Here is a 114,017-nt window from a genome sequence, read left to right as displayed (position 1 = left end):
TCGAAGAAGACAGCCAAGGCCGGCAAGCCGGCTGTGGAGACGCCGGTGGAGCCGGTCGAGGTGGTGGCCCCGGAGGTCGACGTACCCGCTGCTCCCGCCAGTCTGGATTTCGCCGGGTTCGAGCGGGTCGTGCGGGAGCTGTTCGGCGCGGACGGCGAGCGGCGGGTCGCGCAGTGGCTGGCGTTCCTGCGGCGGCGGTTGAGCGGGGGCTACGACGTCGACGAGTTCGGGTACGACCCGGATCTGACCGATCAGGTGCTGCTGCCGGTGCTGCGACCGCTGGCGCAGAAGTGGTTCCGGGTCGAGGTGCGCGGGGTGGAGAACATCCCGTCCGACGGCGGTGCGCTGATCGTCGCGAACCACTCGGGCACGATGCCGCTCGACGGGCTCGTCACGCAGCTGATCGTCGCGGATCACGCGCATCGGCCGTTGCGGACGCTGGCGGCGGATCTGGTCTTCCAGACGCCGTTCGTCGGTGAGCTCGCCCGCAAGGGCGGGGCGACGCTGGCGAGCAACGACGACGCCGAGCGGTTGCTCGGGCGGGGTGATCTGGTCGGGGTGTGGCCGGAGGGGTTCAAGGGGATCGGGAAGCCGTTCGCCGAGCGGTACAAGCTGCAGCGCTTCGGCCGGGGTGGTTTCGTCAGCGCCGCGATGCGGACCGGCGTACCGATCGTCCCGTGCTCGATCGTCGGCGCCGAGGAGATCTACCCCCTGGTCGGCAACATCGCCTCGCTGGCCCGCCTGCTCGGCGTCCCGTACATCCCGATCACCCCGTTCTTCCCGCTGCTCGGTCCCCTCGGCCTGATCCCGCTCCCCTCGAAGTGGCTGATCGAGTTCGGCGAGCCGATCCGCACCGACGAGTTCCCCGACGGCGCCGCCGACGACCCCATGCTCGTCTTCAACGTCACCGACCAGGTCCGCGAAACCATCCAGCAGACCCTTTACACGCTCCTCATGCAACGCCGCAGCGTCTTCTTCTGACCCCGCCGCGTCGGACACGTCCTGGGGAGCGCGGACACGTCATGCAGTGTCCGAGGTCCCGGTCGGGTGTCCCAGTTCGCGTCGCGACGCGCGAGGGTCTGGTACGCCGCGGCGATGCCCGACATCGGACCACGTCGTACGAGCGTCGCCCCCGGACGGATCGACGTCGGCGGGCTTCAGTACGCCGATGGCGTCGTAGTGCCGCAACATGCGCGTCGAGACACCACCGAGGCGAGCGAATTCTCCGATGTTCACCATGACCCCTCACTGTCCCGGTTGACACAGTGTCAACTGCAAGCAAGAAGCCCGGCGCAGTCTGCGCCGGGCTTCTTGGTGTCTGGGCCTACTTCCAGGGTGGAAGGAGGGTTTGGATGACGCCGGGGATGTTGATGATCGGCGTCGGCAGGCTCAGGGTCGGGAACGGCCAGGGCCACGAGGCGGTGCCTGGGGTTGGGACGGTCGGGACTCCGGTCGGCGTTGTCGTCGGCTGTGAGGACGACGGGTTCGGCGGGGTCTTCAGGCTCGGTGGGGGAGTGTTGGACTCCTCCACGATCGTGGTGTTCGGCAGCTTCGTCGGGACTGTCGTCGGCTGTCCGCTGACGGACGCACCCGGCGTCGGGGCCGTGGACGGCTTCGTCGTCGATCCGTTGCCCGGGTCACTCGGCTCGGTGCTGACACCCGGACGGTTCGGCTGGGTGCCGCCGCCCTTGGCCGGCTTCGGTGCGTCGCACTTCGGGCAGGCGACCGTGGTGTGCTGGGCCAGCTGCTCGACCGTGGCCAGCGCCTCGACAGCGGACTTCAGGGACTCCGGCGGGAGTTTCGGCGCGAGTTCACCAAGAGCCTGGCGGGCGTTCGTGATGAAGGTCGTGATCGCCGTGATCGAACTCTCGTCGCCGTCCTGCTGGTACGACGCGACCAGGCGGGACACGCCCTTGCGCGCCTGCACCGAGAAGACGTCCAGCGTGCCGTTGATCGTGGCCACGTTGCCGCCGGACTCGGCCAGCTTGTCGACCTCGGACAACCGGGTCATCGCGTGCTCGAGATCGCGCCGGCCGCGGGAGTCGTCCCCGATGCCGACGTTGGTGGAGACGTTCTCGATGCTGCGCTTCATCCCGTACAGCGTGTCGCCGGGCATCGCCTGCTGAGCGGCGGCGGCGGAACCGATGCCACCTCCGAGCAGGACCAGCGCGGCGGTACAGGCCACGAGCCGGATCCGCCGGCCGTGACGATGGCGGATATCTGTCACGGACGCGTCGACGTCCTCGCCACCCGGCGGATCGTCGGAGCTGTCCGGAAGGCTGCGCACCATCGTCGGAGTCGTCGTCGCCGCGCGGGCGGCCGCCTGCTCCAGCAGGCGGTGCCGTAGCTCGGCACTGAACTCCGGACGCGGTGCCACTGCGCCGGCGGTCCTCAGCCGTCCGACCAGTTCCACAGCCTCCACAAGCTCCGGGTCATCGCTGTGTCGCGAAGAGTGACGGGGCCCGTGATCGACGGCGTGCGCGAATGCCTCCGCGCGCGCTCGAGCCCTGTGTAGGTCACTCATGAGTTCTCGTTCTCCTCAATGGCCAGTCGGGGTCACCGACAGGTCCTCACCAGGCAAACGAGGAAACTCCCTGACGGGTTACGAAAGACATTCGTTGTCATCCTCCTCACCTCAAGTCCTTGGGGATAACCTTCGCCAAGTGCCGTACGGCCCTCAGTTGCAGTTGCTTGACGGCGCCTTCGGACTTCTCCAGCGCTTTGGCCGTTTCCGCGATCGACAAACCCGCGAAGAATCGCATCGTCAGGCAGTCGCGTTGCTCGTCGGGCAAGCCCGCGACGGCGTCCCGCAGCACCTCGGCGGTTGCGGCGGCCAGTACGTCGACCTCCGGCCCCTCGGTCTGCCGGTCGTGCGTCTCGATCTCGTCCGTGACCACCTCGAGCCGGACCCGGCCGGACTTGTAGTGATCGGTGATCAGGTTCCTGGCGATGGTCACCAGCCAGGCCCCGAAATCCCGGCCCTGCCAGCGGAACGAGTCCAGCGCGCGCAGCGCCCGGACGAACGTCTCACTGGTCAGGTCCTCCGCGAGTGCCGACGACGACACCCGCGCGTAGATGTAGCGATAGACGGTGAGCGAGTACTCGTCGTACAGCTCACCGAAGGCACCGACGTCCCCGGCCTGGGCGCGATCGACGAGCTCCGCACGTCTCATCCCGTCCGGGCTTGGCTCCGGCGTCGTCAAGTTCTCTCCCCGTTCAACTGACACGTCTTCTGACACATCCGCGAATGGCCACAGCGGCTGAGGCAGCACCGAGCGTTACCTGAGAAACACTCGCTGTCAACAGCCTGAGGCGTGCCGCCTTCCGTCCGGTCCGATGGGTCACGAATGCGCCAGCGGACTGCTTCCGCGAACGGCGCAGCCAGCTGTCGGGGATATCGCGCATGGTCTCCCCGGCGCGGACGGTTTCTGCAGTGTGAGGTTCGGCAGAAGGTCGCCCACGAGTTCACCTGTATATATGCCGTCACGCTCTGCTGCAACCGTTCCGAGCGAGCCGGTCGATCCCTGGTGCCTCCGCACGCATGACAGACTCACCTGGTGAACTTCAATTTCGCGGACATTCTTCGTGACACAGCGCAACGTCACGGCGAACGTGTCGCGCTGGTCGACGGGGATCGGCGGCTGACCTGGGACGAGCTCGACCAGGCCGTCGACCGGACCGCGCAGGGGTTCGCCGCAGCCGGCCTCGTGCCCGGGTACCGGGTCGTGCTACTCGTTGCCAACAGCATCGAGTTCGTCACGTCCTACCTGGGGATTCTCCGCGCCGGCCTGGTCGCCGTACCGCTGAACACCGGGCTCACCAAGCCCGAGATCGCGGCCGTCGTGCAGCACTCCGGGGCCCGCCTCGCGGTCGCCGGCGCCGACCTCGCGGACCAGATCGAGGGCCTGCGGACGGTCGCGCCGGACGAGCTCGAAGGTCACGCTCCGTTACTTCCGCAGCTCGACCCGGAGATGCTCGCGGTCCTGCTGTACACGTCCGGGACGAGTGGAGATCCGCGCGCCGCGATGCTCACCCATCGGGCCCTCGCGGCCAACGTGACGAACCTTTCCGAGCTCGGCGAGGACCGGATGGGCCCCGAGGACGTCGTCCTGGGCGTGCTCCCGATGTTCCACGCCTTCGGCCTGAACGCCGTCCTGGGCTGGACCGTCGCGACCGGTGCGGCGCTGATCATCGACCAGCGGTTCGACACCGCGCACACCTTCGACCTGATCGCCAAGTACGGCGTCACGCGCCTGCCGCTGGCCCCGCCGGCGCTGCACGCACTGCTGGCCCGGCCGAATCTGCGCGAGGCGCTGCAGTCGGTCAAGGTCGTCCTGACCGGCGCGTCGGCCCTGGACCGAGCGCTCGCGGATCGCTTCGAGCAGGCCAGCGGCCTGTTCGTGCACCAGGGCTACGGCCTGACCGAGGCGTCCCCGGGAGTCACCGCGACCCTCGGTGAGGCCGAGCCGAAGCCCGGTTCGGTCGGGCGCCCACTGCCGAACGTCGAGCTCCGGATCGCCGACGAGCAGGGCGAGGACGTCGAGGGCGACGACCCCGGCGAGATCCTGATCCGCGGCCGCAACCTGTTCTCCGGCTACTGGCCGGATGGTGCCGACGGCCCCGATCTCGACGGCTGGTACCGGACCGGCGACGTCGGCTACCTCGACTCCGACGGCGATCTCTTCCTGGTCGACAGGTTGCGCGAGCTGATCATCGTGTCCGGCTTCAACGTCTTCCCGAGCGAGGTCGAGGAAGTGCTCGTCGCGGCTCCGGGTGTCCGGGAGGCCGCCGTCATCGGCGTACCGTCCGAGGAGACCGGCGAGGCCGTGAAGGCATTCGTCGTACCCAGTCCTGATGCGACCGTGGAGCCCGCGGCGGTCCGCGAGTACGCCGGGACCCGGCTGGCGCGGTTCAAGTGCCCGGTGGAGATCGAGGTTGTCGATCACCTGCCGCACTCGGTCACCGGCAAGGTCGCCAAGGGCCGGCTCCGGGCGGACCGATGAGCCGGGTCACTATGTACGGCAAGCCCGGCTGTCACCTCTGCGACGACGCCCGGGCGATCGTCCAGGCGGTCTGCGCCGAGCTCGGAGTGGAGTGGACCGAGGTCGACATCACGCAGGATGACCGGTTGTTCACGGAGTACGGCGAGCAGATCCCGGTCACCTTCGTGGACGGGAAGCAGCACGATTTCTGGCGGGTGGACCCGGTCAGGCTCCGGAAGGCCCTCGCCGGTTAGTGCTCTCGGTCACGCCGTGGTCCGCCGATTTTGTTCTCACGTTCACAAGCTCCTAGAGTAAGAACGGCCGCCGGCCGTCAGACCGCGGCCTGAACTACCGTTCCCAGGAGAATTGTGACGCGTGCCAGCAGCCGTCGCCCCGGCCCGCCGACGAGAACCGAGCGCGGCATTCCCGAGGCGACTGTCGCGCGCTTGCCGGTGTACCTGCGGGCCCTGACCGCCCTGTCGGACAGCGGCATCGCCACCGCGTCGAGCGAGGACCTGGCCACCGCCGCCGGGGTGAACTCGGCGAAGCTGCGCAAGGACCTGTCGTACCTGGGCTCCTACGGCACCCGCGGCGTCGGGTACGACGTGGAGTACCTGCGCTACCAGATCGCCCGTGAGATCGGCGTCACCCAGGACTGGGCCGTGGTCATCGTCGGGATCGGAAACCTGGGGCACGCGCTGGCGAACTACTCCGGCTTCGGGACCCGCGGTTTCCGGATCGTCGCCCTGCTGGACGCCGACCCGAACCTGGTCGGCGAGCGGATCGGCGACATGGAGGTCCGCGACTTCGCCCAGCTCGAGGACATCGTGAAGGCCGACCGGGTCTCGATCGGGGTCATCACCACTCCCGCCGGTCCGGCCCAGGAGGTGTGCGACCGGCTGGTCGCCGCCGGGGTGACCAGCATCCTGAACTTCGCGCCGGTGGTGCTGTCCGTGCCCGACGGCGTCGACATCCGCAAGGTGGACCTCTCGATCGAGTTGCAGATCCTGGCGTACCACGAACAACGAAAGTCCGGAGAGGCGGCGCTCCCCCAGGTGCCCGAGCTACCAGCGATGAACGGTCTGACCGATCTGCCGAGCGTCGGCGGGGGTGTCGGCGCGTGAAGGAGCGAAGCGAGTTCACCATTCAGCACAGTGTGATTCGTGCCTCATCCGCGCCCGGAGCGAAGCGAGGACGGGGATGAGCTACCTGGTCGTCGGCATCAGTCATCGTTCGGCTGACATCAACGTCCTCGAGCGGGTGGCACTCGACCCGGACGCGGCGACCAAGCTGGCCCTGGCCGTGAAGCACACGCCGGCCGTCGGTGAGTCCGCGGTTCTCGCGACCTGCAACCGGACCGAGGTCTACGCGACCGTCGAGCGGTTCCACGCCGGCATGGACGAGGTCACCGCGATCCTGTCCGACGTCACCGGCGTACCGCTGCTGGATCTGGCCGAGCATCTCTACGTGCACTTCGAGGAAGGCGCCGTCGCGCACCTGTTCCAGGTCGCGGTCGGGCTGGACTCGATGATTGTCGGGGAGAGCCAGATCCTCGGCCAGGTGAAGGAGACGCTGCGCGTCGGCCAGGACCTGGAGACGATCGGCACCGACCTCAACGCCCTGATCCAGCACGCGTTGCGGGTCGGCAAGCGAGCCCGCGCCGAGACCGGTATCGACTCCGCCGGCCGTTCGGTCGTCTCGGCCGGACTCGAGGCGGTCGGCGGCTTCGAGGGCCGCCGTGCGCTGGTCGTCGGCGCCGGCTCGATGGCGTCGCTGGCCGCGCAGACCCTGATCAACGGCGGCGCGCAGAGCGTGACCATTGCCAACCGCAACTACGACCGCGCGGTCGCCCTGGCCGAGCGGATCGGCGGTACGGCGATCCAGCTCGCGGCCGTCCCGAACGCCCTCGCCGACGCCGATCTGGTCGTGTCCTGCACCGGCGCGCGTGGCGTCGTACTGACCGAGGAGATGATCCGGAACGCGGCGGACGGGCGACTGTTCGGTGTCCTGGACGTCGCCCTGCCGCGGGACGTGGCGCCCGAGGTGGCCCGGATCCCCGGAGTCACGCTGGTCACCCTCGCCGACCTGGCCGGGACGGCCGGCGGCAGCGAGCACGACATCGACGAGGTACGCCGGATCGTCGGCGAGGAGACGGGTTCGTTCGAAGCCACCCGCCGGGCCGCGTCGGTCGCGCCGACCGTGGTCGCGCTGCGGACGATGGCGACCGAACTGGTCGACTCCGAGCTGGCCAGGCTGGAGCGCCGGCTGCCCGGCCTGGACGAGAACCAGCGCCACGAGGTCGCGCGGACGATCCGCCGCGTGGTCGACAAGGTGCTGCACAACCCGACGGTCCGGGTGAAGGAACTCGCGGCCGATCCGGGCGGTCCGACGTACGCCGACGCCCTGCGCGAACTGTTCGCACTCGACCCGGCGACGGTAGACGCCGTCACGGCCGCGAAGGCGCCGGCCGAGACCAGCCACACCCGCGCCGACGCGACCGGAGGTGAGCACGCATGATCCGGCTGGGGACCCGGCGGTCCGCGCTGGCGACCGCGCAGGCGACGCTCGTCGCCGACGCGCTCCGCAACCTCGGTCACGAGGTCGAGGTGGTCCCGATCATGACCACCGGCGACGCCGACAAGGTTGCCCCGGTGGAGCAGATCGGTGGCACCGGCATCTACGTCAGCGCGCTGCGCGACGCCTTGCTGGCGGACGAGATCGACATCGCGGTGCATTCGCTCAAGGACCTGCCGACCGGGCCGGTCGACGGCCTGGCCATCGGCGCGATCCCGGTCCGCGAGGACCCGCGCGACGTGCTGGTCGCCCGCGACGGCCTGACCCTCGGTGAGCTCCCGGCCGGCGCCCTGGTCGGCACCGGGGCGCCACGCCGGGTCGCGCAGCTGGAGGCGCTCGGCCTGGGCCTGGAATGCACCGGGATCCGCGGCAACGTGGACACCAGGATCGCGATGGTGGCCGATGGCAAATTGGACGCGGTGGTGCTGGCAAGGGCAGGGTTGTCCCGGTTGGGACGGCTCGCCGAGGTGACCGAGACCCTGGATCCGATCCAGGTTCTGCCCTCGCCGGGACAAGGTGCCCTGGGCATCGAGTGCCGTGCGGACGACACCGAGGTGCTGGCCGCCCTGGCCCCGCTGGACGACCCGGCCACACGCGCGGCGGTGACGGCGGAACGGCAGTTGCTGGCCACACTCGAGGCAGGGTGCACGGCTCCGGTCGGCGCGCTCGCCGAGGTAGTCGACGGTGAAGACGGCCCCGAGCTCTGGCTGCGGGGCGCGCTCGGCCAGGACGACGGCGTACGGCGGCTCTCCGCGAACGGGCCGGTGGACGACCCGGTGTCCCTGGGCAAAGCGCTGGCGAACGAGTTGCTGGAGCGGACATGACACCGGCACGGGGAACGACGGCCGCCCACAAGACGGCCCATGAGACGGCGCACAAGACGAGCAGGACGAGGACGAGGGCGAAGGCAGACGTGAGCAGCGCGAAGACAGCCACCGCAGCATCCACGACACCTCAGAAGGTGCCGGCGAAGGCCGCCGCCACCAGTACCGTCAAGCAGACCAGGCCACTGGGCCACGTCACGTTCGTCGGCGTCGGGCCCGGTGACCCGGCCCTGCTGACGCTGGCCGGCCGCGACGTGCTGGCCAACGCCGACGCCGTCGTGGTCGAAGGCCCCGAGCACGATCCCTTCCTGGCGTACTGCAAGCCGGGTGTCGAGGTGATCGACGGCTCCGGCGCCGAGGGCAGCCGGGCGCTCAAGGTCGCCGCCCGGGCCCGGCTCGTGGTGAAGACGGCCAAGACCGCGGCGAACGTCGTCCGCCTGCTGACGGGCGACCCGTTCACCTTCTCCAGCGGCGCCGAGGAGGCGGCCGCGTGCAAGAAGGCGGGCATCGGCTTCAACGTCGTCCCCGGTGTCAGCGAGGTCTCCGCGGTTCCGACGTACGCCGGGATCCCGCTGACGATGAAGGGCGACCGTGAGGTCACCGTGGTCGACCTGGCCGAGGCCAAGCTCGACCTGACCCGGCTGCACCCGAAGCAGACGCTCGTACTGCTGAACGCGACCGAGGTGCTGAAGGACACCGTCGCCGCGCTGGTCGAGGCGGGCTTCGACGCGTCGACTCCGGTCGCCGCGACGGTCGGTGGTACGACGACCGCGCAGACCAGCGTGGTCGGCACGGTCGAGACGATCGTCGCCGACCTGCGTGCGGCCAAGGTGACCGGCGAGGCCGTGATCGTCGTCGGCGCGGTGGTCGAGCAGCGTGAGTCACTGTCCTGGTTCGAGACCAAGCCGCTGTTCGGCTGGCGGATCCTGGTGCCGCGCACCAAGGACCAGGCCGGCCCGCTGATGGACCGGCTCCGCCGGTACGGCGCGATGCCGGAAGAGGTCCCCACGATCTCGGTCGAGCCGCCGCGCAACCCGCAGCAGATGGACAAGGCGATCCGCGGCCTGGTCGAGGGCCGGTACGAGTGGGTCGCGTTCACCTCGGTCAACGCGGTCAAGGCGGTCCGGGAGAAGTTCGACGAGTACGGGCTGGACGCGCGGGCGTTCTCCGGGCTGAAGATCGCCGCGGTCGGTGACAAGACCGCCGAGGCGATCGGTGCCTGGGGCATCCGTCCGGACCTGGTCCCGTCCGGTGAGCAGTCCGCCGCCGGGCTGGTCGAGGACTGGCCGCCGTTCGACGAGGTGCTCGACCCGATCAACCGGGTGTTCCTGCCGCGCGCCGACATCGCGACCGAGACGCTGGTCGCTGGGCTGACCGATCTCGGCTGGGAGGTCGACGACGTCACGGCGTACCGGACCGTCCGGGCTGCCCCCCCGCCCGCGCCGACCCGTGAGGCGATCAAGTCGGGCAAGTTCGACGCGGTCGTGTTCACGTCGTCCTCGACGGTGCGCAATTTGGTCGGCATCGCCGGCAAGCCGCACGCGTCGACGGTGATCGCGGTGATCGGCCCGGCCACGCTGAAGACGGCCGAGGAGCACGGGCTGCGGGTCGACGCGATGGCCGAGTCGCCGTCCGCCGAGGAGCTGGCCGACGCACTCGCTCGATTCGGTGCGGACCGGCGTGACACCATGGTCGAGGCCGGTGAACCGGTCACCCGTCCGTCCGAGCGTCGCTCGGGATCTCGTCGGAAGAGCTGAGTCAATGCCTGGATTCCCGGAGGTCAGGCCGCGGCGGCTTCGGTCGTCGGCGGCGATGCGCAGGCTGGTCGCGGAGACCACCCTGGAGCCGCGGCAGCTGATCCTGCCGATGTTCGTCCGGGAAGGCGCGCGCGAGCCGATCGCGATCAAGTCCATGCCGGGTGTCGTGCAGCACACCCGCGACACCGCGCGGAAGGCGGTCGCCGAGGCCGCTCAGCTCGGACTCGGTGGCGTCATGCTGTTCGGCGTACCCGAGGTGAAGGACGAGGTGGGGTCCGGTGCTGTGGACCCTGACGGCATTCTCAACGTCGCGATCCGGGACGCCGTGTCCGAGGTCGGCGATGCGCTGCTGGTGATGTCGGATCTGTGCATCGACGAATTCACCTCGCACGGGCACTGCGGCGTACTCGACTCCGCGGGCCGGGTGGACAACGACGCGACACTGACGATCTACGCCGAGATGGGGGTCGCGCAGGCTTCCGCTGGTGCGCATGTCGTCGGGCCGTCCGGGATGATGGACGGTCAGGTCGGGGCCGTGCGTACGGCGCTGGACGCGGCCGGGTTCGTGGACACGGTGATCCTGGCGTACGCCGTGAAGTACGCGTCGGCGTTCTACGGTCCGTTCCGCGAGGCCGTGGACTCTTCGCTGCAAGGCGATCGCAAGACCTACCAGCAGGACAGCGCGAACGCTCGCGACGCGCTCCGCGAGGTCGACCTCGACGTGGCCGAGGGTGCCGACATCGTGATGGTGAAGCCGGCGCTGGCGTATCTCGACATCATCCGCCAGGTCCGCGACCACGTGGACGTGCCGGTCGCGGCGTACAACATCTCCGGCGAATACGCGATGGTCGAGGCCGCCGCCGCCAACGGCTGGATCGACCGCGACCGCGCCATCCTGGAGACCCTGACCTCCATCCGCCGAGCCGGCGCCGACACCATCCTCACCTACTGGGCCGCCGACGCCGTCCACCTCCTCAACCACCGCTGAGGTTCACTCCCACCAGCACCTCAATCGCTGGTTGGGGTTGGCTGGGGCGCCTAGCGGTGGATGGTGTAGTCGGATTGGGTGAAGCCGGCTTTCAGGGTGCGGGTGGCGTTGTGGGTGAGGGGGATGTCGGCGTCGAGGTCGCCGAAGAGGCGGATGCCGGCGCCGAGGAGGACGGGGACGGTGGTGATGGTGAGCTCGTTCAGGAGGCCGGCGCGGAGGAAGGTCTGGATGACCGCGCCGCCGTCGGCGTAGACGCGCCGGGCGCCACGGTCGTTCAGCGTTTCGACCAACCCGTCGAGGGTCCGGTGCACGATGACGCGCTCGTCGGCGTCCGGGGCCAGCGTCGTACTGAGCACCTCGACCTGCTTGCCGTCGTACGGCCAGAAGTCGAAGCTCAGCACCAGTTCGTAGGTCTTGCGCCCCAGTACGACGGTGTCGATCGACGCCATGAACTCGTCGTACCCGGTGTCGCCCGCTTTCTCGCCGCGCGCGGTGAGCCAGTCGATCGATCCGTCCGGCCGGGCGATGTAACCGTCAAGACTGGTGGCGATGAATACGGCCGCGTGGAAGCTCACCCGCCCATTTTTCCATGCGAGACGTTCAGGCGTGGTACTTCTGCACGAAGGTGAGCGCGGCGTCGCCGACCTGTTCCCAGCCGGAGTCGATCACCAGTGAGTGCCCGCGGCCGGACAGCTCCTCGATCTCGGTGACGGCCGGGTTGCCGCGCTGCTTCTGGTACGCAGCGTTCGTGATCGCCCACGGCACCGTGTGATCCTTCTCCCCGGACAGGAACTTCATCGGCCCGCGGTCCGGGTTCGCCCGGTCCACCAGGGTCTCGCTCTTCGGATTGAAGTTCGCGACCGCGGCCTGGAACAGCGGCAACCCGGCGCCGGGCACCGGGAACTCGTCGTACAACCGGCGCGCCTCGTCCTCCGGTACGGCGTTCACGAAAGCGAACCGGAACTGGTCGTAGGTCAGCATCACCGCCTTCTTCCGGTTCGCCGGGTTCCGCAGCGCCGGGAAGGACGCCCGTAGCGCGGACAGCGGCAACGGCAGCACGCCGCGACCGGGCGCCGGGTCGATCGGGACCGACACCGTCCCGAGCCCCATCCCGGCCAGCTTCTGCGTGATCAGTCCACCGAACGAGTGCCCGACGATGGCCGGCTTCCGCTCCAGCCGTGCGATCACGTCGGCGTAGTACGCCGTGATCGCACCGACCGACTTCCCCGCGAACACCGAAGGATTCGCCCGTCCCTCGCCGACGGACTCCGGTTCGTCCGGCCAGCCTGGCGCGACGGTCGCGAACCCGGCGGCTTCGAACTTGTCCTGCCAGGGCTGCCAGCTTCCCGCCAGCAACCACAACCCGTGCACGAACAGCACCGGCGGACGCCCCGAAGTGTTCGCGATCTCGATCTCGCCCAACTCACGTGCTGTGGCCATCAGGCACCCCTCTCCCAGCGCAGTAGACCACAGCACGCCCGGCCGGGTCAGTAGGCGGTGACGTCCGGCCAGCCGAACTCGACGCCCTGGCTCACCAACCGGTCCGGCAACGCAGTCACCCGCCCGTCGCGGAGTGCCAAGTGGGTGCCGGTGAACCGCGCGCGCATGCGCCGGTCGTGGGTGACGATGACCAGAGCACCCTGGTAACTCGCCAGTGCCTCCTCCACCTGCTCCACCAGGAGTGGGGAGAGGTGGTTGGTCGGCTCGTCCAGCAGCAGCAGATCGACCGGCTCGCTGACCAACCGAGCCAGCTCGACCCGGCGACGCTGCCCGTACGACAGGTCCTCGACGCGTTTGCGGAGGTCGGCTGGACTGAACAGGCCGAGTGACAGCAGCGCCTCGGCGGCTTCATCCACGTCACCCGTCCTGCCGCGCGCAAAGGCTTGGACAACAGTCAGTCCGGTCGGCCAGGTGACACCGTCCTGGTTGAGGTGTCCCACCCGGACCGGCCGTTGGACCGTTCCGGTGTCCGGATGGATCTCCCCGGCGAGTACCCGCATCAGCGTGGTCTTCCCAGCACCGTTGGGGCCGGTGACCAGAACACATTCGCCACGCCGGATCCGCAGTGACTCCACCTGCAGTCGTGTCCCCACGCGCACCTCGGCGAGCTCGGCCGCGACGTCCTCCTCCCGCGCCGAATCCTTGATGTGGGCAACGAAGGTGAGCGGTTCGGGCGGCGGGGCGACAGGGGCGCCGGTGAGGCGATCCAGGCGTCCCTTGAGGTTGCGGATCCGGCTCATCGCGCCGTGCCCCCGACCCCGGGCACGGAACGGGCCGGCCGCGAAGACCGCGAACTCCATCTTCCGCGGGATCGCGTCGAGCCGCGCCGCGTTCGCCTCGACCAGCCGCCGGCTGCGATCGATCTCCTGGCGCCATTCCTCGTACTCGCGCAGCCGCCGGCGTCGCTCGGCGGCCTTGGCCGCGAGGTAACCGCCGTACCCGTTGCCGTACCGGCTGATAGTGCGCTCTTCCACTTCCAGGATCGTGCTGGTCAGCCGGTCCAGGAACACCCGGTCGTGGGTCACGGCGACGACGGTTCCGCGATGAGCGCGCAGATGGTCCTCCAGCCACTCGACGGCCTGGTCGTCCAGGTCATTGGTGGGCTCGTCGAGCAGCAGGACTTCCGGCTGGGCGGCCAGCGTCGCCGCCAGCGCCAGCCGGGAGCGTTCGCCACCCGACAAGGTGCTCAGCGCCCGGTCCCGGCCCAGGCCCGGCAGACCGAGGCCGTGCAGCATGATGTCCACCCGGGCATCGGCCTCGTAGCCGCGGCTCGCTTCGTACCGTTCGATCAGGGCGCTGTAGAGCTCCAGCAGTTCGTCGAGCTGCTCGTCCGAGCCGGACGCGATGTCGAGTTCGACGGAGTGCATCCGGGCCTCGATCTGCCGCAACTCGGCAAGGGCCAGGTCGACGGCGTCCTGGACGGTCGCCTCTGCGGGAAGCTCGAGGGCCTGGGTGAGATAACCGACGCCACCCGGGGCGACGAGTCGCACCTCACCGTTGTCGGGTGACTCGACCCCGGCGAGGAGTTTGAGGAGTGTCGACTTCCCGACTCCGTTGTCGCCGATCACGCCGACCTTCTCGCCGGGTCGAATCGTCAGTTCGACCCGATCGAGAACGACGTGATCGGCATAGCGTTTGGTGACTCCGGACAAGGCGATCTGGGCAGTGCGCATGCGGCGCACACCTCCTGGGTTCTGTGCGGGAGATGACAGACGTGCACGGCCACGGCGGAGCCAAGCTCAACGCCGTCCGTCCTCGCCGATCACAGGGAACCCATGCGGACAAGCCTAGAGACACACCTCCCTTCTGCGCAAAGACTTTCCTACGAGGTGCGCAGTGTCAGGGTCTGACGGTTCGGAGTGCGGCCGGTGAGATAGACGCGGAGGCCGTCGGGGGTGAGGCTGCCGTTCAGGTACGTGAACCGTTCGCCCGGGTCCATCGTCACCCGGGTGGCGCCGTTGCCCGGGCCGAACTCGATCCGGTCCGCGCTGACGGTGTAGCTCCCGGTGCCGGACACCAGCTGGTAGTTGCCGGGGGCATCCAACGCCTCGACGCCGGCGAGCGTGCCGCCCGGGCGGAAGCAGAGCTCGATCGCGTACGCCGTCTCGTCACCGTCCAGCTCCGGCTTGCCGCGCAACCACGCGATCGTCAGCAGCGAAGGGTTCGTCACCTCTGCGGCGTACGTCGAACTCCGCTCGCTGTAGATCCCGTCCGGGGTCGCGTCGATGCCCTCATCGAGCCAGTCGTCGATCCGCGCGGCGTACCGGCGGTCCGGGAACAGGTGATGGGTGCGCGCCAGTGCGGCGGAGACCTCCCAGCGATGGTTCGGCGTGTGCACTCCGCCGGCCGCGAGTGCCGGTCCGGCCTTCTTGATCACGTTCGCGAGGATCGCGCGATGCGCCTCGGTGTCCGCCTGGCCGTCGGCGTCGAGCAGGGCGTAGAGCATGCAAACGTCCTGGATCGCGAAGGCGCTGTCCGGCGGCGAGTGCAGGTTGCCGACGTCGTACGTCCCGTCCTCGTGCTGCCGTGCGGCGAGCTGCTCGACCAGCCAGCGCAGCGGCGCGAGCAGCGACGCGTCATGGTGGTACGACGACCGGCCCCAGACGTACCCGGAGATCAGCCGCCGGGCCTTGCGGGCGACGGTGCGCACGCTGTCGGAGGCGTTCTGGTACGAGCTCAGCACCAGCGGGATCTGAGTCTGGTTGGCGTTGGTCAGCACGGTCAGGAAGTCGTCGTCCACAGCAGCTACCTCAGCATGCGCGGTGGCGGCCCTCGCAACGAGTCCGCATCTGGTCAGCCCGCGGCCGCCCGAACCCTTGCATAAACCGGTTTCTCGCATTAACTTGACCGGCCAAGGCAAGCGCTTTCCAATCTCCGGAGGTCATGAAGCATGAGTGCGCTGGGCGAGCTCGGCAGCCTCCGGGGAAAGAAACCGGCGGGCCAGAAGCCAGGCCGGGGCGGTGGGGCGGGCAAAGCAGGCAAGAAGGACAACCTGGCTGCGTACCTGTTCCTGACGCCGTGGCTGCTGGGGCTGTTCCTGATCACGATCGGGCCGATGCTGGCCTCGCTGTACCTGTCGTTCACCGACTACAACCTGATCCAGGCCCCGAAGTGGATCGGGCTCGAGAACTTCACCCGGATGCTGTCCGACGAGCGGCTGCACAACTCGCTGCGGGTGACCTTTACCTACGTGTTCGTCTCGGTCCCGCTCCAGCTGTCGATCGCCCTGCTGCTGGCCGTCGTCCTGGACCGCGGCGTCCGCGGCATGGCGTTCTACCGCTCGGTCTTCTACCTGCCGTCGCTGCTCGGCTCGAGTGTCGCGATCGCCGTCCTGTGGCGCCAGGTGTTCGGCACCCAAGGTCTGCTCAACCAGGTGCTCGCCCTGGTCGGCATCGACGGCAAGGGCTGGATCTCCGATCCGAGTACGGCGCTGGGCACGCTGGTGGTGCTGAACGTGTGGACGTTCGGGTCGCCGATGGTGATCTTCCTGGCCGGCCTGCGGCAGATCCCGACCATGTACTACGAGGCCGCGTCGGTCGACGGCGCCGGCGTACTGCGCCGGTTCTTCAGCATCACGCTGCCGCTGCTCACGCCGATCATCTTCTTCAACCTGGTGCTGCAGATCATCCACGCGTTCCAGTCGTTCACGCAGGCGTTCGTCGTCTCCGGGGGCAGCGGCGGGCCGTCGGACTCGACCATGTTCTTCACGCTCTACCTCTACGACCGGGGCTTCGGCAATTTCGACATGGGCTACGCGTCCGCGATGGCATGGTTCCTGCTCGTGATCATCGGGGTCTTCACCGCGGCGAACTTCTTCGCCTCGAAGTACTGGGTGTTCTATGACGACTGAAACGCTCCGAACCACGGTGGCCGCGCGGCGGCCGGCCATCATCCGCTGGTCCCGGGTCCGGCCGGTGCTGATCCACGTGGTGCTGGCCGGGTCGGCCCTGGTGATGCTCTACCCGGTGATCTGGATGGTGGTCAGCTCACTGCGGCCCGGCAACGAGATCTTCCGCGACCCGGGCATCCTGGTGAAGGACCTGCAGATCGAGAACTACCGGGCCGGCTGGCACGCACTGACCGAGCCGTTCACCCGCTACCTGCTGAACTCGGCGGTGGTGGTGCTCGGCGCGATCCTGGGCAACCTGGTCTCCTGCTCGATGGCGGCGTACGCGTTCGCCCGGCTGGAGTTCAACGGGAAGAAGTTCTGGTTCGCGATCATGCTGCTCAGCATCATGCTGCCGATCCACGTCGTGATCGTGCCGCAGTACATCCTGTTCTCGCAGGTGGGCTGGATCAACACGTTCCTGCCGCTGATCGTGCCGAAGCTGCTGGCCACCGACGCGTTCTTCGTCTTCTTGATGGTGCAGTTCATCCGCGGCATTCCGCGCCAGCTGGACGAGGCGGCCCGGATCGACGGCTGCGGCAAGGCCGGGATCTTCCTCCGGATCATCCTGCCGCTGATGGTGCCCGCGCTGGCGACCACTGCGATCTTCACGTTCATCTGGACCTGGAACGACTTCTTCAGCCAGCTGATCTACCTGACCGACCCGCACATGTACACCGTCCCGGTCGCGCTGCGGGGATTCGTCGACTCGACCTCCAGTTCGTCGTGGGGATCGATGTTCGCGATGTCGGTCGTCTCCCTCGTCCCGGTCTTCCTCGCATTCCTGCTCGGCCAGCGGTTCCTGATCAAGGGCATCGCGACCACCGGTATCAAGTAACCCCTGAAAGGTGCACAGCATGAGGCACATCCCACGTCCCGCAGGCCGGCGCCTGCGGGAACTCGCCGCAGCCGCTATCGCCGCCAGTCTGCTGGTCGCCAGCGCCTGTGGCGGCAACTCCGGTGGCCCCTCGTCGTCGGCCGACGGCGGCAAGGTGACGCTCCGCTTCAGCTGGTGGGGCAGCGACACCCGGACCAAGCTGACCCAGCAGGCCATCGACGCGTACCAGAAGGACCATCCGAACGTCACGATCAAGGGCGAGTTCGGTGAGTGGTCCGGCTACTGGGACAAGCTCGCCACCACGGTCGCGGCGAACGACGCCCCGGACATCATCCAGATGGACGAGAAGTACCTGCGGGAGTACGCCGACCGCGGCGCGCTGCTCGACCTGAAGAAGGCCGATGGTCTCGACACCGGCAAGTTCGAGTCGGACACCCTGGGCGCCGGCGAGTTCGACGGCGGCCTGTACGGGCTGAACGCCGGGATCAACTCGTTCGCCGTGGTCGCGAACCCGGCCGTGTTCAAGGCCGCCGGCGTCGCGATGCCGGACGACACCAAGTGGACCTGGGACGACTACTCCCGGATCGCCGCCGAGATCAGCGCGAAGCTGAACGGCAAGGGTTGGGGGACCGGCACGCTCGGGCAGAACGAGGCCGGGCTGAACCTGTGGGCCCGGCAGAACGGCGAGTCGCTGTGGACCAAGGACGGCAAGCTCGGGGTCTCCCCCGAAAAGGCGACCGCCTTCTTCCAGTACGTGCTGAAGCTGCGCGACGCGAAGGCGGTGCCGTCGGCCGAGGCGATCTCGCAGGACCTGAACGCGCCGCTGGACCAGTCCATGATGGCGACTGGCAAGCTGGGTATGAGCTTCACCTGGAGCAACCAGCTGGTCGCCTTCACCAAGGCGACCGGGCAGCCGCTGAAGCTGCTCCGGATCCCGAGCGCCGACGGCACCGCGAAGGACAACGGCTCCTACTACAAGGGCTCGATGTTCTGGTCGATCTCGTCGCGGTCGAAGCACCAGAAGGAGGCCGCCGAGTTCGTCAACTACCTGGCCAACAACACCGCGGCCGGCAACATCCTGCTCGCCGAGCGGGGCGTCCCGCCGAACACCGAGATCCAGGCCGCGGTGACGCCGAAGCTGCAGCCGGCCGACGCCACGTCCGCGAAGTTCATCCAGGACATCGGCAAGGAGCTCGGCGAGCCGTCGCCGGCGCCGCCGGTCGGTGGTGGTCAGGCGGAGAAGATCGTCCAGCGCTACACCACCGAGGTGCTGTTCGGCCGGCAGGCGCCCGACAAGGCGGCGAAGGCCATGCTGGACGAGATCAGCGGGGGGCTCAAATAGTGTTGCTATCGGCAACTGATTGTCGATGACGGGGCTTCGGGTGGCCGTGGCTGGTGTCCACGGCCACGGGGCGTCCCATGTCCGCAACGTCGCCCGGCTTGCCGCGGCCGGCCGGGCCGAGCTCGTCGCCGTGGCCGACCCCCGACCGGCCGCGGACCTGACCGCCCCAGCCTTCGGCAGCCTGGCGGAGCTGCTCGCGTCGACCGAGGTCGACGTGGTGATCATCAGTACGCCGATCCAGACGCACGTACCGCTGGCCGAGCTGGCGATGCGGGCCGGGGCCGACGTCCTGCTGGAGAAGCCGCCGACCGCGTCGCTGGCCGAGTTCGACCAGCTGTCCGCGATCGTCGCTGAGACCGGGCGGGCCTGTCAGGTCGGCTTCCAGGCACAGGCTTCCCAGGCCACGCTGACGTTGGCGAAGCTGGTGGCCGACGGCCGGCTCGGCGAGCTCCGCGGGATCAGTGCCGTGGGCAAGTGGGTGCGGACGGCGCGATACTTTCAGCGCGCGCGGTGGGCCGGTCGCCGGACGCTTGACGGTGTGGCAGTCGTCGACGGTGCGGTGACGAACCCGCTGGCCCACGCGACCGCGGCCGCGTTGCTCCTGGACGGGTCGACCGGGACGGACGACGTACGGTCCGTCGAGACAGAGCTCTTCCGGGCGAACCCGATCGAGTCCGACGACACGTCCACGGTCCGGATCGTCACCGCTCGCGGTACGACGATCCTGATCGCGGTCACGTTGTGCGCGACGGAACATCTCGAACCGGCTGTGATCGTGGACGGCTCCGAGGGACGCGCCGTACTGCGGTATGCATCGGACACACTCGAGACCGACTCGGGGTCCACGACGTACGAACGAGAAGATCTGCTGGAGAACCTACTCGCGCATCGCGCGGATCCCGGCGTACCGCTGCACTGCCCGCTGGCCGCGACGGGCGGGTTCACCCGGGTCGTCGAGGCGGTGCGGACGGCGAAGGACCCGGCCGGGATCCCGGCCGGGCTGATCCGGTGGGAGGGCGAAGGACTCGAACGGCATCCGGTCGTCCTCGACGTCGAGCGATGGATCGACCGGGCCTCGGACGAGCTGGCGTTGTTCAGCGAGATCGGGGCGCCCTGGATGTCACAGCGTATTCAATCGACACGGGAGAATTCATGACGCAGAACCTCGGCTGCAATCATGCTGTCGGCCGATCGATCGAGGTGACGGCGGGCGACGCAGAGCTGTTCACCTATGTCTACAAGGCCACCGATCCGCAGTACGAGTCGCCGCGGCCGTACTTCCACCCGATCCGGACGCTGACCGGCGACCTGATCAGTGTGTACCGGCCGTGGGACCACTTGTGGCACAAGGGCCTGGCCTGGTCGTTGCCGCACTTCGGGCACGACAACTTCTGGGGCGGGCCGACCTTCACGAAGGAGAACGGCTACAAGCCGCTGGGCAACAACGGATCGCAGGACCATGACCGGGTCGACGCCCTCGACGTGTCGGACGATCTGGTCCGGTTCGCTCACCACCTGTCCTGGCACACGCAGGCCGGTGCCCACGTCGTCGACGAGTCGCGAACGGTGACCACGCGGCTTGCGGATGACGGCTGGGTGCTCGTGTTCGAGACCGCGATGACGAACGTCTCGGGCGCGACGATCCAGATCGGCAGCCCGACCACGGCCGGCCGGCCGAACGCCGGCTACGGCGGTCTGTTCTGGCGTGGCCCGCGGGAGTTCACCAACGGCACCATCCTCGCCCCGCAGGGCAAGGGCCGCGACGAGCTCCGCGGTCAGCGCGCACCTTGGATGGGCTTCACCTCCCGCCAGGACGAGACCGACACCGCCTCCACGATCATCGTCGCCGACGCCACCGACAACGTTCGCCACCCACCCGAGTGGTTCGTCCGCTCCGAGGACTTCGCCGCCGTTTGTCCCGCCCCCTTCTTCTCCGAAGAACTCCCCTTCACCGCCGGCGAGACCCTCCGCCTCAGGTACGCTTTACTGATCGCCGACGGCCTCTCCGACGACCAACGCGCCAAGACCCTGGCCGCCCAAGCCCAGAAGGCCCTCGCGGCCGGCTAGTCAGCGGGGTAGGGCGAGCGTGAAGCACGTGTCGCCCGGGCGGGACGTGACCGTGACGATGCCGCCGTGGGCTTCGGTGATGGATTGAGCGAGGGAGAGGCCGAGGCCCGAGCCGCCGGAGTCGCGGGTGCGTGAGGCATCGGCGCGGGTGAAGCGTTTGAAGACGTTCGGTTGCAGGTCGGCCGGGATGCCGGGGCCGTTGTCGTGGATCGTGAGTACGGCCGTATGACGGTCGTCCGCGATCAACTCGACGGTCACGGTGGTCCCGGCCGGCGTGTGTCGGCGGGCGTTGCTGAGCAGGTTCGTGACGACCTGGTGCAGGCGTTGCTCGTCGCCCGTGACGACCACTGGTTCAGGCGGCAGGCTCAAGGCCCAGTGGTGATCCGGGCTGACGATCTGGGCGTCGGTGACCGACTCCCTCGCCAGCCGGGTGAGATCGACCGGCCTGAGGTCGAGTGGTCGACCGGCGTCGAGGCGGGCCAGTAAGAGCAGGTCTTCGACCAAGGCGGCCATGCGGGTGGCCTCGACCATCACCTTGCCCATGGCGTGGCTGAACAACTCGTGGTCCCGTTGCCGCAGGCTCAGTTGTGCGTAGCCGTGGATGGTGGTGAGCGGCGTACGCAGCTCGTGGGATGCGTCGGCGACGAACTGGCGGACCTGTTGCTCACTGCGGTGCCGGGCGTCCAGAGCGTTCTCCATGTGGCCGAGCAAGGTGTTGAGTGCGACCGCGACCTGGCCGACCTCGGTCCGTTCGTCGGTGAGCTGATCCGGCACACGCGCGGTCATCCCGATCTCACCCGTGTCCAGGGGGAGACCGGCCACCTCGCGGGCGGTTTGTGCGACGCGGCGCAGTGGCCGCAACTGACGTCGTACGACGAACACCGCCACGCCACCCGCGGTCAGCACACCCACCCCGCCGAAGAGCACCTCCCAGCCGATCAGGCTGTTGATCGTGTCGGCGATGTCCTTCGTCGGCAGCGCGGTGACCACCGTGATCGGGCCGATCTGTGACGCGTGTGCTCGGTACTGGCCCAGCCCTGGCAGGTCGACGGTGCGGTTCCCGTCGTCGGCGGGGACCTCGTCGAGTGCGGCGACGGCCGGGTTCGAGAGCGTCGCGAGTACGCCGTCCGCGGTGATGACGTTGCCAGTGGCACCTGACGAGGTGAGATAGGCGGTCACCGTGCCCGCGTCCTGCCCGTGCGGCGTGTCCGGCGGTGGCCGGTTGCCGTCGCCCTTGGTCAGCGCCATGATCGTCCGCCCCTGCGAGGCCGCCACCTTGCTGTCCAGCTGCTTGGTCAGGTACGAACTGATCGCGGCCGTCGTCAGCACGCTGATCACGACACTCACCACCGCGACCAGCAGCACCATCGCCGCCGCGACCCGCACGCTCAGCGAGCGCACCGCGAATCCCCGCCTGGACCTCATGACCTCAGGATGTGCACCCAGCCCTAGGACTCCCTCCGGTTTTCCTGGCACCTCGCTGTGAGAGCCAGAGCAGTTCGCCGGTATTCGAGTACTCCGGGAGGTTGTTCCGTACTGCGGTCGCGAGGTCGCGGAGCAGGTTTTCCTCCGCGCGGTCAGTCCGACCGGGTCTCCGTCGGGCAACAACAAGACCGGCGGGACTTGTCATCCGGCCGCCTGCAAATGCGCCGAAAGCCCTGCCTTCCAAGGGATTTCGCCCCGATCGCGGCCGTCGCCGGGATAATGACACCGACCCTAAGAGTCGGTTGAATCGGCAGGTGTGAAACGGTGCCGGGGTGGGGAGGTTCGAGACGTTTCCGGATTCGCCTCCCCTATCGGGGCCGGAAACCGGTAGCCTCGTGCAGCGCCCTTCAGGGGGAGGGGGCCGCCGTACCACCATTCCCGACGAAACTGCCGGAGAGCCCAAACCGGTCAGGAGACCACGTCTTGCAGGAGAACACCAGCAATCCCAGTACTGGCGAACTGGCGAACGTACCCCTTACCGGTGCGGACAAGGTCGCCTACGCGTTCTACGCCACTGCGGCCGCGGCCGCACTTGTCGGCCAGGTCTGGGCCGGCGTGACCCACATCCCCTGGCCGGACACCGGCTTCTCGACGTTCCTCAAGATCATCCTCGTCACCCCGGCGGTGGCCGTGCTCGAGCTCGGTGGTGTCGCCACCGCCGCGCTCGCCGACCTGCGCCGGCGCAAGGGTGAGCAGGCCTACGCCTACCGCGCGATGTCGTTCTTCGCGGCTCTGGTCGCGGTCGTCTTCAACGTGGTCGGCCACTGGCGGCCGGAGGAGCGGTTCCTGGCCTTCGGCTTCGGCGGTCTGTCCGCGTTCGCCTATGTGCTGTGGCTGATCCACAGCTCGGCCCGCCGCCGCGACGCGCTGCGCCGGGCAGGGCAGATGCGCGAGACCGGCCCGGTGTACGGCGTGATCCAGTGGGCCCGTGAGCCACGGGTCACCTGGCTGGCCCGGTCGCTGGCGATCGAGCACGGCTACGGCCTGTACGAGAGCCTCCGCGCGGCCCAGCACCAGATCCGGAACCGGAGCCGCCGCGAGGCGATTGCCGGAACCGTTGCCGAGTACATCCGGTCCGAGCACCAGGACGAGCGGCTGGCGAAGATCGCCGAGACGACGTACGACCCGGACCGGCTGGCCGGGATGCTCGAGGAGCGGATCAACTACGAGGTCATCACCAACAAGCTGACCAAGGCGATCTCGCCGCCGCCTGAGCCGTCGGAGGACGACGACCGCGGTGACCTGCGCGCGGCGGTCTGGGTGCTCGAGGGCGGGCAGCCGCGGCGGGCGGATGGCGCCGCCGGGATGTCGCTCCGCGACGAGGACGCCTGGACCGGTGAGCTGATGGCCATCGTCGACCAGCAGCCCGACAGCGACGAACCGGTCGCCGAGGCGGTCGTCGTCGAGGACGAGAGCGAGCCGCAGCACGTCGTCCAGCCGAACGGCGCCCAGAGCAACGGTGTGAAGTCCTCGGCGGCCAAGTTGCGGCCGCTGCCGCCGCAGCCGAAGGCCGAGCCGGTGGTGCAGAAGCCGCAGGGCCCGTCGCCGTTCGCCGGACCGGCCGACCCGCAGCCGCCGGCCCTCATCACGACACCGAAGGCCGAACCGGCCGCACGGAACTCGGTCGTGGACGAGTCGGTGGTGGACAAGCCGGTGATGGAGTCGGTGAAGATCGAGGAGCCGGCCGTCGAGCCGACAGCGCTGGAGAAGAAGCGGATGCGCGCGTGGGCGCTGCTGTCCGACTGGCCGGAGGGTCACGAGCGGACCGCGAAGAAGCTGGCCGACGCGATCGCCTCCAGCGAGCCGATGGCCGCGCGCTTCATCGAGCAGTACGAGGCCGAGCACGGCCTGGTGTTCAGCTCACAGAACTGACGCTTACGTCCGAAGAAGTGAGGGTTATCGCCCACACTTCTTCGGACGTAACGGCTCGTCAGCTGAGGTTCACGGGGAGCTCCGCGAGGCCGCTGACCAGGACGCGACGCCATTCGAGATCCTCGGCCGGCTTCGCGAGGCGCAGGCGCGGGAAGCGTCGTACCAGGGCCAGCAACGACTCCTGCAACTCGATCCGGGCCAGTTGCGCACCCAGGCAGAAGTGCGGTCCGAAGCCGAACGACAGGTGCTTGTTGTCCGGCCGATCCAGCCGCAGCTCGTCGGGTGCGTCGTACGCGCGCGGATCCCGGTTGGCCGAGTTGAGCGCGGCCATCACGCCTTCGCCGGCCTTGATCTGTACGCCGTGCAGCTCGACGTCCTCGAGTGCGACGCGGAGCTGACCGACCTCGCTGAAGCGGTTGAACCGCAGCAACTCCTCGATCGCCGACGGGACCAGCTCGGGGTTGTCGACGAGCTTGGCCCAGTTCTCCGGCCAGCGCAGCAGGGTCGCGACGCAGCTCGAGATCTGGTTCGCGGACCTCTCGTGGCCGGCGACCAGCAGGTTCACCCCGAAGGCGATCAGCTCCTCCTGACTGAGCCGGTCGCCTTCCTCGCGGGCCCGGACGAGTTCGTCCAGCAGGTCCTCGGCCGGCTGGTCGGTGTTCGCCAGCTTCTTCGTGACCAGGTCCTCGATGTACGCGGTCAGACTGGTCATCGCGTCCTCGACCAGATCCTTCTCGGCCATCTTCATGCTGTACCCGAGCTCGGTCCACTCCCGGAACTGCGCGCGGTCCTCGTACGGTACGCCGAGCAGCTGGCAGATCACCTGGATCGGCAGCGGCAACGCGACCAACTGCCGGATGTCGGCGCCGTCACCCGCGCGGGCCACGTCCTCGGCCAGCTGGGCGGACAGCTCCGCGACCCACGGCCGGGTCCGCTCGATCCGCCGGTGCGCGAACGTCGACGACACCAGCTTGCGCAACCGGGTGTGCTCCGGCGGGTCGGTCGTGGTCAGGCTGTTCGGCATCGGCTTGGCCAACGCGACCCGCGGCGCGCCCTGCTTGACCACGGCGGCCCGCGAGAACCGCGGATCCGCGAGCACCAGCCGTACGTCGTCGTACCGCGTCACCAACCACACCTCGGCCCCCGCCAACGTCCGCACCCGAGCCACGGGACGTGTCTCCCGCAGTTCGGCGAACGTCGGCGAAGGATCAAACCGAAACGCATCATCAAACGGAATCTGCAACACCGGCTCGTCCGACATACCCCGACCCTAAGTTCTTAGGTAACCCTTCGCTCGCCGGCTCGCGCGCCGCGCCGGGTGGTGATCGTCGCGACGATGACGGCGGTTCCGATGATCAGCAGCAGGGCGGCGCCGATGAGGGCGCCGATCGTGATGCCCTCGACGGCGGGCAGCGTGCCGCCGACGCTCAGGTCGACGGCGACGTTCTGCGAGCCGTCGGCGTTCATGATCACCACGGACCAGTCGCCGCCGGTGGCGGGCCAGGTCAGGGTGCTGGGTCCGGCGCCCGTGGCGGAGGCGACCCAGAAGGTCTGGGCTGCGGGCGCGGTGGAAGGCTCGCCTCCGGCCCGGGCCGTGGTGGAGAGCTTGAAGGGATCGACGTCGAAGTCCGAGACCTCCTCGTGGCCGACGCCGTTCAGGTACGCCGCGACGTCGGCCGCCGGACCGACGCCGACGAACACCGCCGTGCCGGGCGTCTTCGACTCGAAGTCGATCCGGACGTCACCGAGGAAATCGTCGGTGTAGAAGGCGTCCGGCCCGATGCCGCCGATGTCGAGCGACGGAGCCGACAGCGCGTACGTGCTGGTGGTGAGACGCTCTGGTCCCGCGGTGAAGTATCCGTCGCCGTCGCGCTGGTGCTGTGTCCACAGGCCGACACCGCCGATGGCGAACAGGACGACGCTGACCATTGCGAACAAGGCACCCACGACGACCAGCAGGGTGCGCCAGCCGCTCCAGGAGCGACGTACCGATGGTGCGGGGGCGAGTGGTGTGGTGGTCATGAGACAGGCTCCGGTGTAGTGGCGGGGGAGGTGGCGATGGTTGGGGCAGGACGGGTCCAGAAGCGACGGCTGCCGATGAGCAAGGTGACGGCGACTGCGGACCAGACGACGACGTACAGCCAGGTCTCGCGGGTCAGGTCGGGGCCGGCTTGCCAGAGGTCGCTGGTGTTGATGCTGCCTTCGGTGGCGTGGGCGATGAGGGTGATGAGCACGCTGCCGGCCGCGTGGTTGAACAGCCATCCGTACCAGAAGGTGACGGCGACCGTGGTCACGGCCTCGTAAGGCTGGAGGCCGTAGGACGAGATCAGGAACAGGGGCAGATGCCAGCCGGCGATCGCCACGGCCATGAGCGCGGTAGCCGCGAGCGGAGTGCGGGTCGTCTGGAGCTTCGGCTGCGCGAATCCCCGGAAGCTCGGCTCCTCACTGAACGGGCCCCCAAACGGGTCGACCATGTTCATGCCGATGACGAGAGCGAGGCCGTACCACGGCGCGAACTGCCCGGAGTTGGGCGACGGTGCGCCCAACGCCTGGTTGATCCCGATCGTGACGAAGTGCACGAGCAGCGGTACGGCGATCGCGACGACGTACCAGATCCAGCGCACCCGCCAGCGGATCATCCGGACCCCGATGGCCCGGAGACCGGCGAGACCGTCGTTCAGGAAGGCGACGATGAGGGCGGCGAGCAAGGCACCCGGGGCGAAGAAGGTGCCGAACGGCAGAGTTGCCCAGGTGAGTGCGTAGGCCAGCACGAAGAAGCTGATCACGGGGTGATTGCGGACGAACGACATGACGGATCTCCTTGCGGATGAGTGGTTGCCGGCTGAGGTCTCAGCGCGAGCGGGCGGCGGTGTGCCGTCGTCGTCAGGCTGGTTCTGGATGATTCGGGTCTTCACGGCGCCTCCAGGGGTCTACCTCGAGACTCGCGTCGGCAGGCGCGTTCGGCAGACCGGGCAACCGGTGAAGGAGGGTTCGGGTTTCTGGTGTCCGTCAGGCGCGCAGATACAGCAGTACGGCGAGCACCCGGCGGGACTCGCTGCGCGTGGAGGGGATGCCGAGCTTGGTGAAGATGCCGGAGACGTACTTCTCCGCGGCCCGCAACGTGACGACCAGGTCGTCGGCGATGCCCTGGTTGGAGGCGCCGGTCGCCATCAGCTCCAGCACCTGCCGTTCGCGCGGGGTCAGCGCGGCCAGCGGGTCGTCGCTGCGCCGCCGTTGCAGCAGGGTGGAGACGATCTTCGGATCGATGGCCGAGCCGCCGGCCGCAACCCGCCGTACCGCGCCGGTGAAGTCCTCGACGTCGCTGATCCGGTCCTTCAGCAGGTAGCCGACGCCCTCGGCCGATTCGGACAGCAGTTGCATCGCCAGACCGAGCTCGAGGTACTGCGACAGCACCAGCACACCGACTCCGGGATGCTGCTCGCGGATCTGCAAGGCGGCGCGCATCCCTTCGTCGTTGTGGGTCGGCGGCAACCGGATGTCGAGAATCGCGACCTCCGGCGGGAAGCCGCGGACGTACCTCAGCAAGTCGTCGGCATTGTCGTACGCCGCGACCACGTCCAGCCCGGCGTCGCCGAGGATCCTGGTCAGTCCCTCGCGCAGCAGCACGCTGTCCTCGGCGATGGCTACCCGCACGGGATCTCCGCCTCGAGCCGGGTGCCGCCGTCGGCGGGACTCCAGACCCGCAGCCGGCCGCCGATCGCCTCGACCCGGTCGGCGAGACCGCGCAGGCCCGACCCGCGTTCGGTGTCCGCGCCGCCGACGCCGTCGTCGACGACCTCGACGACGAGTTGATCGGCGGATCGCGTGACGCGGACGGACGCCGTACTCGCGTGGGCGTGCTTGGCGATGTTCGTCAGGCTCTCGCTGACCACGTAGTACGCGGCGACCTCGACATGTTCGGGCAGCCTTCCGTCGGCCACGACCTCCAGCGTCACCGGGACGGCACCCTGCGCGGCGAGCGACTCCAGTGCGACGGCCAGACCGTGTCCGGTCAGGACCGCCGGATGGATGCCGCGGGCAACGTCACGGAGTTCGTCCAGCGACGCGGTGACCTGCTGCTTGGCCTGCATCAGACGTGCCTTGGTGTCGGCGTCGCTCGCGGACCGGCCGGCGAGCAGTCCGATTTCCAGGGCCAGCGCGACCAGGCGCTGCTGGGCGCCGTCGTGCAGGTTGCGTTCGAGCCGTTTCCGCTCCTGCTGCTCGGCGTCGATGACCCGCGCGCGCGAGCCTTGCAGCTCATTCAGCCGGGCCCGTAGCTCCGCCTGCAGGCGGCTGTTCTCCAAGGCGATGCCCGCCGCCGCCGCGACTGCGTCCAGCAACTCGTGCTCGTCTTCGAGCGACCGGTCGAACTCGAGGGCGACGACGGGTTCGTGGTCGCGATAGATCACCCGCGTCGCCCGCCCGTCGGACCCGCCGGGCAGAGTGACGGCGTGCCCTTCGGAGTCGGCCCAACTGCCGTACTTCGGCAGCCAGAAGGCAAGGGTCAACGAGGGATCGTGCAGGGCTCGCGCCAGCGGCTCGCGGAGGTCACCGGCCGGGTCGGCGCGCAGATCCATCAGCAGCGCACCGACATCGGTGCGGGCGAGCCGGGCGTCGAGCAGTCCGAACAGGAACACGACCGGCGCCAGCCCGAGCACGGCGAACGTGACGTGCCGAACCGTCTCGATCTGCGGCCAGCCGCGCAGACCCGCGATGAACAGGATCGCGAGCATGATCAGCGCCAGTCCGAAACTGTCCACCAGCAACGCCACCGGCCGTCGACGGACCAGGCTCGCGGACGGTCGCCGTACGAGGAGCAGGGCGGCGCCGACGAGCAGCAGGGCGCTCATCGTGATCAGCTGGGCCTGCTCGATCCGGCCGGCCAGGACCGGCCTCGTCGTGACGGTGAACAGACTGTCCGGATTGATCCCGAGCAGGATCTTCGCCAGTTGCAGTACGACGGCAGTCGCGTAGCCGGCGACGACGACCAACCGGCGGAGGCGTCCGACCACCCGTCCGGTGGGATACGCGAGGAACACGTGCAGGAACATCGCCGCCGGCACCAGGTCGAGCAGGTGACCGATGGAGAGCAACAGGGGCACGGTCGACCACTGCAGGGCGGTCAGGGCCATCACGAATCCGGTGGCGATCATCAGCGGACCGAGCCGGCTCGCCGGCCGGCGCCACCACGCGATGGTCCCGCTGATCAGGTACGGGACGGTGATCCAGTTGAAGAGCAGTGCCTGCAGGCCCGGCCGGACCAGTTCGTCTCCCGCCAGTGCGAGCGCGATCGAGACGACGAGCGTGCCGAAACCCGCCACGACGGTCGCCCACAGCGCCCACGGCCCCGGTCCGCGGGCCGGTTCGACCGTCGGAGCCGCCACAACCTGTCACCCACCCTCTACGGCCACCCTGCGCCCGTTACACCGCGCAGGCAATGCGTGAGGTCCTAACGACAGGAGGTGGTCCCGTCAGTGACGGGACCACCTCTGTCCGTGAGCCTGCGACCCAGCGGCCGCCCGGACTACCTCCTGTCCTTCGGGCTACTTGGTGCCGAAGGTGTAGATGGTGGTGGATTGGTAGGTCTCACCGGGGCGGAGGACTGTGGACGGGAAGTTGGGGTGGTTGGGGGAGTCGGGGAAGTGCTGGGTTTCGAAGGCGAAGGCGTCGCCCTGGCGGTAGGCCAAGTTGGCGATACCGAGGAACGTGCCGTCGAGGAAGTTGCCGCTGTAGAACTGGGCGCCGGGCTGGTCGGTGTGGACCGTGACGGTGCGGCCGTGCTCGGGTTCGGTGAAGCGGGCGGCGAAGCGGAGGCCGTCGTCGTCCGGCTCGCCGCCGAGGACGAAGTTGTGGTCGTAGCCGCGGCCCACGATCAACTGCGGGTGGTCGTTGCGGAGCCGGTCCCCGATCGCGGTCGGCGTGCTGAAGTCGAACGGCGTACCGGCGGTCGGTGCGAGCTCGCCGGTCGGGATCAGGCCGGCGTCGACCGGGGTGTACTTCGGCGCGTTCAGCTGCAGCACGTGACCGTCGATCGAGCCGCTGCCCTCACCGGCCAGGTTGAAGTACACGTGGTTGGTCAGGTTGACGATGGTCGGCTTGCCCTTGACGGTCGCGTGGTAGTCGATCCGCAGGTTGTCCCGCCGGTCGAGCGTGTACGTCACCGTGCTGGTCAGCTCACCGGGGAAGCCCATCTCGCCGTCCGGGCTGACGTAGGTGAAGGCGACACCGACGGCGCCGTCGTTGCGGACGACCGCCGCCTTCCACACCAACTTGTCGAAGCCGATGGCGCCGTGCAACGCGTTCTCGCCGTCGTTGATCGGGATCTGGTACGTCGTCCCGTCGAGCGTGAACCGGCCCTTCGCGATCCGGTTGCCGTAGCGGCCGATGGTGGCGCCGAAGTACGGGCTGAGCGCCGCGTAGTCGGGCAGGTTGTCGAAGCCGAGGCTGATGTTCGTGGTCCGGCCGCGCCGGTCCGGGGTCTCGACCCGCTGGATGGTGGCGCCCCAGGTCAGCATCGAGATCGTCACCCGGCCGTTGGTGAACGTGTAGACGTCCACCAGCTGACCGTCCGGGGTGGTGCCGAACGGGTCCTTGCGGATCTCGAGCTCGCCGTGATGTTCGCCCATGGCGGCCAACTTATCCGGCGTGCCGGCGGCCGGGGCGGCCTGGGTGGCGGCTGCAACAGGATCGACAGGCTCCCACCCGGTTGACCAGATCGGTCCGGTATCGGCCCCGATCGGGCCTTCTTCGGTACGCCGTTCCGCCGCCAGGATGAGCGGTATGAGCCGCACCGCACTGATCGTGATCGACGTCCAGGAATCGTTCCGGGTCCGCGCGAACTGGAAGGCCGTGAACCACCCCGACATCGCGGACCGGGTCAACCGCCTGGTCCGCGCGGCCCGGGACCAGGGCGATCTGGTCGTCTGGGTCCTGCACAGTGAGCCGGGCACCGGCGGGGCGTTCGACCCGGCCGGGGGCCACGTCCGGCTGATCGAGGGACTCGAGCCGCTGCCCGGCGAACCCCTGATCACCAAGACGTCTCACAACGCCTTCACCACAACGAATCTGCAGCAGCTCCTGACCCAGCACGGCGTCACCGAGCTGGTGATCAGCGGCATCCGCACCGAGCAGTGCTGCGAGACCACGACCCGGGTCGCGTCGGACTTCGGGTACGACGTCGTGTTCGTCACCGAGGCGACCGCGACCCAGCCGATCCCGCACTGGACGATGCCGGCGGATGCGACTCTCGAGGAGATCCTGGCCGATCCCCGGACGCTGAGCCCCGAGCGGATCACCGAGCGGACCGAGTACGCCCTGGCCGGCCGGTTCGCCACCATCCGGACACTCGACGAGCTCACCGGCGTCCCCGTGGGATCCTGACTGGATCATGACTACCCGGGTCGTCTTCCTGCTGGTGCCGAAGCTGCACCTGCTGGATCTGGCCGGGCCCGCGCAGGTCTTCTCCACCGCGAACGACCTCGGCTACGGCTACGAGCTGAGCTATGTGGCCGAGGTCGACGAGATCCTCACCGCGCAGGGTGTGCCGGTGAAGGCGCGGCTGGAGTGGCCGGATCTCGGTCCGGACGACCTGATCGTCGTACCGGGCTGGCGGTCGCCGCGGTTGTCGCCGGTGCCGCCGATCGGGCCGCAGACCAAGCAGCGGTTGCGCAGTCACCATGCGGCCGGTGGATCGGTCGCGAGCGTGTGTTCCGGCGCCGACGCGCTCGGCGCGGCCGGGCTGCTCGACGGACACCGGTACACCACCCACCACGACCTGACCGACGAGCTCGCCGCGCGGTATCCGAAGGCGACGATCGTGCGGGACGTCCTGTACGTCGTGGACGACCGGGTCATCACGTCCGCCGGGATCGCGAGCGGGATCGACCTGGCCCTGCACCTGGTCGCGGTCGAGCGTGGTGCCGAGGCGGCGGCCCGGGTCGCGCGGGAGATGGTCGTGTACGCGCGGCGCAACGGAGACGAACTGCAGGACAGCGCGATGCTGCGGCACCGCGGTCACCTCAGCGATCTCGCCCATCGCGTGCAGGACGTGATCGACGCCCGGTACGCCGACCGCCTGCCGCTCACCGGCCTCGCCCGGGAGATCGGGGTCAGTGAACGCACCCTGACCCGGATCTTCACCACCGCGACCGGTCTCACCCCGCTGCGCTACCAGCAGCTCCTCCGCCTCGAACGCGCCGAACACCTGATCGGCCACGGCAGCACCATCGAGGCGGCGGCCCGTGCGGTCGGCTTCGAGGACGCCCGCATGCTCCGCCGCCTGCGCGCCCGGACGATCGAGCCCGTCGCCGGGTAGGCCTAGGTCCACCCCGGCGGGGGTTCCAGGACTCCTGAGATCCGCTCCCGATCAGGTCAGGCTCGTCCTGACCGGGCAGGGCGTCCGGTCGCTGGAGAGGTGGGGCAAATGACCAGGGGATCGGTGACCGTGCGCGTCGCGCGCTGGAGTGCTGTCCATCCATGGCGGGCGATCGGCCTCTGGCTGCTCCTCGTCGTCGTCGCAGTCGGGATGTCGGTGGCCATCCCGAAGCAGCAGACGCAGAGCAAGGACGAGTGGGTCGGCCAGTCCGGCCAGGCCGCGGAGCTGATCGAGAAGGCAGGTCTCGGCGACCGGCCCACCGAGACGGTCCTGCTGACCGACCCCGACGGTCCACTCGACAAGGCCGCCGCGACCACGGCGATCACGCAGCTTCAGCAGAAGCTCAAGGCGCTCGACCCGGTCCAGGCCGTCGGGCAACCGGTCTGGTCGGACAACGGCAAGGCGGCCCTGGTGCCGATCGAGTTGAAGGGTACGGCGGACGACGCGGCCGACTCGATCGACAAGGTCGTCGCCGCTACCGCCGACGTACAGAAGGCGAACCCCGGCCTGACCATCGGCCAGGCGGGCAATGCATCGGTGGACGCCGGTGTCTGGAAGCAGGTCGGCTCCGATCTCGCGAAGGCCGAGAAGCTCAGCCTGCCGATCACCTTCGCGCTGATGCTGATCGCCTTCGGTGCCTTGATCGCGGCCGGGATCCCGGTCCTGCTGGCGTTCTCGGCCGCCGGCGCCGCCCTCGGCTTCTACGCGCCGCTGTCCTATCTGTTCCCCGACGGTGGTTCGGTCGCCAATGTCGTCCTGCTGATCGGTATGGCCGTCGGCGTCGACTACTCGCTGTTCTATCTGAAGCGCGAGCGCGAGGAACGCCGCAAGGGGCGTAGCACCCTCGACGCCGTGGAGATCGCCGCGGCCACGTCCGGTCACTCCGTGGTCGTCTCCGGCCTCGCCGTGATCGTCTCGATGGCCGGCCTGTACGTCGCTCAGGACGCGACGTTCGCCTCGATGGCAACGGCAACGATCGTGGTCGTCGCGGTGGCGGTCCTCGGCTCGCTGACCGTATTGCCGGCGCTGCTGGCGAAGCTGGGTCACCGGGTCGACCGGCCGCGCGTCCCGCTCTTGTGGCGGCTCAACCGGCGCATCGGTCCCGGCGGGATCAGCCGCCGCATCCTGGCGCCCGTACTGCGCTATCCGCGGGCCGCGCTGACGATCTCGGCCCTCGCCGTGGTCGCGCTCGCCCTGCCGGCACTGGGGATGAAGACCGAGTCGGCCGATCTGAACACGCTGCCCCAGAGCATCCCCGAGGTGCGCACGCTGAAGGCACTGCAGGAGAACTTCCCGTCCCAGGGCAGTCTTTCGTACGACGTTGTCGCGCAGGGTGACGGGGCGGCCGCGGCGTTGACCGGGCTGCAGGAGTCCGCCGTACGGACCGGGAAGTTCGTCGTACCGGCGGGCGACGCGATCCGGCAGGCGGGCGGAACCGCTGTGCTGACGTTGGTCTCGGTGTTGCCGGACAGCAGTGCGAACGGCGAAGCCGCGCTGCATCAGTTGCGTGGGGAGCTGGCGCCGGCCGCGTTGGGATCCACGACCTGGGCGGTCGGTGGTGACTCGGCCGAGTCGGTTGACTACGGCAACAATCAGCGCGACAAGCTGCCGTACGTGATCGCATTCGTGCTGGCGCTGACGCTGGTGATGATGGCGTTCACCTTCCGGAGCCTCGCGATCGCGGTGGTGACGACGTTGCTCAACCTCGCCTCGGTGGGTGCCTGCTTCGGGGTACTGGCGCTGGTGTTCCAGCACTCGTGGGCGGAAGGGATTCTGGGCTTCACGTCAGCAGGGTTCGTGGTGTCGTGGATTCCCCTGTTCCTGTTCGTGATCCTGGTCGGGCTGTCGATGGACTACCACGTCTTCGTGCTCGGTCGCATCCGTGAAGGCGTGGCCGAGGGGCTGACCCCACGGGAGGCGGTCCGCAAGGGCATCACCGAGTCGGCCGGCGTGGTGACCAGCGCGGCGGCGGTGATGGTGTCGGTCTTCGCCGTCTTCGCCACCCTCGGCATGCTCGAGATGAAGCAGATGGGCGTCGGCCTGGCCATCGCCGTCCTGATCGACGCCACGCTGGTCCGCATCGTGATGCTCCCGTCGATCATGGTCCTGCTGGGCCGCAAGGCCTGGTGGCCCAACCGCCTGCACCGGCAGACGCCGGCGCAGGCAGAACGGGAGCTGGTGTCGGTCTGAGCCGTCACCCGACCTTGGAGGCCGCGGTCAGCTTGCTGACCGCGGCACTCAGGTTCCCGATCAGGAGCAGGTGATCGGCGTCCGAGGTGAGTTTCGAGGCGGGCTCGGTGAGGTTCTGGCCGATGTGGTTCTGGGCGATCCAGCGGGCCGTGCCGACGACCGCGTCGTCCTCGGCGAACGTGTCCACCGTGGTGCGCTCGAGGAACTTGGCGGACTGGGCCACGGCTGCCAGCGCAATAGTTGCCTGCGGCCCCGACCAGTCCTTGACCTGGAGTGCCACTCCGGCGGCGATCCCCGCCGCCAGGGCGGACGGGTCGTGCTGGCGGAGCAAGGTGTTCCGGGCGTCGGTCAGCTGCTGCCTCGCGGCCGCCTGGGTGGTCAGACCCCACCCGAACGGATACTGCGGATCGTAGGAAGCGTCACCGACGTTCAGTGGCTGCTGAGCTTCCGACCGCGGCCAGCTGACCGGAAGCCGACCAGTGAACGGGCGCTTGCCGAACAGTACGTCGGCAACACCCGCACCCTCGGTGCCGGGCAACCACGACGCCACCAGCGCGTTGATCTTGCCGAGTTGGTCGGCGATGACCTGTGGCCGGCCGGAGACAATCAGTACGACGCACTTCATTGCCCCGCACACCTTGTCGACCGCGGCCTTGTCGGCGTCGGAGAGCAGTAGGTCGTGACCGTTGCCCACGTCACCGATCCCTTCGGCGTACGGGCGTTCGCCGACCACCACGACTCCGACGTCGTGACCCTCGAGCGGTGCCGATGCGTCGGCGCTGAAGGTTGCCGTCGGCACCACCTGCTTGATCCCGTCCAGGATCGTCGTACCGGTGGTCGTCGCACCGGAGCCGCCCTGCCAGGTGATGCTCCAGCCGCCCATCTGGTTGCCCAGGTCATTGGCGTTGCTACCGGCGACGTACACCTTGGAGGTGGGTGCCAAGGGCAACAGATTGCCGTCGTTCTTCAACAGCACCTGGGACTTCGCGGCCGCCTCCCGGCCGACCGCCCGGTGCGCGGCCGACCCGATCTCGGAGCTGTGCGACGTGTCGGCGTACGGGTGCTCGAAGAGGCCGAGCTTGAACTTCTCGGTCAGGATCCGCCGGACCGCGTCGTCGACCCGGGTCATCGGGATCCGGCCGGCGGTCACCTCGTCGGTCAGACCCTGGGTGAAGCCCTGGTAGTTCGTGGGCACCATGATCATGTCGAGGCCGGCGTTGATCGACGTACGGATGTCGCTCGCGTAGTCGCCCGGCAGCTGGTCGATCGCCTGCCAGTCGCTGATCACAAAGCCGCCGAAGCCCATCCGCTGCTTCAGCACCCCGTTGATCAGCTCAGCGTTCCCGTGCATCTTCACCGGAGCCGCGCCGTCGATCGCGAGACTCGAGTACGACGGCATCACGGTGCCGACGCCGAGATCCACGGCGGTCTGGAACGGCGCCAGGTGCAGCGTCTCCAGCTGGGCCCGGGTGACCTCGGTGATGCCCTGGTCGATCTTGTACGAACCTGTGGTCGAAGAGCCGTACGTCGTACCGCCGTCGCCGACGAAGTGCTTCGCGGTCGCCAGAACGTGGTTGTTCTGCCCGAGCTGGCTGCCGTCCGCCTTGCCCTGCAGACCGGTGATCACGGTCGCCATCGACTGGACGAGCGCCGGATCCTCGCCGAAGCCTTCGTAGGCCCGGCCCCAGCGGTCGTCGCGGACCACGCACACGCACGGCGCGAAGTCCCACGGGATGCCGGTCGCGCGGACCTCGGTCGCGGTCACCTCACCGGTCCGCTTGGCCAGGTCGGGATCGCGGGTCGCGCCCATGCCGATGTTGTGCGGCAGGATCGTCGCGCCGACCACGTTGTTGTGTCCGTGGACGGCGTCGACGCCGTAGATCAGCGGGATCTGCAGCCGGGTCGCTTGCGCGTTCAGCTGGAAGTTGTCGATCATCGCGGCCCAGGCGGCCGGCGTGTTCGGCGTCGGCACCGAGCCGCCGCCGGACAGCAGCGAGCCGAGCGCGTACGACGCGATGTCGCTGCGGGACCGGAGTGCGTTGCGCTCTGCCTGGGTCATCTGGCCGACCTTCTCGGCCAGGTTCATCCGGGCGAGCAGGTCGTCGACCCGCTTCTTGAGCGGGAGCTTGGGGTTGAGATACGGGAGGTCGTGGGCGTTGATCACGACGACCGGCTGGATCGAGGGAGCCTTCGCGCCGGTGACGGTGAGCTCCAGCGGAATCGTCTCGGCGGCCTCGGCGGTGTGGTCCTTGCGGGTGGTGACGGCCACGGTGTGAGAGGTGCCGGACGCCGTACCGGCCGGGAAGGTGAACGTGCCCGAGACCGGGTTGTAGTCGTTCGTGCCGGCGGTTCCGGTGCCGGTGCGGTAGTCGACGGTGACCGGTTCCTCCAGCGGAGTGCTGCCAGTGGTCGCGACGGAGATCTTGACCTGTGCGGTGCCGCCCTCCTTGACCGGGTAGACGCCGGTGTCGGTGACGACGCTCGCCTTCAGCGCGGGGTCGGCCTTGCCGTAGACCTCGACCTGGTCGATCGCGAACTCGCCGGGGGAGCCGACCGGCATGGTGATCGCGTAGCCCCACATCTGGGTCAGGTTCAGCACCTGGTCGATGCCGCCGACTGGCTGGTAGTCGCCGCGGTAGACCAACTCGCTGAACGGGATCTCGACCAGGTGCCAGCCCTGCCAGTCGTCGGTGAAGCTGGTGTTCCACAGCTCCGACGCCTCGGCGTTGGCGCCGCCGTCCTTGATCTCGAAGAAGATCCGCTTGCCGGAGCCGGGTGGGAGTGGTGCGGTGTTCTGGCCGTACCACCAGAACCGGATGCCCTTGTGAGCGGACCAGTCGCCGGGGTTCTGGTCGAAGGTCACGTCGTGGCTGAAACCGCCGTACCCGCTGATGTTGTAGGTGCCGTGCAGCACCTTCTCGCCGGACGGTGCGTCGGCGCGGGTCTGCAACTCCATCGTCGGCGGGTCGTCGGCGTCGCTGCCCCAGCCGAAGATCCCCGCGTTCGGCGGCGAGGCGAACGGCTCGGCCCCTTCGAACGCGGCCAGCACGATCGGCGCCGGGTCATCGGCCGCTGCCTGCAACGGCAACAGCCCGGTGATCAGCGCTGCCGCCGCGAAGAGCGCTGTCTGACGAAAACCACGCATGGCCGACTCCCCACCTCTGCGCGAGCCTCACACCCACGTCCGGCCCCGACTCTCAGCTCTCCCCACCCCCAGGTCAACCCCTCACCGGTTCCGGAACTAGAGCGCTCTCACCACGTCGGGCCGCATGTGCGGCCGCGGGCCGGCGCAGTACCGGAACCGGACCAGCTCAGGCGCAGAGATGGTGACCGCGCCGAACTCGGTCGCGCGGTGGGCGGCGACCCAGTCGATCAGTTTCCCGGGGTGCGTGATGGCGGTGGTGAAGTGCAGGAGGTTCAGGTACCAGATGTCGCGGCGACCGTGCGGCCGCTCGAACCAGTCGTCGGGCCCGAGCTCGACGGCGAAACGGTCCATGAGGTCATCGGCGTTCGAGTCGAGGGGGAACGCGCAGGCCATCACGGTTCCTGGGGTGAGCGTGAGCCCGGCGACGCGGAAACGGGTCGGGCCCGCCCCGGCGCGGTCGAGGGCGGACTGGTAGCGCTGGATTGCGGGGTCGTGCGGCTCGATGAGCGCGCGATGGCCTTCCAGAGCGCGGACGGTGAGGTGGGCGGAGCCTAGGCGGCCGGTGTGCCAGTGATCCGGGCCGGCGAGGTCCGCGGCCTCGGCGGTCAGGTCGTCGAGACGGCGGCTGAGCAGGTCGTCCCCGGGTGGGCGGAGTGCGACGGAGACCGGCCAGCGGCCTCCGTCTCGGGGGAGAGCGTCGCGCAGGTGGTCGCCGGCGGCGATGAGTGGGGCGGCTCGATCGAACAGCTGGTTGAACTTCTGCAAGATCCCTCCCTGGGCGTCGGTTGGATACGACGCTGCGGCATCGCGATGGGTTCGGTAAAAGCTGGACAGCGGGGAGTTGGTGGGTGAGGGTGTGGCTGCGGGGTCGGGTTGGCTGCTTGGGGGCTGGCTTCCGTGGTGTCTGGGTTCTCCGGTGTGTGAGGCTGAGGAGGAACTGTGAGGAAGCTGGCCTGTCTGCTGAGTGGTGTGGCGTTGATCGTCCCGCTGGCGATCGTCGCCGCTGTCCAACCCGCCACGGCGGCGCCCGCCGCCGACGCGGCGTCGGGTGCCCCGTCCAAGATCCCGACCCTGCTGCGGCAGAGCGCTGAGCTGGCCAAGGCCGCCGCGTCGGCCAAGGCAAAGGTGTCCGGTCCAGAGGCCCGTTCGCTCGGTGTCGACACCAGCGGCCGGATCGGCGTCCAGGTGTACGCCGCGGCGCCCGTGACCGCGGCACAGGAAGCCGACCTGTCGACGCTCGGGGTGACGGTCCTGAAGAACTCGGCGGATTTCAAGACCGTGCCTGGTGTCGCGTTGCCCAGCACCGGTCTGGTGTCCGCCTCAGTGCCGCACGACCAGCTCGACGCCGTCGCCGCGCTCGGCTGGGTGACCGCCTTGCGGCCGTCGCTGCGGCCGGCGGTCGACGTCGGCGCGATCACGGCCGAGGGCGTCCAGATGCACAAGGCCGACAAGGCCCAGGCGCGCGGCCTGACCGGACGTGGCCAGAAGGTCGGCGCGATCTCCGGCGACGTCGACCACATCGCCGACTCGATCGCCGCGGGCGAGCTCCCGCCGGACGTGCAGGTGCTGCAAACCGCGGCGTACGACGATGACGAAGGCACCGCGATGCTGGAGATCATCCACGACATGGCGCCGGGCGCGAAGCTGGCCTATGCCAGCACACAGGACACCACCGCGCAGTACGTCGAGGCGTTCCACACGCTCGCCAACGCCGGCGTCACGATGATCGCCGAGGACATCGCGCTCGACGACGAGCCGGCCTTCCAGCAGGGCATCGGCGCCGCGACCGCCGAGGGCCTGGCCAAGCACGGCATCTGGGTCAGCTCGTCGGCCGGGAACCTCGGTGGCAGGCACGCACCCCGGGTGACCGCGACCGGGACCGGTGCGGGGCCGGACGGCGTCACTGGTCCGTTCACCGGTTGCCAGAACGCACCGGACAACGTGGTCAAGCTGCGCGGGACGGACACGTCGTACGACCTGAACCTGCTGCCGGGCGCGGCGGTCATGCCGACCCTGCAGTGGAGTGAGCCGCGCGCGGTGTTCCCGACCGCGGGCCAGGGCGGGTTCACCGACCTCAACCTGTATCTGATGGACGAGTCCGGTACGAGGTGCCTCGCGGCCAGCAATGCGGTCCAGGCCAATGGGGTCGGTGACACGATCGAGCAGTTCATCTACGAGAACACGACCGGGGTGGCCCAGCGCGCCAAGCTGGTCGTCGACGTCCAGGGCACGTCGACGGCCCGGAAGGCACCGGTCCTCGATCTGCGCTGGCGCGCGCTGTCGGCCGGCGTCCAGACCATCGACCCGCCCGAGCGGGCCGGCTCGATGAACCCGGACTCGAACTACCTGGGCTTCGCCACCAGCGCCGGCGCCGTCGACGCCAGTACGTCGGTCGATCCGGCGGTCACGCCGCTGGAGCCGTACAGCGCGTCCGGTCCCACCCAGATCATCACCACGACCCGGTGCCCGGGCGGTAAGCCGGGTCCGTGCAAGGGCGTCTCCGGTCCGTCGTCGCGGAGCTTCCCGGCGCCGTACTGGGCTGCCTCGGACGGCGTCTCGGTCAGTGGAGCCGGCGGCTTCGGCTCCGGTACGTGCCCGACCACGGTCCAGGGTCAATGCCGCTTCTTCGGTACGTCGGCCTCCGCGCCGACAGCCGCCGGAGTGGCCGCGCTGACCAGGCAGGAGTTCGGCGGCCGGATCGCCCCGATCGCCCTGAACGCGATCCTGGCCGGCCGGGCCCTGCATCGCTCCGGACCCGGCTTCGGAGCGGGTGTCCTGAGCGCGCGCTGACGGTCTGCTCCGGGTGCCTCCCGCAGGCACCCGGAGCAGCATTCAGAAGTTTGAGTGGTCCGATTAAGTGCGAATTCAGTAGTCGGAGTGATGGACCCTGCCGGTCGCGGCCGGAAAGGATGTCAGCATGACTACTCGTTTCGGGATTTTCGTTCCGCAGGGCTGGAAGATGGATCTCGCGCAGATCGCGGATCCGATTGAGCAGTGGGAAGCGATGACGTCGGTCGCCAAGCGGGCCGACGACCAGTCCTGGGACTCGATCTGGCTCTTCGACCACTTCCACACGGTGCCGGAGCCCAGTGACAACACCACTTTCGAGTGCTGGAGCGCGACGGCCGCGCTGGCCCGCGACACCCAGCGGGTGAACATCGGCCAGATGGTCGGCTGCAACGGCTACCGCAACCCGGCGCTGTACGCGAAGATCGCGTCCACCGTTGACGTCGCCAGCCACGGCCGCCTGTACGCCGGGATCGGCGCGGGCTGGTACGAGCACGAGTGGAAGGCGTACGGCTACGAGTGGACCGACATTCCGCCGCGGATGGCCGCCTTCCGGGAGGCCACCGAGATCATCTACAAGATGTGGACCGAGGACAAGCCGGTCTACAACGGCAAGTACTACTCGATCGACGCGCCGATCAACGAGCCGAAGGGCGTGCGCAAGCCGCACCCGAGCTTCTGGATCGGCGGCGGCGGCCCGAAGGTCACGCTGAAGCTGGTCGCGCAGTACGGCGACGCCGCGAACATCGGTGGCGGCAACCCCGAGGTGATCAGGGAGAAGGCCGCAATCCTGCGCGGTCACTGCGAGAAGGTCGGTCGCGACTACGACGAGATCATCAAGTCGACGTCGTTCAACGTGTTCCCGATCGACAAGGGTGACGACCCGCAGCGGGCCACCGACAAGGCCCTCGGCCCGATGGACCGGGAGAAGTTCGACCGGGACAACCTGATCGGCACCGAGGACGAGATCGCCGCCAAGGTCGAGGCCTCTCTCGAGGCCGGCGCCGACTACATCATCTTCTACGTCCCCGGCGTCGCGTACGACCTGGACCTGGTCGACCGAGTCGAGCAGGTAGCCAAGCGCTTCGCCTGATCGTCCACTGCCTGGGCCTGCTCTGGCCTGGGGCGTGAACTGACCTGAACGTTAAAAAGGGCGACGCCACGAAGCCGGGGGGAGTGCTCCGTGGCGTCGCCGGGGCGCGCCAAGGGAGGGGTGGGGGCTGGCGCGCCGGTCTTGGACGGGTCAGTTCCCGAGCAGGCCTCCGCCGAGAATGCCCAGCAGTCCGAGCAGGGACAGCAGGTTGCGGATGACCTGGTCGACGGCCTTCGTGCCGCCGGTCTGGTAGGCGGTCACGCACTTCTGCAGCTGGTCCTGGGTCGGCTTGGTGATCGTCACCTTCGCCATCTCGGACTGGCAGTACTGCGTCGCCTTGGTCAGCTCACCGACCGTGCTGCCGACCGTGCCGACGATCAGGCCGGCCGCCGTCTGCAGCGTCGCGAGCCCCGGCGCCGGCGGCGTGGTGGTCGTGGGCGGCTTGGTCGTCGGCGGTTTGGTAGTCGCGGGCGGCTTGGTGGTGGGATCGTCCGACGGCTTGCCGGTGGTCGGCGGCCGCTTGGTCGGGTCGGTCGTCGGCTTGCCGGACTGGTCCACGACCGTCGGCGTCGGCTTGACCGACGGGTACGTCTCCTGGTTCGTCGCCTGGGGCAGGTTGTTGTCGGCCGGGGCGTCGATGGTCGGATCGCCGACCTGGTCGCCGGCCCGGTCGACCCCCTGCTCGTCGTCCTCGGTGCCGTTGCCGACCGCGATCCAGCTGCCGCCGGCGTACGCCTTGGCGATGCTCACGACCAGGTCGACGTACTGCTGGGAGTGGTTGTAGCGCAGGACAGCCGACTCCAGGTCGCTCGCCTTGGAGAGGTCCGTCTTGCCGGAGCACAGGTAGACCGCGGTCGACATGGCCGCGTCGTCGATGTCCTGTGGGTTCCGCACGCCGTCGCCGTCCCCGTCCACGCCCATCGACCGCCAGGTGCCCGGGATGAACTGCATCGGGCCGACCGCTCGGTCGAACGCGCCGTCGCCGTCGAACGCACCGGCGTCGGTGTCGGCGATCTTGGCCGTGTTCACGCCGTCGAGCCGCGGGCCGTAGATGCCCGGCACGGCGACGCCCTGCGAGTTCAGCGCGTTGCCGCCGAAGCGGCCGTGGTTCGACTCGACGCGGCCGATGGCGGCGACCAGTGTCCAGGGCAGATGACAGCCCGGGTCCACCTGGGCCAGCACCTGCTGGGCCCGCGAGTATGCCTTCAGTGCCGCGTTGGGGATGCCGTTGCGGGACAGGCCGGACACCACCTGGGTCGGCTGCTCGCCGGGATCGACGCCGTGGCCGACCACACCCGGCACCGGCACGTTGGCCGGCTGGGCGATCGGCTGCTTCGGTACGACGACCGGACTGTTGCCGGACAGGCCCTGCTCCAGCGACGCCGTGGCGATCGCCGGATCATCCGTCGCACTGACGGTGAACGCGCTCGCGAACAACGCCAACGGGATGAGTGGCGCCACCTGACGCCACCCTCCACTCGTGGCGCGGCGCTTGCCCTTCGCCATCGAAGATCCCCTCCGTGACTCAGCGACCTGCCCAGCCCCACGCCGCGGACACGTCGTTCGTCGTTCTCGGTTGCCGTCGTTATTGGTCTAACGTCCGCCCCGTGCGTGGGTTACGCGCCGGACTCGGACCATCTACGTGCGGTGACGAGGTACCCATACTGGCGCGTAACAACACTGCTTGTGAACCCCCGGCGGGGCATTTGCCCCCGCCCGCCCACCTGATCCGCAGGTCCGTCGGGGACAATAGCGGCCGTGCCCGACCACACAGAACAGTCCGCCGCGCTCTTCGACAGGGCCTCCGCAGTCACCCCGGGCGGGGTCAACTCTCCCGTCCGGGCGTTCCGCGCCGTCGGCGGCGTGCCGCGTTTCATGGCATCGGGTGACCGATGTCACATCACCGACGTCGACGGGAACCGCTACCTCGATCTGGTCTGCTCCTGGGGCCCGATGCTGCTCGGCCACGCCCATCCGGAGGTGACCACCGCCGTCCAGGCCGCGGTCGCCCGCGGGACGTCGTACGGGACGCCGACCGAGACCGAAGTCCTGCTCGGTGAGGAGATCGTCGGCCGGACGCCGGTGGACAAGGTCCGGCTGGTGTCGTCCGGCACCGAGGCGACCATGTCCGCGCTCCGGCTCGCCCGCGGCTTCACCGGGCGCGCCAAGATCGTCAAGTTCGCCGGCTGCTATCACGGACATGTGGACGCACTGCTGGCGCAGGCCGGTTCCGGCGTCATCACCCTCGGCATCCCCGGTACGCCGGGGGTCACCGAGGCGACCACGGCCGACACGATCGTGCTGCCGTACAACGACCAGGCCGCCGTCACCGCCGCCTTCGCCGAGTACGGCGACCAGATCGCGGCCGTGATCACCGAGGCGTCGCCCGGCAACATGGGCGTCGTCCCGCCGCGCGACAACTTCAACGCGTTCCTTGCCAAGACGTGCAAGGACAACGGCGCACTGTTCATCTCCGACGAGGTGATGACCGGCTTCCGGATCACCCGCTCCGGTTGGTACGGCGTCGACGGCGTCCAACCGGATCTGATGACGTTCGGCAAGGTGATGGGTGGTGGCTTCCCGGCTGCCGCGTTCGGCGGGCGGGCCGACATCATGGCCCACCTGGCGCCGGAGGGCTCGGTCTACCAGGCCGGGACCCTGTCCGGGAACCCGATCGCCACCACGGCCGGCCTGACCACGCTGCGGCTGGCCACCGACGAGGTCTACGCGCGGCTGGACGAGACCTCGGCCACCATTCAGCGCCTGGTCGCGACCGCACTGGACAAGGAAGGTGTGCCGTACGTCATCCAGGCGGCCGGGAACCTCTTCAGTGTCTTCTTCGTGGAGTCGGAGGAAGGATCTGCCGAGATCCGGGACTTCGCTGGCGCGAACGCCCAGGTGCTGCCCCGGTTCGCGGCGTTCTTCCATGCCATGCTGGACGCGGGCGTCTACCTGCCGCCGAGCGCGTTCGAGGCCTGGTTCGTCAGTAGCGCCATCGACGACGACGCGCTGGCCGAGCTCGAGTCCGCCCTCACCCCGGCTGCTCGTGCGGCAGCCGCAGTACAGAACTGAGAAGGGAACGGCAGCGGTGACCGAAACGACGGTCGTGCATCTGATGCGTCACGGCGAGGTGCACAACCCGACCGGTGTGCTCTACGGCCGGATCCCCGACTTCCACCTGTCCGAGCTCGGCCGGAAGATGGCGGACCGGGTGGCCGAGTACGTGGCCGGCCGGGACATCGTCCACCTGGTCAGCTCGCCGCTGGAGCGAGCCCAGGAGACGATGGAGCCGATCGCCAAGACGCTCGGGCTGACCCCGGACATCGACGAGCGGGTGATCGAGGCGGCGAACCTGTTCGAGGGCAAGAAGTTCGGCGTCGGCGACGGCGCGCTGCGCAACCCGACTGCCTGGTGGTTGCTCCGGAACCCGATCAAGCCGTCCTGGGGTGAGCCGTACCAGCAGATCGTCCGGCGGATGCGGGACGCGATCGAGACCGCCCGGCAGAAGGCCGCCGGTCACGAGGCGCTGATCGTGTCGCACCAGCTGCCGATCTGGATCGTCCGGTCCGCGATCGAGGGCCGCCGGCTGCCGCACGACCCGCGCAAGCGGCAGTGCAGCCTGGCCAGCCTGACCTCGTTCACCTTCCACGGCGAGACGATCGTCTCGGTCGGCTACTCAGAACCGGCCAAGGACCTACTTCCGGTCAAGAACCCGAAGAAGTTCGTGGGCGGGGCATAGTGAAGAACTCGAGAGATGTGAGTGGAAGGGTGACGAACCCGAAGAAGTTCGTGGGCGGCGCGTGATGTTTCGCCGTACGACGCTCGTGGTCGCTGGGCTGCTGCTGATCGCAGGCTGCAGTTCCGGCCAGCAGGCCGCGCAGAACCGGGAGGGGCAGGCCGGGTTCGTCAGCGGCACGGGGAACGTCTCGCTGTTCGCCCCGGCGGACCGCAAGCCGGCGCCCGCACTGACCGGTACGACGCTGGACGGCAAGCCGTGGAGCCTGGCCGACCAGACCGGCAAGGTAGTCGTGCTGAACGTCTGGGGCTCGTGGTGCCCGCCTTGCCGCAAGGAAGCACCGGACCTGGTCGCGGCCGCCAAGGAGCTCGGCCCGACGGTGCAGTTCATCGGGCTGAACACCCGTGACCTCGACCCGGCGCCGGCCCGCAAGTTCGTGCAGGAGTTCGGCGTGCAGTACCCGAGCATCTACGACCCGAACGGCAAGGCACTGCTGCGGTTCCGCGGCCAGATCTCGCCGAAGGCGATCCCGACCACGCTCGTGATCGACAAGTCCGGCAAGGTCGCGGCGCGGGTGGTCGGCGAGGTCTCCAAGGACACCTTGCTCGGCATGGTCCATGATGCTGCCGCCGGTTGACCGAAGGAATCAGCACCGTGGGTGAGTGGTTCGCCGAGTCGATGACGGGTTCGATGCTGGTGGCATTGCCGATCGCGGTGCTGGCCGGTGCGATCTCGTTCTTCTCGCCCTGCGTCGTACCGCTGCTGCCCGGCTACCTCTCCTACGTCACCGGACTGTCCGCGGCTGAGCTCGGATCGGACAAGCGCGGCCGGATGCTGGCCGGGACGGCCTTGTTCGTGGCCGGGTTCTCCGCGGTCTTCATCCTGACCGGGGTGGTGTTCGGCAAGGCCGGCGACCTGCTGATCGATCACCAGACCGCGATCACGCGGGTACTCGGCGCGCTGACCGTCGTACTGGGTCTGGTCTTCCTCGGCGGGTTCGGCTTCCTGCAGAAGGACATGCGGGTGCATCGGGTGCCGGCGGTCGGGATCGCGGCGGCGCCGCTGCTCGGCGTACTGTTCGGATTCGGCTGGACGCCGTGTATCGGGCCGACGCTCGGGACCGTGATGACGCTGGCCACGACCGAGGGCAGCACCGCGCGGGGTGCGATGCTGGCCCTGGTGTTCAGTCTCGGTCTCGGTATCCCGTTCATCGTGGCGGCACTGGCGTTCCGGCGGATGCTGGGCGCGGTGGCGTGGGTCCGCAGGCACCAACTGCTGGTGATCCGGATCGGCGGCGTACTGATGATCGCGGTGGGGCTACTGCTGCTGACGGGAGTGTGGGATGCGATGACCGCGGACCTGCGGCAGTGGGTCGCCAACTTCGGGTCGGCGGTGTGACGTGACCGAGGTCAAGGACCACATCGCCGCACCGACCGGGGGCTCCGGCAACGAACCGCCCGCACTCGGCCTGGTCGGCTGGCTGCGCTGGACCTGGCGGCAGCTCACCTCGATGCGGACCGCGCTGGTGCTGCTGTTCCTGCTCGCGCTCGGCGCGGTGCCGGGCTCGCTGATCCCGCAGACGGCGATCGATCCGATCAAGGTGTCGGACTTCCTCACGACGCACCCGAAGCTCGGGCCGTTCTACGACAAGCTCGGTCTCTTCGACGTCTACAAGTCGCCCTGGTTCTCGGCCATCTACCTGCTGCTGTTCATCTCGCTGATCGGGTGCGTGGTGCCCCGGCTCGGCGTGTACCTGAAGGCGATCCGGGCCAGGCCGCCGAAGCCGCCGCGCAACCTCAACCGGCTGCCCGGGTACGAGCGCTTCACCGTCGACTCCGAGGGCGACGTCCTCGAGCTCGCGACCCGGGAGCTGAAGCGACGCCGCTTCCGCGTCCAGGCGTACGACGGTGCCGTCGGGGCGGAGCGTGGTTACCTGCGTGAGGCGGGCAACCTGCTGTTCCACTTCTCGCTGATCCTGGCGCTGGTCGGGGTCGCGTGGGGCTCGCTGTTCGGCTACCGCGGCACCGTCCTGGTTGTCGTGGGCAACGGTTTCTCCAACACGGTCGCGCAGTACGACGACTTCACGCCGGGGCGGGCGTTCAGCGGCGATCAGGATCTGCCGCCGTTCTCCCTGACGGTGAAGGACTTCCAGGTCAAGTTCCAGGAGGACGGGCCGCAGCGCGGTGCGGCCCGGGAGTTCAAGGCCCAGCTGGCGTACCAGGAGACACCGGACGCACCGGAGAAGTCGTACGAGCTGCAGGTCAACCACCCGCTCAAGCTCGACGGCAGCAGCCTCTACCTGCTCGGCCACGGCTACGCGCCGCGGGTGACCGTGCGGGACGGCAACGGGCAGGTCGCGTTCTCCGGGCCGGCGCCGTTCCTGCCGCAGGACAACAACTTCTCGTCGTTCGGCGTGATCAAGGCGCCGGACGCCCGGCCGATGACGCTGGGCTTCGAAGGTTTCTTCCTGCCGACCGCGGTGATCGACCAGCGCGGTCCCGTCTCGGTGTTCCCCGACGATCTCAACCCGATGCTGGTGATGACCGGGTACTACGGCCGCCCACAGCCGGAGACCGGGAAGCCGGAGTCGGTATACCAGCTGGACAAGACCAAGCTCACGCAGTTCGAGCAGAACGGCGACAAGTGGCGGTTCCAGCTCGCGCCGGGCCAGACCCAGGCGCTGCCGGACAAAGCCGGCACGATCACCTTCGACGGCTACAGCCGCTGGGTGAAGCTGCAGGTCAGCCACACTCCCGGCACGGATCTCGCGCTCGCGGGCATCCTGCTGGCCATCCTCGGGCTGATGGGCTCGCTGTTCGTGCATCCGCGCCGTACCTGGGTGCGGGTCCGGACCGAGGACGGGCGTACGGTGGTCGAGGTGGCGGGGCTGGACCGCGGACCCGAGCGTGGCCTCGGCGATGAGATCCGGGCCATCGGTGCGGTACTCAGACCTGATCGATCGAGCACGCAGGAGACATCATGAGCCCGGAGACCTACGCGCACGTCTCCAACCTGCTGATCCCGACCGCCACCGTGATCTACGCCCTGGCGATGATGTCGCACGCGATGGAGTGGGCCCTCGGCCGCTCGGCGGTGGCGAACACGGCCGCGGTGAAGGAGGAGGTCCTGGTCGCCTCCGACGGCGAGCAGGTCACCGCGGGCTCGACTGGCGACATACCTGACGCCACCGGGCGCATGGAGCGGCTGGAGGCAGCCAGCCGGATCGGGCTGCTGCTGACCTGGTTGGCCTTCGTCTTCCACCTCGGCGGAGTGGTCACGCGCGGCCTGGCGGCCGGCCGGGTGCCGTGGGGCAACATGTACGAGTTCTCGATCACGGCGTCACTGGCCGTCGCGATCGTCTACCTGATCTTCGTGCAGCGCTACAGGCTCCAGTGGCTGGGGCTCGGCGTGACCCTCGTGGTCGCCGCCGTACTAGGGCTCGCGACGCTCGCGCTGTACACGCCGGCCGGTCCGCTCGTGCCGGCGCTGCACTCCTACTGGCTCGTCATCCACGTGTCCTCGGCCGCGATCTCCGGTGGTGCGTTCACCGTCGGCGGCCTCATCTCGGTGCTCTACCTGATCAAGGCCCGGGCCGAGCGGAAGGTGCTGGCCGGTGGCACGATGTCGGCGTCGCTGCGCCGGCTGCCGAGTGCGGAGTCGATGGACAGTACGGCGTACAAGGTGCTGGCGTTCGCGTTCCCGCTGTGGACCTTCGGGGTACTGGTGGCCGGGCCGATCTGGGCCGAGTACGCCTGGGGCCGGTACTGGGGCTGGGACCCCAAGGAGGTCTGGTCGCTGGTGACCTGGGTGGTGTACGCCGCCTACCTGCACGCGCGGGCGACCGCGGGCTGGCGGGGCCGCCGGGCCGCGACGATCGCGATCGTCGGCTGGTTCGTGTTCATCTTCAATTTCGTCGGGGTCAACCTGTTGGTCTCCGGTCTGCACTCCTACGCTGGGGTGTGAGATGAAGGAGTTCGCCATCTACACCGGCCTGCGGGCGGCGCTGTTCGCCGTCTGCTTCGCGGTGCTGTGGTTCGCGCTGAACAACTGGCTGAGCCTGTTCCCGCTGCTGCTGCTCGCGCTGATCGCCTCGTCGATCCTGTCGATCTTCGTCCTCCGCGCCGCCCGCGACCGGCTGGCCGGCAAGATCGAGCACCGGGCCGAGCGGATCTCGCACCGGATCGAGCAGGCCCGCACCGCCGAAGACGACGACTGACCGGTAGTTCCGGCCGATCCTTCGGGTAGCCCGTTCGGGCAACTGCGCCGCGTCCAGGCGGCAGAACGCCGTACCACTCGATCGACTGGTACGGAGAGTGACCTAAGCCACTTCCGCGTTTGCGGGAAAATCCTTTGTGCATCCCTTCACATCAGTCGTAGTGTGGTTGATGAAACGAAACCGTTTCGTTCTATCAGCTACTATTTGCTTACGCTGGGTGATCATGGTCGAGACAGCAGGGGTGCGGCAGCGGCCGCGGGTCGAGGGTGGTCGCGAGGAGGAGATCCTCGACGCGACCGTCGCGGTGGTGGCCGAGCTGGGCTACGACCGGCTGACCATGGACGCGGTGGCGACGGCGGCGAAGGCCAGCAAGGCGACGCTGTACCGGCGCTGGACCACCAAGGCCGAGCTGGTCGTCGACGCGATCAGCCGGGCCAAGGGCTGCCCGATCCCCGAGGACGTCGACACCGGCAGCCTGCGGGGCGACCTGATCTCGATGTCGTGTGGTGACGGCGGCTTCACCGACGAGCTGCCGATGTCGGTGATCGCCGGTCTGCTCACCGCCCTGCACCGCGACCCGGAGCTGCAGAAGGCGTTCCAGGAGCGCTTCCTCGCGCCCCGGCAGGACGTGGTCGCCACGGTCTACGCCCGGGCCGTCGAGCGCGGCGAGATCGCGCCGGACGTCGACATCGAGCTGCTCTCGGTGACGCTGCCGGCGGTCATCATCCACCACGCGTACATCCTCGGCGTCGAGCCCACGGACGACCTGATCCTCCGAGTGATCGACAACGTGATCCTGCCTGCGGCGCGGGGGTCGCAGGTGAGCTGACCGGTGAGGGGCCGGTTCGCGACAAGCAAGACAGTCTGCCCAAGAGGGGAAGTTTTCTTATGTCCGAAGAAGTCATCAACGCCGATCCGCCGGAGAACCGGCCGGTCGACTCGGTGACCGAGCCAGCTCTGTCCGATTCAGGGGCAGGCCACGGTCACCGCAACCTCGGCATCGCGCTCGCACTGATCTGCATGGCGCAGCTGATGGTGGTCCTGGACGGCACCATCGTCAACATCGCGTTGCCGCACATCAAGGACGATCTGGGCTTCAGCAACGCGTCGCTGCCGTGGGTGGTCAACGCCTACGCGCTGGCGTTCGGCGGCCTGCTGCTGCTCGGCGGCCGGATCGGGGACATCCTCGGCCGCCGCAAGGTCTTCGTTTTCGGCGTCGTGCTGTTCGGCCTGGCGTCGTTCGTCGGCGGTATCGCCCAGACCGAGGGAGTGCTGCTGGTCAGCCGGATCCTGCAGGGCGTCGCGGCGGCCGCGGCTGCGCCGAACGCGCTCGCCCTGATCACCACCACCTTCCCGGCCGGCAAGGAGCGCAACCGCGCGATGGCCGTGTACGCCGCGATGTCCGGGGCCGGCGCGGCCGTCGGCCTGATCCTGGGCGGCCTGCTGACCGAGGCATCCTGGCGGTGGACCTTCTTCATCAACACGCCGATCGGCCTGGTCGTGGCGGTGCTGGCGTTCCGGTTCCTGGGTGAGTCGGCCCGGCAGACCGGCAAGTTCGACCTGCCCGGTGCGATTACCGGCACGCTGGGTCTGACCTCCTTGGTCTACGGGCTGACCCACGCGGCCTCGAACGGCTGGGGCGACGCGGCGACGCTGACCTACATCTTCGGCGGTCTGGCCCTGATCGGGATCTTCCTCGCTATCGAGGCCCGGTCGCGGCACGCGCTGCTGCCGTTCCGGATCCTCGCGAACCGGACCCGTGGGGTCAGCTTCTTCGTGATGCTGATCGTCGGTGCGGCGATGTTCTCGATGTTCTACTTCCTGGGCATCTTCGTGCAGAGCATTATGGGCTACAGCGCACTGAAGACCGGTATCTCGTTCCTGCCGTTCAGTGTCGGCATCGTGGTCGCGGCGCAGGTCGCTTCGACGCTGGTGGCCCGGATCGACCCGCGGTGGATCGCCGGCACCGGTGGCGTGCTGGTCTCGGCCGGCATGTTCGGGTTCAGCCGGCTCGAGATCGACTCGACGTACCTGACCCACCTGCTGCCGTACATCCTGGTGCTGTCGTTCGGGATGGGCCTGATCTTCGTGCCGATCACGCTGACCGCGGTCAGTGGCGTCGCGCACGAGGACTCCGGTGTCGGCTCCGCGGTGCTGAACACGGTCCAGCAGATCGGTGGCGCGATCGGTCTGGCGCTGCTCGGCACGATCTCCACCAGCGCGATCAAGGACAAGTTCACCGAGCTGGCCCCGGGCCTGCAGAAGGCCGCCGAGGCTGGTCAGTCGCCGGACCAGATCAAGCAGTTGCAGGGTCAGTTCACGGCGCTGGCGACGACCCACGGCTTCACCCGGGCGTTCGTCTGGTCCGCGTTCCTGGCGCTGGGCGCGGCCGTGATCACGCTGGTCGGCCTGTCGATCAAGCACGAGGATCTGGCCACGGACAACGCTGACGGACCCGTCCACGTGGGCTGAGGCTCCGAAGCAGACCCGAAGGGCCCGCTTCCCGGGAGGGGGAAGCGGGCCCTTCGTCGTACCCGGGGTCAGAGCGCCTTGCGCATCACGATCTCGCGGTGGATACCGTCCGGCATCAGGTCGCCCAGCTCGTCGGTGTCGGTGAAACCGCTTCGCAGGTAGAGGTTGTGCGCCGGGTCGTTGCCGTCGACAACCGACAGCTTCAGGACCCGGGCGCCGGTATCACGGGCCCAGTCCTCGATCGCGGTCATCAGAGCGTCACCGACACCCTGGCCGCGGCCGGCCGGGGCGATCCACATCGACACGAGTTCGGCGACCTCGGGCTCCTCGGCATGGAATCCGCCGGCCATGCCGACCGGCGTACCCTCGAGCGAGGCGATCAGCTGATACGCGTCGGGCACGCTGAGCCGCTCACGCCAGCGGTCCTCCGGCGCGTCCGCCCAGTCCGCGAGCTGGGAGCCGAACGCGTACGGCGCTTCCGTCAGTGCGGCCAGCCGGAGTTCGCGCCAGAGCTTCCAGTCGTCCGGCCCGATGTCTTGTAGCTCGATCATCATCCGCGCGGCGGTGGGAACTTGGAGGAGACCCAGTCGCGGACGCCGCCCAGGCCGTCGCCCATGTCCCGCACCAGCTTGGCCAGCGGGTCCTGGGAGCGGTTGAAGGCGTCGGTGTAGGACTTGGCTGCGTTCTTCGCCTCCTGGGACATGGACGCCGTGGCGTCGTCCTGGCGCTTCGGGTAGTTGCCGGAGACGATCGTCGTGTACTCGCCGTCGTCGACCCAGCGCCGCAGCTCGTGCGCGCGGATCACGGCCATCGGGTGCGTCTGCGCCTCGAGCAGCAGCAGCTTCAGCACGCTGTCGCGCAGGTCGCCGGCGCTCTCGTACTCCGTTCCCTGCGCCAGGAAGGCCGTGGTGTCGAGCTCGCCGAGCTGGCCGCCGCTGGCCAGCTTCATCTGGACGCGGAGCGCGACCGCCGGGTCCTGGACCGCAAGCAGGCCGGCCCGGTCGCCGGACAGCTCGGCCTTGCGGGACCACTCGTGCAGGGCGGCTATGATCGCGCGGAGGCCCAGCGCGCCGATCGGCATCCAGTTGATCGCGCCGGTCAGCCGCATCAGCCACAGCAGCAGCGACTGGTAGAGCGCGTGCCCGCTCTGTGCGTGGCCGAGCTCGTGACCGAGGATGAACCGCAGCTCCTCCTCGTCCAGGCCCTGCAGCAGGGCGCTGTTCACCACGATGAACGGCCTGTCCATGCCGATCGTGACGGCGTTCCAGATCGGGCTGTTGGTCACGTACAACTCGGGTAGCTGCCGGACGTCGAGCGTCGTACCTGCCTCGGTGAAGAGCCGGTGCACGTCCGGGAACTGCCGCTCGTCGACCCGGATCGCCCCGCCGAGGAACTGCAGCCGGAAGGCCCGCTCGTTGATCATCCCGGACATCTTCCGCAGGACGTAGTCGAAGCCCTTCAGCTGCCGCAGGGCCACCAGCGCGCCGCGGTCCGCCGGGTGCTCCCACGCCCGCGAACTGATGTCGGTCAGCGTCGTCCGCTGCCGCGTCGGCCGAACCTCGTTCTCGCTCATCGCTCCCCCTGCCGGGTCGTCATGTTCCCCAACCTAGCTCGCCGCCGGGTCGCCGGGTCCTGGGATTGAGTGCCCACGCGAGCAGCAGCGGGAGCGGCCAGCTGAGCGGGATCGACCACCACGAGAGGTGCAGGTAGAGGAAGGCGACCACGCTCCCCAGCGTGAGCGCGGTGCCCCATAACCAGTACCAGAACGCGTTCCATCCGCGGTGCTGCCCGCCGCGCCGGTGTCCGACCGCGGCGAGCGTGGCGGTCGCGGGCAGAGCTGTCAGTACGCCGAAGCCGATGACGACCACCGCGATCAGCACCACGTCACCGGTGGAGAAGTGCGGCTCGAATCCCAGGGGCACCATGGGTCCCATCCTTTCGGCGGGAGCGGTGATTGCTGAGCGTAGGAATACTCAAATCGCGCTGTACGCCCTAGCCTGGCCCGCATGAGTGAGGTTGCCGGGGTGTGTCGTGAGGTGGATCGCCGGGACGACAAGGCGCGGGCCTGGGTCTCGGAGGCGATCCGGATCGTGGACGCGGACGCGAACCGCAGCGCGGACACCCACCTGCACGTGTTCCCGATGCCGGACGGCACCGGCGTGGACCTGTACCTGAAAGACGAGTCCGTGCACCCGACCGGCTCGCTCAAGCACCGGCTGGCTCGCTCGCTGTTCCTGTATGCGCTGTGCAACGGCTGGATCCACGAGGGCACCACGGTGATCGAGGCGTCCAGCGGCTCGACCGCGGTCAGCGAGGCGTACTTCGCCCGCCTGCTCGGCCTGCCGTTCGTCGCGGTGATGCCGCGCTCGACCAGCCCGGAGAAGGTCGAGCTGATCGAGTTCTACGGCGGCCGCTGCCACTTCGTCGAGCGGTCCGGCCAGATCTACGGCGAGGCCAAGCGGCTGGCCGAGGAGACCGGCGGCCACTACATGGACCAGTTCACGTACGCGGAGCGCGCCACCGACTGGCGGGGCAACAACAACATCGCCGAGTCGATCTTCGGTCAGCTGAAGCTCGAGCAGCACCCGATCCCGGCCTGGGTCGTGGTCGGCGCCGGCACGGGCGGTACGTCGGCCACCATCGGCCGCTACGTCCGCTACCAGCGCTACGACACCTCGGTCGCGGTGGTGGACCCCGAGAACTCGGCCTTCTTCCCCGCCTTCGAGGCCGGTGATCACGACTTCTCCACCGGCCGCCCGTCCCGGATCGAGGGCATCGGCCGGCCCCGTGTCGAGCCGTCCTTCGTGCTCGGCGTGGTCGACCGGATGATCTCGGTCCCCGACGCCGCCTCGATCGCCGCCATGCGCTTCTGCTCCCGCGTCACCGGCCGCCTGGTGGGTGGCTCGACCGGCACCAACCTCTGGGGCTCGCTGCGGCTGGCCGCGGAGATGCGCCGTACCGGGGTCCGCGGCAGCATCGTCACGCTCCTCTGCGACAGCGGCGAACGCTACGGCAATACGTACTACGACGATGCCTGGCTACGCACGAGCGGCATCGACATCACGCCGTACATGACAACCCTGGAAGCCTTCGCAGCCACCGGCCGCTGGAGCGAGCCCGAGCAGGTGTAGGGGGTAACCCACGCGTGCCTACAGGTAGTCCGCCTGGTGTCGCGCTCGGGACCGGGCGAGGTAGGTAGCCAACTCGACTCGCCCGCCGTCGTGGTCGTCGTCGCCGTCCAAAATGCCTTGGAGATAGATGCGATTCGCCATGCCCTCGAGCACAGCCTCCCTGACCTCTTCGGGCTGATTGGCGATGAATCCATGGACGGTCCGCAGCCGAAGATCGGCCCGCTTGGCTCTTCGTGATTCACGATGATTGACGGACCCGCGGCGGAAGCAGAGACAGGCGAGCCCGATTGCTGTGAGGGCGATCGCGAGCCTCGTCAAGGTGATGGTCGTCGATGACAGGACATTTGAATCCGAGCTGAAGTAGTGGGCCAGGAGGATGACCAGCGGAACCCCGCCGACGGCAAGTCCCAACAAATCCCAGGTCCAACCCGCGAACGCCTTGTTGCGCGCATTCTCTCCGTAGCTGTCGGCGACCGCCTGTTGAGTAAGCGCGGTCAAGACATTCGCGCCCTGAGATCGCATCTCGGTCAAGCTGGCCAAGTCTCGACTTGCTCCGAGTACGGCCGTCATGAGCGTTTCCTCAAGCTCATCGAGGTTCTCCCGATAAGTCTGCGTTGTCGCCGAGATCTGCAGCTCCAGCGAATCCTTGATCTCCTTCTCCAGTTCTCCCTTGTACTGGGTGATCGTGACGGCGACGGCCTGACGAATTTCCTCCACCTGGCGAAGGAGCTGATCTCGATCTGCTTGGAGAGCTTCGAGCGAAACTTTCATCGAGGCTTCGTACTGTGAGTGTGCCTTCCGCGCGACTTGCCCGGCACCTTTCGGACTCAGCGGCGGCCAGGTTCCCAGGTGCTCGAGCACAGCGTCGATGCCATCAGCGGCAGTCCGCAGGTGAGGTGCGAACCCGTCGGGATCCCGTGCGTACTGAGAGAGGTGGTCCTGCACGTTTGCCGCGATATGAATGTGGACATTGTCCAGCATGCGCGTCGAGTAGCGTCGCGGGTCTTCCTGCCGATGCGCATTGATTGTCTCGACCAGCCAGTGCAGGCGCGACAGCGAATCCGCCAACTCCACATCATCCGGCAGCGCGAGGCCATTGAGTTCGCCAGTGATCTGATTGATCAGCGCCCAGAGCGGATGATTGTTGAATCTGGTCTCCCAAATCGACCCCATGATCCCCCTACAGACGTGATGCCAGGATGCGCTCCTGACCCAAACACGTCAACGCGTGCACGTCCCGGGTATCGACAAAGCGTGTGCAATCGTTACCCACTGTAGGAATGGAACCGCGCGGTCTCGGAACAATACGCGACAGGCTGCCCCGTCGAGGCCGCCCCGGGTGGCAGACGCTAGCCGCCGAGGGCGAGGCCGATGGCCAATCCGATGGCGTAGAGGAGTTCGGTCAGGCCGGTGTTCTTGAGGACTGGGATGAGGGCTGGGCCGACGGCGTCGCTGACGACCACTCGGACTGCCTTGACGGCGAGAGGTAGCGCGATGAAGGCCAGCAGGGTCCATGGGGTTGCGATCGCCGAGACGGCCGCGAGGACGAATGCCAGTGCGACGAGGGCGGCGTACAGGCGGCGTGAGCGGGAAGCGCCCAGGACTACGGCCAGGGTGCGTTTGCCGGTGGTGGTGTCGGTGGGGATGTCGCGGAGGTTGTTGGCGACCAGGAGAGCGCAGGCGATGGAGCCGACGGCGACCGCACCGGCGACCGCTGTCCAGCTCAGCGTCTCGGCCTGCACGTAGGTGGTGCCGAGCACGGCGACCAGTCCGAAGAAGACGAAGACGCTGACCTCACCCAGCGCGCGGTACCCGTACGGCCGCTTGCCGCCGGTGTAGAACCACGCTCCGATCAGTGAGGCCGCGCCGGCGACCAGTAGCCACCAGTTGGAGGTGGCGCACAGGATCACTCCGAGTACGGCGCCCACGCCGAAGCAGGTGAACGCTGCGGTCTTCACCTGTCCCGGAGTGGCGACCTTGGAGCCGACCAGACGCAGTGGGCCGACCCGGTTCTCGTCCGTGCCGCGGATGCCGTCGCTGTAGTCGTTGGCGTAGTTGACCCCGATCTGGAGGGCCAGAGCGACGCCGAGGGCGAGCAGTGCCTTCCACCAGACGAAGCCGTCCAGGTACGCCGCCGCACCGGTTCCGACGAGGACAGGGGAGATCGCGGCGGGCAGCGTGCGTGGGCGCGCGCCTTCGATCCACTGGGCAGGGGTGGCCATGACCGTCGATTGTGTCAGCCACTCGGTCGGCGCCCGCAACGAGGGCCGTACGCTCGGACTGACATGTCTACCTTGCGCCTGGTCCCCGGTACGCCGGATGCCGTGTTGTCCGCGCTCACCGGCGTACTGGACGGCAGCGGTACGCCGTTCGCACCGGTGCCGTCCGATCCGGCGGCGGCCGCCCGTGTCCGGCAGGCTGCGGCGCCGGATGAGCCGCTGGAGGACGACTGTGCGGTGGTGCTGACCACCTCCGGGTCGTCCGGTGAGCCCAAGGGTGTGCTGCTCTCCCGAGAGGCCTTGCTCGCCTCCGCGGTCGCCACCCACGACCGCCTCGGCGGACCGGGCCAGTGGCTGCTCCCGATGAAGCCGTACTTCGTCGGCGGCCTGCAGATCCTCACCCGCTCGGTGGTGGCCGGCCTGGCACCGGTGATGCTCGGCGAGAGCTTCACCGCGAGCGCCAAGGCGATGACCGGGGCCCGGCGCTACACGGCGATGGTGCCGACCCAGCTGGCGCGCTATCTGGACACGGACCTGGACGCATTGCGGTCGTTCGACGCGATCGTCATCGGTGGCGCCTCCACACCGGCACCTCTGAAGGCCCGAGCGGCGGAGGCCGGCGTCACCGCGATCCCGGCGTACGGCATGACCGAGACGGGCAGCGGATGTGTGTACGCCGGGGAGCCGCTGGACGGGACGTGGATCGATTTGGACGACGGGCGGATCCTGATCAAGGGCAGCACACTGTTCTCCGGGTACCGGCTGCGGCCGGAGCTCACCGCGGAGGTGCTGCGGGACGGATGGTTCCGGACCCAGGACCGCGGCGAGTTCGTGAACGGCCGGCTGCGAGTGGTCGGTCGGGTGGATGACGTGGTGATCTCGGGCGGGGTGAACGTCACGCTGACGACTGTGCAGGCGCGATTGCTCGAGCACCCCGAGGTCAAGGACGCCGTCGTACTGGGTGTGCCCGATGCGGAGTGGGGGACGCGCGTGGTCGCGTTCGTCGTGGGCGAGCCGGGTCGGGACGAGGTGCGGGATTTCGTGGCGGAGGTGCTGCCGCGGACCTGGGCGCCGCGGGACGTGATCCGGCTGGACGCGCTGCCGATGCTTGCCTCGGGCAAGGTTGATCGCCAGGCGCTGCTGGAGGGCCTGCGGTGATCACGTACTCGATCGGGCTGAAGAACAAGTTCCGCGGCATCACCGTCCGCGAGGGCATGCTGTTCGAGGGACCCGCGGGCTGGGCCGAGTGGAGCCCGTTCCTGGAGTACGACGACGCGACCTGCGTGGCATGGTTGCGGGCGGCGCGTGAGGCGGCTGTCGAAGGGTGGCCGGCACCGGTGCGGGACGTCGTACCGGTGAACTGCACTGTGCCGGCGGTCGGCCCGGTGAAGGCGGCGGAGATCGTGAGAGCGTCCGGCTGTGGCACTGCGAAGGTGAAGGTGGCCGAGCCGGGCCAGACACTCGCGGACGATGTGGAGCGCCTCGAAGCGGTCCGGGACGCCATCGGATCGGGCCGGGTGCGGATCGACGCCAACGGTGCGTGGTCGGTCGACGAGGCCGTGCGGTGCCTCAAGGAACTCGAGCGCTTCGACCTGGAGTACGTCGAGCAGCCGTGCGCGACCGTGGAGGAGTTGGCTGCGGTCCGGCGTCGCACCGACGTGCTGGTTGCGGCGGACGAGTCGATCCGCCGGGCAGAAGACCCCTTGCTGGTCAAGAAGCTGGACGCGGCGGACATCGCAGTTCTGAAGGTGCAGCCCATCGGTGGAGTCCGTGCGTGCTTGGAGATCGCTGAGCAGATCGGACTGCCCGTCGTGGTGTCGTCCGCCCTCGAGACCTCAGTAGGGATCGCCGCCGGCGTCGCCCTCGCCGCTGCGCTGCCGGAACTGCCCTACGCCTGCGGGCTGGCCACAGTGTCGATGTTCACGCAAGAGGTCGTGGCTGAGCCGCTGCTGCCGGTGGACGGCTTGCTGTCGGTGAAGCGCGTGCAGCCGGACCCAGCACTGCTGGAAGCGGCCCGCGCATCAGAGTCCAGGACCGCGGTGTGGGAAGAGCGGATGACCCGAGTGCAGAAGAGGAGTGCCGGATGAACCCGTCCACAGCGTTCGCGACGGTGGTCGTCGACGAGCTGATCCGGAACGGCGTCCGCGAGGCCGTTGTGGCTCCGGGCTCGCGGAGCGCCCCCCTGGCGTTGGCCTTCGCCGCTGCGGACCGGGACGGCAGGCTCCGGCTACACGTCCGGATCGACGAGCGTACGGCGGGATTCCTAGCCATCGGCCTGATCCGGGGGACCGGCCTGCCAGTGCCCGTGGTGACAACGTCCGGTACTGCGGTGGCCAACCTGCACCCGGCTGTGCTCGAGGCGTCGCACAGCGGACTGCCGTTGATCGTGCTGAGCGCGGACCGGCCGCCGGCGTTGCGGGGCAGCGGCGCCAACCAGACGACAGACCAGCTGAAGGTGTTCGGCTCCGCGGTCCGGCTGTTCCACGAGATGGGTACGCCGGTCCGCGAGATCGGTCAGGTCGCGTATTGGCGCTCACAGGTCGCACGGGCCGTGGCCAACGCAGTGGGCGCACGGTCTGCCGATCCGGGGCCGGTGCAGCTCAACTGCCCGTTGTCGGAGCCACTGGTGCCGACGGACGGTCCTGAGTGGCCGGAGTCGCTGTCTGGACGCAGTACTGGGCCGTGGACCGCCGTGCATGCCGCAGCCGGGCCGCCGTCGGCGGTGGCGCCGGGCCCGAAGACCGTGGTGGTCGCCGGTGACGGCGCGTCGCAGGCCGCGCGGTTGGTGGCCGAGGCGGGGCACTGGCCGTTGTTCGCTGAGCCGTCCAGCCGGGCCCGGATCGGTCCCTCGGTGATCTCGGCGTACCGCTTGTTGCTGCAGGCAAGCTCTATGGCGGATGAGATCGAGCGGGTGCTGGTGTTCGGGCACCCGACGCTGTCGCGGCCGATCTCCAAGTTGCTGGCCCGGCCGGATATCGAGGTGGTCGTGGTCTCGCCGACCGGGCTGTGGCCGGATCCGGCCCGCCGGGCGAAGGCCGTCGTCACCGGGCTGGAGGTCACCGCGGCCGATGCAACCAACTGGTTGGATAGATGGCAGCAGGCGGACCAGCTGGCGCGTCCGGCGATCGACAAGGTCCTCGCCGACACCCTGAGCGGACCGCGCGTCGCGGCGATCGTCGGCGAGGCGGTCGGTGCCGACGGCATGCTCGTGGTCGCCTCGTCGAACCCGGTGCGCGACCTCGATCTCGCCCCGGTCGTCCCGATCCGGACCATCGCCAACCGCGGCCTGGCCGGGATCGACGGCACCGTCTCGACCGCGATCGGCGCCGCGCTGGCGAACGCCGGCCCGACGCACGCGCTGATCGGCGACCTGGCGTTCCTGCACGACAGCAATGGGCTCGTCATCGGTCCCGACGAAGCCCGGCCCGACCTGCGCATCGTGGTCGTGAACGACAACGGCGGCGGCATCTTCTCCACCCTCGAGCAGGGCGACCCGACCCACTCGACCCATTTCGAGCGCGTCTTCGGCACTCCGCACAACGTGGACCTCGCCGCGCTCTGCGCCGCCACGGGTACGCCGTACCAGCTGGTGGAGACGCCCGACGCACTCCGAGCTGCGCTCTCGCCGACGGTCGCCGGTTTGGACGTTGTCGAAGCGCGCATTCCGCGCAGCAGTCATCGGCCTCTGAACGAGGCTCTCGTGGCCGCGCTCAGCCAGTCGTAACCGGGCTGCTGGGTGGCACCTCCGCCGTCGCCACCTTCCGCGCCGGATGCAGCGTGCGGAGGTGGTTGAGCAATGGCAGGACCGAGGCGATCACGAGCGCTGTCGTGGTGAGGATCGGGATCGTTGCGCCGCGCAAGGACGAGTTGAGTGGCGCGGCGATGGTGAAGATGAGGCTGACCGCGGTCATGGTCGTGATCAGCCGGCGACCGGGTCGGGCGACGGCCAGGAACGGCAGACACCACAGGAAGTACCAGTCGTGCGCGCTCGGACCCAGCAGGACCACGGCCAGCAGTGCGATGCCCACAGCCCGGGCGGCGTGGTGGATGGACGAGCGCAGGCTCAGTGCGGCGATCAGACTGAGCGCGACCACCATTCCGAACAGGCGGACGATCTGCAGCGCCTGTTGAGCCGCTGAGTCGTCGCCTAACCACTGCAGTACGCCGGACGCCGCCATGCCGATCAGGTTGGCGATGGAGAACGGCGAGCGGACCAGTCCCGGTACGTCGAGCGCACCCATCCAGCCCGAGCCCACGCCGGTCAGTTCGCCGATGGTGACGAGGGTGAGCACCGAGACTGCTCCCGCAATCGCCAGACTGGCGAACCGCAGTGCCCGTCCGGCCAGCGGGCTCATCACCGCGGCGATAGCGATCACCACTAGCCCGCCCGGCAGTTTCACCGCAGCCGCAGCACCCGCTACGACGGCCGCCGTACCCCATCGGCCCCTGAGGGCCAGAGCGAACGCACTGCAGGCCAGTCCGAGCATTAGTACGTCGTTGTGGGCGGCCCCGATGCCATGGGTGATCAGCATCGGGTTCAGCACCACCAGCCAGGTCGCGAAGGTCGGATCCACGCGGCAGGCGGTCGCGAGCCGCGGTACGGCCCAGGCGATCAGCACGATGCCCAGTACGGCGAGGAGCCGGTGAGCCAGCATCAGGATGTACGGGTCCATGGTCAGGTGCGCGACCAGACCGCCGTACGCGAGGGGCAGTGGACCGTATGGCGCGGGTATCTGCATCCACATCGGGTCGACTGCCTCGACGATGTGGCCGGACAGTACGCCAGGGCCTACGTCGTACGGGTTGTAGCCCTCGGCGACTAATGCGCCTTGCGCCGCGTAGCTCCAGGCGTCGCGGCTGAACAGTGGCGGGATGAGAAGCAGCGGTGCACTCCAGTACGCCGCCATCCGCAGCAGCGGCGCCCGTTGCCCGGTCATGACCTGGCGGCCCACGGTCAGCCAGGCCCAGGCCATCAAGCCGAGCCCAGCCACCATGAACGTCAGTCCGACCATCCGGCCGGGCAGGGAGTGCCGCAGGCCGCCGGTGATCGGCAGGGCGGCGACCCAGGAGGAAGGCGGCACCACCGACGTCACCAGACTCGCCAGGGCGACTACGACGGAGCCGACGACCCCACGGACCATCGGCGAGCGCATGGCCGGACGCTAACCCGGCCATGCAACCCGCCGATGAACAACGGCTTACCTAAGCGGATTCCTTGCGGAAGGTTCGCGCACCAACCGCCAGGCCGATGACTGTCAGCAGGACCACCCAGAAGAGGCCCCACAGCGATGCGCTGCTGCTGATGTCGCCGCGAAACAGAGCCCGGACGCCGGTCACGACATGCTTGAGCGGGCTGATGTCGGACAGCCGCTGCAACCAGGTCGGCCCGATCTGCATCGGCAGCAGGATGCCGGACAGTAGTAGCAACGGCATGGCGATCCCGTTCAGCAGCGGGGCCAATGCGTCCTCGCTCTTGGTGATGAGCGCCACCGAGTACGACAGCGAGGCGAACGTCGCGCCGAGCAAGGCGACGACCACCAGCGACAGCAGTACGCCGTCCCACGGGGCGCGCAGGCCGAGCGGGAGAGCGGCGAGCAGCAGCAGGATCGACTGGACCACGAGTACGACGACATCGCGCAGTACTCGCCCGGCCATCAGGGCGATCCGGGACGCAGGGGTGACGCGGTCGGCCTCGATCACGCCGGCCCGGTACTCCGCGATCAGGCCGAAGCCGACGAACATCGCGCCGAACATGCCGAGCTGGACGATCAGGCCGGGGATGAACACCTGGTAGGCGTTCGTGGTCGTGCCCTGGCTGATCTGTGCGGTGATCGGCTTCAGCAGCGGGCCGAACAGGAACAGGTACATCAGCGGCTGGCTGAGCATCAGGATGGACCACATCGGGTTGCGCAGCGACAACCGCATCGCCCGGTGGAACACGATCCAGGTCTCGCGGAGCACGTTGCCGGGGTAGTGGAGTCGGGTCAGGGCTTGCGCGGTCATGCCACGGCCTCCTTCTCTGCGTCCTTCTCAGGTGCGGGCGCAGGGGCGTCCTCGTCCCGCAGGGAGCGACCGGTCATGGTCAGGAACACGTCGTCCAGGGTCGGACGGTGCACCTCGACGCCATGCAGCTCGATGCCCTGGGCATCGATCGAGCGGAGCAGGCCGGGCAGCACCGAACCACCCTGGGGGATCCGGAAGCCGACTACGTCGCCGTCGGTCTCGACCTCGACCGCGCCCTGGAGATCGGCCGCGATCTTGCTCACCGCGGGAGCCTGAGTGGCGTCGGCCAGGCTGAGCCGGACCGCGTCGCCGGAGACCTGCTGCTTCAGTACCTCCGGGGTGCCGGAGGCAACGATCTTGCCATGGTCGATGACCAGGATCCGGTCGCAGAGCGCGTCCGCCTCGTCCAGGTAGTGCGTGGTGAGGAAGATCGTCGCGCCGCGGTCGCGCAGGCCGCGGATGTGCTCCCACAGGTTCGCGCGCGCCTGCGGGTCGAGGCCGGTGGTCGGCTCGTCCAGGAAGATCAGCTTCGGATCGTGGACCAGCCCCATCACGATGTCCAGCCGGCGCCGCTGGCCGCCGGACAGCGTCTTGCACTGCCGCCGCCACAGGCCGGGCAGGTCGAGCTCCTCGAACAGCCGTTGCCCGTCCGCGATCGCCTTGGCCTTCGGTACGCCGTACAGGCGGGCGTGGTCGACGACCTCGTCACCGGCGACCGCCTCGGGCAGCGTCGACCCGCTCTGCGGCACGTAACCGATGCCGCGGCGGACGCCGACCGGATCCCTGGCCAGGTCGCAGCCGGCCACCGTCGCGGTCCCGCTGGTCGGCGTGATCAGGGTCGCCAGCATCCGCAGCGTGGTGGTCTTGCCGGCCCCGTTCGGGCCAAGAAAGCCGACGATCTCCCCGTCGGCGACATTCAGGTCTACCCCCTGCACGGCCTGCACCGGCCCGCGCTTGGTCTTGAAGGTGCGGACAAGTCCGCGAGCTTCGATCATCATCCCGCCAGTCTGGAATACTCAACCTTGACTAGTCAATGTTGATTAAGTCCGGGATCTTCCCCCGCGTGCTACGCAGTCGCTCCTCCGTCGCGCTGGCTACGCGCGCTCCCGCCCGCCCGACCCACCTTCGCGGGCCGCCGCCCGCGGTCGACTGCCAGGTCGATCCACCAGCGCTGGCCAGTCGTCGAGTCGTGTATCGAGGTGCGTCCGCTGGCGGGGATGTGCCGCCGAGTCGTGGATCCGGGTGCGAATCGACGGCGTGTCGGCAACCGCGATCCACGAATCAAGGCTGGCCGGCTCAGCTCGGTTGTTCCGGACGGGGGTCTCGCGGGCGGACTCTAGCCACGCGGTCGATCGCGCGACGTAGGAGCGGCGTGGGGGGAGGCTCGCGGGCGGGGTTATTCGGTGGGTGGGTCGGGGATTTCGCCCCAGTGGGTGACCATGCCGGGGTACGGTTTCCAGTCGGCTGGTTCGCCGGCGAAGGCGTAGGCGCCGTCGAGGACCCGGCGGCGGAAGCTGCGGGTCCATTCGAGTTCGCCGTTGTCGCGGGCGGTGCTGATGCGAAACATCTCCACCACGTGGTTCGGCGTACCGGGGTCCTCCTCGATCTGGCGCTCCGCGAACGGCTCGGCCTTCAGGCGTTGCTCGATCTGCACGATCCGCGCCTCGAGCGCGGCCAGCACCTCGTCCCGCCGTAGCGACCACAGGAAGCTCAGCGCCGCCTGCATCCGGTCCGGGTGGAAGCCGTCCACGGTCCACAGCATCTGCCGCAGCAGCGAGAAGTACTCCGTCTCACCGTCGGTCGTCAGCTTGTACGACGTACGCCCGGGTCGGTGGGCGCCGTCCTGCTCGAGCTCCTGCAGGTACCCGTGCTTGGCCAGGGTGCGGAGACCGGTGTAGACCGAGCCGGGGTTGATGTTCGCCCAGTCCTGCACGTTCCAGGTGAGCAGCTCGCGGCGCAGCTGGTAGCCATAGGCCGGCTGAAAGATCCGCACGACCCCGAGCAACAGCAACCGCGTGGTGGACATGTTCGCAGTTTAAGCCTCGCTCCGCGGCGGCCGGCGCGGAGCGAGGCTGAAAATCCGGGCGACGCAACAAGCTCGAAGGCGTACTCTCCGGGGGCATGGACGTGCGTGTGACGAGCGACCCGCGGGCTTTCGAGCGGACGGTGTTCCCTTTCCTGCAACAGGATCCGGTGCTGCACACGATCATCATGAGCAACGTCCACGAGCGCGCGAACGGGACCGCCCGCGCCGAGGACGAGCCGTCATACTTCGTCTCTGTCCACGACGGCGACGTGGTCGGCGTCGCGATGCGGACCCCGGGCCGCGGGGTGTACCTCGGCGCGCTGCGGGAGGACCTCGCGGAGGTGATTGCCGATGCGTACGTCGACGTACTGCTGGAGCTGAGCGGTGTCGCGGGGGATCGCCCGGCCGCCCGGCGGTTCGCGGCGCGGTGGTGCGAGCGGCGGGGTGGTCAGGCGACCGAGACGAAGGGGACCCGGCTGCACAAGCTGGGCGAACTCACGCCGCTGCCGGCGGACGGGGGCAGTCCGCGGCCGATGCGCGCGGACGAGGTCGACCTGGTCAGCGGCTGGGGGATCGACGGGTTCGCCGAGGAGCTGGGGTCCGGCTACCGGGAGTGGGCGGAGCGGCAGCTGCGGCAGCAGACCCTGTGGATCTGGGCGGCGGACGGTGAGCCGGTGAGCATGGTCGGCTACCACCTACCGATCTTCGGGGTCTGCCGGGTCGGGCCGGTCTACACCCCACCCGAGCGGCGGCGGCACGGGTACGCCGGAGCCCTGACCAGTCACGTCTCCGCCGAAATCCTTGCGCAGGGCAACCAAGCCTGCCTGTACACCGACCTCGCCAACCCGACCTCGAACAAGATCTATCACCAGGCCGGTTACCGCCCGCTGGCCGACTTCGTCGATGTGGAGTTCACCGCATGATCGTCCGCACCACCAGTGATCCGGCCGCGTTCAAGGACCTCGCTTTCCCTTCCTGCAACGCGATCCGGTGCTCAACACCGGCATCCTGAGCAACACCGCCGACCGGATCCGCGGCATCCTGAACGATCCGGAGCCGCCGGTGTTCGTCTCGGTGCACGACGGTGACGAGGTCGTCGGCACAGCCCTGAGTACGGCGTTGCGCGGTATCAACCTGGGCAGTCTGCCGACCGCGCTGGTGCCGCTCGTGGTCGACGTGCTGGCCGAGGCAGCACCGCGGGCCAGCGGAGTCGCGGGCTCAGCGGACGCCGGGCGTTTGTTCGCCGAGCTGTACTCAGCGCGGACCGGCCGAAGCTACCGCGAGGCCGAACGTTTTCGACTTCACAAGCTCGAGGAGTTCGTCGAGCAGAAGGCCGACGGCGCGCCGCGGCCGGCGACCGAGGCCGACCTGACCGTCCTCACTCCGATGGTCGGCGCCTTTCGCGCCGACGTCGGCCACCCTGGCGAAGGTGTCGCGGAAGACCGCCGCTGGCTGGAGCAACGGATCGCGCGAGAACGCCTGTGGGTGTGGGAGGACAACGACCGCATCGTCAGCATGGTCGGCCACCAAAGCCCCGCCTTCGGCGCGGTCCGCGTCGGTCCGGTCTACACCCCACCGGACTTCCGCGGCCACGGCTACGCCGGCGCCCTGACCGCCGAGGTGACCCGTCGCCTGCACGAAGCAGGCGATCAGGTCTGCCTCTACACCGACCTCGCCAACCCCACCTCGAACAAGATCTACGCGGCGATCGGCTACCGCCCCGTCCAGGACTTCGTCGGTTACGCCTTCAGTTGATCTCGGTCGACTCGCCGGGGGCGAGGCCGAGGAAGGGGCGTTCGTCGGAGGTGAGGAACCGGGGGAACATGCCGAGCCCGATCGGGCTCAGCAGGGCGTCGTGGATGCCGACGAGCTGCTCGGACTTCACCGAGCGCGCGTACTCGACCGCCGGCGGGAGCGAGAACCACGGGCCGGAGATCGGGACCAGGTTGGTGTGGACGGCGCGATTGGGCTGGGTGAAGGAATCACCGGGGTGGTAGACGGCGTCGTCGATCAGGAAGCCGATGTTCTCGCACGGAACGCCCCACTCGGGCAGGATCACCGCGTGGTCCTTGCCATAGGCACTGATCGAGAAGCCGGCCGTCTCGAACGACTGCCCGCCGGCGATCACGTGCACCCGGTCGCCCAGCTCGGTCAGCTGCGCGGCGACACCCGCGTTCGTGTAGACGGGGACGTCGAGCGCCTGGACCCGCTCGATGTCCAGGTGGTCCTGGTGTTCGTGCGTGACCAGGATCGCGTCGGCGCGCTCGAAGGCGGCCGCCTCGCTGAAGGTGCCCGGATCGACCAGCAGGACCTTGCCGTCCTTCTCCAGCCGGACACAGGCATGTGCGAACTTCGTGAGCTTCACTCTCAGTCTCCCAACGCATCTCTCATCGGAACCAGCTTGGCGTTCGTCTCGGCCAGCTCGGCCTCTGGGTTGGAGCCCGCCACGATCCCGGCGCCGGCGAAGAGCCGCATCCGGCGTGGGTCGTCGGGGTCGGCCTGACCACAGCGCAGCGCGATGCACCATTCGCCGTCCCCGGCCGCGTCCATCCAGCCGACCGGTCCGCTGAACCGGCCGCGCTGCATGCCCTCGACCTCACCGATCAGGTCGCGCGCGACGGGTGTCGGCGTACCGCAGATCGCGGCGGACGGGTGCAGCGCGGCGGCCAGGCCGAGCGCGTTCGCGCCGTTCGCGGCGACGCCGGCGACGTCGGTGGCCAGATGCATCACGTTCGGCAGGTGCAGGACGAACGGCGTCTCGGGCACGTTCATCGACTTGCAGTGCGGCTTGAGCGCGTCGGCCACCGACCGTACGGCGTACTCGTGCTCCTCCAGGTCCTTGCTGGACCGAGCCAGCGACGCGGCCAGCGCCAGGTCGTGCGCGTCGTCGCCGGTACGGCGGATGGTCCCGGCCAGCACGCGGGACGTGATCAGGCCCTTCTCCCGCCGGACCAGCAGCTCGGGCGTGGCGCCGATCAGCCCGTCGACGGAGAACGTCCAGCAGTTCGGGTACGACGTCGACAGCCGGCGCAACGGCCAGCGCAGGTCGATCGGCTGCGCGGCGATCGCGATCAGGTCGCGGGCCAGCACCACCTTGTCCAGCTCGCCGGCGGTGATCCGCTGCACCGCGTCCGCGACGATGCTCGACCAGTCCGTGCCGGACCGGGCCCCGTCCGCGAACGTCACGTCGTACACCGGGGACGGCTCGTTGGTGACCAGGTCGGGAAGTGCGGGCAACGAGCTGGCGAGCGAGATCGTGGTCACCCAGGTGGTTCCGCCGCGGCGGCCGACGATCACCTCGGGGACGACCAGCTCACTCGGGTCCTGATCGGTGAAGCCGAAGGACCCGAAGCAGACCAGTCCCGAACCTGGTACGCCGACCTCGTCGCGGATCACCGCGGCCGCGGTCAGCTCGTTCCACCAGTCCACAGCCTCCTGGAAGCGGTTGCCACCGGCAACGTCGAGCCGGGCGGCGACGCCCCAGCCGACCTGACCGTCGCCACGTCGTACCCAGGCCAGTCCGCCGTCGGGCGGAAGGTGGTCCATCAGCTGCGCCGACACTCCGTCGGCGGGCTGGCTGCGGATCACTAGATGGGGAGCGGGCTGATGACCGGATCGGACCGGGTCAGACAAGGCCACAGAACCCCTCCTCGCTCGCGCTCCGGCCCCGGATCACGATGGCCGGCCGCCTCCTGAGGGCGTGTGTCTCCATCCCACGCCTACTGCGCGGCACTCGGCACGGCACCTCGCCGCACTGGCGCAAAGGCCACGATGCTCCGCATCGAGACCTTCGCTCCAGCACGCCGATGCACCGCACCGAGCACCTGCTCGCTACGGCGTGGGATGGAGACACACGCCCTGGAGATGCACTCACGAGATGCAAGCGTATGCCTGTCCGATGTCCAGCGAATTTCGGTGCCTCTCAGCCCCGTGATGAACTAGACATGTGACCCGCGCAGATCTCAGCAAGGAACCGCATGCCGTGGCGGCCATGTTCGACAACGTGGCCGAGGGGTACGACCGGACCAACGCGGTGGCGACGATGGGTCTGGAGAAGCTGCACTGGCGGCCGGAGACCTTCAAGGAGATCGCCCCGCGCAAGGGGCTGAAGATCCTCGACCTGGCCGCCGGGACCGGCGCGTCCAGCATCAAGCTGCGCGAGGCCGGCGCCGAGGTGGTGTCGTGCGACTTCTCGGTCGGCATGCTCCGGGTCGGCAAGCGCCGCTACCCCGAGCTCGACCTGATCGCCGGGGACGCGCTGCGGCTCCCGTTCGCCGACGACACGTTCGACGTGGTGACGATCTCGTGGGCGCTACGGAACGTGAACGACGTCACGGTCGCGCTGCGCGAGATGCTCCGGGTGACCCGGCCGGGCGGGCGGCTCGTCGTACTGGAGAACTCGCATCCGACCTGGAAGCCGTTCCGGGTCGCCTACCTGGAGTACATGATGCGTGCCGTGCCGGTAGTCGCGAAGGCGGTGTCGACGAACCCCGAGGCCTACGAGTACCTGGCCGAGTCGGTCCGCGCCTGGCCGGCCCAGGAACCGCTGGCCCGCACCATCGAGGATGCCGGCTGGACCCGGGTCCAGTGGCGCAACCTGACCGGTGGTCTGGTCGCCATCCACCGCGCGGTGAAGCCGGTCTAAATTTCGCAAGGAAAACCGCGCGTAAATCGGTTGCTACCAAGGGATTCCGGGCCGGTTTCGTGTCGAAGTCAGGCAGTTCTAGACTGTCGGATGACGAGCATTCGTGAATCGCTTCACGAGCGCGTCGGAAGGTACAGCCCCCCAACTTCCAGGCCGGGATCGAGATGAGCCAGAGCGTGCCGAACGGGCAGCAGGCGGAGACCGCTGATGTGATCGTCGTCGGCGCCGGACCCGCAGGCTCGGCCGCGGCGTACCACCTGGCCAATGCCGGACTCGACGTCCTGTTGCTGGAGAAGACCGCGTTCCCGCGGGAGAAGGTCTGCGGCGACGGGCTCACCCCGCGGGGCACCAAGCAGCTCATCAACATGGGCATCGACATCTCCGAAGAGGCCGGCTGGATCCGCAACTACGGCCTCCGCATCCAGGGCGCCGGGCACCAGTTGCAACTGGACTGGCCGGACCTGGCCAGCCACCCGAACTACGGCCTGACCCGGAACCGGATGGACTTCGACGACATGCTCGCCCGGCAGGCCGTGAAGGCCGGGGCGCGGCTGCGCGAGCGGACCAACGTGGGTGCCCCGATCCTGGACGACCGCGGCTTCATCGTCGGCGTCACCGCGAAGCCGGTCGACGACAACGGCCGCCGGGCGGGCGCCGACGTGGAGTTCCGGGCGCCGCTGGTGATGGCCGCCGACGGCAACTCGTCGCGGCTCAGCATCGCGATGGGTCTGCACAAGCGCGACGACCGGCCGATGGGTGTCGCCGTACGGACGTACTTCACCAGCCCGCGGACCGACGACGACTACCTCGAGTCGTGGCTCGAGCTGTGGGCCGACGACCCCAAGCAGCCGGGCCAGCGGGTGCTGCTGCCCGGGTACGGCTGGATCTTCGGGATGGGTGACGGCACGGTCAACGTCGGGCTCGGCATCCTGAACACCTCCGACGCGTTCGGCAAGGTCGACTACGCCGACCTGCTGAAGCAGTGGCTGAGGAACACGCCGGAGGAGTGGCAGTTCCGCGACGAGTTCCAGACCATCCCGATTCGTGGGGCGGCGCTGCCGATGGGCTTCAACCGGCAGCCGCACTACACCCGCGGACTCATGCTGCTGGGTGATGCCGGCGGCATGGTCAACCCGTTCAATGGCGAAGGCATCCCGTACGCGATGGAGTCCGGGGCGTTCGCCGCCGAGGTCGCCGCCCAGGCCCTGCACCGGCAGCCGAACCAGCGGGAGCGCGCGTTGTCGGCGTACCCGAAGGCGCTGAAGCAGGAGTACGGCGGTTATTACACGCTCGGCCGGATCTTCGTGAAGCTGATCGGAAATCCGGAGGTGATGCGGCTGTGCACGAAGTACGGTCTGCCGCGCACCACTTTGATGAAGTTCACCTTGAAGTTGCTGGCCAACCTCACCGACCCGCGCGACGGCGACGTGATGGACAAGATCATCAACGGTTTGACCAAGCTCGCACCGGCGGCCTGACCGGCGGGGCGAGTGAGCTGACCCACAGCGGTACTGATAACACAGTGCTGTTCCGAAACACAGACAGACAAGACCACCGGCTGAAGGAGAGGGAGCACGAGAACGATGCACCCTTACGTACCGATCCTCGTTCTCGGTGTGCTCGCGGCGATCTTCGTGGCGGGCACTCTGGTGACGAGCGCGCTGGTCGGACCCAAGCGCTACAACCGGGCCAAGCTCGACTCCTACGAGTGTGGGATCGAGCCGACCCCGCAGCCGGTCGGTGGCGGGCGGTTCCCGGTCAAGTACTACATCACCGCGATGCTCTTCATCGTGTTCGACATCGAGATCATCTTCCTCTACCCCTGGGCGGTCGCCTTCGACCAGATGGCGCTGTTCGGGCTGATCGAGATGGTCATCTTCATCGTCACCGTCTTCGTCGCGTACGCCTACGTGTGGCGTCGTGGCGGACTGGAGTGGGACTGAATCATGGGTGTTGAGGAACAGCTTCCGGCCGGCGTACTGCTGACCACGATCGAGGGCCTGTCCGGCTACATGCGGAAGGCCTCGTTGTGGCCGGCAACCTTCGGGCTCGCCTGCTGCGCGATCGAGATGATGACGACGGGTGCGCCGCGGTACGACGCCGCCCGGTTCGGCATGGAGGTCTTCCGGGCGTCGCCGCGGCAGGCCGACCTGATGATCGTGGCCGGCCGGGTGAGCCAGAAGATGGCCCCGGTACTGCGCCAGATCTACGACCAGATGCCGAACCCGAAGTGGGTGCTGGCGATGGGTGTCTGCGCGTCCTCCGGCGGCATGTTCAACAACTACGCGATCGTGCAGGGCGTGGACCACGTCGTACCGGTCGACATGTACCTGCCCGGCTGCCCGCCGCGGCCGGAGATGCTGCTGGACGCGTTCCTGAAGCTGCACGACCAGATCCAGCACAGCAAGCTCGGCGCCAACAAGCGGGCCGAGCTGCAGGAGCGTGAGGTGGCCGCACTGGCCGCCGCGCCCACGATCGAGATGAAGGGGCTTCTCCGGTGAGCGACACGCAACCCGAGAACCTTCCGGCGACATCTGCGGCCGGTGACGCTCAGACCCCGGCGGCCGAGGTAGTGGACCAGCGCGAGGGCATGTTCGGTGTCCGCGGCACCGGTGACACCTCCGGCTTCGGCGGCCTGCGCCGCCAGGTCGCACTGCCCGGCGGTACGCCGAAGCCGTACGGCTCGTGGTTCGACGGCGCGACCGAGCGGCTCGAGGGCCTGGCCGGCGACGGTGCGATCGAGAAGGTCGTGGTCGACCGCAGCGAGCTGACCCTGCACGTCAAGCGCGAGCATCTGGTCGATGTCTGCCGGCACCTGCGCGACGACGAGGCGCTGCGGTTCGAGTTCTGCTCCGGTGTCAGCGGGGTGCACTACCCGCACGAGACCGGCCGCGAACTGCACGCCGTCTACCACCTGCTGTCGATCACCCACAACCGCCGGATCCGGCTGGAGGTGTCGGCGCCCGACAGCGACCCGCACATCCCGTCCATCGTCTCGGTCTACCCGGCCAACGACTGGCACGAGCGCGAGACCTGGGACTTCTTCGGCATCGTCTTCGACGGTCACCCGGCGCTGACCCGGATCCAGATGCCCGACGACTGGCCGGGTCACCCGCAACGCAAGGACTACCCGCTCGGCGGGATCGACGTCGAGTACAAGGGCGCCGTCATCCCACCGCCCGACACGCGGAGGTCGTACAACTGATGACCCAAACACAATCGACACCGTCAGATCCCTACGCGACCACTCGCGACACCACCGAGGGCAAGGTCTTCACCGTCACCGGTCAGGACTGGGACGCGGTCGTGGCCGGCCTCGGCGACGAGCCCGAAGAGCGCATCGTCGTCAACATGGGCCCGCAGCACCCGTCCACCCACGGCGTACTCCGGCTGATCCTCGAGATCGAGGGCGAGACGGTGACCGAGGCTCGCTGCGGCATCGGCTACCTGCACACCGGTATCGAGAAGAACATGGAGTTCCGCTCCTGGGTGCAGGGCGTCACGTTCTGCACCCGGATGGACTACCTGTCGCCGTTCTACAACGAGGCGGCGTACAGCATCGCGGTCGAGCGGCTGCTCGGGATCGAGGACCAGATCCCGGAGAAGGCGAACGTGATGCGGGTGCTCCTGATGGAGCTGAACCGGATCTCCAGCCACCTGGTCGCGATCGCGACCGGCGGGATGGAGATCGGCGCGCTGACCGTGATGACGATCGGCTTCCGCGAGCGGGAGATGACGCTCGACCTGTTCGAGCTGATCACCGGCCTGCGGATGAACCACGCGTTCATCCGGCCGGGCGGTGTCGCCCAGGACCTGCCGCCGGGTGCGCTGGACACGATCCGCGAGTACATCACCTGGATGAACAAGCACCTGCCCGAGTACGCCGAGCTCTGCAACGCGAACCCGATCTTCAAGGCCCGGCTGCAGAACGTCGGGTACCTGGATCTGGCCGGCTGCATGGCGCTGGGCATCAGCGGCCCGCCGCTGCGTTCGACCGGCTACGCGATGGACCTGCGCAAGTCCCAGCCGTACTGCGGCTACGAGACGTACGACTTCGACGTACCCACCTGGGACTCCGCGGACTCGTACGGACGGTTCCGGGTCCGGCTGCAGGAGATGCACGAGTCGCTGAAGATCGTCGAGCAGTGCGCCGACCGGCTGGCGAAGATGGAAGGCGAGCCGGTGATGGTGGCCGACAAGAAGATCGGCTGGCCGAGCCAGCTGGCCGTCGGCTCCGACGGGATGGGCAACTCCCTCGACCACATCAAGCACATCATGGGCGAGTCGATGGAAGCGCTGATCCATCACTTCAAGCTGGTCACCGAGGGCTTCCGGGTGCCGGCCGGCCAGGCGTACGTCGCCCTCGAGTCGCCGCGTGGTGAGCTCGGCTGCCACCTGGTCTCCGACGGCGGCACCAAGCCGTACCGGGCGCACTTCCGTGACCCGTCCTTCGCAAACCTGCAGGCGATGCCGATCATGTGCGAGGGCGCACAGGTCGCCGACGTGATCGTCGCCGTCGCCAGCCTTGACCCGGTGATGGGTGGAGTGGACCGATAGATGGCCGAGAACCACGCGACCGCAACCGACAAGCCGGTGCCGTACAGCACCGGTGACTCGAAGATCACCGACGCCACGATCGCGGAGATGCGCGAGATCATGGCGCGGTACCCGCAAGCCCGGTCGGCGCTGCTGCCGATGCTGCACCTGGTGCAGTCGGTGGAGGGCCGGGTCACCCCGGAGGGCATCGAGATCTGCGCCGACCTGCTCGACCTGACCGGCGCCGAGGTGTCTGCGGTGGCGACCTTCTACACGATGTACAAGCGCCGCCCGGTCGGCGACTACCACGTCGGGGTCTGCACCAACACGCTCTGCGCCGTGATGGGTGGCGACCTGATCTTCGACCGGCTCAAGCAGCACCTCGACGTCGGCAACGACGAGACCACCGAGGACGGCAAGATCACCCTCGAGCACCTGGAGTGCAACGCCGCCTGCGACTACGCGCCGGTGATGATGGTGAACTGGGAGTTCTTCGACGACATGACGCCGGAGTCGGCCACCCAGCTGGTCGACGACCTGCGCGAGGGCAACGAGGTGAAGTCGCCGCGCGGTGCGACGATCTGCACCTGGCGCGAGGCCGAGCGAGTGCTGGCCGGCTTCCCCGACGGTCGTGCCGACGAGGGCCCGACCGGCGGCAAGGCGACGCTGGCCGGGCTCCGGCTGGCCCGCGAGCGCAACTGGACCGCTCCGGGGCAGCCGTCCCGGACCGACCGGACCCAGAAGGAGGACTGACCATGCTGACCCCGGTACTGTCCGACAACTGGGACCAGATCCGTTCCTGGCAGCTCTCGTCGTACCAGCGGTCCGGCGGGTACGAGGCCCTCCGTACTGCGCTGCAGATGCAGCCGGCCGACGTGGTCACTGCTGTCAAGGACTCCGGTCTGCGCGGCCGTGGTGGCGCGGGCTTCCCGACCGGGATGAAGTGGTCGTTCATCCCGCAGGACAACCCGAAGCCGAAGTACCTGGTGGTGAACGCGGACGAGTCCGAGCCGGGCACCTGCAAGGACATCCCGCTGATGCTCGCCTCGCCGCACACGCTGGTCGAGGGCGTCATCATCGCGTCCTACGCGATCCGAGCGAGTGCTGCGTTCATCTATGTCCGTGGCGAGGTCCTGCACGTGGTCCGCCGGCTGCAGCAGGCGGTCGCCGAGGCCAAGGAAGCCGGCTTCATCGGCCAGAACATCCTCGGCAGCGGCTACGACCTCGACGTGATCGTGCACGCCGGTGCCGGCGCCTACATCTGCGGCGAGGAGACGGCGCTGCTGGACTCGCTGGAAGGACGTCGCGGTCAACCTCGGCTGCGTCCTCCGTTCCCGGCGGTGGCGGGTCTCTACGGCTCGCCCACTGTTATCAACAACGTCGAGTCGATCGCGTCGGTTCCCGTCATCCTCAAGAACGGCGCCGACTGGTTCTCCTCGATGGGCACCGAGAAGTCCAAGGGCATGACGCTGTACTCGCTGTCCGGGCACGTCACCCGCCCGGGGCAGTACGAGGCGCCGATGGGCATCACGCTGCGGGAGCTGATCGACCTGGCCGGCGGTGTCCGTCAGGGCCATCAGCTGAAGTTCTGGACGCCGGGTGGTTCGTCGACGCCACTGCTGACGTCGGAGCACCTCGACGTACCGCTGGACTACGAGGGCGTCGGCTCGGTCGGCTCGATGCTGGGCACCAAGGCGCTGCAGATCTTCGACGACACCACCTGCGTGGTCCGCTCGGTGCTGCGCTGGACCGAGTTCTACAAGCACGAGTCCTGCGGCAAGTGCACGCCGTGCCGCGAGGGCACCTGGTGGCTGGTGCAGATCCTCGAGCGGCTGGAGCACGGCAAGGGCACCGAGGAGGATCTGGTCACCCTGCTCGACCTGTGCGAGAACATCACCGGCCGTTCGTTCTGCGCGCTGGCCGACGGTGCGACCGCGCCGATCACCAGCTCGATCCAGTACTTCAAGGACGAGTACCTGGCGCACTTCGAGAACGGCGGCTGCCCGTTCGACCCGATGGCAAGCACTGTCTTCGCTACCGCTGGAGCAAGCGCATGACGATCCAAGCGAACCCGCCGGCCGGGTCGGAGGTGGAGCGCACCGACCTGGTGACTGTGACCATCGACGACATCGAGGTGAAGGTTCCGAAGAACACCCTGCTGATCCGGGCCGCGGAGCAGATCGGGATCCAGATCCCGCGGTTCTGCGACCACCCGCTGCTCGACCCGGTCGGAGCCTGCCGGCAATGCCTGGTCGAGATCACCGACGCCGGGAACGGCCGGGGGATGCCGAAGCCGCAGGCCTCCTGCACGATCACCGTCGCCGACGGCATGGTGGTCCGGACCCAGGTGTCCTCGCCGGTGGCGGACAAGGCCCAGCACGGGAACATGGAGTTCCTGCTGATCAACCACCCGCTGGACTGCCCGGTCTGTGACAAGGGCGGCGAGTGCCCGCTGCAGAACCAGGCGATGAGCAACGGCGGCGGCGAGAGCCGGTTCCACGAGATCAAGCGGACCTACCCGAAGCCGATCAACATCTCCGCCGAGGTGCTGCTGGACCGCGAGCGCTGCATCCTCTGCGCGCGCTGCACCCGGTTCTCCGAGCAGATCGCCGGTGACCCGTTCATCGCGCTGATCGAGCGCGGCGCGCTGCAGCAGGTCGGCATCTACGAGAAGGAGCCGTTCGAGAGCTACTTCTCCGGCAACACGATCCAGATCTGCCCGGTCGGTGCGCTGACGAGTGCGGCGTACCGGTTCCGGTCCCGGCCGTTCGACCTGGTTTCGGTGCCGTCGGTGGCCGAGCACGACTCCTCCGGTGCGGCGATCCGGGTCGACTACCGGCGCGGCAAGGTGATGCGCCGGCTCGCCGGTGACGACCCGCAGGTCAACGAGGAGTGGATCTCCGACAAGGACCGGTTCGCGTTCAACTACGCGACCACCGGCGACCGGCTGACCCACCCGATGATCCGGGAGGACGGCGAGCTGCGGCCGGCGTCCTGGCCGGAGGCACTGTCCTTCGCGGCGGAGAACCTGACCGCGGCCCGCGGCAACGCGGCCGTGCTGACCGGCGGCCGGCTGACCGTCGAGGACGCCTACGCGTACTCCAAGTTCGCCCGGGTCGCCCTCGGCACCAACGACATCGACTTCCGGGCCCGGCCGCACTCCGCGGAGGAGGCGGACTTCCTCGCCGCCGCGGTGGCCGGCACCGGTCTCGGCACGACGTTCAGAGACCTGGAGCAGGCCGGATCCGTGCTGCTCGTCGGGTTCGAGCCGGAAGAGGAAGCGCCGTCGGTGTTCCTCCGGCTGCGCAAGGGCGTCCGGTCCCACGGCACCAAGGTCTTCACGGTCGCGGCCTACGGGTCCCGCGGCATCGAGAAGCTGGACGGCGCCGTCGTACCGGCATCGCCGGGCACCGAGGCCGCCGTACTGGCTGATCTCAGTGCCGCCGGAGAGGCCGGGGCCGCGGCGCGGGCCGCGCTCGGTGCGGACTCGATCATCATCGTGGGTGAGCGGCTCGCGAGCGCGCCGGGTGGCTACTCGGCCGCCCTGCGGCTGGCGCTCGACACGGGTGCACAGCTGGCCTGGATCCCGCGGCGTGCCGGTGACCGCAGCGCGCTCGAGGCCGGCTGCCTGCCGGGGCTGCTGCCCGGTGGCCGGCTGGTGTCCGACCCGCAGGCGCGCGTCGACATGCAGGCCGCGTGGGGTGTGGAGCACCTGCCGGCGAACGTCGGCAAGGACGTGACCGAGATCCTGGCTTCGGCCGGATCCCTGGCCGCCCTGGTGGTCGCGGGAGTCGAGATCGACGACCTGCCCGACCCGGCGGCGGCCCTGGCCGCGCTCGAGGCCGCGCCGTTCGTGGTCAGCTTCGAGGTCCGCAACTCGCAGGTGACCGAGCACGCCGACGTCGTCTTCCCGGTGGTTCCGCCGGCGGAGAAGGACGGCACCTTCGTCAACTGGGAGGGCCGCGAGCGGTCGTTCCCGGTGGTGCTGCCGGTCCCGGCCGCGATGCCCGACGTCCGGGCGCTGGCCGCGCTGGCGCAGGAGATGGACCGGTCGCTCGGGTTCGCCACTCCGGCCGGGGCGAAGAAGGAGTACGACGAGCTCGGCCGCTGGGACGGGGATCGCGCGCAGGAGCCGACGTACCAGGCCGGTCCGTCGCTCGGCGCGTTCGACTCCACCCGGCTGGCGACCTGGCGGATGCTGATCGACGACAGCCGGGCGAACGACGGTGAGCCGCACCTGACCGCCACCGCGCGCACCCCGGTCGCACGGATCTCGCTCACCACCGCGCGGCGGCTCGGTGTCGCCGACGGGGACGAGTTGGCGGTCAGCACCGACGCCGGCTCGATCCGGCTGCCGGTGGTGGTCACAACGATGACCGACAACGTGGTCTGGCTGCCGACCAACTCGGCCGACTCCCATGTCCGCCGGTCTCTGCACGCCGACCATGGCTCGATCGTCACGATCGCCGGAGGGAACGCATGACCAACATCCCGCTCGCGGTGCCGGACGCAGGGGTCGGGAATGATGACTGGTGGGTCGTCGGCCTGAAGGTGCTGCTGGTCTTCGTCTTCCTGATCGTGCTGACGCTGTTCAACATCTGGTGGGAGCGCCGGGTCGTGGCCCGGATGCAGAACCGGATCGGACCGAACGTGCACGGCCCGTTCGGTCTGCTCCAGTCGCTGGCCGACGGCATGAAGCTGATGTTCAAGGAAGACCTGATGCCGAAGGGCGTGGACAGGCTCGTCTACGTCCTGGCACCGGTGATCGTGTCGATCCCGGCCTTCCTGACCTTCGCCGTGATCCCGTTCGGTCCGACGGTGAAGATCCCGTTCACCGACACCTACACCCGGCTGCAGATCACCGACCTGCCGGTCTCGGTGCTGTACGTGATGGCGGTCGCCTCGATCGGCATCTACGGCATCGTGCTCGGCGGCTGGTCGTCCAACTCGACGTACTCGCTGCTCGGCGGCCTGCGGTCCAGCGCGCAGATGATCTCCTACGAGGTCGCCATGGGCCTGGCGCTGGTGACCGTGTTCCTGTTCGCCGGCTCGATGTCCACCTCGGAGATCGTCGCGGCGCAGTCGCACCAGACCGTGCACCTGTTCGGTACGGCGATCTCGCTGCCCGGGTGGTACGCGTTCCTGCTGTTCCCGTCGTTCGTGATCTACGTGATCTCGATGGTCGGCGAGACGAACCGGGCGCCGTTCGACCTGCCGGAGGCCGAGGGCGAGCTGGTGGCCGGCTTCCTGACCGAGTACTCGTCGATGAAGTACGCGATGTTCTTCCTGGCCGAGTACATCAACATGGCGACCGTGTCGGCGCTGGCCACCACGCTGTTCCTGGGCGGCTGGCGGGCCCCGTGGCCGATCTCGATCTGGGACGGCGCGAACTCCGGCTACTGGCCGGTGCTGTGGTTCGTCGGCAAGATGATGTGCTTCATCTTCTTCTACATCTGGCTGCGCGGCACGCTGCCGCGACTGCGCTACGACCAGTTCATGCGGCTCGGCTGGAAGATCCTGATCCCGATCTCGCTGGCCTGGATCCTGCTGGTCGCGACCGTCCGCGCGGTCGGCCGGGAGACCACCTTCAGCCGCACCACGCTGCTGGTCGCCGCCGCCGTCGTGCTGGTGATCGCGCTGGTCAGCCTGGTCGTGCCGGGGAAGCCCAAGGAAGACAAGACCGAGGTCGACGACGGCGAGGAGTTCGATGCCTTCGCCGGCGGCTTCCCGGTGCCACCACCGCTCGTCAAGACTCCGAGCCGAAATGAGGCGGACGTCAGCCGTGGCTGAGAAAAAGACAGTCAAAGAGTCCCTCTGGGATCCGGTAGCCGGGTTCGGGGTCACCTTCCGGACGATGTTCCGGAAGACGTTCACCGAGGAGTACCCGTTCGAGAAGAAGCCGACCGCCCCACGCTTCCACGGCCGGCACCAGCTGAACCGCTGGCCGGACGGCCTGGAGAAGTGCATCGGCTGTGAGCTGTGCGCGTGGGCCTGCCCCGCAGACGCGATCTACGTCGAGGGCGCGGACAACGCTGACGGCGGCCGGTTCTCTCCTGGTGAGCGGTACGGCCGGGTGTACCAGATCAACTACCTGCGCTGCATCCTCTGCGGTCTGTGCATCGAGGCCTGCCCTACCCGGGCGCTCACGATGACCAACGAGTACGAGCTCGCCGACAGCACCCGCGCGTCCCTCATCTACGAGAAGAAGGACCTGCTGGCGCCGTTGCTCCCGGGCATGCAGGAGCCGCCGCACGACATGCAGCTCGGCAGCACCGAGAAGGACTACTACCTCGGTCTGACCGGTGCCGCCGTACCGGCCGAGGGTGGTGACGCCAAATGATCGGCATGGTCACCGGCGGGCAGTTCGCGTTCTGGATGCTGGCCCCGGTCATGATCCTGGCCGCGATCGCGATGGTCCTGGTCCGCAAGGCGGTGCACTCGGCACTGCTGCTGGCGACGGTGATGATCTGCCTCGCGGTGCAGTACGCCGCTCAGGACGCGCCGTTCCTGTTCGCCGTTCAGATCATCGTCTACACCGGCGCGATCCTGATGCTGTTCCTGTTCGTGCTGATGCTGGTCGGTGTGGACGCCTCCGACTCCCTGGTCGAGACGATCCGCGGGCAGCGGCTGCTGGCCGCAGTGGCGTTCCTCGGCTTCGGGGTCCTGCTGGTCGCCGCCGTCGGCAACGCGATCTGGGGACACCCGGTCGGGCTGGCCGACGCGCAGCCGGAGGGGAACGTCAGGGGCCTCGCGCAACTGCTGTTCGGCAAGTACGTGTTCGCCTTCGAAGTGACCTCGGCGCTGCTGATCACCGCGGCGATGGGCGCGATGATGCTGGCCCACCGTGAGCGGCTGACCAGGAAGAAGACCCAGCGCGACCACGCCGAGGAGCGGCTCCGCAAGTACTCCGAGCAGGGGATCCACCCGGGTCCGCTGCCGACTCCCGGCGTACTGGCCCGGCACAACGCCGTCGACACGCCGGCGCTGCTGCCGGACGGGTCGATCGCACCGACCTCGGTTTCGCGTGTGCTGCAGGCACGTGGCACCGTGTTCCCCGAAACCGAGGAGCGGGCCGACATCGACGAGGTCCGCAAGCTCGACGCGGGCGACGACTACGACGCCTCCGAAGACTCCGACGAGGGAGAGAAGGCATGACGACCGAGCCGTACATCGTGCTCGCGGCGATCCTTTTCAGTATCGGCGCCCTCGGCGTGCTGGTGCGCCGCAACGCCATCGTCGTCTTCATGTGCGTCGAACTGATGCTGAACGCAACGAACCTCGCGTTCGTCAGCTTCGCCCGCCAGCACGGCAACCTCGACGGCCAGATCGCCGCCTTCTTCGTGATGGTGGTGGCCGCGGCCGAGGTGGTCGTCGGGCTGGCGATCATCATGGCCATCTTCCGCACCCGTCGCTCGGCCTCGGTCGACGACGCCAACCTGCTCAAGTACTGAGGTAAGCACCGATGAGTCATGAGCTGACGTGGCTGCTGATCGCGGTCCCGGCCGTGTCCGCGGCGATCCTGCTGCTCGGTGGCAAGGCCACCAACGCGTGGGGTCACCTGCTGGGCACGCTGGCACCGCTGATCTCCTTCGCCTTCGGCGTCGTTCTGTTCGTCCAGATGCAGGGCAAGCCGAGCGACGACCGGGCCGAGACGGTCCGGCTGTTCGAGTGGTTCTCGGTCGGCAACATCAAGGTGGAGTTCAGCCTGCTGATCGACCCGCTGTCGATCCTGTTCGTGCTGCTGATCACCGGTGTGGGTTCGCTGATCCACATCTACTCGATCGGCTACATGGAGCACGACGAGCGCCGGCGCCGGTTCTTCGGTTATCTGAACCTGTTCATCGCGTCGATGTTGCTGCTGGTCCTCGCGGCCGACTACCTGGTGGTCTTCGTCGGCTGGGAGGGCGTCGGCCTGGCGTCGTACCTGCTGATCGGGTTCTGGCAGTACAAGACCACGGCCGCGGTCGCCGCGAAGAAGGCGTTCGTAGTGAACCGGGTCGGTGACATGGGGCTGTCGCTCGCGGTGATGAGCATGTGGGCGCTGTTCGGCTCCTCGGCCTTCGCGACCGTGAACGCCGGCGCGGACAAGCTGTCGGGCACCTGGGCCACGCTGCTCGGGCTGATGCTGCTGCTGGCGGCCTGCGGCAAGTCCGCGCAGGTGCCACTGCAGTCCTGGCTGCTGGACGCGATGGAGGGCCCGACCCCGGTGTCGGCCCTCATCCACGCGGCGACCATGGTCACCGCGGGCGTCTACCTGGTGACCCGCTCGAGCGCGATCTACGAGCAGACCGACGCGGCCTCCACCGCGGTGGTGGTCGTCGGCACGGTGACCGTCCTGTTCGGTGCGATCATCGGTTGCGCCAAGGACGACATCAAGAAGGTCCTGGCCGGTTCCACGATGAGCCAGATCGGCTACATGATGCTTGCCGCCGGCCTCGGTCCGGTGGGCTACGTCTTCGCGATCTTCCACCTGCTCACGCACGGTTTCTTCAAGGCCGACATGTTCCTCGGTGCCGGTTCGGTGATGCACGGGATGAACGACGACGTGAACATGCGCCGTTACGGCGCTCTCCGGAAGTACATGCGGGTCACCTACGTGACGTTCGCCTTCGGCTACCTGGCGATCCTGGGCATCCCGCCGTTCTCCGGCTTCTTCAGCAAGGACCACATCATCGAGGTCGCCTTCGCGGAGAACACGGTGGTCGGTCTGTGTGCGCTGCTCGGCGCCGGGATCACCGCGTTCTACATGACCCGGCTGATGATGATGACCTTCTTCGGCGAGAAGCGCTGGGAGGAGGACGTGCATCCGCACGAGTCGCCGAAGGTGATGACCGGTCCGCTGATCGTCCTGGCGATCCTCTCGCTCGTCGGCGGCGCGCTCTACTTCGTCGGCCACTGGATCGTGAAGTGGCTGGAGCCGGTCACCGGGTTCGAGGAGGCTGAACCGCCGATCGGCGCGCTGGCGATGACGCTGATCATCCTCGCGGTCGTGATCGTCGGCGCTGCCACCGGTGTCGTGCTGTTCCGCCGGGACATCCCGCGCCTGGCACCGGTGAAGGTCTCGCCGGTCACCACCTTCGCCCGCCGTGACCTGTACGGCGACGCGCTGAACGAGGCGGTCCTGATGCGTCCGGGGCAGTACCTCACCCGCACGCTGGTCTGGTTCGACAACCGCGTTGTGGACGGCCTGGTGAACGGGCTGGCCGCACTGTTCGGTGGACTGTCCGGCCGGCTCCGCCGGGTCCAGACGGGCTTCGTCCGTTCCTACGCACTCAGCATGGTCTTCGGCGCCGCACTCGTGGTCGTCGCCCTCCTCGCGGTGAGGTTGTCGTGAACATCGGTTGGTTGACCCTCCTACTGCTCCTGCCGTTCGTCGGGGCCATCGCGACGATGCTGGTGCCCAAGGCGAAGGCGCTGCTGGCCAAGCAGGTCGCGCTCGGGTTCTCGCTCGTCACGCTGGTGCTGACCGCGGTGATCGCGATCGGCTTCCAGCGCAACGGTCCCGCGGACTACGACGAGGTCCACAACTGGATCAAGCCGTTCGGTGCGCACTTCGCGCTCGGCCTCGACGGGGTCGGGGTGGTGCTGCTGGTGCTGACCGCGCTGCTCACCCCGGTCGTGCTGATCGCCTCCTGGAACGACGCGCAGAACGGCCGCTGGTCGGAGAAGGCCTTCTTCGCCTGGATCCTCGGCCTGGAGGCCCTGTCGCTCGGCGTGTTCGCCGCCACCGACGTGTTCCTCTTCTACGTGCTGTTCGAGGCCACGCTGATCCCGATGTACTTCCTGATCGGTGGCTTCGGCGGCCCGCAGCGCTCGTACGCCGCGGTGAAGTTCCTGCTCTACTCGCTGCTCGGCGGTCTGCTCATGCTGGCCTCGGTGGTCGGCCTGTTCGTCGTTTCGGCGCGCCAGGGCGATCCGTCGTACCTGCTGTCCGACATGATCAAGCTCGACATGAGCCAGAACACGGAACGCTGGCTGTTCCTCGGCTTCTTCTTCGCCTTCGCGGTGAAGGCGCCGATGGTGCCGTTCCACACCTGGCTGCCGGACGCCGCCGGTGAGGCGACGCCGGGTACGTCGGTGCTCCTGGTCGGCATCCTGGACAAGATCGGCACCTTCGGGATGATCCGGTACTGCCTGGGCCTGTTCCCGAACGCGTCCCAGTGGGCCACCCCGGTCGTCCTGGTGCTGGCCCTGATCTCGGTCCTGTACGGCGCGCTGCTGGCGATCGGGCAGACCGACATCAAGCGGCTGATCGCGTACACCTCGATCTCGCACTTCGGCTTCATCGTGATGGGCATCTTCGCGCTGACCTCGCAGGGCCTGACCGGATCGACGCTGTACATGTTCAACCACGGTCTCTCCACCGCGGCACTGTTCCTGATCGCCGGGTACCTGATATCCCGGCGCGGATCCGCCCGGATCGCCGACTACGGCGGGGTGGAGAAGGTGGCCCCGGTGCTGGCCGGCACGTTCCTCTTCGCCGGCCTGGCCAGCCTGGCGCTGCCCGGACTGTCGCCGTTCATCTCCGAGTTCATGGTGCTGGCCGGGACGTTCAGCCGGCACAAGACGATCGCGGTGATCGCGGTGTTCGGTATCGTGCTGGCCGCGCTGTACATCCTGCTGATGTACCAGCGCACGATGACCGGACCGGTCCGGGACGGGATCGAGAAGCTGAAGGACCTGAACACGCGTGAGGTACTGGCGATCGCGCCGCTCGTGATCCTGATCGTCGGCTTCGGCATCTACCCGAAGCCGGTGGTCGACATCATCAAGCCCGCGGTCGAGTCGACCATGCAGCGGGTGGGCGTGACCGACAAGGCTCCGCAGATCCCCGTGACGGAGGGACAGAAGTGATCGCGCACATCCTGCCGCTGGCGGATTTCACGGCGCCCAAGATCGAGTACAGCGAGCTGGCTCCACTGCTCGTGGTCTTCGGTGCGGCGTGTGTCGGCGTACTGGCCGAGGCGTTCCTGCCCCGGCAGTTGCGGCACCTGGTGCAGCTGGCGATCACGGTGGTCGCCCTGGTCGTCGCCGGCGTACTGACCGGCATCCTGATGGGCGGCGACAAGGAGCTGATCGCGGCCCAGGGCGAGATCTCGGTCGACGGCCCGGCGCTGTTCACCTGGCTCCTCCTGCTGGGGCTGACGCTGATCAGCGTGCTGCTGTTCGCCGAGCGGTCGGTCGACGGTGGACTGTCCGCGTTCGCCGGCCAGGCGGCCGCCGTGCCGGGGTCCGAGGCCGAGCGTGAGGGCACCGCGGCGAGGGTCGAGCACACCGAGGTCTTCCCGCTGACGCTGTTCGCGGTCGGCGGCATGATGCTGTTCGCCTCGGCCAACGACCTGCTGGTGCTGTTCGTCGCGCTCGAGGTCTTCTCGCTGCCGCTGTACCTGCTGTGTGGCCTGGCGCGCCGTCGCCGGCTGATCTCGCAGGAAGCCGCGATGAAGTACTTCCTGCTCGGCGCATTTTCCTCGGCGTTCCTGCTGTTCGGCATCGCGCTGCTCTACGGGTACGCCGGGACGATGTCGCTTGGCGGGATCTCGGACGCGCTGGCCACCCAGACCGGCGGTGACGTGATCCTGCTGGCCGGGACGGGTCTGGTGGCGGTCGGCCTGCTGTTCAAGGTCGGCGCCGTACCGTTCCACTCCTGGACGCCGGACGTCTACCAGGGCGCCCCGACGCCGGTCACCGGATTCATGGCGGCCTGCACCAAGATCGCCGCGTTCATCGGGCTGATGCGGGTCTTCTACGTCGCCCTCGGCGGGACGCGCTGGGACTGGGCGCCGATGATGTGGATCGTCGCGATCCTCACCATGGTGGTCGGCTCGATCGTCGCGATCACCCAGTCCGACGTGAAGCGGATGCTGGCGTACTCGTCGATCGCCCACGCCGGCTTCTTGCTGACCGCGTTCGTCGGGCTCTCGCAGGCAAGTAGCGGCGTCCACAACTCGATCACCTCGACCCAGGCGGTGCTGTTCTACCTGGTCTGCTACGGCTTCCCGACCGTCGGCGCCTTCGCCGTCGTGACGCTGGTGCGGGACGCGGGTGGCGAGGCGACGCACCTGTCGCGCTGGGCCGGACTGGGGAAGAAGTCGCCGCTGCTGGCCGGCATCTTCGCCTTCTTCCTGATCTCCTTCGCCGGGATCCCGCTGACCGCCGGCTTCACCGGCAAGTGGGCGGTGTTCACCGCGGCGTGGACCGGTGGCGCGTGGCCGCTGGTCGTGGTCGCCGTGCTGTGCAGCCTGATCGCCGCGTTCTTCTACGTCCGCGTGATCGTGCTGATGTTCTTCTCCGACCTCCCGGCCGACGCACCGGACGTGGCCCTGCCCGGCTGGCAGACCACGACCGCCGTCGCCCTCGGTCTCGCCGCCACCGTGGTCCTCGGCCTGGTCCCCGGACCGGTGCTCGACCTGGCGGCCCGCGCAGGTGAGTTCATCCGTTGAGTCCGACCCCGCTGCCGGCCGAGAGCCTGGGATTCGCGTTCGCCGACGAGGCGCTCGAATCCCGGGTTCGCGTCGGCCTGGAGACCGTCGAGCAGGCGCTGCGCGACGCGACCCAGTCCGAGGCGCCGTTCGTCACCGCGGCCGCGCAGCACGTCATGGTTGCCGGTGGCAAGCGGTTCCGGCCGCTGCTGGTGCTGCTGGCGGCCGAGTTCGGGCCTGCTCCTGACGCCTCGGAGGTCGTCAAGGCGGCCGTGGTGGTCGAGCTCACCCATGTGGCGACCCTGCACCACGACGACGTGATGGACGAGGCCGCGCTGCGGCGGGGCTCGGCCACCGCGAACGCCCGCTGGGACAACTCGGTCGCCATCCTGTCCGGTGACTGGCTGTTCGCCCGGGCGTCCTACCTGCTCGCCGACCTCGGGCCGGAGGCGGTCCGGATCCAGGCCCGTACCTTCGGCCGGCTGGTCGAGGGTCAGATCCGCGAAACCCTGGGGGTCGGCGAGGGCCAGGACCCGCTGAAGCACTACCTGTCGGTGGTCGCCGACAAGACCGGCTCGCTGATCGCGACGTCCGTGCTGTTCGGAGCCCGGTACGCCGGTGCCTCCGAGGAGATCCAGGAATCGCTGCGCGCCTTCGGCGAGGAGATCGGCGTCGCCTTCCAGCTCGCCGACGACATCCTCGACATCGCCTCGGAGTCCGGCCAGTCCGGTAAGACTCCCGGCACCGATCTGCGCGAGGGCGTCCCGACCCTGCCGGTCCTGATCTTCCGCGCCCAGGCCGACCCGTCGGACCCGACGGACGCACGCCTGCTCGAGCTGCTCGACTCGGACCTGTCCGACGACACCCGCCTGGCCGAGACCCTCGACCTCCTCCGGGCCCACCCGTCCTTCCGGCAGGCCGAGGACGACGTACGCCGCCGGGCCGCCGACGCCCGTAAACTCCTCGCCGACCTCCCCCAAGGCACCGCCCGGGACGCCCTCGACTCCCTCTGCGACCTGGTCGCCACCCGCTCGGTCTAGAAGGCGTTGCGGCGCCGCATCGCGCGCGACCGCCCGTCCGGGTCGTAGACGTGACGGGCCAGCCGGCTTGCCCAAGCAGTCTGCAGGCGGGACACGGGTTGCGGGCTGTGCCGGCGGATCCGGCCGGGAGGTCGTGGCCCGAGGCAACCATTCGCGATCCACTCGTCGAGAGTGGCGGCCTGCTCCTGCCAGAGCTTGAAGCCGCTGATCGGGTCGAGGTCGGGGGCGTCGGTGGCAAGGTGTTCGGACCACAGCTCCGAGCGGAGCGACCGGGCCAGGTCCGCGGACTCGATCGCGCAGGTCAGTTCGCTGTCGTTGGTCCAGGATCTGCGATTGAAGTTGTCCGAGCCGCAGGTCAGCCACTGGTCGTCGACGATGCAGACTTTCGCGTGCACATAGATCGGTACGCCGTACTCGTTCTCCAGGTTGTAGACCGCGACGCGATCCGACTCCAGCAATCTCAGTGCCTCGAGCTGGGCGTAGCGGGCCGGCGGGCCGCTGATCCGGCCGTCCTGGTCCGGATACCGTGGCACGACGGCGATGATCCGCAGCTCGGGCGACCGGTCCAGCGCCTCCCGCAGGCGATGCGTCACCTCCGCTGACCACAGGTACTGATCCTCGACGTAGACCAGGGTCTTCGCTCGCGCGAACGCCTTCAGATAGCCGCGGGCCACGCTGTATTCACCGTGCGGCGCGAACGGGAAACCCGGATGCTTGTGCGCGTAGGTCCGCAGCACCTGCACCGGATGCGGCCCGGCGGGCGGCGGATCCGGGAACGCCTCCGGCAACTTCGATGGGTGCCGCGGCATCCGAGCCAGCCGGTGGACGACCATCCGGTACGGCGTCCGGCGGTCGAGCGGATGTGGATCGTCCCAGCGTTCGACGAAGCAGAGGAGGAGCTTGCCGACCGCCGGACCGTGGACCTCGAGCACGACATCGTGCCAGGGAGCCCGGGACCCGTAGCGCGGGTCCATCGGTGCGGCTTGCGGATCGCCCAGGTGCCGTGCGTCGTCGCGTCGTCCGTGACACAGGTCGATACCTCCGACGAAGGCGACATCGGCGTCCGGATCGCCGCGGTGCCGGATCACGAACAGCTTCTGGTGGTGCGACGCCAGCCGGCGGACCCGCTGGTCGAGCAACACCTCGGCGCCGGCCTCGTTCAACTCGGTCCCGAGCCGCTGGTTCTCCTGCGAGTTGAAGTTCATGCGGTCGGAGTGGGACCGCCACAACTGCGCCCGGATCTCTACCCCGGTACGCGCGAGGTCGCACAGGACCGACCCGATGCTCGGACCGTCCTCGAACAGCGCCTCGTCCGGATCCCCTCGCCAGTCGGTGAAGTACACCCGGTCACCGGACCGCAGGCCGCACAGCTCGTCGTACAACCGCCGGAAGTACGTCGCCCCATGCACCAACGGCCGCACCAGATTCCCCTCGGTCCAGGCCCCGTCGGCGTCGATGCCGGTCGCGGGGTTGCCCCGCTCCGCCGCGGTGAGGAACCAGTCGTGCGCCATCAGACCCCGGTACCCGTATTCCGCAAGATCATGACTTGCGGGACTGCCAGGCCGGGCTGTCGACGTAGTGGTTGTCGTAGAGGTCGCTCGTCCTCCCGAGCTCGGACGGGTCGGTTTCGCCTCGGTAGACGGACTCTAGGAGACGGTGGTAGCCGAAGCGGGACTTGGCGCGGGTGAGGACGAAGAGGACCTCGGTGTCCTCGTCTCCGGTGGCTTCGAAGGCGTGGGGTGTGTTCGGGGGCACGACGAGGAAGTCTCCTTGCCGCACGGTGATGATGTCGTCGCCGGTGAGAACGCGGAGGGAGCCCTTCAGCACAAAGAAGAGTTCGGCGGCCTCGTGGTGGAGGTGTGGGGGAGCGCCTTCCTTGCCCGGCTTGAAGATCGAGCGATGGCTGGTGAGGTGGCCGTCGGTGTCGGTGACGTCGGCGAAGAGGGTCACGCCGCTGGCGGGCAGGACCTCGGCCTCGGCGGCGCGGACCAGAACGGGCAGGATCGTGCTCATGGTGATTCTCCTTCGGTAGTGGAATTCAGTTGCTGATGGCATCGACCAGGACCGGCGTACGGCGCCGCCCGGTGAGCGCGATCGCGGCCGTGACGACCACACCGGCCGCGGTGAGCAGGACCGCGATCCGGAGTCCGTGGTTGGTCGCGGTCCGCAGTGACTCCCCGGTCAGACCGGCCGTGCCGCTGTTGGCGATGGCGACAGGATCGCGAGGCCGACCGCGTTCCCGATCTGCTGACCGGTCCAGGCCATCCCCGAGCCGATGCCTTGGTGCTCTGCGGCGACCCCGGTGGACGCGGCGGCGTACATGGTGCTGGGCCGGCCAGCGACGCGGCGCCGTACAGGAGGAGACCGGCGGTGAACATCCGGCGGCGGCCGAGCAGGTCGGACATCCGGCCGCCGAGCAGCAGGAAGCCGCCGAAGGCGACGGCGTACCCGCTGATCACCCACTGCAGGTTGTGGGCGGCGAACCCGAGTTCGCGGCCGATGTCCGGGACAGCGACGTACACGATGGTGTAGTCGAGCGCGATGATCAGCTGCGCGAATGCGAGCAGGGACAGGATCAATGGCTTGTTCGGGATATTCGACATCCAGAATCAACTCCTGGGTCAGGACGTGTGGAGCTCAGGGCTTATCGGGGGGTCACGGCCTGTCGGAGCTCAGGACTTGAGGTTGGCGAACCGGCTCCGGGCGTTCGCCGGGGCGGTCGGGGACCTGCTCACCACCCGCTCGGCGACATCGGCGATCGTCTGCTGGGCCAGCATCCGGCGATAGGTCAGCTCCGCGCCGCGCATCGCCTGCGAGATCACGCAGATCTCGGTGTAGTCGGCCTCCGGATCGGCGCCGGGGCCTTCCTTCAGGATCTGGGTGCAGCGGAACGCGTCGTCCGGCCCGTCGATCGCGACGACGATGTCGAGCAGGCTGATGTTCCGCGGATCACGCGCCAGCTGGAACCCGCCCTTCGGTCCGGAGACCGAAGTGAGGATGCCGGCCCGGGTGAGGGCCTGGAGCTGTTTGTTCAGGTACGCCGTCGGAAGGTTGTAGAAGGCGGCGAGTGCCTTGGCGGTGACCGCCTCACCGGGAAGCCAGCTGAGGTTGACGCAGCTGTGCATCGCCCATTCGACCCCCTCGTTCATCTTCATAACCTGGATACTAAATGTCCTGAATTCAGATCGTCAAGTGTTCCCGATGCCGCGGAGGCCTCAGATGGCGGAGGCGGTCACCGCGGCCCGCTCGAGGGCGATGTTCTGGCGGCGGCGGTTCATGCTGTCCCAGGTGAAGATGACGAGGGCGAGCCAGACCAGGCCGAAGCCGGCCCAGCGCATGGTGGACATGGCCTCGTGGAAGACCAGGACGCCGACGATGAACTGCATGATCGGCGCGATGTAGTTCAGCAGGCCGAGTGTCGTCATCGAGACCCGCGTCGCGGCGGCTCCGAAGAGCAGGAGCGGTACGGCGGTGATCGGGCCGGTCAGCAACACCAGCACCAGGTAACCGGCGCCCTGGTGGGTGACCGTCGAATCGCCTTGGAGGCCGAGTACGGCGATCGCCGCGAGCGCGAGCGGGAACACGGTGCCGGACTCGATCGCCATCCCCTCGATCGCACCGGCGCCGGCCTGCTTCTTCGCCAGCCCGTAGAAACCGAACGAGAACGTCAGGATGATCGCCACCCACGGCGGCCGCCCGTTCTCGATCGTCAGCCCGACGACGGCGACGAACGCGATGGCCAGCGCGACCCACTGCGCCGTACGCAACCGTTCCTTCAGGACGAAGACGCCGAGCAGCACCGTGAACAGCGGGGTGATGAAGTACCCCAGCGACGTCTCGACCACCCGGCCGTGGTTCACCGCCCAGATGTACGTGCCCCAGTTCGCCGAGATCAGGAACGCCGCGGCGATCAGCGGCCACCGCCGCCGCGGCTCCCGCAGCAACGCCCTCACCCGGCCGAACTTCCGCAGTACGACGACCAGGATCGCGATCGTCACCAGGGACCAGAGGACCCGGTGAGCGAGCAGTTCGATCGCGCCGGAGTGGTCCAGCAGCTTCCAGTACAGCGGAAAGAGGCCCCAGATCAGGTACGCGGTGAAGCCGTAGGTGAACCCTTTTCGCTGTTCTGGCACGGCGTCAGCCTAAGCCCGCGCGACAGTGGCATCCAATTACTTTGCTCATGACGTGAGACGGGCTGGTGCGATGCGGTTGGATAGAGAGGTGGAGACGAGGAGGCACCAGTGGGTGTGAGGACCGGTCTGGTCTCGGTGACGTTTCGCCAGTTGCCGGCCGACGAGGTGGCGGAGATGGCGGCGAAGGCCGGGCTCGCGGCGATCGAGTGGGGCGGTGACGTGCATGTCCCACTCGGCAATCTGGTCGCCGCCCAGCGGGTGAAGGCGCTGTCCGAGGTCCACGGCCTCGAGATCGCGGCGTACGGCTCGTACCTGCGGGCCGGCAGCGTCGACCGCGAGGAGATGCGTTCGGCGGTCGCCACCGCCGAGGCTCTCGGCGCGCCGCGGATCAGGGTCTGGGCCGGCAATGTCGGTACGGCGGAAGCCGGCGTGGGGGACCGGATGGCGGTGACCCGCGGGCTGGCCGAGTTGGCCGACGTTGCCGCGAGTGCGGGGATCGAGGTCGCGTTGGAGTTCCACCGCAACACGCTCACCGACGAGGTCGACTCGACGATCACGTTGCTGCTCGACGTCGGCGCGCCCAACCTCAGGACCTACTGGCAACCGCCGGTCGACCTGGACGACGCCCAGTGCCTCGAGCAACTCGAGGCCCTGATGCCGTGGCTCAGCACTGTCCACGTCTTCTCGTGGTGGCCGTCCAACACCCGCCTGCCACTATCGGCCCGAGCATCCCTCTGGCGCCCCGTCCTGGACCGCCTCGCCGCCGAACCCCGCGAAATCAACGCCCTCCTGGAATTCGTCGCCGACGACTCCCAGGACCAGTTCGCCAAGGACGCCGCCGACCTGCACAGCTGGGTCTGATCAGCCGGTGGTGTAGACGCCGACACCGATCGTCCCCCTCGGCTCGGTCGTCGGCCGGTTGGTGCCGTCCACGAGCGTGGCGGTCACGGTCACCGGCTGTCCCTTCGGGACGGCCGGCGTGATCGTCGCGCTCGGGTCCGAGCCGGCCTGGTAGCCACCCGACGGCCGCCGGCTGATCACGGTCCCGTCACTCAGCCGGAGCTGGATCTCGCGCGCGGTCAACGCGCCGTTCTCGGTGCTCACATCGTGCTCGACCGGCTGGGCCATCCGGATGGTTGCCCGGCCTGGTCGGAAAGTTCCGCTGAGCACTGGTCAAGCGGTGGATTCTTCCGCAACGCTGACAGGTGACAGATTCCTTCCCCGCCCCGGAGGTGTCCGATGTCCTTCACCAGGCCGTTGCCCAGGCTGCTCGCCGTACTGCTGCTGTTCGCGGCGACACTCACCACCAGTCAGGTCGTGACCGCGACCGAAGCGCGAGCGGACGGTTGCTACACCTGGGGTCGCACCCTCAGTCAGGGGATGACTGGTGAGGATGTGCGCCAGTTGCAGATCCGGGTCGCGGGATATCCCGGGTACGGCGCGCATCTGGCCGTCGACGGTGATTTCGGGCCGGCCACGAAGGCGGCGGTGCAGCGGTTCCAGTCGGCGTACGGGCTGGGGGCGGACGGGGTCGCCGGGCCGGCCACGTTCAGCAAGATCTACGCGTTGCAGGACGACGACTGTACGCCGATCCACTTCACCTACGCGGAGCTCGACGACGGTTGCGGCGGATCCGGGTACGACGGTGGGCCGCTGTCCGAGGCGGCGACGAGGGCGAACGCGTTGCAGACCATGTGGCAGCTGGAGGCGATGCGGCACGCGCTCGGTGACCAGCCGCTGAACATCACCAGCGGGTTCCGCAGCGTCCCGTGCAACAACTCGGTCGGCGGCGCGAGCAACAGCCAGCACCTCTACGGCCGGTCCGCCGATCTGGTCGGTGTCCACTCGCTCTGCACGCTCGCCAAACAAGCCCGCAACCACGGCTTCGGCGGCATCTTCGGCCCGGGCTACCCCGACCACAACGACCACACCCACGTAGACATCAGAACATCGAACGCCTGGAGTGCGCCGAACTGTGGGATCTAGAGGAGTTGGCTGAAGGTGTGGATGAGGAGGCCGACGAGGGCGCCGACGACGGTTCCGTTGATCCGGATGAACTGCAGGTCGCGGCCGACGTGCAGTTCGATCCGGGCGGCGGCCTCGCGGCCGTCCCAGCGTTCGATCGTGTCGGAGATGATCGAGACGATCTCGTTGCCATAGGTGCGAACGACGTACCCGACCGCCTCGGCGGCGCGGGCGTCGACCTTGCCGCGGAGTCCGTCGTCGTCCTGCAGCCGTTTGCCCAGCTCCTGCAGGGCTGTCGTCGCGCGCACCTGCAACGTGCTGGCCGGATCGTTGATCGCCTCGATCAGCGCCGTGCGTACGGCGTCCCACACCGCGGTCAGGCTCGAGCCCATGTCGGGGTGGGTGAGCATCCGGACCTTGAACGCCTCGAAGCGGCCCATCATGTCGGGGTCGTGCTGCAGATCGTCGGCCAGTTGGCCGAGCAGCCGGTCGAGCGCCTGGCGGGTCGGGTGCGAAGGGTTGTCCCGCACCTCGGCCAGCCAGGCCAGCGCCTCCCGGTGGATCCGGTCGATCACGATCCGGTCCACCCATTGCGGCGACCAGCTCGGCGCCCGCGAACCGACGATGTCGGCGACCACGTCCCGGTTGTCCCGCAGCCAGTCGTGCGCCTCGACCAGGACCAGGTCGAGCAACGCGTGGTGGGCGCCGTCCTCGACCACCGACTGCAGGAGATGCCCGGCGATCGGGCTCAACGGCTCTCGCACGAACCGCGGTAGCAACGATCCCCGCACGAACGCGGTCACGTCGTCGTCGCCCAGCCTCGGTAGCGCCGCGCCGATCGTCCGGGCGCCCTCGGCCACGATCCGCTCGGCGTGGTTGCCGGCGGCAAGCCACTCGCCCGCCCGGCGACTCACCTCGGCGGTGCGCATCTTCTCCGCCACCACCTCTTCGGAGAGGAAGTTCTCGGTGACGAACTGCTCCAGGCTCTCGGCCAGGCTGTCCTTGCGGGTCGGCACGATCGCGGTGTGTGGGATCGGAAGCCCGAGCGGATGCCGGAACAGTGCGGTGACCGCGAACCAGTCCGCCAGCGCACCCACCATCGCCGCCTCGGCCGCGGTGTTCACGTAACCCCATCCGCCCTCGAGGTGCAGAGTGGCCACGTAGATCGCGACTGCGAGCAGCAACAACCCCAACGCGACCGATCGCATCTGCCGCAACCCGCGCCGCCGAACCTGGTCAGCGGCGCTCATCGTCATTGTCGCCATACACCGATCTAACCAAGTGGGCGGTGATCAGGTGGTCAGGCGACGGCCTGGTCGACCCCTGAATTCCGCACGATCCGCCGATCCATCAGCCCGGAGATGAGCGCCAGCGCCAACCCCGCGACGGCCAGTACGGCGCCCAGCCGGCTCGGCCACTGGTAGCCGTAACCCGCCGCCAGTACGACGCTGCCGAGCCAGGCACCGAATGCGTTCGCGATGTTGAGCGTCGAGTGGTTGAGTGAGGCGGCCAATGACTGGCCTCCGTGCGCGACATCCATCAACCGGGTCTGCAGCGCCGGGACCAGGATGCTCGCGGAGAAGCCCATCGCGAACACCCCGATCAGCGCACCCGGCTTGGTCTGCGCCAGCCAGCCGAACGTTCCGAGGACGACGGCCACCGCGATCAGGCCGCCGTACAGGCTCGGCATCAGCGCGCGGTCGGCCAGGCGGCCGCCGACCACGGTGCCGCAGGTCATGCCCACGCCGTACGCGGCCAGCACGACGGTGACCGCGGACTCGGAGAAACCGGCCAGTTCCGTCATCGTCGGGGTGATGTAGGAGTAGGTGGCGAACATGCCGCCGAAGCCGACCATGCCGACCAGCAGCGCCATCCACACCTGCGGCCGGGCCAATGCGCTGAGCTCGCTGCGGATGTTGACATCGCTGCCGACCGGCTGCGGCGCGACCCAGAACCACACCGCCACCAGCGTGAGCAGTCCGAGCCCGCCGACCGCAAGGAACGGCGCCTGCCAGCCGAGCCGCTGGCCCATCAGGGTGGTGACCGGTACGCCGATGATGTTGGCGACCGGGAGTCCGACCATCGTCATCGAGACCGCCCAGGCCCGCCGGTTGGCCGGCACCAGCGTCGTGCCGACCACCGCGCCGATCCCGAAGAACGCGCCGTGCGGCAGGCCGGTCAGGAAGCGCGCGGCCATCAGGAACTCGTAGCTCGAGGCAACGGCCGAGAGCACGTTGCCGAGCACGAACACCGCCATCAGTCCCAGCAGCAACCGCTTCCGCCCGGTCCGCGCGCCCAGTGCCGCGATCACCGGCGCGCCGACCACGACCCCCAGCGCGTACGCCGAGATGACGTGACCGGCGGTCGGGATCGAGATGTGCACGCCGTCCGCGATCTGCGGCAGCAACCCCATCGTGACGAACTCGGTGGTTCCGATCGCGAAACCACCGATCGCCAGCGCGAACAACGCCGGGCCGACGGGCCGCCCGACCGACCGGCTGTCAGGAGTCACCGAGTTTGGCACGGCTGATTCTCGCATCGGCAGGTACAGCGGCCGACCGGGTCTCACCGGTGGTTGTGACGACCGCCACCGCACTCCGCCGCCACGCGATCACCAGCAGGACCACCGCGAGCAGGGCGAAGATCGCGTTCCCGGCCAGGTCGACACCCGTCGGCGCGTCCATCACCGGCTTCTCGGGGAACCCGTGCCACGCGTAGGTCAGCAATGCACCGCCCGCGACCGCCATCGAGTGATGCGCGGTCCACCCGCCCCGGCGCGCCCATCGCAGGACGACGTACGCCGAAAGCAGCTCGACGGCCACGAGCCCGGCGGCCTGGACCCAACCGGACCACCCGAGATCGTTGACGACCATGAACAGCGAGGACAGCACCAGCCCGGCAAGACCGACCAACCAGGGCGCAGGCACCTCGCCGGTGACACGGACCGGCTGACGATGGCCGGCCCACACGGCCAAGGCGATCAGCACCACGATGGCGTCACCCGTCCCGGCGAACTGCCCGGCCGACGCACGGAACGAGTCACTGCTCAGCTGGAAGGCCGTCGTCGCAACGATCCCGCCCAGGAACAGCATGCCGACGACCCACAGCCCGATCTTGCCCAGCCATGGTTCGCGCGGACGGCGGGAGATGGACTCGACCAGCACGATCGGGACCGAGATGCTCCAGACCGTGTGCAGCGCGAGGACGAACAACGTCCACGGCGCACCCATGCCGAGCGCCGGGATATACCCAGGGTCCAGCAGCCGAAGATCCGCGTAGTCGGGGTTGAACAGCGACTGCGTGGTGATCCCTTCCTCGAGTACGGCGTACGCGAGCGCGAGGATCAGCACACTCGGGTAACCCCAGCCACGCCGCCGGACGACCTCCCGGATCAGTGCGGCGCCACCGCCGTACAGCGGGGCCAGAAACACCAACGCGAAGATCTTGTTGACCGGGATGTTCCCCAGCAGAAACTCCGCCACCAGCGGCGACAGGAAGAACAGGCCGAGGGCCGGCAGGCTCCGCTTCATCACTCCACACCTCTCTCATCGGTCACGTTCATCACTCTCGTCTTCGACGGGCGTCGGCACCGATGCGATCCGTCCGGATCCCGGCCTGACGGACGTCGCGTCCCGGACCTGACGGACGTCATGGATAGGGACCAATCGCGGCGGATCAACCGTTGGCGCGACGGCGTCGGAGCGAGACGCTGAACAGCAAGGGATCCCGCTGTCGCGGAGTCCCGTCCGACACATTCAGGAGGCACCGTATGAAGACCATCCATCACGTAGTCGACATCGACGGGCCGACGGACTCGGTGTGGAGTGCTCTCACCGAAGGCCCGCGCCTCGCGTCATGGTGGTCGACGCGCGTGGAGACGGCGCCGGCAGCGCTCGGCGTCCAGACTCACTGGACGTTCGGCGGCGACTTCAATCCCGTCATGCAGGTGACTGAGATCGTGCCGCGTTCCGCGCTGTCCTGGCGGTGCATCGGCGGACATGACAACTGGCAGGACAACGACTTCCGCTTCGAACTCGTTCCACTCGAGCCGAACCGCACCCGCCTGCGGTTCTGGCAGGAGTACGCAACCGAGCTCTCCGACGACGACTACGGCATCTACAACTTCAACTGGGGTTATTACCTCGAAAGCTTGCGGCTCCTGTGCACCCGCGGCCGCGGACGACCTTACGTCCCCAGCGCCGGGTCGACGTAGCACCCGCACCATCCGAAGGAGATCCTGATGCCCATTTACCAGACCGCGCACTACGAGGTTCGGGCCGACGCCGTTGATCGTGTCAAGGCTGCGATCACCGAGTTTGTCCGCTACGTCACTGACAATGAGCCAGGCAGCCGCCTGTACGCGGCGTGGCAGGAGGTCGATGATCCGACCAAGTTCGTTCATCTGTTCATCTTCGAAGACGAGGCCGCCCATGAGGCCCACGGTCGTTCTGACGCAGTCGCAGCGTTCGAGGCTGTCTACACGCCCGAATTGACTGCCGGCCCTGTTGTCTTCACCGACTACCACCTCGTCGCAGCCAACATGCGATAGGGACCGTGCCGTCCGGTCGCATTGGCCGCGATGGCGTGGTTGAGGTCGCGAGGTAGGGCGTGGGAGCATCCGGCATGGCCAACTTTGGGGACTACCAGTTGCAGATCTACCTGCAGGGGATGTTGCAGGGGATCCGGCCGGAGATCACGACCGACCTGGCCCGGCTGGAGTCGCAGGCGGCCGGGAAGCTGCCGGTGGAGGCGATGGGCTACATCGTTCCGAGCGCGGGGAGTGGCGCGACGGCACGAGCCAACCAGGTGGCGTTCGATCGGTGGCGGCTGGTGCCCCGGATGCTCCGCGGCAGCACCGAACGCGACCTGTCCTGCACCATCCTCGGTACGGCGATGCCCGCCCCGGTGGTGGTCGCACCGATCGGCGTCCAGACGCTGGCGCATCCGGACGGCGAGCTCGCGACGGCACGGGCCGCCGATACCCTCGGCCTGACCTACACGCACTCGACCCAAGCGAGTCACGCGATCGAGCAGATCGAGGCCGGCAGCAAATGGTTCCAGCTCTACTACCCGACCGACCGGGACGTCTGCCTCAGCTTCCTCCAGCGTGCGAAGGCCGGCGGGTACGGCGTACTCGTCGTCACGCTCGACACCGGAACGATCGGGTGGCGGCCGTCCGACCTGGACCGTGGGTTCCTGCCGTTCCTCAAGGGTGAAGGGCTGGCGAACTACTTCAGCGACCCGGCCTTCCAGGCGAAGCTGGTCAAGCCGGTCGCCGAGGACCCAGGTGCCGCGGTGATGCACTGGGCGCAGATGTTCCCGAACGTCGGCCTGGCCTGGGACGACTTGTCGTTCCTGCGCGACAACTGGGACGGCCCGGTCGTGCTGAAGGGGATCACCGCGGTCGAGGACGCCAAGCTCGCGGCCGAACACGGCGTGGACGGCATCGTGGTCTCGAATCACGGCGGCCGCCAGGTGGACGGCGCGATCGCGTCGCTGGATGCGTTGCCCGCGATCGCGGATGCGGTGGGCGAGCAACTGACGGTCCTGTTCGACTCCGGCGTACGCACTGGCGCCGATGCCGCCAAGGCGCTCGCGCTCGGTGCCAAAGCGGTGCTGCTCGGACGTCCGCTGCTCTACGGACTGGCGCTGGCCGGGCAGGCGGGTGTCGAGCATGTGCTGCGATGCTTCCTGGCCGAGCTCGACCTGACGCTGGCGCTGGCCGGATACGCGAACCATCGTGAGCTCAACCGCGACTCGGTGGTCCGGGCGTGAAGGCGGTCATCTTCGACCTGGACAACACGCTGTTCGACCACACCGCGTCGGCGACGTACGCGATCCGCACCTGGATCCCCGAGCTCGGTGGCACGCCGTCGGACGAACTGGTCGCCCAGTGGTTCGTGATCGAGGACCGCGTGTACCCCCAGTGGCTGGCCGGTGCGCTCACCCACCAGGGCCAGCGGCGCGCCCGGCTGCGCGACTTCCTGCCGCTGCTCGGCCACCCGGTGCCGCCGACCGATGCCGAGCTGGATCACCTGTTCACGGGCTACCTGCGGCACTACCGGGGCAGCTGGACCGCGTTCCCGGACGCCCGGCCCGCGCTGGAAGTTGCCCGCAGCAACGGTTGGCGGATCGGCGTGCTGACCAACGGGAGTACGACGCAGCAGAACGCGAAGCTGGCCGCGATCGGGCTGGCCGAGCTGGTGGACGTGGTCTGTACGTCGGAGTCGCTCGGCGTCAGCAAGCCGGCGTCGGAGGCATACCTGCAGACCTGCGAGGCCCTCGGCGTCGAGCCCGCGGACACTCTGATGATCGGCGACAACCTCGAGCTCGATGTGGTGGCAGCGCAAGCCGCGGGGCTGACCGCGCGGCATCTCGATCGGCCTGCCGGGATCACTCTCCTGCAGTTGCTTTGACGCCGTCCACGAGCAGACGGATCAGCCGGTTGTCGTGTAGCGTCTACTTCAGATACCTTCTAGTCTGAAGCAGGCGTTACACGGAGGATCGATGGAGCGCATCAAGGCGGTGGCCCGGCGGTACGTCGATGCCGGCCGGTACCCGGGGACGATCACGGTGGTCGCCCAGCGGGACGAGGTGGCCTGCTTCGACGCGTACGGGCGCTCCGACGTCGAGCGGGACCGGCCGATGCGGGCGGACACCATCTTCCGGATCTACTCGATGACCAAGCCGATCGTGAGCCTCGGCCTGATGCAGCTGTACGAGGAAGGGCTGTTCCAGCTCGACGACCCGGTGGTGAAGTTCCTGCCCGCGCTCGGTCGCCCGAAGGTGTACGACGACGGTGGCCTGCGGGAGTCGGGTCGCGAGATGACGGTGCGGGATCTGTTGATGCACACGTCGGGGCTCGCGGCGTCGAACGGCAAGCATCCGGTCAGCCTGCTGTATCAGGAGGCCGGGCTGACCGGCCTGGATTCGGACGCGGCACTGTCGGAGCTCCCGGCCCGGCTGGCCGGGCTGCCGCTGCAGGCAGATCCGGGGTCGCGCTGGATCTACGGGATCTCCACCGATCTCGTCGGGTTGCTGTGCGAGGTGATCAGCGGGCTGCCGCTGGATCGCTATCTGCAGACCAGGATCTTCGATCCGCTCGGAATGACGGACACCGGGTTTTCGGTGCCTGAGGCAAGCATCTCCCGGTTCGCCGCCAGCTATGCGTACGACGACGGTGGGTTCAAGCTCGCCGATGATCCGCTGACGAGTGCCTACACCCGGCCGCGGTCGTTCCTGTCCGGGGTCGCCGGGCTGGTGTCGACGGCGGGGGACTACCTGCGGTTCGCCCGGATGCTGGCCGGCGGCGGTTCGCTCGACGGGGTCCGGATCATCGGGCCGCGGACGCTGCGCTTCATGACCATGAACCACCTGCCGGGCGGTCAGGATCTTGCGGCGTTCGCCGACTTCGGCGGCGAGACGAAGCGAGCGGGGCAGGGATTCGGGCTCGGTTTCGGGGTGTTGCTCGATCCGGTGGCGGCGCAGACGATCGGCACACCCGGCGAGTACTTCTGGGGTGGCGCTGCCTCGACCGCGTTCTTCGTGTCACCCGCGGATGAGCTGATCGTCATCTTCCTGACCCAGTTGCGGCCGTCTGCCAGCTACCCCGTCCGCCGTGAACTGAGAGCCGCCGTCTACGCCTCCCTCGACGACTGACGCCATGCCGTCCTCACCAACCGACTGCATGCCGCACACGACGGCCGACGACGGGTGCCGGCTCTGGTCCCAGGTGACCGGCGACGGTCCACCCGTCGTCCTCGTCCACGGCGGCCCCGGTTGGTGGGACGTGTTCCACGACCTCGCGCTCCCGGGGTTCACTCTTCACCGCTGGGACCAGCGCGGCGCCGGCCGCTCAGACCGCCGCGGCCCCTACACCCTCGCTCGCTTCGTCGCAGATCTCGAGACGATCCGCAGCGACACCGGCCACGAGAAGGTCGTGGTCGTCGGCCACTCCTGGGGAGCAGCCCTCGCCCTCGGGTACGCGGCAGCGCACCTCGACCACCTCACCCATCTGATCCTGGTCTCGAGCATCGGCCTCGACGGCACACCGCCGACGTACCGCGACCGCGTCGCCGACATCCTCGCGCACACACCACCCGACGACCCCTGGATCGCCCGTATTTCAACGGGTTTCGCCGATCGCGGGACCGCTCTCGACCACGCCCGCCAACTCAACACACCACGCTTCGAGCCCAACCAGGAGTGCGCCGACGCCTTGCTCGCCGAGCTCCGCCGGGTGCCCGACAAGACAGTCGCTTGCGGGCGGATCGCCGTACCGACGCTGCTGGTCCACGGTGCCGAGGACCTCAGACCGCCGTACGTCACCGACAGCCTGCTCAAAGCACTGCCGAACGCCGAACGGGTAGTGCTCGACGGTGTCGCGCACTACCCGTGGGTGGAAGACCCGGACGCCTTTCAGAAAGTCGTCCGAGCCCATCTGAGCTGAAAACTCAGCATCAGTTGACGGTCCAGGTGTCCGCGCCGGTGACCAGAGCCTGCAGATCGCCGGTGCCCTGGGCTTCCTGGGCGGTGGTGATCTGCTGGCGGACCATATCGTCGTACGCCGGGCGCTCGACCGAGCGGAAGACGCCGATCGGCGCGCGATGCAGGACGCCGGCGTCGGTCAGCCGGGACAGGGCGAACGCGTACGCCGGGTCCTCGGTGTGGGCGTCGTGGATGACGAGATCCGCCTCGCCACCGGGCAGGTCCGCGACCTCGCGGACGGCCAGTGAGGCGAAGCCGTCGCGGACCACGCCGAGCCGCCCGTCCGTGCCGAACCGGATCGGCTCACCGTGCACGAGCGGGATGATCGCGTCGTCCCGGGTCTCCGGGTCCTTGAACGCCTCGAACGCGTTGTCGTTGAAGATCGGGCAGTTCTGGTAGATCTCCACGAACGACGTCCCGCGGTGTTCGGCGGCCGCCCGCAGCACCGACGTGAGGTGCTTGCGATCGGAGTCGACCGTGCGGGCCACGAACGTCGCCTCCGCGCCGAGCGCCAGCGAGACCGGGTTGAACGGGTTGTCCACGGAGCCCATGGGCGTCGACTTCGTCACCTTGCCCGGCTCCGAGGTCGGCGAGTACTGACCCTTGGTGAGGCCGTAGATCCGGTTGTTGAACAGCAGGATCTTGAGGTTCACGTTCCGCCGCAGCGTGTGGATCAGGTGGTTGCCGCCGATCGACAGCGCGTCGCCGTCACCGGTCACCACCCAGACACTCAGGTCCGGCCGGGCCACCGCGAGACCGGTCGCGATCGCCGGCGCGCGCCCGTGGATCGAGTGCATGCCGTACGTCGACAGGTAGTACGGGAACCGGGACGAGCAGCCGATACCGGACACCATCGCCACGTTCTCGCGCTTGATCCCGAGCTCGGGCAGGAAGCCCTGGAAGGCCGCGAGTACGGCGTAGTCCCCGCAGCCCGGGCACCAGCGGACCTCCTGGTCCGACACGTACTCCTTGCGGTTCTGCGGCTCGGTCGCGGCCGGGACGCCCTTCAGACCTCCGGGCAGACCCGGCAGGCCGAGATCGACCGTGCTCATCGTGCTCCCTCCGGGTGGTGCAACTGGCCGTTGGACCGGCCGTTCGGCTCGGTGTGCAGCGCTTCGCCATGGGTCAGGCTGGCCGCGGCCTCGCCCAGATGCCGGGCGTCGTCGTCGATGCCCTCGGTCTCCTCGACCAGGTTGCCGATCACCTCGGCCAGCTCGGCCGCGCCGAGCGGCATACCCCGGACCTGCGCGTACGAGACCACGTCGACCAGGTACTTCGACCGCAGCAGCATCGCCAGCTGGCCCAGGTTCATCTCCGGGACCAGGACCTTCTCGTACGACTTCAGCAGGTCGCCGAGGTTCGACGGGAACGGGTTCAGGTGCCGCAAATGGGCCTGCGCGACCTTGCCGCCGACCTTGCGGACCCGGCGGACACCGGCACCGATCGGGCCGTACGTCGAACCCCACCCGAGCACCAGCACCTTCGCCGTACCGTCCGGGTCGTCGACCTCGATCGGCGGGATGGAGCGGGCGATGCCGTCCACCTTCGCCTGCCGGGTACGGATCATCAGGTCGTGGTTGGCCGGGTCGTAGGAGATGTTGCCGGTCTTGTCCTCCTTCTCCAGACCGCCGATCCGGTGGTCCAGACCCGGCGTCCCCGGGATCGCCCAGGCGCGGGCCAGGGTCTCCGGGTCGCGCAGGTAGGGGAGGTACGCCGGCTCGCCCTTGGCGTCGGTCGAGTTCGGCTCGAGGGTGAAGTTCGGGTCGATCGTCGGCAGGTCCTCGATCACCGGGACCTTCCACGGCTCGGAACCGTTGGCCAGGTAGCCGTCGGACAGCACGATCACCGGCGTGCGGTAGGTGACCGCGATCCGGGCCGCCTCGATCGCGATCGCGAAGCAGTCCGCGGGGGACTGGGCCGCGACCACCGGCAGCGGGGCCTCGCCGTTGCGGCCGAACATCACCTGTAGCAGGTCGGCCTGCTCGGTCTTGGTCGGCATACCGGTCGAGGGGCCGGCGCGCTGGATGTCGCAGACGACCAGCGGCAGCTCCAGCATCACGCCGAGACCGATCGTCTCGGACTTCAGGCTGATGCCCGGGCCGGACGACGTGGTCACGCCGAGCGCACCACCGAACGACGCGCCCAGGGCCGCGCCGACACCGGCGATCTCGTCCTCGGCCTGGATCGTGGTGACGTTGAACCGCTTGAGCTTGGACAGCTCGTGCAGTACGTCGGAGGCCGGGGTGATCGGGTAGGCGCCGAGCACCAGCGGCAGACCGGCCCGCTGGGCGCCCGCCACCAGGCCGTACGCCAGCGCGAGGTTGCCGGAGATGTTCCGGTAGGTGCCAGTGGCCATGTGGGCCGGCTTCACCTCGTACCGGACCGAGAACTCCTCGGCGGTCTCACCGAAGTTGTAGCCCGCGCGGAAGGCCGCGATGTTCGCGTCCCGGATGGCCGGCTTCGACGCGAACTTGGTCTCCAGGAACGTGATCGTCGACTCGACCGGCCGCTGGAACAGCCAGGACACCAGGCCGAGGGCGTACATGTTCTTCGCCCGCGACGCGTCCTTGCGGGTCAGGCCGAACTCCTTGACCGACTCCACCGTCATGCCGGTCAGATTCAGCGGTACGACGTGGTAGCCGTCGAGCTCGCCGGTCTCCAGCGGGTTCTCGTCGTACCCGATCCGCTTCAGGTTACGGGCGGTGAAGTCGGCGGTGTCGACGATCAGGGTGGCGCCGCGCGGGACGTCGCGCAGGTTCGCCTTGAGGGCCGCGGGGTTCATCGCGATCAGCACGTCGGGCGCATCACCCGGCGTGAGGATGTCGTGGTCGGCGAAGTGGAGCTGGAAGGACGAGACTCCCGGCAGAGTTCCGGCTGGTGCCCGGATCTCGGCGGGGAAGTTGGGCAGCGTCGACAGATCATTGCCGAACGATGCCGTTTCCGCTGTGAACCTGTCCCCCGTGAGCTGCATCCCGTCGCCGGAGTCGCCGGCGAAGCGGATCACCACGCGGTCGAGCTGCTTGACCTCGATGGTCACTGTTCTGTTCATCTCCAAGTCGAAGCTTGGGTCGGCTTACCGCTTCGTGGGCGGCACGTCGATCCCCCCGTCCAGGGCGATAACCCCAATATTAGTTCGCCCTTAGAACAGAACCATGCAGAAGCCCCGGTGGTCCACAGCCTGGGACGCAGTGTTAGGGGTCCGCATCCGTCCGGTACGGCGAAATCCTCCAGTGTCACACTGCGCAGCCGCCCGTTTGCGATCCGCAGTGAGAACCGGCAGGGTGTCGTCATCAAGTTGTGATCCACCCGCTGGGAGTCTCCATGGGCCGTCGCCGTTTCCGTGTTCTCGCCGGACTGCTGACCATCGCGCTGGCCGGCTGTGCCGCTCCGATCGCACCGGCGGACAGTGCGCTGAGTCTCGGCAGTACGGCCTCCGCAGTGGCCCCGGCGTCGGTGACCGCCCCCGCGCGGACCGCGAAGATCTCCAGCATCCGGACGACGGACGCGACCAAAGGCGTGATCACGGTGATCGGCACGCTGTCGCCGGCGCCGAGGGCGGGCACGCGGATCCCGTTGCATCAGTGGATCCCGTCCGCTCGCCGATGGCAGGAAGTCGCGCATGGCTACTCGTCGGGAGGCAGCGTGACGATCAAGACGGTGCAGCCGGGGTCGGTCCGGACGTATCGCATCGCGATCGGGGCACAGGCGCCGTACCAGGCGGCCCTCTCGCCGATGATCAGCTTCAAGCACTACGTGTGGCGCGGGATCTTCAAGAAGGGGCTGCTGGCTGCGGGCGGGCAGGGGCAGCCGCAGTTCACCGTCATCCCACCGAACGAAGGACCCCGGCGGGCCGAGGCCGATGTGCTCGCCGACAAGGGTGGTTATGTCTGGGGCGACGTGGACTCGACCGGTTGCAGCTACGTGCGGAACTGGCTGGGCAACCTGACCGACGGCACTGCGCGGGTGTCGCTGCACAACGGGGCCAAGGCGATGACCTCGGTGCTGATGAAGCAGGAGACCGAGACCTGGCTCAACTACCAGATCCTCGGCGTGACCCGGCTGCGCCTGCAGGTCGCGGACGTCCACTCGGGCTACGGCCCGTACGTCGCGGTCGACTCGATCATGCTCTGCACCAACTAAGCTGCTGCCGTGTCGGAGAGCTATGGCGTCGTCCTCGCGGTGGTCGCGCTCGGCCTGGTCGGGCTGATCGGCGCCTTCGCGCTGAACAAGGCGCTCACCGTCACCTATCCGACCGAGGGCAAACTCAAGACCTACGAGTCGGGCGTCGACCCGGTCGGCGAGGGCTGGGCGCAGGTCCACATCCGCTACTACCTCTTCGCCTACCTCTACGTGATCTTCGCCGTCGACGCCGTCTACCTTTTCCCCTGGGCCACCATCTTCGTCACCCTCGGCTTCGCCACCCTGATCGAGATGTTCGTCTTCATCGCCTTCGTCGCGGTCGGCCTCCTCTACGCCTACCGCAAGGGCGTCCTCCGCTGGACCTGAGCCCGAATCCACGAACGATTCGGCGCCTGCCCAGGCTGACATTTTGTGGGTTGCCCCCTGAGATGGTGCGTTGCCCACTCATATTCCCAGGGGGCAACCCACCATCTCAGGGGGCAACTCCGCACCTGGGGCAGTGATTGTCGAGGAACGGGCGCGGGCGGGCGCGGTGCAGCTCGACAGGATGTCTCTGGTGGTCGAGGTGGTTTCTCGGCGTGCTGAGGCGTGGCGTAGCCGGCCGTGGGCGTATACGTCCTGTCGAATTGCACCTCGATCGGCACGCAGCCGCGGATTGGGCTAAGCCCGGGCGAGGGCTGCGGCGATGGCCCAGTCCTGCGGGCCGACGCCGACGGACTTGAAGACTGTGCGGCCGGTTGAGACCGGCAGGTTGGCGAGGGCCGGGCCCAGCTCGACCAGGTCTGTGGTTTGTAGCGCCCCTGAAGTGATGGCGTCGATGATTTCGCCGGACTCTTCCAGGGCGGCTTCGCGTTGGTCGACGAGGACTGTGGACGCGGTGGTGAGGAGGTCGCGGGGGAGTTCGCGCATGGTGGGCCGGAAGGCGCCGATCGCGTTGACGTGGACGCGGTCGGGGAGGGCGTCGGCGGTGAAGAGTGGAGTGGCTGAGGACGTGGCGCAGCAGACGATGTCTATGTCCGCGATCGCCTCGTCGATGCTCGTGCTCGGGGTGAACTTGACGTCCGGGAACTCGTCGGCCAACTCCTGGCTGAGGGCGGCGGCACGGTCGGCCGACCGTCCGGTGACGGTGACGGCGGCGATCCGTCGTACGGCGAGAACCGCGCGGACCTGGTCGGGGGCCTGAGCGCCCGTCCCGATCAGCGTGAGGCGGGTCGCGTCCGCGGGCGCGAGGAGGTCGGTGGCGACACCGACGACGGCGCCGGTCCGCAGGGTGGTGATCGAGATCCCGTCGGCGACGAGCTGCTCACCGGCGCCGGTCCAGATCACGGTCGCCCGGATCGCCGGCACCTGGTCGAGCGCGATGCCGATCTTCTTCACCACGGCCGTCCCGGTCGGCGTGTGATAGGCCGACATCACCAGCACCGTCCCGTCACCGAAGATCTGCCGCGCCGGCAGCACGAAGTTCCCCGCCGCGAGCTCCCGGAACGCGTCCCGTACGGCGTCGATCGCCGTACTCATCGAGACGCTACGACGGACGTCCTCAGCGGACAGAACTCTCACCGGCCCGAGGCTACCCTGGGTCGCGCCACGGGGATCGATGAACGACCACTCGAGGAGTGACATCGTGCAGAGTTGGCTCGACGAGAATCTCGCCCGGTTGATCGACAAGCATGGCGTCCCGGCCGCCTCGATCGCCGTCCTGGCCGACGGCGAGGTGAGTGCGACGGCCGCGGGGATCCTGAATCTGAACACCGGTGTCGAGGCGACCACCGACGCGATCTTCCAGGTCGGCTCGATCACCAAGTTGTGGACGACCACGCTGATCATGCAATTGGTTGCCGAGGGCAAGATCGACCTGGACCGCCCGGTCCGGGACTACCTGCCGGAGTTCAAACTCGCGGACGAGGTGGCGGCCGCGTCGATCACGCCGCGGCACCTGCTGACGCACACGGCCGGCTTCTCGGGCGACGCGTTCACGCCGACGTCCCGCGGCGACGACGCGGTCGAGCTGTTCGTGCGCGACGTGCTGCCCGGCCTGGCCCAGGAGGTTCCGCCAGGTGCCGGATTCTCCTACAACAACTCGGGCTTCGTCGTCCTCGGGCGGATCGCCGAGGTGCTGCGCGAGAAGCCGTTTCACGAGTTGGTCCGCGAACACATCGGCGTACCTCTGGAGCTGCAGTGCCTGGCCACGATCCCGGACGAGGCGCTGCTTTACCGTGCCGCGGTCGGACATGTCAGGCCGACTCCGGATGCGCCGCTGCAGGCCGCGCCGGTGTGGAGTCTCGTGCATGCGATGGCCCCGGCCGGTTCACTGCTGGCGATGAGCGCGCGCGACCTGATCACATTCGGCCGTGCCTATCTGGATGCGACGCTGCTCGACCGGGCCGCCATCGATCGCCTGTGGGAACGGCAGGTCGACGTGCCGCCGACCGGCGAGATGGCCGATCAGTGGGGTCTCGGCTGGATGATCTTCACGCTCGAGGGCGGACCGGTCTACGGTCACGACGGCGGCACCATCGGCCAGTCCGCGTTCTTCCGTCTCGTCCCGGACAAGGGCGTGGCCGTCGCGCTGCTCACCAACGGCGGCAACACCGCGGCGTTGTACGACGAACTGGTCGGTCACGTACTGCGGGCGACCGCGGGGATCGAGTTGCCGGCCCGGCCGGTGCCGCCCACCGAGCCGGTCGAGATCTCGGCCGACCTCGTGACCGGTCGGTACGACGGCGTACTGGCCAGAGCTACCGTCAGCGGCGAGCACGGTGAGTTCTGGACGCTGGACGAGGCTGTCAGCGACGCGGCGAAGGTGCTGCTGCCGGAACCCCGGCGGACCCGGCTCGTGCCGCTGGACGAATCGCGGTTGATCGCCGCCGAACCCGGGAATGGAGTACATGAAGTGCTGGCGTTCAGGGAACCGAAGGATGGTCGCGCGGCGTATCTGTTTCGCGGCGGCCGTCTCACGCCGCGTGGTGACTGAGGGTAGTTGCGCCCGCTCGCCCGAACTCGTTGCTCGATCACCCTTTGTGATTGCAATTGGCAACAAACGTGAGTTTGAATCGCCCAGGGATAACGGAATGCGTACAGCTGGTCGCCAAGCGGTCAGTCCGGGGCTATGGTGATTACACGGGGGAACGAAGTGAGTACGGGGCGGTGAGGCTATGTCGTGGCAACTGTGGGTGTTGATCGCACTCGCGGCGACCGGTTTGGTACTACTGGCCGTGGCGCGAATGCGGCACGCTCGCCACGTCTTCGATGACATCACTCGGCTCGGCGGGCCGACGGACGGCAGTCAGCCCGGCGCGGGGAGACCGCCCGGCCTCGCCGGCTTGACCGGTTTCGGGGGCCGGCCCGGGTTCGCCGGCCGGATCGGGCTGGCCGCCCGGCATGGGTTGACCGGCGACGAGCTGGCGCAGGCCCGGGCCCGTCGGCTCGAGCCTGGCGATGAACAGGCTCACGGCACGCGCCGGAAGCACGGCTAGACAGACTCCAGATCGCCCGGTCCCCACCCGGGCTCCGCCCAGAGCCGCTCACGTTCGGTGGCCCGCACAGCGCCGAACGTGAGCGGCCCGAGGCCAACCAGCCCGGCCGTTGACGCGGCCGGGCAGGCTGCCTACTGGTCCTTGTCGAGGAGGCCGTCGCGGCGGGCGACGGCCGCGGCTTCGGTGCGGGAGCGGACGCCGAGCTTGGCGAGGATGTTGGAGACGTGCACGCTGACCGTCTTCTCGCTGATGTACAGCTCCCGGGCCAACTGCCGGTTGGTCCGCCCCTCGGCAAGCAGCGCCAGTACTTCGGTCTCCCGCGACGTCAGCGCACCCGCGCCACCGGTGTCGACGCCACCGATCTCGTCCAGCAAGGGCTTGGCACCCAGTTCACGCCCGACGCCGGCGGCCAGCGTTGCCTGCTCGTTCGCCTCTGCGACCCGGCCGGCCGCGCGCAACGCGGCCGACAATCGCACCCGTGACCACGCCTGCTCGAAGGTGTAGCCGTACCCGAAGGCGTCCACGGTCCGCTCCCACGCGGACACATGGTCCGCGGGCGTCGGCGCGTCGACTCCGGCCAGCCACCGCAGTCGCTCCCACTCCGACTCGAGCCGCGCGAGCCAGGCCAGCCCCTCGACGCCCATCAGCCGTCCCGGCGGCAGACCCTTCTCCGCTGTCGTCTGTCCATCGGAGAGCAACACGGCACCGCGCGAGACCAGCTCCGCGGCAGCCGACGGCTCTCCGACGGCCCGATGGCACAGCACCTGCATCCCGAGCGTGGCGAACCGGATCCGCGCCAGGAACCACTCCGCCTGGAAGACATCGGCACACAGCGCCGACACGTCCGCGATCAGCTTCTCCGCCTCGGCCGGCTGATCCAGCTGCCGGTAGGCGTCCACCGCCGGCTGCAGACCGAGGATCGGCAGCATCACGTCGAGGTCCCACCACTTGCGCATCCGCTCGAGCTCCTCGGCGACCGCGGTGTCACCCCGTCCGCCCCGGACGGCGAACTCCACGGCCCGCAGCGCGGCCGCCGCAGCCGCCGGAGTCATCGAGTCCGTCCGGGCCGTCGCACTCGCGTCGTCCCACTCGCCGAGGATGAACTGCGTCAGCGCCAGCATCCGCCGCGCGTCGAACCCGTACGCCGCCCATTGCCGCCCGAGCTCACCGGCCCGCTTCGTCGCGAACGCCAGCGCGGACTTCGCATTGACCAGATCCCCCTGCTCGTACCGCGTCGAGCCGAGCAGGAACCGGCTCCGCACCTCGGCGGCCGGATCCCCGACGAGTTGTGCCCGGATGGCGGCCTCCTCCAACTGCTTGGCGGCGGTCTCCGGGTCACCGGCCCGGCGGCGCAGCTGGGCGAGCGTGATACCGGCGTCGCTGGCCGCGGACTCCTGCCCGGCTTCCCGGGCGATCTCCAGCGCCTTGTGGGCCCAGCGCTCGGCCTCCATCGGACGGCCCAGCGCATCGGAGACCTTGGCGTACAGCGACGCGACCTGGGCCTTGAAGACGGTGGACGGCTCGTCGTGCACCAGCTTGAGCGCCTGCGAAACCGCCTCGTTGGCCTCCTGATCCTGGTCGATGATCAGCGCGATGTCCGCCAGCGGCAGCAACAACTGGGCGCGCTGCAGTTTGGGCGCGTCGGGCGGCAAATCCGCGAGCGCCTTCCGGAGCAGCTTGAGCGCCCGCAGGTGCTGCGAGGACAACGTCGCCGCCAGCGCGGTGTCGACGATCAGCCAGGTCTTGTCGATGGTGTTGTCCGGCGACGCGTTCGGGAACAGCTCGAGCGCCATCTCGTAGTGCTTCAGCCCCTCCAGCGGGGCGCCGACCGAGATGGCTTCCTGGCCGGCCCGCACGCGCGCCTCGAACGCGGTCGCCAGGTCATGCGACCGGGTGGCGTGACCGGCCAGCTCAGCCGCCGTACCCGCGACGGTCTGGTCCTTCAGCGCCTGCACGTACGCCGCGTGCTGGCGGACCCGCTCACCCGGCAGGAGGTCGTCGTACACGGCCTCGGCGAGCAGGGCGTGGCGGAAGTAGTACCGATCGCTGGTCGGTACGTCGATGATGTGGGCGTCGATCAGCTCACGCAGCGCGTCGTCGAGCTGGCGGTCGGGTAGGTCGGCGACCGCTGTGAGCAGATCGTGCGGGACGCGCCGGCCCGCGACCGCGATCACCCGGGCCAGCTGCCGCGCGTCGTCGGACAGCGGGTCGAGCCGGACGAGCAGCAGATCGGCCAGATCCGGCGGTACGGCTTCGCCGTCGCCCATCGAGGCAGCGGCCACCAGCTCCTCGGTGAAGAACGCGTTCCCACCGGCGCGGTCGAGGATGCGCCGTACTTCGGCCTCCGGGAGCGGCTCGCTGAGCAGCGAGTTCAGCAGGACTCGGGACTCGTCGGCGTCGAGGGGGAGCAGGTTGACCCGGCGCACCCGGGGGTTGCGGGACCACTCGGCGATCGGGCGGCGCAACGGGTGCCGGCGGTGCAGGTCGTCGCTGCGGTACGAGACCACCAGAGTCAGGCGCTGCGAGGTGAGCCGGGTGATCAGGAAACCGATCAGGTCCCGGGTCGAGTCGTCGGCCCAGTGAGCGTCCTCGATGATCACCAGCAGCGGCTCGCTGGTGGAGAGCGCCGTGAACGCGCCGAGGACGGCGTCGAACAGCGCGGCCCGGTCGAGCTGGCCCTCCTGCGGCACCGGCTGGGCGCCGATCAGGCGGTGGGTGGGCAGCAGCCGCCCGATCGCCGGGAAGTTGGTCAGCACGCTCTCGACCAGGTCGGGCCGGTCGCCGGCCAGCCGGCCGAAGATCTCGGTGAACGGCAGGTATGGCAGGCCGGCGTCGCCGAAGTCGGTGCAGTGCCCGACCAGGACGCCGAAGCCCCGCTCGTGCGCGCCGTTCGCCACCTCGTCCAGCAGGCGCGTCTTGCCGACGCCGGCGTCACCGGACAGCAGAACGGCGCCGGCGCGACGCGTTCTGGCGTCGTCCACGGCGCTCAGCAGTGCGGCGAGCTCGGTCGAGCGGCCGACGAGAGGTGTCGAAATCCAGGGCACGTCGTCCATTTTCGCCCCTGGCGCCGACACAAATCGACGGCATCCCGTCCGGTGAGCCTTCGCGGACGTGAAAACGCCGTCCCTGATCGCAACTTCCGGATCAGGGACGGCGGTCCCGGCGGTCATGCCGCCGTGGTGTATCGGTCGGCCCGGCGGGTGTGCGCCGGCTCAGGCCGCTCGGCCTGCGCCGCGCGTGCCCGGCGGCTCGTCGTGCGGAACGCGCGCTTGGTCCGCTCCTGCCGGTAGGCGGTCTCCGCCTTGATCGACTGAGGTGTCATGAACATGGTGTGCCTCCCTTCAGGCTTTCCGGCCGAACAGGTGGACGAGGTTCCGGCGGGTCCGGGTGGTCCGGTGCTGCCGGTAGTCACGGGCGAGGCGCTGCCTGCGGTAGTCGACCTCTGCCTTGACCGATTCGTTGGTGAACATCTGCTGTTCCTCCTGGTTTCTCGCCGGCTTCCTGCCGACACCCTCAATCTGCTCGTCTGAGGTAGCCCCGCACATCGGAACTCCTCCCTATCCCCGGACCTCAGCCGCCCTTAGGTGCCCTAGGTACGGCGTAAGTGGTGTCTAGGGAGCCTGGAAATGAGGGCGGCGGGGGGGGGGGGGGGGGGGGGGGGGGGGGGGG

At 68.6% G+C, this 114,017-nt stretch carries 106 protein-coding genes (1 of these 106 running past the window's edge); 63 read left to right on the top strand and 43 right to left on the bottom strand.

The annotated features are described in order from the left end of the window. Positions 1–981, top strand: partial view of a lysophospholipid acyltransferase family protein gene (locus ACXC9Q_RS09300; protein WP_457056078.1) — the 3' portion only. The gene continues 114 nt to the left of window position 1, outside the view; 981 of the gene's 1,095 nt are visible here — the last part of the coding sequence; its start codon lies beyond the left edge, outside the window; the stop codon is at positions 979–981. Between the two features lie 39 nt (positions 982–1,020). On the opposite strand, the gene ACXC9Q_RS09295 is transcribed toward ACXC9Q_RS09300, so the two are convergent. From ACXC9Q_RS09295 to ACXC9Q_RS09285, 3 genes are all read right to left on the bottom strand, one after another. Next, complete coding sequence (locus tag ACXC9Q_RS09295) at positions 1,021–1,239, bottom strand: MerR family DNA-binding transcriptional regulator (RefSeq protein ID WP_457056077.1); 219 nt, start codon at positions 1,237–1,239, stop codon at positions 1,021–1,023. Positions 1,240–1,324: 85 nt separating this feature from the next. Beyond that, positions 1,325–2,377: a DUF5667 domain-containing protein gene (locus ACXC9Q_RS09290; protein WP_457056076.1), complete on the bottom strand. Its 1,053-nt coding sequence runs from the start codon at positions 2,375–2,377 to the stop codon at positions 1,325–1,327. A 253-nt stretch (positions 2,378–2,630) separates the two neighbouring features. After that, entirely contained in the window at positions 2,631–3,203 is a 573-nt protein-coding gene (locus ACXC9Q_RS09285; RefSeq protein WP_328525886.1) for a sigma-70 family RNA polymerase sigma factor, read from the bottom strand. A gap of 354 nt (positions 3,204–3,557) precedes the next feature. Here ACXC9Q_RS09285 and ACXC9Q_RS09280 point away from each other — a divergent pair, with 354 nt between their 5' ends. The 7 genes from ACXC9Q_RS09280 (at position 3,558) to hemB (ending at position 11,125) form a co-directional block, all read left to right on the top strand. Continuing rightward, a complete protein-coding gene (locus tag ACXC9Q_RS09280) occupies positions 3,558–5,003 on the top strand; it encodes a class I adenylate-forming enzyme family protein (RefSeq protein ID WP_457056075.1) in 1,446 nt (481 codons plus the stop codon). After that, the gene (locus ACXC9Q_RS09275) at positions 5,000–5,236 is read left to right on the top strand and encodes a glutaredoxin family protein (protein ID WP_457056074.1); all 237 of its coding nucleotides are present in this window, start codon (positions 5,000–5,002) and stop codon (positions 5,234–5,236) included. The genes ACXC9Q_RS09280 and ACXC9Q_RS09275 overlap by 4 nt, the downstream gene beginning before the upstream one ends. Positions 5,237–5,350: 114 nt before the next feature. After that, a complete protein-coding gene (locus ACXC9Q_RS09270) occupies positions 5,351–6,106 on the top strand; it encodes a redox-sensing transcriptional repressor Rex (RefSeq protein WP_328525889.1) in 756 nt (251 codons plus the stop codon). Between the two features lie 76 nt (positions 6,107–6,182). Continuing rightward, positions 6,183–7,499 (top strand): glutamyl-tRNA reductase, encoded by a 1,317-nt coding sequence (locus ACXC9Q_RS09265; protein ID WP_457056073.1) that lies wholly within the window; start codon positions 6,183–6,185, stop codon positions 7,497–7,499. After that, a complete protein-coding gene (hemC, locus tag ACXC9Q_RS09260; protein ID WP_457056072.1) occupies positions 7,496–8,380 on the top strand; it encodes a hydroxymethylbilane synthase in 885 nt (294 codons plus the stop codon). Before ACXC9Q_RS09265 ends, hemC begins: the two co-directional genes overlap by 4 nt. Then, on the top strand, positions 8,377–10,137 hold the full coding sequence (locus ACXC9Q_RS09255; RefSeq protein ID WP_457056071.1) for a uroporphyrinogen-III synthase: 1,761 nt from the start codon (positions 8,377–8,379) through the stop codon (positions 10,135–10,137). The genes hemC and ACXC9Q_RS09255 overlap by 4 nt, the downstream gene beginning before the upstream one ends. Positions 10,138–10,141: 4 nt before the next feature. Further along, entirely contained in the window at positions 10,142–11,125 is a 984-nt protein-coding gene (gene hemB, locus ACXC9Q_RS09250; protein WP_457056070.1) for a porphobilinogen synthase, read from the top strand. A gap of 50 nt (positions 11,126–11,175) precedes the next feature. Here hemB and ACXC9Q_RS09245 read toward each other — a convergent pair whose 3' ends face one another. The 4 genes from ACXC9Q_RS09245 to ACXC9Q_RS09230 all read right to left on the bottom strand — a co-directional run bounded on the left by ACXC9Q_RS09245 (position 11,176) and on the right by ACXC9Q_RS09230 (position 15,365). Further along, complete coding sequence (locus ACXC9Q_RS09245; RefSeq protein WP_457056069.1) at positions 11,176–11,700, bottom strand: dihydrofolate reductase family protein; 525 nt, start codon at positions 11,698–11,700, stop codon at positions 11,176–11,178. 25 nt (positions 11,701–11,725) lie between these two features. Further along, complete coding sequence (locus ACXC9Q_RS09240; protein WP_457056068.1) at positions 11,726–12,565, bottom strand: alpha/beta hydrolase; 840 nt, start codon at positions 12,563–12,565, stop codon at positions 11,726–11,728. Between the two features lie 47 nt (positions 12,566–12,612). After that, positions 12,613–14,298 (bottom strand): TlrC/CarA/OleB/SrmB family ABC-F type ribosomal protection protein, encoded by a 1,686-nt coding sequence (locus ACXC9Q_RS09235; RefSeq protein WP_457056067.1) that lies wholly within the window; start codon positions 14,296–14,298, stop codon positions 12,613–12,615. Between the two features lie 149 nt (positions 14,299–14,447). Beyond that, complete coding sequence (locus tag ACXC9Q_RS09230) at positions 14,448–15,365, bottom strand: hypothetical protein (protein WP_457056066.1); 918 nt, start codon at positions 15,363–15,365, stop codon at positions 14,448–14,450. 150 nt (positions 15,366–15,515) lie between these two features. On the opposite strand from ACXC9Q_RS09230, the gene ACXC9Q_RS09225 reads away from it, so the two are divergent. The 5 genes from ACXC9Q_RS09225 to ACXC9Q_RS09205 are packed head-to-tail and all read left to right on the top strand — an operon-like array spanning position 15,516 to position 20,758. Next, positions 15,516–16,475, top strand: a complete 960-nt coding sequence (locus ACXC9Q_RS09225; RefSeq protein ID WP_457056065.1) for a carbohydrate ABC transporter permease — start codon at positions 15,516–15,518, stop codon at positions 16,473–16,475. After that, the gene (locus ACXC9Q_RS09220) at positions 16,465–17,349 is read left to right on the top strand and encodes a carbohydrate ABC transporter permease (protein WP_457056064.1); all 885 of its coding nucleotides are present in this window, start codon (positions 16,465–16,467) and stop codon (positions 17,347–17,349) included. Before ACXC9Q_RS09225 ends, ACXC9Q_RS09220 begins: the two co-directional genes overlap by 11 nt. Positions 17,350–17,368: 19 nt before the next feature. Continuing rightward, the gene (locus ACXC9Q_RS09215) at positions 17,369–18,691 is read left to right on the top strand and encodes an ABC transporter substrate-binding protein (protein WP_457056063.1); all 1,323 of its coding nucleotides are present in this window, start codon (positions 17,369–17,371) and stop codon (positions 18,689–18,691) included. Between the two features lie 25 nt (positions 18,692–18,716). Further along, positions 18,717–19,847 carry a Gfo/Idh/MocA family protein gene (locus tag ACXC9Q_RS09210; RefSeq protein ID WP_457056062.1) on the top strand — a complete coding sequence of 377 codons (1,131 nt, stop codon included), beginning with the start codon at positions 18,717–18,719 and terminating at the stop codon, positions 19,845–19,847. Further along, complete coding sequence (locus ACXC9Q_RS09205) at positions 19,844–20,758, top strand: DUF6807 domain-containing protein (RefSeq protein ID WP_457056061.1); 915 nt, start codon at positions 19,844–19,846, stop codon at positions 20,756–20,758. The genes ACXC9Q_RS09210 and ACXC9Q_RS09205 overlap by 4 nt, the downstream gene beginning before the upstream one ends. On the opposite strand, the gene ACXC9Q_RS09200 is transcribed toward ACXC9Q_RS09205, so the two are convergent. After that, the gene (locus tag ACXC9Q_RS09200) at positions 20,759–22,183 is read right to left on the bottom strand and encodes a sensor histidine kinase (RefSeq protein ID WP_457056060.1); all 1,425 of its coding nucleotides are present in this window, start codon (positions 22,181–22,183) and stop codon (positions 20,759–20,761) included. A gap of 483 nt (positions 22,184–22,666) precedes the next feature. Between ACXC9Q_RS09200 and ACXC9Q_RS09195 the strand changes: the two genes are divergently transcribed. Continuing rightward, on the top strand, positions 22,667–24,115 hold the full coding sequence (locus tag ACXC9Q_RS09195) for a hypothetical protein (RefSeq protein WP_457056059.1): 1,449 nt from the start codon (positions 22,667–22,669) through the stop codon (positions 24,113–24,115). Positions 24,116–24,173: 58 nt separating this feature from the next. Here ACXC9Q_RS09195 and ACXC9Q_RS09190 read toward each other — a convergent pair whose 3' ends face one another. The 6 genes from ACXC9Q_RS09190 to ACXC9Q_RS09165 all read right to left on the bottom strand — a co-directional run bounded on the left by ACXC9Q_RS09190 (position 24,174) and on the right by ACXC9Q_RS09165 (position 30,741). After that, positions 24,174–25,376: a cytochrome P450 gene (locus ACXC9Q_RS09190; RefSeq protein WP_457056058.1), complete on the bottom strand. Its 1,203-nt coding sequence runs from the start codon at positions 25,374–25,376 to the stop codon at positions 24,174–24,176. 17 nt (positions 25,377–25,393) lie between these two features. Beyond that, positions 25,394–26,137, bottom strand: a complete 744-nt coding sequence (locus tag ACXC9Q_RS09185) for a hypothetical protein (protein ID WP_457056057.1) — start codon at positions 26,135–26,137, stop codon at positions 25,394–25,396. After that, the gene (locus ACXC9Q_RS09180) at positions 26,134–26,925 is read right to left on the bottom strand and encodes a CPBP family glutamic-type intramembrane protease (RefSeq protein ID WP_457056056.1); all 792 of its coding nucleotides are present in this window, start codon (positions 26,923–26,925) and stop codon (positions 26,134–26,136) included. Before ACXC9Q_RS09180 ends, ACXC9Q_RS09185 begins: the two co-directional genes overlap by 4 nt. Positions 26,926–27,124: 199 nt before the next feature. Continuing rightward, a complete protein-coding gene (locus ACXC9Q_RS09175; RefSeq protein WP_457056055.1) occupies positions 27,125–27,769 on the bottom strand; it encodes a response regulator transcription factor in 645 nt (214 codons plus the stop codon). Beyond that, complete coding sequence (locus tag ACXC9Q_RS09170; protein WP_457056054.1) at positions 27,760–29,499, bottom strand: sensor histidine kinase; 1,740 nt, start codon at positions 29,497–29,499, stop codon at positions 27,760–27,762. The genes ACXC9Q_RS09175 and ACXC9Q_RS09170 overlap by 10 nt, the downstream gene beginning before the upstream one ends. A 159-nt stretch (positions 29,500–29,658) precedes the next feature. Continuing rightward, a complete protein-coding gene (locus tag ACXC9Q_RS09165; protein ID WP_457056053.1) occupies positions 29,659–30,741 on the bottom strand; it encodes an aldose epimerase family protein in 1,083 nt (360 codons plus the stop codon). Positions 30,742–30,895: 154 nt separating this feature from the next. Between ACXC9Q_RS09165 and ACXC9Q_RS09160 the strand changes: the two genes are divergently transcribed. From ACXC9Q_RS09160 to ACXC9Q_RS09150, 3 genes are all read left to right on the top strand, one after another. Next, on the top strand, positions 30,896–31,495 hold the full coding sequence (locus tag ACXC9Q_RS09160) for a cysteine hydrolase family protein (protein WP_457056052.1): 600 nt from the start codon (positions 30,896–30,898) through the stop codon (positions 31,493–31,495). Between the two features lie 7 nt (positions 31,496–31,502). After that, complete coding sequence (locus tag ACXC9Q_RS09155; protein WP_457056051.1) at positions 31,503–32,429, top strand: GlxA family transcriptional regulator; 927 nt, start codon at positions 31,503–31,505, stop codon at positions 32,427–32,429. 108 nt (positions 32,430–32,537) lie between these two features. Continuing rightward, positions 32,538–34,679, top strand: coding sequence for an MMPL family transporter (locus ACXC9Q_RS09150; protein ID WP_457056050.1), 2,142 nt, complete (start codon positions 32,538–32,540; stop codon positions 34,677–34,679). 4 nt (positions 34,680–34,683) lie between these two features. Here the strand turns inward: ACXC9Q_RS09150 and ACXC9Q_RS09145 are convergent, their stop codons facing one another. Continuing rightward, positions 34,684–37,824 carry a glycoside hydrolase family 3 N-terminal domain-containing protein gene (locus ACXC9Q_RS09145; protein WP_457056049.1) on the bottom strand — a complete coding sequence of 1,047 codons (3,141 nt, stop codon included), beginning with the start codon at positions 37,822–37,824 and terminating at the stop codon, positions 34,684–34,686. Positions 37,825–37,920: 96 nt separating this feature from the next. After that, positions 37,921–38,589 (bottom strand): hypothetical protein, encoded by a 669-nt coding sequence (locus ACXC9Q_RS09140; RefSeq protein ID WP_457056048.1) that lies wholly within the window; start codon positions 38,587–38,589, stop codon positions 37,921–37,923. A 174-nt stretch (positions 38,590–38,763) separates the two neighbouring features. On the opposite strand from ACXC9Q_RS09140, the gene ACXC9Q_RS09135 reads away from it, so the two are divergent. Both ACXC9Q_RS09135 and ACXC9Q_RS09130 read left to right on the top strand, forming a co-directional pair. Further along, a complete protein-coding gene (locus ACXC9Q_RS09135; RefSeq protein WP_457056047.1) occupies positions 38,764–40,614 on the top strand; it encodes a hypothetical protein in 1,851 nt (616 codons plus the stop codon). A 127-nt stretch (positions 40,615–40,741) separates the two neighbouring features. Continuing rightward, entirely contained in the window at positions 40,742–41,704 is a 963-nt protein-coding gene (locus tag ACXC9Q_RS09130) for an LLM class F420-dependent oxidoreductase (protein WP_457056046.1), read from the top strand. Positions 41,705–41,854: 150 nt separating this feature from the next. On the opposite strand, the gene ACXC9Q_RS09125 is transcribed toward ACXC9Q_RS09130, so the two are convergent. Then, positions 41,855–43,210, bottom strand: a complete 1,356-nt coding sequence (locus tag ACXC9Q_RS09125) for a lytic murein transglycosylase (protein ID WP_457056045.1) — start codon at positions 43,208–43,210, stop codon at positions 41,855–41,857. Between the two features lie 243 nt (positions 43,211–43,453). Between ACXC9Q_RS09125 and hemL the strand changes: the two genes are divergently transcribed. The 9 genes from hemL to ACXC9Q_RS09080 all read left to right on the top strand — a co-directional run bounded on the left by hemL (position 43,454) and on the right by ACXC9Q_RS09080 (position 52,128). Continuing rightward, a complete protein-coding gene (gene hemL, locus ACXC9Q_RS09120) occupies positions 43,454–44,776 on the top strand; it encodes a glutamate-1-semialdehyde 2,1-aminomutase (protein ID WP_457056760.1) in 1,323 nt (440 codons plus the stop codon). A 43-nt stretch (positions 44,777–44,819) separates the two neighbouring features. Beyond that, positions 44,820–45,443, top strand: a complete 624-nt coding sequence (locus ACXC9Q_RS09115) for a histidine phosphatase family protein (protein WP_457056759.1) — start codon at positions 44,820–44,822, stop codon at positions 45,441–45,443. A 64-nt stretch (positions 45,444–45,507) separates the two neighbouring features. Continuing rightward, on the top strand, positions 45,508–46,077 hold the full coding sequence (locus ACXC9Q_RS09110; protein ID WP_457056758.1) for a TlpA family protein disulfide reductase: 570 nt from the start codon (positions 45,508–45,510) through the stop codon (positions 46,075–46,077). 17 nt (positions 46,078–46,094) lie between these two features. After that, positions 46,095–46,838 (top strand): cytochrome c biogenesis CcdA family protein, encoded by a 744-nt coding sequence (locus tag ACXC9Q_RS09105; protein WP_329482346.1) that lies wholly within the window; start codon positions 46,095–46,097, stop codon positions 46,836–46,838. Position 46,839: 1 nt separating this feature from the next. After that, complete coding sequence (resB, locus tag ACXC9Q_RS09100) at positions 46,840–48,423, top strand: cytochrome c biogenesis protein ResB (RefSeq protein WP_457056044.1); 1,584 nt, start codon at positions 46,840–46,842, stop codon at positions 48,421–48,423. Continuing rightward, positions 48,420–49,403: a c-type cytochrome biogenesis protein CcsB gene (gene ccsB / locus ACXC9Q_RS09095; RefSeq protein WP_457056043.1), complete on the top strand. Its 984-nt coding sequence runs from the start codon at positions 48,420–48,422 to the stop codon at positions 49,401–49,403. Before resB ends, ccsB begins: the two co-directional genes overlap by 4 nt. 1 nt (position 49,404) lies before the next feature. Next, positions 49,405–49,656: a DUF4229 domain-containing protein gene (locus ACXC9Q_RS09090; RefSeq protein ID WP_328525927.1), complete on the top strand. Its 252-nt coding sequence runs from the start codon at positions 49,405–49,407 to the stop codon at positions 49,654–49,656. Between the two features lie 223 nt (positions 49,657–49,879). Further along, on the top strand, positions 49,880–50,485 hold the full coding sequence (locus tag ACXC9Q_RS09085) for a TetR-like C-terminal domain-containing protein (protein ID WP_457056042.1): 606 nt from the start codon (positions 49,880–49,882) through the stop codon (positions 50,483–50,485). Positions 50,486–50,544: 59 nt separating this feature from the next. After that, complete coding sequence (locus tag ACXC9Q_RS09080) at positions 50,545–52,128, top strand: MFS transporter (protein WP_457056041.1); 1,584 nt, start codon at positions 50,545–50,547, stop codon at positions 52,126–52,128. A 68-nt stretch (positions 52,129–52,196) separates the two neighbouring features. On the opposite strand, the gene ACXC9Q_RS09075 is transcribed toward ACXC9Q_RS09080, so the two are convergent. Genes ACXC9Q_RS09075 through ACXC9Q_RS09065 form a run of 3 tightly spaced genes read right to left on the bottom strand, consistent with a single transcriptional unit; the run spans position 52,197 to position 54,053 of the window. Then, entirely contained in the window at positions 52,197–52,682 is a 486-nt protein-coding gene (locus ACXC9Q_RS09075; protein WP_457056040.1) for a GNAT family N-acetyltransferase, read from the bottom strand. Then, positions 52,679–53,701 (bottom strand): M48 family metallopeptidase, encoded by a 1,023-nt coding sequence (locus ACXC9Q_RS09070; protein WP_457056039.1) that lies wholly within the window; start codon positions 53,699–53,701, stop codon positions 52,679–52,681. Before ACXC9Q_RS09070 ends, ACXC9Q_RS09075 begins: the two co-directional genes overlap by 4 nt. Before the next feature lie 19 nt (positions 53,702–53,720). After that, complete coding sequence (locus tag ACXC9Q_RS09065; RefSeq protein ID WP_457056038.1) at positions 53,721–54,053, bottom strand: hypothetical protein; 333 nt, start codon at positions 54,051–54,053, stop codon at positions 53,721–53,723. An 81-nt stretch (positions 54,054–54,134) separates the two neighbouring features. On the opposite strand from ACXC9Q_RS09065, the gene cds1 reads away from it, so the two are divergent. Then, the gene (cds1, locus tag ACXC9Q_RS09060; protein ID WP_457056037.1) at positions 54,135–55,259 is read left to right on the top strand and encodes an L-cysteine desulfhydrase Cds1; all 1,125 of its coding nucleotides are present in this window, start codon (positions 54,135–54,137) and stop codon (positions 55,257–55,259) included. Positions 55,260–55,277: 18 nt separating this feature from the next. Here the strand turns inward: cds1 and ACXC9Q_RS09055 are convergent, their stop codons facing one another. Continuing rightward, positions 55,278–56,432 carry a hypothetical protein gene (locus tag ACXC9Q_RS09055; RefSeq protein ID WP_457056036.1) on the bottom strand — a complete coding sequence of 385 codons (1,155 nt, stop codon included), beginning with the start codon at positions 56,430–56,432 and terminating at the stop codon, positions 55,278–55,280. A gap of 176 nt (positions 56,433–56,608) precedes the next feature. Then, a complete protein-coding gene (locus ACXC9Q_RS09050) occupies positions 56,609–57,481 on the bottom strand; it encodes a 1,4-dihydroxy-2-naphthoate polyprenyltransferase (protein WP_457056035.1) in 873 nt (290 codons plus the stop codon). 63 nt (positions 57,482–57,544) lie between these two features. Between ACXC9Q_RS09050 and menE the strand changes: the two genes are divergently transcribed. Genes menE through menD form a run of 3 tightly spaced genes read left to right on the top strand, consistent with a single transcriptional unit; the run spans position 57,545 to position 61,202 of the window. Then, positions 57,545–58,636 carry an o-succinylbenzoate--CoA ligase gene (menE, locus tag ACXC9Q_RS09045; protein WP_457056034.1) on the top strand — a complete coding sequence of 364 codons (1,092 nt, stop codon included), beginning with the start codon at positions 57,545–57,547 and terminating at the stop codon, positions 58,634–58,636. Then, positions 58,633–59,565 carry an o-succinylbenzoate synthase gene (locus tag ACXC9Q_RS09040; RefSeq protein WP_457056033.1) on the top strand — a complete coding sequence of 311 codons (933 nt, stop codon included), beginning with the start codon at positions 58,633–58,635 and terminating at the stop codon, positions 59,563–59,565. Before menE ends, ACXC9Q_RS09040 begins: the two co-directional genes overlap by 4 nt. Continuing rightward, on the top strand, positions 59,562–61,202 hold the full coding sequence (gene menD / locus ACXC9Q_RS09035) for a 2-succinyl-5-enolpyruvyl-6-hydroxy-3-cyclohexene-1-carboxylic-acid synthase (RefSeq protein WP_457056032.1): 1,641 nt from the start codon (positions 59,562–59,564) through the stop codon (positions 61,200–61,202). Before ACXC9Q_RS09040 ends, menD begins: the two co-directional genes overlap by 4 nt. On the opposite strand, the gene mptB is transcribed toward menD, so the two are convergent. From mptB to ACXC9Q_RS09015, 4 genes are all read right to left on the bottom strand, one after another. Continuing rightward, positions 61,189–62,631 carry a polyprenol phosphomannose-dependent alpha 1,6 mannosyltransferase MptB gene (mptB, locus tag ACXC9Q_RS09030; protein WP_457056031.1) on the bottom strand — a complete coding sequence of 481 codons (1,443 nt, stop codon included), beginning with the start codon at positions 62,629–62,631 and terminating at the stop codon, positions 61,189–61,191. The two genes, menD and mptB, sit on opposite strands and share 14 nt — an antisense overlap. Positions 62,632–62,680: 49 nt before the next feature. Then, the gene (locus ACXC9Q_RS09025) at positions 62,681–63,481 is read right to left on the bottom strand and encodes an ABC transporter permease (protein WP_457056030.1); all 801 of its coding nucleotides are present in this window, start codon (positions 63,479–63,481) and stop codon (positions 62,681–62,683) included. Continuing rightward, positions 63,478–64,479 carry an ATP-binding cassette domain-containing protein gene (locus ACXC9Q_RS09020; protein WP_457056029.1) on the bottom strand — a complete coding sequence of 334 codons (1,002 nt, stop codon included), beginning with the start codon at positions 64,477–64,479 and terminating at the stop codon, positions 63,478–63,480. The genes ACXC9Q_RS09025 and ACXC9Q_RS09020 overlap by 4 nt, the downstream gene beginning before the upstream one ends. 398 nt (positions 64,480–64,877) lie before the next feature. Next, entirely contained in the window at positions 64,878–65,507 is a 630-nt protein-coding gene (locus ACXC9Q_RS09015; protein ID WP_457056028.1) for a PadR family transcriptional regulator, read from the bottom strand. A 95-nt stretch (positions 65,508–65,602) separates the two neighbouring features. Here ACXC9Q_RS09015 and ACXC9Q_RS09010 point away from each other — a divergent pair, with 95 nt between their 5' ends. Both ACXC9Q_RS09010 and ACXC9Q_RS09005 read left to right on the top strand, forming a co-directional pair. After that, positions 65,603–66,430, top strand: coding sequence for a GNAT family N-acetyltransferase (locus ACXC9Q_RS09010; RefSeq protein ID WP_457056027.1), 828 nt, complete (start codon positions 65,603–65,605; stop codon positions 66,428–66,430). Between the two features lie 67 nt (positions 66,431–66,497). Next, on the top strand, positions 66,498–67,262 hold the full coding sequence (locus ACXC9Q_RS09005; protein ID WP_457056026.1) for a GNAT family N-acetyltransferase: 765 nt from the start codon (positions 66,498–66,500) through the stop codon (positions 67,260–67,262). Here ACXC9Q_RS09005 and ACXC9Q_RS09000 read toward each other — a convergent pair. Both ACXC9Q_RS09000 and ACXC9Q_RS08995 read right to left on the bottom strand, forming a co-directional pair. After that, positions 67,255–67,872, bottom strand: a complete 618-nt coding sequence (locus ACXC9Q_RS09000; RefSeq protein WP_457056025.1) for an MBL fold metallo-hydrolase — start codon at positions 67,870–67,872, stop codon at positions 67,255–67,257. The two genes, ACXC9Q_RS09005 and ACXC9Q_RS09000, sit on opposite strands and share 8 nt — an antisense overlap. 2 nt (positions 67,873–67,874) lie before the next feature. Further along, positions 67,875–69,146 (bottom strand): isochorismate synthase, encoded by a 1,272-nt coding sequence (locus ACXC9Q_RS08995; RefSeq protein WP_457056024.1) that lies wholly within the window; start codon positions 69,144–69,146, stop codon positions 67,875–67,877. Positions 69,147–69,453: 307 nt separating this feature from the next. On the opposite strand from ACXC9Q_RS08995, the gene ACXC9Q_RS08990 reads away from it, so the two are divergent. The 17 genes from ACXC9Q_RS08990 (at position 69,454) to ACXC9Q_RS08910 (ending at position 88,147) form a co-directional block, all read left to right on the top strand. Continuing rightward, the gene (locus ACXC9Q_RS08990; protein WP_457056023.1) at positions 69,454–70,152 is read left to right on the top strand and encodes a demethylmenaquinone methyltransferase; all 699 of its coding nucleotides are present in this window, start codon (positions 69,454–69,456) and stop codon (positions 70,150–70,152) included. Positions 70,153–70,316: 164 nt separating this feature from the next. Next, entirely contained in the window at positions 70,317–71,630 is a 1,314-nt protein-coding gene (locus tag ACXC9Q_RS08985; RefSeq protein WP_457056022.1) for a geranylgeranyl reductase family protein, read from the top strand. 105 nt (positions 71,631–71,735) lie between these two features. Beyond that, positions 71,736–72,095, top strand: coding sequence for an NADH-quinone oxidoreductase subunit A (locus tag ACXC9Q_RS08980; RefSeq protein WP_132147066.1), 360 nt, complete (start codon positions 71,736–71,738; stop codon positions 72,093–72,095). Between the two features lie 3 nt (positions 72,096–72,098). Beyond that, positions 72,099–72,653 (top strand): NuoB/complex I 20 kDa subunit family protein, encoded by a 555-nt coding sequence (locus ACXC9Q_RS08975; protein WP_457056021.1) that lies wholly within the window; start codon positions 72,099–72,101, stop codon positions 72,651–72,653. Continuing rightward, a complete protein-coding gene (locus ACXC9Q_RS08970) occupies positions 72,650–73,357 on the top strand; it encodes an NADH-quinone oxidoreductase subunit C (protein WP_457056020.1) in 708 nt (235 codons plus the stop codon). Before ACXC9Q_RS08975 ends, ACXC9Q_RS08970 begins: the two co-directional genes overlap by 4 nt. After that, complete coding sequence (locus ACXC9Q_RS08965) at positions 73,357–74,709, top strand: NADH-quinone oxidoreductase subunit D (protein ID WP_457056019.1); 1,353 nt, start codon at positions 73,357–73,359, stop codon at positions 74,707–74,709. The genes ACXC9Q_RS08970 and ACXC9Q_RS08965 overlap by 1 nt, the downstream gene beginning before the upstream one ends. After that, a complete protein-coding gene (gene nuoE, locus ACXC9Q_RS08960) occupies positions 74,710–75,441 on the top strand; it encodes an NADH-quinone oxidoreductase subunit NuoE (protein WP_457056018.1) in 732 nt (243 codons plus the stop codon). Between the two features lie 2 nt (positions 75,442–75,443). Next, on the top strand, positions 75,444–76,745 hold the full coding sequence (nuoF, locus tag ACXC9Q_RS08955; protein ID WP_457056017.1) for an NADH-quinone oxidoreductase subunit NuoF: 1,302 nt from the start codon (positions 75,444–75,446) through the stop codon (positions 76,743–76,745). Then, entirely contained in the window at positions 76,742–79,171 is a 2,430-nt protein-coding gene (locus ACXC9Q_RS08950; RefSeq protein WP_457056016.1) for an NADH-quinone oxidoreductase subunit G, read from the top strand. The genes nuoF and ACXC9Q_RS08950 overlap by 4 nt, the downstream gene beginning before the upstream one ends. Continuing rightward, positions 79,168–80,478, top strand: a complete 1,311-nt coding sequence (gene nuoH / locus ACXC9Q_RS08945; RefSeq protein WP_457056015.1) for an NADH-quinone oxidoreductase subunit NuoH — start codon at positions 79,168–79,170, stop codon at positions 80,476–80,478. Before ACXC9Q_RS08950 ends, nuoH begins: the two co-directional genes overlap by 4 nt. Further along, complete coding sequence (nuoI, locus tag ACXC9Q_RS08940) at positions 80,471–81,028, top strand: NADH-quinone oxidoreductase subunit NuoI (RefSeq protein ID WP_457056014.1); 558 nt, start codon at positions 80,471–80,473, stop codon at positions 81,026–81,028. Before nuoH ends, nuoI begins: the two co-directional genes overlap by 8 nt. Continuing rightward, a complete protein-coding gene (locus ACXC9Q_RS08935; RefSeq protein ID WP_457056013.1) occupies positions 81,025–81,843 on the top strand; it encodes an NADH-quinone oxidoreductase subunit J in 819 nt (272 codons plus the stop codon). Before nuoI ends, ACXC9Q_RS08935 begins: the two co-directional genes overlap by 4 nt. Then, on the top strand, positions 81,840–82,139 hold the full coding sequence (nuoK, locus tag ACXC9Q_RS08930; RefSeq protein ID WP_360138443.1) for an NADH-quinone oxidoreductase subunit NuoK: 300 nt from the start codon (positions 81,840–81,842) through the stop codon (positions 82,137–82,139). Before ACXC9Q_RS08935 ends, nuoK begins: the two co-directional genes overlap by 4 nt. A gap of 11 nt (positions 82,140–82,150) precedes the next feature. Continuing rightward, the gene (gene nuoL, locus ACXC9Q_RS08925; RefSeq protein ID WP_457056012.1) at positions 82,151–84,022 is read left to right on the top strand and encodes an NADH-quinone oxidoreductase subunit L; all 1,872 of its coding nucleotides are present in this window, start codon (positions 82,151–82,153) and stop codon (positions 84,020–84,022) included. Beyond that, positions 84,019–85,542, top strand: a complete 1,524-nt coding sequence (locus ACXC9Q_RS08920) for an NADH-quinone oxidoreductase subunit M (RefSeq protein WP_457056011.1) — start codon at positions 84,019–84,021, stop codon at positions 85,540–85,542. The genes nuoL and ACXC9Q_RS08920 overlap by 4 nt, the downstream gene beginning before the upstream one ends. Further along, a complete protein-coding gene (gene nuoN, locus ACXC9Q_RS08915; protein ID WP_457056757.1) occupies positions 85,542–87,128 on the top strand; it encodes an NADH-quinone oxidoreductase subunit NuoN in 1,587 nt (528 codons plus the stop codon). The genes ACXC9Q_RS08920 and nuoN overlap by 1 nt, the downstream gene beginning before the upstream one ends. Further along, on the top strand, positions 87,125–88,147 hold the full coding sequence (locus ACXC9Q_RS08910) for a polyprenyl synthetase family protein (protein ID WP_457056010.1): 1,023 nt from the start codon (positions 87,125–87,127) through the stop codon (positions 88,145–88,147). The genes nuoN and ACXC9Q_RS08910 overlap by 4 nt, the downstream gene beginning before the upstream one ends. On the opposite strand, the gene ACXC9Q_RS08905 is transcribed toward ACXC9Q_RS08910, so the two are convergent. The 5 genes from ACXC9Q_RS08905 to rarD all read right to left on the bottom strand — a co-directional run bounded on the left by ACXC9Q_RS08905 (position 88,144) and on the right by rarD (position 92,280). After that, positions 88,144–89,658 carry a phospholipase D family protein gene (locus ACXC9Q_RS08905; protein ID WP_457056009.1) on the bottom strand — a complete coding sequence of 505 codons (1,515 nt, stop codon included), beginning with the start codon at positions 89,656–89,658 and terminating at the stop codon, positions 88,144–88,146. The two genes, ACXC9Q_RS08910 and ACXC9Q_RS08905, sit on opposite strands and share 4 nt — an antisense overlap. Positions 89,659–89,686: 28 nt before the next feature. After that, complete coding sequence (locus ACXC9Q_RS08900; RefSeq protein WP_457056008.1) at positions 89,687–90,160, bottom strand: cupin domain-containing protein; 474 nt, start codon at positions 90,158–90,160, stop codon at positions 89,687–89,689. Further along, positions 90,157–90,750 (bottom strand): MFS transporter, encoded by a 594-nt coding sequence (locus ACXC9Q_RS08895; protein WP_457056007.1) that lies wholly within the window; start codon positions 90,748–90,750, stop codon positions 90,157–90,159. The genes ACXC9Q_RS08900 and ACXC9Q_RS08895 overlap by 4 nt, the downstream gene beginning before the upstream one ends. A 69-nt stretch (positions 90,751–90,819) precedes the next feature. After that, on the bottom strand, positions 90,820–91,302 hold the full coding sequence (locus ACXC9Q_RS08890; protein WP_457056006.1) for an RrF2 family transcriptional regulator: 483 nt from the start codon (positions 91,300–91,302) through the stop codon (positions 90,820–90,822). Between the two features lie 60 nt (positions 91,303–91,362). After that, complete coding sequence (rarD, locus tag ACXC9Q_RS08885) at positions 91,363–92,280, bottom strand: EamA family transporter RarD (protein WP_457056005.1); 918 nt, start codon at positions 92,278–92,280, stop codon at positions 91,363–91,365. A 108-nt stretch (positions 92,281–92,388) separates the two neighbouring features. Here rarD and ACXC9Q_RS08880 point away from each other — a divergent pair, with 108 nt between their 5' ends. Then, positions 92,389–93,141 (top strand): sugar phosphate isomerase/epimerase family protein, encoded by a 753-nt coding sequence (locus ACXC9Q_RS08880; RefSeq protein WP_457056004.1) that lies wholly within the window; start codon positions 92,389–92,391, stop codon positions 93,139–93,141. On the opposite strand, the gene ACXC9Q_RS08875 is transcribed toward ACXC9Q_RS08880, so the two are convergent. Beyond that, positions 93,142–93,384 (bottom strand): hypothetical protein, encoded by a 243-nt coding sequence (locus ACXC9Q_RS08875; RefSeq protein WP_457056003.1) that lies wholly within the window; start codon positions 93,382–93,384, stop codon positions 93,142–93,144. A 135-nt stretch (positions 93,385–93,519) separates the two neighbouring features. On the opposite strand from ACXC9Q_RS08875, the gene ACXC9Q_RS08870 reads away from it, so the two are divergent. Next, positions 93,520–94,266, top strand: a complete 747-nt coding sequence (locus tag ACXC9Q_RS08870) for a D-Ala-D-Ala carboxypeptidase family metallohydrolase (RefSeq protein ID WP_457056002.1) — start codon at positions 93,520–93,522, stop codon at positions 94,264–94,266. On the opposite strand, the gene ACXC9Q_RS08865 is transcribed toward ACXC9Q_RS08870, so the two are convergent. Genes ACXC9Q_RS08865 through ACXC9Q_RS08855 form a run of 3 tightly spaced genes read right to left on the bottom strand, consistent with a single transcriptional unit; the run spans position 94,263 to position 97,775 of the window. Next, positions 94,263–95,510 (bottom strand): DUF445 domain-containing protein, encoded by a 1,248-nt coding sequence (locus ACXC9Q_RS08865; protein ID WP_457056001.1) that lies wholly within the window; start codon positions 95,508–95,510, stop codon positions 94,263–94,265. The two genes, ACXC9Q_RS08870 and ACXC9Q_RS08865, sit on opposite strands and share 4 nt — an antisense overlap. A gap of 35 nt (positions 95,511–95,545) precedes the next feature. Further along, a complete protein-coding gene (locus ACXC9Q_RS08860; protein ID WP_457056000.1) occupies positions 95,546–96,769 on the bottom strand; it encodes an MFS transporter in 1,224 nt (407 codons plus the stop codon). Continuing rightward, positions 96,747–97,775, bottom strand: a complete 1,029-nt coding sequence (locus tag ACXC9Q_RS08855; RefSeq protein ID WP_457055999.1) for a hypothetical protein — start codon at positions 97,773–97,775, stop codon at positions 96,747–96,749. The genes ACXC9Q_RS08860 and ACXC9Q_RS08855 overlap by 23 nt, the downstream gene beginning before the upstream one ends. 239 nt (positions 97,776–98,014) lie before the next feature. Here ACXC9Q_RS08855 and ACXC9Q_RS08850 point away from each other — a divergent pair, with 239 nt between their 5' ends. The 6 genes from ACXC9Q_RS08850 (at position 98,015) to ACXC9Q_RS08825 (ending at position 102,694) form a co-directional block, all read left to right on the top strand. Beyond that, positions 98,015–98,458, top strand: a complete 444-nt coding sequence (locus ACXC9Q_RS08850; protein WP_457055998.1) for an SRPBCC domain-containing protein — start codon at positions 98,015–98,017, stop codon at positions 98,456–98,458. Positions 98,459–98,485: 27 nt separating this feature from the next. Next, the gene (locus ACXC9Q_RS08845) at positions 98,486–98,794 is read left to right on the top strand and encodes a putative quinol monooxygenase (protein ID WP_457055997.1); all 309 of its coding nucleotides are present in this window, start codon (positions 98,486–98,488) and stop codon (positions 98,792–98,794) included. A 74-nt stretch (positions 98,795–98,868) separates the two neighbouring features. After that, on the top strand, positions 98,869–100,020 hold the full coding sequence (locus ACXC9Q_RS08840; protein WP_457055996.1) for an alpha-hydroxy-acid oxidizing protein: 1,152 nt from the start codon (positions 98,869–98,871) through the stop codon (positions 100,018–100,020). Then, positions 100,017–100,661, top strand: coding sequence for an HAD family hydrolase (locus tag ACXC9Q_RS08835; protein ID WP_457055995.1), 645 nt, complete (start codon positions 100,017–100,019; stop codon positions 100,659–100,661). Before ACXC9Q_RS08840 ends, ACXC9Q_RS08835 begins: the two co-directional genes overlap by 4 nt. A 91-nt stretch (positions 100,662–100,752) precedes the next feature. Further along, on the top strand, positions 100,753–101,904 hold the full coding sequence (locus ACXC9Q_RS08830) for a serine hydrolase domain-containing protein (protein ID WP_457055994.1): 1,152 nt from the start codon (positions 100,753–100,755) through the stop codon (positions 101,902–101,904). A 28-nt stretch (positions 101,905–101,932) separates the two neighbouring features. Next, on the top strand, positions 101,933–102,694 hold the full coding sequence (locus ACXC9Q_RS08825; RefSeq protein ID WP_457055993.1) for an alpha/beta fold hydrolase: 762 nt from the start codon (positions 101,933–101,935) through the stop codon (positions 102,692–102,694). Between the two features lie 10 nt (positions 102,695–102,704). Here ACXC9Q_RS08825 and ACXC9Q_RS08820 read toward each other — a convergent pair whose 3' ends face one another. After that, the gene (locus ACXC9Q_RS08820) at positions 102,705–103,784 is read right to left on the bottom strand and encodes a 2-oxoacid:ferredoxin oxidoreductase subunit beta (protein ID WP_457055992.1); all 1,080 of its coding nucleotides are present in this window, start codon (positions 103,782–103,784) and stop codon (positions 102,705–102,707) included. Next, on the bottom strand, positions 103,781–105,781 hold the full coding sequence (locus ACXC9Q_RS08815; RefSeq protein WP_457055991.1) for a 2-oxoacid:acceptor oxidoreductase subunit alpha: 2,001 nt from the start codon (positions 105,779–105,781) through the stop codon (positions 103,781–103,783). Before ACXC9Q_RS08815 ends, ACXC9Q_RS08820 begins: the two co-directional genes overlap by 4 nt. 272 nt (positions 105,782–106,053) lie before the next feature. Between ACXC9Q_RS08815 and ACXC9Q_RS08810 the strand changes: the two genes are divergently transcribed. Further along, on the top strand, positions 106,054–106,872 hold the full coding sequence (locus ACXC9Q_RS08810; RefSeq protein ID WP_457055990.1) for a hypothetical protein: 819 nt from the start codon (positions 106,054–106,056) through the stop codon (positions 106,870–106,872). A gap of 9 nt (positions 106,873–106,881) precedes the next feature. After that, a complete protein-coding gene (locus ACXC9Q_RS08805; protein WP_329482287.1) occupies positions 106,882–107,238 on the top strand; it encodes an NADH-quinone oxidoreductase subunit A in 357 nt (118 codons plus the stop codon). A gap of 294 nt (positions 107,239–107,532) precedes the next feature. Here ACXC9Q_RS08805 and ACXC9Q_RS08800 read toward each other — a convergent pair whose 3' ends face one another. Next, positions 107,533–108,432: an ornithine cyclodeaminase family protein gene (locus ACXC9Q_RS08800; protein WP_457055989.1), complete on the bottom strand. Its 900-nt coding sequence runs from the start codon at positions 108,430–108,432 to the stop codon at positions 107,533–107,535. 64 nt (positions 108,433–108,496) lie between these two features. Between ACXC9Q_RS08800 and ACXC9Q_RS08795 the strand changes: the two genes are divergently transcribed. Then, on the top strand, positions 108,497–109,846 hold the full coding sequence (locus ACXC9Q_RS08795; protein WP_457055988.1) for a serine hydrolase domain-containing protein: 1,350 nt from the start codon (positions 108,497–108,499) through the stop codon (positions 109,844–109,846). A 181-nt stretch (positions 109,847–110,027) separates the two neighbouring features. Then, a complete protein-coding gene (locus tag ACXC9Q_RS08790; RefSeq protein ID WP_457055987.1) occupies positions 110,028–110,348 on the top strand; it encodes a hypothetical protein in 321 nt (106 codons plus the stop codon). A 131-nt stretch (positions 110,349–110,479) separates the two neighbouring features. On the opposite strand, the gene ACXC9Q_RS08785 is transcribed toward ACXC9Q_RS08790, so the two are convergent. The 3 genes from ACXC9Q_RS08785 to ACXC9Q_RS08775 form a co-directional block, all read right to left on the bottom strand. Then, positions 110,480–113,401, bottom strand: a complete 2,922-nt coding sequence (locus tag ACXC9Q_RS08785) for a helix-turn-helix transcriptional regulator (protein ID WP_457055986.1) — start codon at positions 113,399–113,401, stop codon at positions 110,480–110,482. Between the two features lie 113 nt (positions 113,402–113,514). Next, positions 113,515–113,676: a hypothetical protein gene (locus ACXC9Q_RS08780; protein ID WP_457055985.1), complete on the bottom strand. Its 162-nt coding sequence runs from the start codon at positions 113,674–113,676 to the stop codon at positions 113,515–113,517. 13 nt (positions 113,677–113,689) lie between these two features. Next, on the bottom strand, positions 113,690–113,818 hold the full coding sequence (locus ACXC9Q_RS08775; RefSeq protein WP_329482281.1) for a hypothetical protein: 129 nt from the start codon (positions 113,816–113,818) through the stop codon (positions 113,690–113,692). Positions 113,819–114,017 lie beyond the last annotated feature (199 nt).

This window comes from Kribbella sp. CWNU-51, from assembly GCF_054073265.1.
Note: the sequence above shows the minus strand (reverse complement) of the source record. Positions and strands in the feature narration are given on the sequence as shown.

Coding starts and splice junctions, on each gene's coding strand:
- ACXC9Q_RS09295 (WP_457056077.1), bottom strand. CDS start 1,239: ATGGTGAACATCGGAGAATTCGCTCGCCTCGGTGGTGTCTCGACGCGC.
- ACXC9Q_RS09275 (WP_457056074.1), top strand. CDS start 5,000: ATGAGCCGGGTCACTATGTACGGCAAGCCCGGCTGTCACCTCTGCGAC.
- ACXC9Q_RS09265 (WP_457056073.1), top strand. CDS start 6,183: ATGAGCTACCTGGTCGTCGGCATCAGTCATCGTTCGGCTGACATCAAC.
- hemC (WP_457056072.1), top strand. CDS start 7,496: ATGATCCGGCTGGGGACCCGGCGGTCCGCGCTGGCGACCGCGCAGGCG.
- ACXC9Q_RS09255 (WP_457056071.1), top strand. CDS start 8,377: ATGACACCGGCACGGGGAACGACGGCCGCCCACAAGACGGCCCATGAG.
- hemB (WP_457056070.1), top strand. CDS start 10,142: ATGCCTGGATTCCCGGAGGTCAGGCCGCGGCGGCTTCGGTCGTCGGCG.
- ACXC9Q_RS09240 (WP_457056068.1), bottom strand. CDS start 12,565: ATGGCCACAGCACGTGAGTTGGGCGAGATCGAGATCGCGAACACTTCG.
- ACXC9Q_RS09235 (WP_457056067.1), bottom strand. CDS start 14,298: ATGCGCACTGCCCAGATCGCCTTGTCCGGAGTCACCAAACGCTATGCC.
- ACXC9Q_RS09225 (WP_457056065.1), top strand. CDS start 15,516: ATGAGTGCGCTGGGCGAGCTCGGCAGCCTCCGGGGAAAGAAACCGGCG.
- ACXC9Q_RS09220 (WP_457056064.1), top strand. CDS start 16,465: ATGACGACTGAAACGCTCCGAACCACGGTGGCCGCGCGGCGGCCGGCC.
- ACXC9Q_RS09215 (WP_457056063.1), top strand. CDS start 17,369: ATGAGGCACATCCCACGTCCCGCAGGCCGGCGCCTGCGGGAACTCGCC.
- ACXC9Q_RS09210 (WP_457056062.1), top strand. CDS start 18,717: ATGACGGGGCTTCGGGTGGCCGTGGCTGGTGTCCACGGCCACGGGGCG.
- ACXC9Q_RS09205 (WP_457056061.1), top strand. CDS start 19,844: ATGACGCAGAACCTCGGCTGCAATCATGCTGTCGGCCGATCGATCGAG.
- ACXC9Q_RS09200 (WP_457056060.1), bottom strand. CDS start 22,183: ATGAGGTCCAGGCGGGGATTCGCGGTGCGCTCGCTGAGCGTGCGGGTC.
- ACXC9Q_RS09190 (WP_457056058.1), bottom strand. CDS start 25,376: ATGTCGGACGAGCCGGTGTTGCAGATTCCGTTTGATGATGCGTTTCGG.
- ACXC9Q_RS09185 (WP_457056057.1), bottom strand. CDS start 26,137: ATGACCACCACACCACTCGCCCCCGCACCATCGGTACGTCGCTCCTGG.
- ACXC9Q_RS09180 (WP_457056056.1), bottom strand. CDS start 26,925: ATGTCGTTCGTCCGCAATCACCCCGTGATCAGCTTCTTCGTGCTGGCC.
- ACXC9Q_RS09165 (WP_457056053.1), bottom strand. CDS start 30,741: ATGGGCGAACATCACGGCGAGCTCGAGATCCGCAAGGACCCGTTCGGC.
- ACXC9Q_RS09160 (WP_457056052.1), top strand. CDS start 30,896: ATGAGCCGCACCGCACTGATCGTGATCGACGTCCAGGAATCGTTCCGG.
- ACXC9Q_RS09155 (WP_457056051.1), top strand. CDS start 31,503: ATGACTACCCGGGTCGTCTTCCTGCTGGTGCCGAAGCTGCACCTGCTG.
- ACXC9Q_RS09150 (WP_457056050.1), top strand. CDS start 32,538: ATGACCAGGGGATCGGTGACCGTGCGCGTCGCGCGCTGGAGTGCTGTC.
- ACXC9Q_RS09145 (WP_457056049.1), bottom strand. CDS start 37,824: ATGCGTGGTTTTCGTCAGACAGCGCTCTTCGCGGCGGCAGCGCTGATC.
- ACXC9Q_RS09130 (WP_457056046.1), top strand. CDS start 40,742: ATGACTACTCGTTTCGGGATTTTCGTTCCGCAGGGCTGGAAGATGGAT.
- ACXC9Q_RS09125 (WP_457056045.1), bottom strand. CDS start 43,210: ATGGCGAAGGGCAAGCGCCGCGCCACGAGTGGAGGGTGGCGTCAGGTG.
- ACXC9Q_RS09115 (WP_457056759.1), top strand. CDS start 44,820: ATGCGTCACGGCGAGGTGCACAACCCGACCGGTGTGCTCTACGGCCGG.
- ACXC9Q_RS09110 (WP_457056758.1), top strand. CDS start 45,508: ATGTTTCGCCGTACGACGCTCGTGGTCGCTGGGCTGCTGCTGATCGCA.
- ccsB (WP_457056043.1), top strand. CDS start 48,420: ATGAGCCCGGAGACCTACGCGCACGTCTCCAACCTGCTGATCCCGACC.
- ACXC9Q_RS09090 (WP_328525927.1), top strand. CDS start 49,405: ATGAAGGAGTTCGCCATCTACACCGGCCTGCGGGCGGCGCTGTTCGCC.
- ACXC9Q_RS09085 (WP_457056042.1), top strand. CDS start 49,880: ATGGTCGAGACAGCAGGGGTGCGGCAGCGGCCGCGGGTCGAGGGTGGT.
- ACXC9Q_RS09080 (WP_457056041.1), top strand. CDS start 50,545: ATGTCCGAAGAAGTCATCAACGCCGATCCGCCGGAGAACCGGCCGGTC.
- ACXC9Q_RS09075 (WP_457056040.1), bottom strand. CDS start 52,682: ATGATGATCGAGCTACAAGACATCGGGCCGGACGACTGGAAGCTCTGG.
- ACXC9Q_RS09070 (WP_457056039.1), bottom strand. CDS start 53,701: ATGAGCGAGAACGAGGTTCGGCCGACGCGGCAGCGGACGACGCTGACC.
- ACXC9Q_RS09065 (WP_457056038.1), bottom strand. CDS start 54,053: ATGGTGCCCCTGGGATTCGAGCCGCACTTCTCCACCGGTGACGTGGTG.
- cds1 (WP_457056037.1), top strand. CDS start 54,135: ATGAGTGAGGTTGCCGGGGTGTGTCGTGAGGTGGATCGCCGGGACGAC.
- ACXC9Q_RS09055 (WP_457056036.1), bottom strand. CDS start 56,432: ATGGGGTCGATTTGGGAGACCAGATTCAACAATCATCCGCTCTGGGCG.
- ACXC9Q_RS09050 (WP_457056035.1), bottom strand. CDS start 57,481: ATGGCCACCCCTGCCCAGTGGATCGAAGGCGCGCGCCCACGCACGCTG.
- menE (WP_457056034.1), top strand. CDS start 57,545: ATGTCTACCTTGCGCCTGGTCCCCGGTACGCCGGATGCCGTGTTGTCC.
- menD (WP_457056032.1), top strand. CDS start 59,562: ATGAACCCGTCCACAGCGTTCGCGACGGTGGTCGTCGACGAGCTGATC.
- mptB (WP_457056031.1), bottom strand. CDS start 62,631: ATGCGCTCGCCGATGGTCCGTGGGGTCGTCGGCTCCGTCGTAGTCGCC.
- ACXC9Q_RS09025 (WP_457056030.1), bottom strand. CDS start 63,481: ATGACCGCGCAAGCCCTGACCCGACTCCACTACCCCGGCAACGTGCTC.
- ACXC9Q_RS09020 (WP_457056029.1), bottom strand. CDS start 64,479: ATGATGATCGAAGCTCGCGGACTTGTCCGCACCTTCAAGACCAAGCGC.
- ACXC9Q_RS09015 (WP_457056028.1), bottom strand. CDS start 65,507: ATGTCCACCACGCGGTTGCTGTTGCTCGGGGTCGTGCGGATCTTTCAG.
- ACXC9Q_RS09010 (WP_457056027.1), top strand. CDS start 65,603: ATGGACGTGCGTGTGACGAGCGACCCGCGGGCTTTCGAGCGGACGGTG.
- ACXC9Q_RS08985 (WP_457056022.1), top strand. CDS start 70,317: ATGAGCCAGAGCGTGCCGAACGGGCAGCAGGCGGAGACCGCTGATGTG.
- ACXC9Q_RS08980 (WP_132147066.1), top strand. CDS start 71,736: ATGCACCCTTACGTACCGATCCTCGTTCTCGGTGTGCTCGCGGCGATC.
- ACXC9Q_RS08975 (WP_457056021.1), top strand. CDS start 72,099: ATGGGTGTTGAGGAACAGCTTCCGGCCGGCGTACTGCTGACCACGATC.
- ACXC9Q_RS08965 (WP_457056019.1), top strand. CDS start 73,357: ATGACCCAAACACAATCGACACCGTCAGATCCCTACGCGACCACTCGC.
- nuoE (WP_457056018.1), top strand. CDS start 74,710: ATGGCCGAGAACCACGCGACCGCAACCGACAAGCCGGTGCCGTACAGC.
- nuoF (WP_457056017.1), top strand. CDS start 75,444: ATGCTGACCCCGGTACTGTCCGACAACTGGGACCAGATCCGTTCCTGG.
- ACXC9Q_RS08950 (WP_457056016.1), top strand. CDS start 76,742: ATGACGATCCAAGCGAACCCGCCGGCCGGGTCGGAGGTGGAGCGCACC.
- nuoH (WP_457056015.1), top strand. CDS start 79,168: ATGACCAACATCCCGCTCGCGGTGCCGGACGCAGGGGTCGGGAATGAT.
- ACXC9Q_RS08935 (WP_457056013.1), top strand. CDS start 81,025: ATGATCGGCATGGTCACCGGCGGGCAGTTCGCGTTCTGGATGCTGGCC.
- nuoK (WP_360138443.1), top strand. CDS start 81,840: ATGACGACCGAGCCGTACATCGTGCTCGCGGCGATCCTTTTCAGTATC.
- nuoL (WP_457056012.1), top strand. CDS start 82,151: ATGAGTCATGAGCTGACGTGGCTGCTGATCGCGGTCCCGGCCGTGTCC.
- ACXC9Q_RS08905 (WP_457056009.1), bottom strand. CDS start 89,658: ATGGCGCACGACTGGTTCCTCACCGCGGCGGAGCGGGGCAACCCCGCG.
- ACXC9Q_RS08900 (WP_457056008.1), bottom strand. CDS start 90,160: ATGAGCACGATCCTGCCCGTTCTGGTCCGCGCCGCCGAGGCCGAGGTC.
- ACXC9Q_RS08895 (WP_457056007.1), bottom strand. CDS start 90,750: ATGTCGAATATCCCGAACAAGCCATTGATCCTGTCCCTGCTCGCATTC.
- ACXC9Q_RS08890 (WP_457056006.1), bottom strand. CDS start 91,302: ATGAAGATGAACGAGGGGGTCGAATGGGCGATGCACAGCTGCGTCAAC.
- ACXC9Q_RS08870 (WP_457056002.1), top strand. CDS start 93,520: ATGTCCTTCACCAGGCCGTTGCCCAGGCTGCTCGCCGTACTGCTGCTG.
- ACXC9Q_RS08865 (WP_457056001.1), bottom strand. CDS start 95,510: ATGGCGACAATGACGATGAGCGCCGCTGACCAGGTTCGGCGGCGCGGG.
- ACXC9Q_RS08855 (WP_457055999.1), bottom strand. CDS start 97,775: ATGAAGCGGAGCCTGCCGGCCCTCGGCCTGTTCTTCCTGTCGCCGCTG.
- ACXC9Q_RS08850 (WP_457055998.1), top strand. CDS start 98,015: ATGAAGACCATCCATCACGTAGTCGACATCGACGGGCCGACGGACTCG.
- ACXC9Q_RS08845 (WP_457055997.1), top strand. CDS start 98,486: ATGCCCATTTACCAGACCGCGCACTACGAGGTTCGGGCCGACGCCGTT.
- ACXC9Q_RS08840 (WP_457055996.1), top strand. CDS start 98,869: ATGGCCAACTTTGGGGACTACCAGTTGCAGATCTACCTGCAGGGGATG.
- ACXC9Q_RS08830 (WP_457055994.1), top strand. CDS start 100,753: ATGGAGCGCATCAAGGCGGTGGCCCGGCGGTACGTCGATGCCGGCCGG.
- ACXC9Q_RS08825 (WP_457055993.1), top strand. CDS start 101,933: ATGCCGCACACGACGGCCGACGACGGGTGCCGGCTCTGGTCCCAGGTG.
- ACXC9Q_RS08820 (WP_457055992.1), bottom strand. CDS start 103,784: ATGAGCACGGTCGATCTCGGCCTGCCGGGTCTGCCCGGAGGTCTGAAG.
- ACXC9Q_RS08815 (WP_457055991.1), bottom strand. CDS start 105,781: ATGAACAGAACAGTGACCATCGAGGTCAAGCAGCTCGACCGCGTGGTG.
- ACXC9Q_RS08810 (WP_457055990.1), top strand. CDS start 106,054: ATGGGCCGTCGCCGTTTCCGTGTTCTCGCCGGACTGCTGACCATCGCG.
- ACXC9Q_RS08790 (WP_457055987.1), top strand. CDS start 110,028: ATGTCGTGGCAACTGTGGGTGTTGATCGCACTCGCGGCGACCGGTTTG.
- ACXC9Q_RS08785 (WP_457055986.1), bottom strand. CDS start 113,401: ATGGACGACGTGCCCTGGATTTCGACACCTCTCGTCGGCCGCTCGACC.
- ACXC9Q_RS08780 (WP_457055985.1), bottom strand. CDS start 113,676: ATGTTCATGACACCTCAGTCGATCAAGGCGGAGACCGCCTACCGGCAG.
- ACXC9Q_RS08775 (WP_329482281.1), bottom strand. CDS start 113,818: ATGTTCACCAACGAATCGGTCAAGGCAGAGGTCGACTACCGCAGGCAG.